Source organism: Pseudoalteromonas sp. S408, assembly GCF_005886645.1.
Lineage (GTDB): Bacteria > Pseudomonadota > Gammaproteobacteria > Enterobacterales > Alteromonadaceae > Pseudoalteromonas.
Genome location: NZ_PNDY01000031.1, coordinates 1 through 90,156, shown reverse-complemented (window position 1 = coordinate 90,156; position 90,156 = coordinate 1). Strand labels below are relative to the sequence as shown.

The 90,156-nt window shown below is 39.2% G+C and carries 73 protein-coding genes and 5 pseudogenes; 56 read left to right on the top strand and 22 right to left on the bottom strand.

Features of this window, described 5'->3' with window-relative positions; all coding sequences use genetic code 11:
• The first annotated feature begins 475 nt into the window (after positions 1-475).
• The gene (locus CWB62_RS17090) at positions 476-742 is read left to right on the top strand and encodes a DksA/TraR family C4-type zinc finger protein (protein WP_058404109.1); all 267 of its coding nucleotides are present in this window, start codon (positions 476-478) and stop codon (positions 740-742) included.
• A gap of 49 nt (positions 743-791) precedes the next feature.
• On the opposite strand, the gene gloA is transcribed toward CWB62_RS17090, so the two are convergent.
• Complete coding sequence (gloA, locus tag CWB62_RS17085) at positions 792-1,178, bottom strand: lactoylglutathione lyase (RefSeq protein WP_058404110.1); 387 nt, start codon at positions 1,176-1,178, stop codon at positions 792-794.
• A 728-nt stretch (positions 1,179-1,906) separates the two neighbouring features.
• On the opposite strand from gloA, the gene CWB62_RS17080 reads away from it, so the two are divergent.
• The 13 genes from CWB62_RS17080 to CWB62_RS17020 all read left to right on the top strand — a co-directional run bounded on the left by CWB62_RS17080 (position 1,907) and on the right by CWB62_RS17020 (position 24,784).
• Entirely contained in the window at positions 1,907-2,785 is an 879-nt protein-coding gene (locus CWB62_RS17080) for an NAD(P)-dependent oxidoreductase (protein ID WP_008131457.1), read from the top strand.
• Between the two features lie 141 nt (positions 2,786-2,926).
• Positions 2,927-5,185 (top strand): polysaccharide lyase 6 family protein, encoded by a 2,259-nt coding sequence (locus CWB62_RS17075; RefSeq protein WP_138529333.1) that lies wholly within the window; start codon positions 2,927-2,929, stop codon positions 5,183-5,185.
• A gap of 4 nt (positions 5,186-5,189) precedes the next feature.
• Complete coding sequence (locus CWB62_RS17070) at positions 5,190-7,397, top strand: heparinase II/III domain-containing protein (RefSeq protein WP_138529331.1); 2,208 nt, start codon at positions 5,190-5,192, stop codon at positions 7,395-7,397.
• Positions 7,398-7,408: 11 nt separating this feature from the next.
• Positions 7,409-7,753 carry a cupin domain-containing protein gene (locus CWB62_RS17065; protein WP_058404113.1) on the top strand — a complete coding sequence of 115 codons (345 nt, stop codon included), beginning with the start codon at positions 7,409-7,411 and terminating at the stop codon, positions 7,751-7,753.
• 2 nt (positions 7,754-7,755) lie between these two features.
• Positions 7,756-9,063: an MFS transporter gene (locus tag CWB62_RS17060; RefSeq protein ID WP_006794595.1), complete on the top strand. Its 1,308-nt coding sequence runs from the start codon at positions 7,756-7,758 to the stop codon at positions 9,061-9,063.
• Between the two features lie 71 nt (positions 9,064-9,134).
• Positions 9,135-10,067, top strand: coding sequence for a sugar kinase (locus CWB62_RS17055; RefSeq protein ID WP_138529329.1), 933 nt, complete (start codon positions 9,135-9,137; stop codon positions 10,065-10,067).
• Between the two features lie 56 nt (positions 10,068-10,123).
• Positions 10,124-10,741: a bifunctional 4-hydroxy-2-oxoglutarate aldolase/2-dehydro-3-deoxy-phosphogluconate aldolase gene (eda, locus tag CWB62_RS17050; RefSeq protein ID WP_138529327.1), complete on the top strand. Its 618-nt coding sequence runs from the start codon at positions 10,124-10,126 to the stop codon at positions 10,739-10,741.
• Between the two features lie 14 nt (positions 10,742-10,755).
• Positions 10,756-11,838: a class II fructose-bisphosphate aldolase gene (fbaA, locus tag CWB62_RS17045; RefSeq protein ID WP_138529325.1), complete on the top strand. Its 1,083-nt coding sequence runs from the start codon at positions 10,756-10,758 to the stop codon at positions 11,836-11,838.
• A complete protein-coding gene (locus CWB62_RS17040) occupies positions 11,835-12,800 on the top strand; it encodes a class 1 fructose-bisphosphatase (RefSeq protein ID WP_138529323.1) in 966 nt (321 codons plus the stop codon). Before fbaA ends, CWB62_RS17040 begins: the two co-directional genes overlap by 4 nt.
• Positions 12,801-13,191: 391 nt before the next feature.
• Positions 13,192-15,927 carry a poly(beta-D-mannuronate) lyase gene (locus CWB62_RS17035; RefSeq protein WP_138529321.1) on the top strand — a complete coding sequence of 912 codons (2,736 nt, stop codon included), beginning with the start codon at positions 13,192-13,194 and terminating at the stop codon, positions 15,925-15,927.
• Positions 15,928-16,224: 297 nt separating this feature from the next.
• Entirely contained in the window at positions 16,225-19,257 is a 3,033-nt protein-coding gene (locus tag CWB62_RS17030) for a TonB-dependent receptor (RefSeq protein WP_138529319.1), read from the top strand.
• A gap of 865 nt (positions 19,258-20,122) precedes the next feature.
• Positions 20,123-23,080, top strand: coding sequence for a TonB-dependent receptor (locus CWB62_RS17025; RefSeq protein ID WP_138529317.1), 2,958 nt, complete (start codon positions 20,123-20,125; stop codon positions 23,078-23,080).
• Between the two features lie 315 nt (positions 23,081-23,395).
• A complete protein-coding gene (locus CWB62_RS17020; protein WP_058404163.1) occupies positions 23,396-24,784 on the top strand; it encodes a sensor domain-containing diguanylate cyclase in 1,389 nt (462 codons plus the stop codon).
• A gap of 123 nt (positions 24,785-24,907) precedes the next feature.
• Here the strand turns inward: CWB62_RS17020 and CWB62_RS18955 are convergent.
• Positions 24,908-25,123, bottom strand: a pseudogene (locus CWB62_RS18955) (helix-turn-helix transcriptional regulator); the annotation flags it as partial.
• Between the two features lie 370 nt (positions 25,124-25,493).
• Between CWB62_RS18955 and CWB62_RS17010 the strand changes: the two are divergent.
• From CWB62_RS17010 to CWB62_RS18910, 4 genes are all read left to right on the top strand, one after another.
• Positions 25,494-25,994, top strand: coding sequence for an RNA polymerase sigma factor (locus CWB62_RS17010; protein ID WP_138529314.1), 501 nt, complete (start codon positions 25,494-25,496; stop codon positions 25,992-25,994).
• A gap of 1 nt (position 25,995) precedes the next feature.
• On the top strand, positions 25,996-26,655 hold the full coding sequence (locus CWB62_RS17005; protein WP_138529312.1) for a hypothetical protein: 660 nt from the start codon (positions 25,996-25,998) through the stop codon (positions 26,653-26,655).
• 153 nt (positions 26,656-26,808) lie between these two features.
• Positions 26,809-28,995, top strand: coding sequence for a PAS domain-containing hybrid sensor histidine kinase/response regulator (locus CWB62_RS17000; RefSeq protein ID WP_249310750.1), 2,187 nt, complete (start codon positions 26,809-26,811; stop codon positions 28,993-28,995).
• Between the two features lie 6 nt (positions 28,996-29,001).
• Positions 29,002-29,235, top strand: a complete 234-nt coding sequence (locus CWB62_RS18910; protein ID WP_306430585.1) for a response regulator — start codon at positions 29,002-29,004, stop codon at positions 29,233-29,235.
• Positions 29,236-29,516: 281 nt separating this feature from the next.
• Here CWB62_RS18910 and CWB62_RS16995 read toward each other — a convergent pair whose 3' ends face one another.
• Together CWB62_RS16995 and CWB62_RS18905 are read right to left on the bottom strand one after the other, a co-directional pair.
• Positions 29,517-31,427: an aminotransferase class V-fold PLP-dependent enzyme gene (locus CWB62_RS16995; protein ID WP_138529310.1), complete on the bottom strand. Its 1,911-nt coding sequence runs from the start codon at positions 31,425-31,427 to the stop codon at positions 29,517-29,519.
• Positions 31,428-31,683: 256 nt separating this feature from the next.
• A pseudogene (locus CWB62_RS18905) lies at positions 31,684-31,755 on the bottom strand (endonuclease III); the annotation flags it as partial.
• Between the two features lie 339 nt (positions 31,756-32,094).
• Here CWB62_RS18905 and CWB62_RS16990 point away from each other — a divergent pair.
• On the top strand, positions 32,095-33,021 hold the full coding sequence (locus CWB62_RS16990) for a GGDEF domain-containing protein (RefSeq protein ID WP_138529308.1): 927 nt from the start codon (positions 32,095-32,097) through the stop codon (positions 33,019-33,021).
• A 142-nt stretch (positions 33,022-33,163) separates the two neighbouring features.
• Here CWB62_RS16990 and CWB62_RS16985 read toward each other — a convergent pair.
• A pseudogene (locus CWB62_RS16985) lies at positions 33,164-33,403 on the bottom strand (iron-sulfur binding domain-containing protein); the annotation flags it as partial.
• A gap of 71 nt (positions 33,404-33,474) precedes the next feature.
• On the opposite strand from CWB62_RS16985, the gene CWB62_RS16980 reads away from it, so the two are divergent.
• A complete protein-coding gene (locus CWB62_RS16980; RefSeq protein ID WP_138529306.1) occupies positions 33,475-35,124 on the top strand; it encodes a recombinase family protein in 1,650 nt (549 codons plus the stop codon).
• A gap of 77 nt (positions 35,125-35,201) precedes the next feature.
• Here the strand turns inward: CWB62_RS16980 and CWB62_RS16975 are convergent, their stop codons facing one another.
• Positions 35,202-35,405, bottom strand: coding sequence for a hypothetical protein (locus CWB62_RS16975; protein WP_004589242.1), 204 nt, complete (start codon positions 35,403-35,405; stop codon positions 35,202-35,204).
• A 578-nt stretch (positions 35,406-35,983) separates the two neighbouring features.
• Between CWB62_RS16975 and CWB62_RS16970 the strand changes: the two genes are divergently transcribed.
• From CWB62_RS16970 to CWB62_RS16960, 3 genes are all read left to right on the top strand, one after another.
• Positions 35,984-36,376, top strand: coding sequence for a hypothetical protein (locus CWB62_RS16970; protein WP_138529304.1), 393 nt, complete (start codon positions 35,984-35,986; stop codon positions 36,374-36,376).
• Positions 36,377-36,504: 128 nt separating this feature from the next.
• Entirely contained in the window at positions 36,505-36,789 is a 285-nt protein-coding gene (locus tag CWB62_RS16965; protein WP_024601268.1) for a hypothetical protein, read from the top strand.
• A 707-nt stretch (positions 36,790-37,496) separates the two neighbouring features.
• Positions 37,497-38,465 (top strand): replication initiation protein, encoded by a 969-nt coding sequence (locus tag CWB62_RS16960; protein ID WP_138529302.1) that lies wholly within the window; start codon positions 37,497-37,499, stop codon positions 38,463-38,465.
• A 16-nt stretch (positions 38,466-38,481) separates the two neighbouring features.
• On the opposite strand, the gene CWB62_RS16955 is transcribed toward CWB62_RS16960, so the two are convergent.
• The gene (locus CWB62_RS16955; protein WP_138529300.1) at positions 38,482-39,360 is read right to left on the bottom strand and encodes a hypothetical protein; all 879 of its coding nucleotides are present in this window, start codon (positions 39,358-39,360) and stop codon (positions 38,482-38,484) included.
• A gap of 807 nt (positions 39,361-40,167) precedes the next feature.
• Between CWB62_RS16955 and CWB62_RS16950 the strand changes: the two genes are divergently transcribed.
• From CWB62_RS16950 to CWB62_RS16825, 24 genes and pseudogenes are all read left to right on the top strand, one after another.
• Positions 40,168-40,377, top strand: a complete 210-nt coding sequence (locus tag CWB62_RS16950) for a hypothetical protein (RefSeq protein ID WP_064664176.1) — start codon at positions 40,168-40,170, stop codon at positions 40,375-40,377.
• 852 nt (positions 40,378-41,229) lie between these two features.
• Positions 41,230-42,405 (top strand): annotated as a pseudogene (locus CWB62_RS16940) (IS4 family transposase).
• A gap of 119 nt (positions 42,406-42,524) precedes the next feature.
• Complete coding sequence (locus tag CWB62_RS16935) at positions 42,525-42,884, top strand: hypothetical protein (protein WP_004589251.1); 360 nt, start codon at positions 42,525-42,527, stop codon at positions 42,882-42,884.
• 107 nt (positions 42,885-42,991) lie between these two features.
• Positions 42,992-43,489, top strand: a complete 498-nt coding sequence (locus CWB62_RS16930; protein WP_004589252.1) for a DUF411 domain-containing protein — start codon at positions 42,992-42,994, stop codon at positions 43,487-43,489.
• Positions 43,489-44,916: a TolC family protein gene (locus tag CWB62_RS16925; RefSeq protein ID WP_004589253.1), complete on the top strand. Its 1,428-nt coding sequence runs from the start codon at positions 43,489-43,491 to the stop codon at positions 44,914-44,916. Before CWB62_RS16930 ends, CWB62_RS16925 begins: the two co-directional genes overlap by 1 nt.
• Positions 44,916-46,658: an efflux RND transporter periplasmic adaptor subunit gene (locus CWB62_RS16920; protein ID WP_004589254.1), complete on the top strand. Its 1,743-nt coding sequence runs from the start codon at positions 44,916-44,918 to the stop codon at positions 46,656-46,658. The genes CWB62_RS16925 and CWB62_RS16920 overlap by 1 nt, the downstream gene beginning before the upstream one ends.
• Before the next feature lie 14 nt (positions 46,659-46,672).
• Complete coding sequence (locus tag CWB62_RS16915; RefSeq protein ID WP_008467841.1) at positions 46,673-49,837, top strand: efflux RND transporter permease subunit; 3,165 nt, start codon at positions 46,673-46,675, stop codon at positions 49,835-49,837.
• Between the two features lie 53 nt (positions 49,838-49,890).
• Positions 49,891-50,238, top strand: a complete 348-nt coding sequence (locus tag CWB62_RS16910; RefSeq protein WP_010558032.1) for a copper resistance CopC family protein — start codon at positions 49,891-49,893, stop codon at positions 50,236-50,238.
• 19 nt (positions 50,239-50,257) lie between these two features.
• A complete protein-coding gene (locus CWB62_RS16905) occupies positions 50,258-51,145 on the top strand; it encodes a CopD family protein (protein WP_010558031.1) in 888 nt (295 codons plus the stop codon).
• 15 nt (positions 51,146-51,160) lie between these two features.
• Entirely contained in the window at positions 51,161-51,631 is a 471-nt protein-coding gene (locus tag CWB62_RS16900) for a YybH family protein (protein ID WP_021032425.1), read from the top strand.
• Positions 51,632-51,658: 27 nt separating this feature from the next.
• A complete protein-coding gene (locus CWB62_RS16895; RefSeq protein ID WP_138529298.1) occupies positions 51,659-53,482 on the top strand; it encodes a copper resistance system multicopper oxidase in 1,824 nt (607 codons plus the stop codon).
• Positions 53,479-54,339 carry a copper resistance protein B gene (locus CWB62_RS16890; RefSeq protein WP_138529296.1) on the top strand — a complete coding sequence of 287 codons (861 nt, stop codon included), beginning with the start codon at positions 53,479-53,481 and terminating at the stop codon, positions 54,337-54,339. Before CWB62_RS16895 ends, CWB62_RS16890 begins: the two co-directional genes overlap by 4 nt.
• A gap of 624 nt (positions 54,340-54,963) precedes the next feature.
• Complete coding sequence (locus CWB62_RS16880) at positions 54,964-55,386, top strand: hypothetical protein (RefSeq protein WP_029773134.1); 423 nt, start codon at positions 54,964-54,966, stop codon at positions 55,384-55,386.
• A 297-nt stretch (positions 55,387-55,683) separates the two neighbouring features.
• Complete coding sequence (locus tag CWB62_RS16875) at positions 55,684-56,097, top strand: MerR family transcriptional regulator (protein WP_008467855.1); 414 nt, start codon at positions 55,684-55,686, stop codon at positions 56,095-56,097.
• Between the two features lie 101 nt (positions 56,098-56,198).
• On the top strand, positions 56,199-58,442 hold the full coding sequence (locus CWB62_RS16870; protein WP_138529294.1) for a heavy metal translocating P-type ATPase: 2,244 nt from the start codon (positions 56,199-56,201) through the stop codon (positions 58,440-58,442).
• Between the two features lie 24 nt (positions 58,443-58,466).
• On the top strand, positions 58,467-58,820 hold the full coding sequence (locus CWB62_RS16865) for a cupredoxin domain-containing protein (protein ID WP_058405794.1): 354 nt from the start codon (positions 58,467-58,469) through the stop codon (positions 58,818-58,820).
• 8 nt (positions 58,821-58,828) lie between these two features.
• On the top strand, positions 58,829-59,164 hold the full coding sequence (locus tag CWB62_RS16860; protein ID WP_058405795.1) for a DUF2933 domain-containing protein: 336 nt from the start codon (positions 58,829-58,831) through the stop codon (positions 59,162-59,164).
• Positions 59,157-59,822 (top strand): methyltransferase family protein, encoded by a 666-nt coding sequence (locus tag CWB62_RS16855; protein ID WP_138529292.1) that lies wholly within the window; start codon positions 59,157-59,159, stop codon positions 59,820-59,822. Before CWB62_RS16860 ends, CWB62_RS16855 begins: the two co-directional genes overlap by 8 nt.
• Positions 59,806-60,228 (top strand): hypothetical protein, encoded by a 423-nt coding sequence (locus tag CWB62_RS16850; RefSeq protein WP_138529290.1) that lies wholly within the window; start codon positions 59,806-59,808, stop codon positions 60,226-60,228. The genes CWB62_RS16855 and CWB62_RS16850 overlap by 17 nt, the downstream gene beginning before the upstream one ends.
• 10 nt (positions 60,229-60,238) lie before the next feature.
• The gene (locus tag CWB62_RS16845; protein ID WP_058405798.1) at positions 60,239-60,610 is read left to right on the top strand and encodes a hypothetical protein; all 372 of its coding nucleotides are present in this window, start codon (positions 60,239-60,241) and stop codon (positions 60,608-60,610) included.
• 44 nt (positions 60,611-60,654) lie between these two features.
• On the top strand, positions 60,655-61,008 hold the full coding sequence (locus CWB62_RS16840; RefSeq protein WP_235590935.1) for a hypothetical protein: 354 nt from the start codon (positions 60,655-60,657) through the stop codon (positions 61,006-61,008).
• Between the two features lie 36 nt (positions 61,009-61,044).
• A complete protein-coding gene (locus CWB62_RS16835; RefSeq protein ID WP_138529288.1) occupies positions 61,045-61,302 on the top strand; it encodes a DUF5676 family membrane protein in 258 nt (85 codons plus the stop codon).
• 18 nt (positions 61,303-61,320) lie between these two features.
• Positions 61,321-61,695: a hypothetical protein gene (locus CWB62_RS16830; RefSeq protein WP_138529286.1), complete on the top strand. Its 375-nt coding sequence runs from the start codon at positions 61,321-61,323 to the stop codon at positions 61,693-61,695.
• Positions 61,696-61,820: 125 nt separating this feature from the next.
• Complete coding sequence (locus tag CWB62_RS16825) at positions 61,821-62,183, top strand: recombinase family protein (protein WP_249310747.1); 363 nt, start codon at positions 61,821-61,823, stop codon at positions 62,181-62,183.
• A gap of 201 nt (positions 62,184-62,384) precedes the next feature.
• Here the strand turns inward: CWB62_RS16825 and CWB62_RS16820 are convergent, their stop codons facing one another.
• Together CWB62_RS16820 and cadR are read right to left on the bottom strand one after the other, a co-directional pair.
• Positions 62,385-63,545, bottom strand: coding sequence for an IS30 family transposase (locus CWB62_RS16820; protein WP_138529284.1), 1,161 nt, complete (start codon positions 63,543-63,545; stop codon positions 62,385-62,387).
• A 392-nt stretch (positions 63,546-63,937) separates the two neighbouring features.
• Positions 63,938-64,327, bottom strand: a complete 390-nt coding sequence (gene cadR / locus CWB62_RS16815) for a Cd(II)/Pb(II)-responsive transcriptional regulator (RefSeq protein WP_138529282.1) — start codon at positions 64,325-64,327, stop codon at positions 63,938-63,940.
• Positions 64,328-64,405: 78 nt separating this feature from the next.
• On the opposite strand from cadR, the pseudogene CWB62_RS16810 reads away from it, so the two are divergent.
• Both CWB62_RS16810 and CWB62_RS16805 read left to right on the top strand, forming a co-directional pair.
• Positions 64,406-65,136: pseudogene (locus CWB62_RS16810) on the top strand (transglutaminase-like domain-containing protein).
• Complete coding sequence (locus tag CWB62_RS16805) at positions 65,123-66,010, top strand: cation diffusion facilitator family transporter (protein ID WP_002962252.1); 888 nt, start codon at positions 65,123-65,125, stop codon at positions 66,008-66,010. The pseudogene CWB62_RS16810 and the gene CWB62_RS16805 overlap by 14 nt, the downstream one beginning before the upstream one ends.
• Before the next feature lie 84 nt (positions 66,011-66,094).
• On the opposite strand, the gene CWB62_RS16800 is transcribed toward CWB62_RS16805, so the two are convergent.
• The 5 genes from CWB62_RS16800 to CWB62_RS16780 all read right to left on the bottom strand — a co-directional run bounded on the left by CWB62_RS16800 (position 66,095) and on the right by CWB62_RS16780 (position 72,845).
• On the bottom strand, positions 66,095-69,223 hold the full coding sequence (locus tag CWB62_RS16800; protein WP_138529280.1) for an efflux RND transporter permease subunit: 3,129 nt from the start codon (positions 69,221-69,223) through the stop codon (positions 66,095-66,097).
• 10 nt (positions 69,224-69,233) lie between these two features.
• The gene (locus CWB62_RS16795) at positions 69,234-70,130 is read right to left on the bottom strand and encodes an efflux RND transporter periplasmic adaptor subunit (RefSeq protein WP_138529278.1); all 897 of its coding nucleotides are present in this window, start codon (positions 70,128-70,130) and stop codon (positions 69,234-69,236) included.
• A 70-nt stretch (positions 70,131-70,200) separates the two neighbouring features.
• A complete protein-coding gene (locus CWB62_RS16790; RefSeq protein WP_138529276.1) occupies positions 70,201-71,493 on the bottom strand; it encodes a TolC family protein in 1,293 nt (430 codons plus the stop codon).
• A 72-nt stretch (positions 71,494-71,565) separates the two neighbouring features.
• Entirely contained in the window at positions 71,566-71,937 is a 372-nt protein-coding gene (locus CWB62_RS16785) for a hypothetical protein (RefSeq protein ID WP_249310744.1), read from the bottom strand.
• An 8-nt stretch (positions 71,938-71,945) separates the two neighbouring features.
• Positions 71,946-72,845 carry a cation efflux transmembrane domain-containing protein gene (locus CWB62_RS16780; protein ID WP_138529274.1) on the bottom strand — a complete coding sequence of 300 codons (900 nt, stop codon included), beginning with the start codon at positions 72,843-72,845 and terminating at the stop codon, positions 71,946-71,948.
• Positions 72,846-73,011: 166 nt separating this feature from the next.
• On the opposite strand from CWB62_RS16780, the gene CWB62_RS16775 reads away from it, so the two are divergent.
• The 7 genes from CWB62_RS16775 (at position 73,012) to CWB62_RS18900 (ending at position 80,626) form a co-directional block, all read left to right on the top strand.
• On the top strand, positions 73,012-73,362 hold the full coding sequence (locus CWB62_RS16775) for a hypothetical protein (RefSeq protein ID WP_138529272.1): 351 nt from the start codon (positions 73,012-73,014) through the stop codon (positions 73,360-73,362).
• A gap of 83 nt (positions 73,363-73,445) precedes the next feature.
• Positions 73,446-74,663, top strand: coding sequence for a TolC family protein (locus CWB62_RS16770; RefSeq protein WP_138529270.1), 1,218 nt, complete (start codon positions 73,446-73,448; stop codon positions 74,661-74,663).
• Between the two features lie 64 nt (positions 74,664-74,727).
• Positions 74,728-75,984: an efflux RND transporter periplasmic adaptor subunit gene (locus CWB62_RS16765; RefSeq protein ID WP_138529267.1), complete on the top strand. Its 1,257-nt coding sequence runs from the start codon at positions 74,728-74,730 to the stop codon at positions 75,982-75,984.
• Between the two features lie 11 nt (positions 75,985-75,995).
• Entirely contained in the window at positions 75,996-79,196 is a 3,201-nt protein-coding gene (locus tag CWB62_RS16760; RefSeq protein ID WP_138529265.1) for an efflux RND transporter permease subunit, read from the top strand.
• Positions 79,197-79,590: 394 nt separating this feature from the next.
• Positions 79,591-79,968, top strand: coding sequence for a MerR family transcriptional regulator (locus CWB62_RS16755; RefSeq protein WP_010557530.1), 378 nt, complete (start codon positions 79,591-79,593; stop codon positions 79,966-79,968).
• A 65-nt stretch (positions 79,969-80,033) separates the two neighbouring features.
• Positions 80,034-80,423, top strand: coding sequence for an organomercurial transporter MerC (gene merC, locus CWB62_RS16750; protein WP_024601094.1), 390 nt, complete (start codon positions 80,034-80,036; stop codon positions 80,421-80,423).
• Positions 80,411-80,626, top strand: coding sequence for a GDCCVxC domain-containing (seleno)protein (locus tag CWB62_RS18900; RefSeq protein WP_076916053.1), 216 nt, complete (start codon positions 80,411-80,413; stop codon positions 80,624-80,626). Before merC ends, CWB62_RS18900 begins: the two co-directional genes overlap by 13 nt.
• 363 nt (positions 80,627-80,989) lie before the next feature.
• Here CWB62_RS18900 and nth read toward each other — a convergent pair whose 3' ends face one another.
• From nth to CWB62_RS16705, 8 genes are all read right to left on the bottom strand, one after another.
• Positions 80,990-81,652, bottom strand: coding sequence for an endonuclease III (gene nth / locus CWB62_RS16740; protein ID WP_138529262.1), 663 nt, complete (start codon positions 81,650-81,652; stop codon positions 80,990-80,992).
• A 42-nt stretch (positions 81,653-81,694) separates the two neighbouring features.
• Entirely contained in the window at positions 81,695-82,393 is a 699-nt protein-coding gene (locus CWB62_RS16735) for an electron transport complex subunit E (RefSeq protein WP_058404130.1), read from the bottom strand.
• The gene (rsxG, locus tag CWB62_RS16730) at positions 82,390-83,031 is read right to left on the bottom strand and encodes an electron transport complex subunit RsxG (protein ID WP_058404131.1); all 642 of its coding nucleotides are present in this window, start codon (positions 83,029-83,031) and stop codon (positions 82,390-82,392) included. Before rsxG ends, CWB62_RS16735 begins: the two co-directional genes overlap by 4 nt.
• Positions 83,028-84,086 carry an electron transport complex subunit RsxD gene (gene rsxD, locus CWB62_RS16725; RefSeq protein ID WP_058404132.1) on the bottom strand — a complete coding sequence of 353 codons (1,059 nt, stop codon included), beginning with the start codon at positions 84,084-84,086 and terminating at the stop codon, positions 83,028-83,030. Before rsxD ends, rsxG begins: the two co-directional genes overlap by 4 nt.
• Entirely contained in the window at positions 84,083-86,443 is a 2,361-nt protein-coding gene (gene rsxC / locus CWB62_RS16720; RefSeq protein WP_138556287.1) for an electron transport complex subunit RsxC, read from the bottom strand. Before rsxC ends, rsxD begins: the two co-directional genes overlap by 4 nt.
• Positions 86,444-86,451: 8 nt before the next feature.
• Positions 86,452-87,006, bottom strand: a complete 555-nt coding sequence (gene rsxB, locus CWB62_RS16715) for an electron transport complex subunit RsxB (protein ID WP_006794774.1) — start codon at positions 87,004-87,006, stop codon at positions 86,452-86,454.
• A 1-nt stretch (position 87,007) separates the two neighbouring features.
• Entirely contained in the window at positions 87,008-87,589 is a 582-nt protein-coding gene (gene rsxA / locus CWB62_RS16710) for an electron transport complex subunit RsxA (protein WP_008134172.1), read from the bottom strand.
• A gap of 452 nt (positions 87,590-88,041) precedes the next feature.
• Entirely contained in the window at positions 88,042-89,985 is a 1,944-nt protein-coding gene (locus CWB62_RS16705) for an EAL domain-containing protein (protein WP_138529258.1), read from the bottom strand.
• Positions 89,986-90,156 lie beyond the last annotated feature (171 nt).

Sequence of the window (90,156 nt, the reverse complement as noted above, 5' to 3'; positions counted from 1 at the left end):
ACGCCATCTACTATTTTAAGTACAGTATTAAAGCAGTGTGACACCGCACTCTCTATGCACGCCGTTATCAAGAGTACTACTGTCTTGGGGACGCATTTACTTTTCTAAAGTAGGTCAGTGTTATTAAGATTTAAACATACCTCACAAAGCATTTCCCATAGTCATATATAAATTACCTTTCAAAGTTAAATATTTAGCTCTATCAGATCACAGCTCTAAAAACATTTATATCAACCCGCAATAATACTTAATCATTTTGCTGAGCTAAACGTGTCACAACCCACGTTAAAAACTCTTATTTAGAAAAAATAAAGAACGATTTTTTGCCTTGCTACTAAAACATTTTTCTACCCTCAAAATAACTCAATAAATTAAGCGAATTGGTATTAATTAAAGTATCTGTATTTTTTATTCAGGGCTAATAAATATTCTACTTGTTAGCATGTATAAAACTTCCAAAGAATGAGGAGGATTTATGGCAAGTGGATGGGCGCGTGATGGCGCAATTCAAGATCAAATAGATGCTAGTGTTAATGATGCAGTGCAATACGCAAGAAGTAACCTAATTTCAGGAGCGAGCGCTGAGCTTTGTGATGAGTGTGACGAGACGATACCACAAGCAAGAAGGTTAGCGTTGCCAGGCGTGCGCTACTGCATTTCATGCCAAGCGGAATTAGAAGGGCTACCAAGTAATTCTAACGCGTTTAATCGCCGTGGTAGTAAAGATAGTCAATTACGATAAAGGTGCTCAAGGCACCTTTTTTTATGGGTAAAATACCACCCGTGATTATTTATGACTTTTTCTGAATAAGCTCTATTGAATACCCATCAGGGTCTTTAACAAATGCAATTTGAGTTGTTCCACCTTTAACTGGACCGGGCTCTCGGCTTACATTACCACCAGCAGCTTTTATGTCATCGCATGCTTTGTATATATCATCAAATTCAATTGCGATGTGTCCGTAGGCATCACCTTGGCTATAGTTATCTTGATCCCAGTTATATGTGAGCTCAAGTACCGTTGTATCTTTTTCATCGCCATAACCAACAAAAGCCAAAGTGTAGCGGTACTCTTCATTTTCAGAGCGTCTAAGCTCTTTCATGCCGAGAATGTGGGTGTAAAACGCGATAGATTTTTCTAAATCAGCAACGCGAAGCATAGTGTGTAATAAGCGCATTTAAGGAACCTCAGGCTTTATTTTGATGTAATTCATCGGCTATATCGATTTCTAAAAACATATTTAGAGACAGCTGATTATTTTATAAGTTTTAAATTATATGAGGGCAGGAAATGTGTATTACAAGCAAAAAAGCTTTCTTTAATATTAAAGTCTGTCGAATTGAATCATCTGTTGTTGATATATGGGTTAACAGTTTAACTTAATTACCAATTTGGGCTTTTCATATGGCTGGTTAGCCAATTATTTGTGCTTATTGGTCAACCTCCCAAGGCCTATTCGTTTAAATATTATTTAAAATTGTTTTGATATGAAAATTTAATTTAATAGTTTTTATCATATTGTATTTATTGAATTATATTATTTCTATTAACTTTTGGTTGTAACTCCCCAGCTTACAAAAATAACTTATTGGTTGACAATAAAGGCGTTTGGTAATAATGTTTTTACATACCAATTGGTAACCTCCTAAGCGTTGTTGCTAAATGGCTTAGTAAATAATCAGAGTTACACATGATTATATAAGTAAATAAGAGGTAAAAAATGCTGTGTTTAATGAGAGTTAGACAAGCTATTTTACTTACTTTAAAAAGTACAAACCTTATTTTATTTATCTAATAAAGTGGCTCTACTGAATTAAATAAAGACAGAGCGTACCTATTTTATGGGGTAAATAATTACTCACTCACTCTCATAAAAGTTTGCGCCATCATATCTAGGAGTTATTCATGTCAAAACCTGTAATCGGTTTCATCGGTCTAGGCCTTATGGGCGGCAATATGGCCGAAAATTTACAAAACAAAGGCTATGAGCTGATTGTTATGGATTTGAGTAAGGATGCAGTTGCTGCATGTGTCGCTCGAGGCGCAAAAACAGCAAGCACAGCAAAGGAACTAGCTTCAGGTGCAGATATTGTAATGCTTTGTCTAACAACGTCAGCTGTTGTTGAAAAAATAGTTTACGCTGACGACGGTATTTTAGCGGGCATTAAAGAAGGCGCAGTACTTGTTGACTTTGGTACATCAATTCCATCTTCAACTAAAAAAATTGGCGCTGATTTAGCTGCAAAAGGTGCTGGTATGATTGACGCACCGCTTGGTCGTACACCTGCACATGCAAAAGATGGTTTATTAAATATTATGGCTTCTGGCGACATGGCAACTTTTAACAAAGTGAAGTCAGTGTTAGAAGATCAAGGCGAGAACGTTTTTCACTTAGGTGATTTAGGTGCTGGCCACACGACAAAGCTGATCAATAACTTTATGGGGATGACAACCGTATGTGCAATGTCACAGGCATTTGCAGTTGCAGAACTTGCTGGTGTTGACCGTCAACAGTTGTTCGACATTATGTCTACCGGCCCGTCAAATTCTCCATTCATGCATTTTTGTAAAAACTATGCAGTAGACAACGTAAGCGACCTTGGCTTTTCTATTGCTAATGCAAATAAAGACCTTGGTTATTTTTTACAAATGGTTGAAGACTTAGGTACTCAATCAAAAATTGCTGAAGGGTCGTCTGCTAACTTACAAGCAGCATTTGACGCAGGTATGGGCCAAGGTAACGTGCCAGAAATTTTCGATTACTTCAAAAAACTAGAAAAGTAATTTTTAGCTCTAAAGCGCTTTAGGTTTTTAATTTAAAGCGCTCAAACACACATGACACCAATCGATTTAAGTCTTTATGTATTGTCAGCACAGTAACCCCTGACAGCGCATTTACTTAGTCACAACGAAAAAGAGTTAACTATGCGTTTGATTAGTACAATAAAGCTTAGTCTAGTTCTCATCGGTTGCCTATCTACACAAATAGCGGCCAAAGATTATTTTGTAGACAACAAACAGGATTTTAACGATATTGCGGCAAACTTAGTTGCAGGCGATAACGTTGTTCTTAAAGATGGAACTTGGCTTGATTTCGAAATTTTATTACAAGGTCAAGGCACAAAAAATGCACCTATTACGTTAACAGCCGAAACACACGGCAAGGTTATTTTATCAGGCCAATCTAATCTTCGTCTTGCGGGCCAGTACCTTGAGGTTTCGGGCTTAGTTTTCAAAGAGGGTTATACGCCAAGTTCAGCGATAATAGAGTTTCGTCGCAATAAAAAAGAGTTAGCTTACCATTCACGAGTTACCAATGTTGTAATCGATAATTATAATAATCCAGATAAACGAGAGTCAGATTACTGGGTAGCGTTGTATGGCCAACACAACCGATTTGATCATAGTCACCTAGTAGGTAAAAGAAATAAAGGTGTTACGGTTGCTGTAAGATTAAATAGCGAACAAAGCCAGCAAAATTATCATCAAATAGATCATAACTTTTTTGGTTACCGTCCTACTTTTGGCTCTAATGGTGGTGAAACCCTGCGTATTGGCACCAGTCATTACTCACTAAGTGATTCATTTACAGTAGTTGAAAACAATTATTTTGAACGCACTAACGGTGAAGTAGAAATCATCTCGGTAAAATCAGGTAAAAACCAAATTCGTAATAACGTATTTTTTGAATCTCGCGGTACGTTAACCCTTCGCCATGGTAATGGCAATGTAATTGAAGAGAACATTTTCTTTGGTAATGGCGCAGACCACACTGGCGGTATTCGTATTATCAATAAAGACCAAGTTGTAAGAAATAACTACCTTGAAGGGCTCACAGGTTACCGATTTGGTAGCGGGTTTACCGTGATGAACGGTGTACCAAACTCGCCAATTAACCGTTACCACCAAGTTGAAAATGCAACCATAGAAAACAACACCTTTGTAAATGTAAGCCATGTACAACTTGCTGCAGGTAGTGATGCAGAGCGAAGTGCAGCACCTATTAACAGCGTAATGAAAAATAACCTGATTATTAATCAAAATGGCGAGCAGCCATTTACTGCATTTGATGATGTAAGTGGTATTGCTTTGACCAACAACGTTGCAAATACCACTGTATTAAAAGAGCTTGCTTATGGTGTTAAAAAGCAAAATGTAGCACTTAGCAAAGCAAGTAACGGCTTACTTTACCCTAAATCAAGTAAAATGAAAGCAGGTGCTAAACGTGGTTTGACGGTGCTAAAAAAGGACGATACCGGCGTCAATTGGTATCCAAAAATAGCGCAGGTTGTTGAGTTTGACTCAGGTAAAACGCATCAAGTTAAAGCAAATGTAACCGACTTACTTAATGCAATTAATAACGCCCAATCCGGAGATGTGCTAGCGCTTGCTGATGGCCAATACGATGTATCAAAACTTATTAAGATTAGAAGAGCACTTACTATTAAAGCTAAAAACCCAGGTAAAGCTAAGCTCACTTATCAGCGTTCTACTTTATTTGAAATTCACGATGGCGGTAGCTTAAAGCTAGATGGTTTAGTTATCTCTGGTGAAAGCGCACCCGATGCCATAGGCAACAGTGTAGTACGTACACAAAAATGGGGCATGGTCGATAACTACCGTTTTGAAATCCGTAACTCGCAGTTAATTAAGTTAGATATTAATCACTCGTTTCACTTTTTTGTAACGGGTAAAGGTGCAATGGCTGATGAAATTACACTTACAAATAATACTTTTAACAACGTAACCGGTGACATATTACGCCTTAACACAGAAATAGAAGACTTAGGTATTTACAACGCTGAATACGTTACTGTTATTGGTAACAACTTTAATGATGTAAAAGGCGGCTTGCTAAAGCTATACCGAGGCGGCTCCGATGAGAGTACATTTGGTCCTCACTTTGAAATGAAAAACAACACGCTAAATAATGTTGGCCTTGGAAAACGCAACAAAGAAAAGGCCAGTATTTATGTTCATGGAGTGCAGGTAACTGAAATTGAAAATAACGCATTTGTTAATTCAGCCCCCGTTGTAATTGAGCACACTGTTGGCGAGCCAATCACTGAGGTATCGCGCAACACATTTGATGCAACATCCGCCCCAAGTGTTAAAGAGCTTAGAATCGCAGGCCCTCATACCGCAATACTTGTAGATAACAACGTGATAAATAAGGCGCTGTGAACTAATGAATTTATTTAAACGAAATACACACATACAAGCCGCTACTTTAGCTTTATTTTCATTATTATTGTCGTCAGTTGTGAGTGCAGCATCGCATCCAAATCTGGTTATTACAGTTGACGACGTAAAGCTTATGCGCCAAGCAATAAAAGGCGAAGGTCAGTTTACAGCGGCATATAAAAATTTAAAAACACAAGTAGACGAGCAAATAACGCAACCTATTACGGTGCCCGTGCCTAAAGATGGTGGGGGCGGCTATACGCACGAACGTCATAAAAAGAACTACCAGTTAATGTATAACGCTGGGATTATTTATCAATTAAGCCAAGATGATAAATACGCAAATTATGTCCGCGATATGTTGCTTGAATACGCTGAGCTTTACCCTACGCTAGGGTTACACCCAAAACGTAAAATGAATTCTCAAAACCCAGGTAAGTTTTTTTGGCAAAGCTTGAATGAAGCAATGTGGCTTGTTTATACAATTCAGGCATATGACTTAATTCATGATTCGCTAAGTGATGAAAATAAAAAAGTGATAGAAGACGATTTATTACGTCCTGTTTCATTGTTTACGTCAGTGGGTCAGCCTTCAACATTTAATAAAGTGCATAACCATGGTACCTGGGCTACTGCAGGCGTGGGTATGGCAGGTTATGTGTTAGATGAACCTGAGTGGGTAGAAAAATCACTCTATGATTTAAACAAATCGGGCAAAGGTGGTTTCATTAAGCAATTAGAAATGCTGTTTTCTCCACAAGGCTATTACAACGAAGGACCTTATTATCAGCGTTTTGCATTACTGCCGTTTGTTACCTTTGCAAAAGCAATTGAAAACAATGAGCCACAAAGAAAAATTTTCGATTACCGCGATGGCATTTTACTAAAAGCAATTGATACGACGATTCAGCTTAGTTATAACGGTTTGTTCTTCCCGATTAACGATGCCATAAAAAGTAAAGGTATTGACACGATTGAATTAGTACAAGGCGTAACGGCTGCTTATGGTTTAACTAACGATGCGGGTTACCTAGACATTGCTAAGTATCAAGATCAGGTAGTCCTTACAGGCGACGGTTTAAAGGTGGCTCAAGCGCTAGATGATAAGAATGAAGCGCCATACATATTCAAATCAGTTGCCTTTGGCGACGGTAACGATGGAAAGCAAGGCGCTTTAGTGGTTATGCGAACCAAGGTAGGCGGCGATCAAGCCCTTTTGTTTAAACCTGCTGCACAAGGTTTAGGTCATGGTCACTTTGATAAGCTTACATGGCAGTTTTACGACCATGGTAACGAAATTGTATCTGACTACGGCGCAGCACGTTTTTTAAATGTAGAGGCTAAGTATGGTGGCCGTTATCTTCCAGAGAACGAAACCTATGCAAAACATACTGTTGCGCATAACACTGTTGTTGTAGATGAAACATCTCACTTTAATGCCAATGTAGAAGTAGGAAATAATAACTATCCTAAGCTTAACTTTTTTGAAACCAATGAGTTTGGCACTGTCGCAAGTGGGGAAATAACCACAGCCTACAAAGGGATTGAATTAAAACGTATTTTAGCACTTGTTAACTTACCAGGGCTAGAAAGCACTGTAGCACTTGACGTGTTCGATATAGATGCAAATAAAGCGCATCAATTTGATTTGCCTTTACACTATAAAGGCCAATTGATTGATACCAACTTTAGCTTACGTGCTAATACAAATCAGCTAAAGGCTCTAGGTGAAAGCAATGGTTATCAACACCTATGGTTAAAAGGACAAGCAACGCCTGAAAAGGGGTTAGCAAAGGTAACATGGTTAAATGATAATGGCCGCTTCTATACACAAACAAGCCTAGTTAACGGCGACGAGTTATTTTTATTTACTCAAATAGGCGCAAATGACCTTAACTTTAACCTACGCAACGAAAACGGTTTTATTCGTCGCGTAGAAGGGCAAAAACAACACACGTTTGTGTCTGTTCTAGAGCCTCATGGTGAATATAACCCAAGCAAAGAATACACATTAGAGGCTGTTAGCCGTGTTTCAGAGTTAACGTACAGCACACAGGGTGACTTAATACTTGTTGAACTAAACGTAAAGAATACGCCATATTTAGTTGCAATTAATAAGTCACAAAGCGCAGCTAAAAACGATTTCACATTTAAAAATAAGTCATTCACCTTAAGCGACCGACTTGGCGTTTATGCGTTGAAGAATAATTAGGAGTAATTAGGATGCAAAAGCAAAGTGCACATTTTTCATTTGGTGACAAAACTGAAATTGAAGATCTAGGCAATGGTTTAAAGCGTCAAATGTTAGGATTTAACGAAGAGCTAATGGCCGTTAAAATTTGGTTTGAAAAAGGCGCAATTGGTTATAACCATGCGCATAGACACTCACAAGTAACTTACGTAGTTGAAGGCGAGTTTCACTTTAATATTGACGGTGTAACTGAAATTTTAAAACCGGGTGATAGCTGTTTTATTCCTCCATTTGCCGATCATGGCGCTACGTGCCCAACAGGTGGTATTTTAATCGATACCTTTAGTCCAGCCCGTGAAGACTTTCTTGAGGAATAATTATGCAACTTAAAGGCTTACGCTGGTGGGTTATTGCGTTAATCGCGTTAGCAACCATCATAAATTACATTGACCGCCAAGCACTAAGTGTACTTTGGCCAGATATAGTAGAAGAAATGTTCCCTGATGAATCGGCATTAGAACGTAAACAAATTTACGCAAACATTTCTATCGTGTTTGTATTTGCCTACGCATTTGGCCAAGCCATTTTTGGTAAAATATTTGACTGGGTGGGTACCCGATTTGGTTTTGTGTTATCAATTGGTGTGTGGTCGTTGGCAACAATTGCTCATGCATTTGCGCAAGGTGTTTTAAGTCTAAGTATTTTTCGTGCCATTTTAGGTGTAGCTGAAGCCGGTAACTGGCCAGGTGCAGCCAAGGGTAACGCTGAATGGTTCCCAACTAAAGAACGTGCGCTTGCACAGGGTATTTTTAACTCAGGTGCTGCAATTGGTGGCATTATAGCAATACCATTAATTGCTTACTTAACGGTTTATTTTAGCTGGCAAATGGTGTTTGTTTTTGTTGGTGCCTTGGGTTTTTTATGGTTAGTACCGTGGTTGATTTTAGTGAAAGCGCCACCGGGCTCTCACCCTTGGATAAGCGAAGAAGAGCGCGAATATATCCTAACCGGTCAAAGACGTGTTGATGACAACGGCGACGTAACGGGCGAAGACGAAGAAGAGTACAACCCTTCTACTGGCGAGTTGCTTTCTCGTAAACAAAGCTGGGGTGTCATTATTGCATCAGCAGCGATAGATCCTATTTGGTGGTTATTTGTTTTTTGGATACCAATTTACTTAAACGAAGTATATGCAATGGACGTTAAATCTATTGGTATATATGGCTGGGTTCCTTATGTAGGTGCAATGTTTGGCGCATGGTTTGGTGGTCTATTGGCTCAAAACAGACTTAAATCGGGTTGGAATACTGATAAAACTCGTAAGCTGACAATTACGCTTGGCTGTTTAATTATGCTCCCTGCATTATTAGCTATGGCAAATCCAGGTGGCCCGACTACGGCTGTTCTTATAATGGCTGTTATTCTGTTCGGTTTTCAAACTGCTATTGGTAATGTCCAAACTTTACCAAGTGACTTACTAGGTAAAAAGGCGGTCGGTACTTTGTCTGGTTTTTCAGGCATGGCTGCAAAACTGGGTGCGGTAGGCCTTACTTCACTGGTACCAATATTAACTGCTGATGGTAATTATGCTCCGGCATTCATAATTGGTGCATCACTTGCCATTATAGCAATGGCTGCAGTGTGGATTTTAATTCCTAAAATTGAACCTCTTAAAAAGCCTGATTAATCTGCTTCAACTGCTATGCCAACACGCCAGTGCCTGCGCATAGCAGTTAGTTACAAAGGATACTTTCAAAAATGAATACTATTTATTTTATGGGTGAATGCATGGTAGAGCTCAGGGCTATGAGCGCTGCTACGTTACATCAATCTTTTGCAGGCGATGTATATAATTCAGCTGTATATTTGAAACGCTGTTTTCCTGAAGTAGGAACATCTGTAATTACGGCTTTAGGGCAAGACACCCTAAGTAAAAAAATGCGCGAACGCTTTGAAAGTGAACAGCTTGATACACAGTTCGTATTTAGTCACGAAAGCAAAGTGCCGGGTATGTACTACATTGAGACAGATGAACATGGTGAGCGAAGCTTTATTTACTGGCGCAGTGATTCAGCAGCAAAAAAAACCGTTGAATTTTTAACCCCCGATTGTGTTAGCCAACTACGCCAAGGTGACATGTTCTTTTTTTCAGGAATATCTTTAGCGATTATAGATAAAACATCACGCGACCAGTTTTGGGATGTTTTAAAGCAACTTAAAGACGCTGGTGTAAAAATTGTATTCGATCCTAATTACCGACCCCGTTTGTGGGAGAGTGTTGAAGACACTAAAGCGCAATACCATTTAGCGTTTAGTATTGCCGATGTAACCCTTCCAGGGGTTGAAGATTTAACAACACTCTATAATGTGCATAGTGTTGAGGCGGTCATCGAATACTTAAAACCATATCAAATTAACGAGATCGTTGTTAAAAATGGTCCTGAGTCTGTTATTACACAATTAGACAATACACTTCAAAGTCACACAATAATACCTGTTACTACAGTCATAGATACAACATCCGCGGGCGATGCCTTTAACGGAGTCTATTTAGGCGCTCGACTTTCAGGTAAGCCAATTGCAGATGCAGTTCAATTGGGCGCCAAAGCAGCCGGAGCTGTTATTCAACAACCGGGTGCCATTGCACCAAAAGATGTTTTTCAACAGGCAATGGTTGAAGCTGGCATTTAATAAAATTTAAGGCCTCCATACCTCGGCCAAATTACTTAAAATAAAGGAACAACGTTATGACTCGCTTTTCTGAACTTATGTCAGGGCAAACACTGCTACCTATAATTCAAGCTGATACACCAGAGCAGGGGGTACAGATTGCAAAAGCAATGGCTAAAGCAGGCCTTACTTTGGTTGAAGTTGTGCTAAGAACAGACGCCTCAATTGATGCTTTAAAAGCGATTAAAGAGCAAGTCCCAGAGCTTAAAGTTGGCGCAGGTACCGTTATTAACGAAACTATTTTAAAGCAAGCAATTGATGCTGGTTCTGATTTTATTGTTACCCCAGCAGTATCACCTAAATTACTTAGCGCGTTAGCAAAGTGTGGCGTGCCTGTGTTACCTGGCGTATCAAATACCGGTGATATTTTAATGGCGTTAGAATATGGTTTTGAGGAGCAAAAGTTATTCCCAGCTTCACTTGCTGGTGGAGCGCCATTTGTATCAGCTGTATCAAGTGTGTTTAGAGCAGTTAGCTTTTGCCCAACGGGTGGGGTAAGTGAAAGTAATAAAATGGATTATCTTTCTTTAAATAACGTATTTGCAGTGGGTGGAACTTGGGTTGCTAAAAAGGAATGGGTTGCACAAGAAAACTGGCAAGCTATTACTGATTCATGCATTCAAGCAATAAAATAGCAGGGAGCACTAAAATGAATGATTTATCTCCAACTATTTTACCTGGTGTAATAGTGGGTGACGAGGTAAGTGCAATATATGGTCATGCGCGTGCTAATCAGTATGCACTGCCTGCGGTTAATGTGGTTAGCACAACCTCTATTAATGCAACTTTAGAAACGGCTAAAAAAATGAAGTCGCCAGTTATTATTCAACTTTCTAATGGCGGAGCACAGTTTTTTTGTGGTAAAGGGCTTTCATTGCCTGAACAACAAGGTGCAATTCTTGGTGCTGTGAGCGCGGCAAGGTATGTTCACAGTGTTGCGGCACATTACGAAGTGCCTGTTATGCTTCATACCGATCACGCCGCTAAAAAACTATTGCCATGGATAGATGGTTTGTTAGATGAAGGCGAAAAACACTTTGCACTAACTGGTAAACCGCTGTTTAGTTCGCATATGATTGATTTATCTGAAGAGTCTTTAGAAGAAAACATAGAAATATGTGAGCGCTACTTAGCACGCATGGCTAAAATCGGGATGACACTAGAAATTGAGCTTGGTTGTACAGGCGGAGAAGAAGATGGTGTTGATAACTCACACCTTGATAGTTCAGCGCTCTATACTCAGCCAGAAGATGTGGCTTACGCATTTGAACGCTTAACTGCTATTAGCCCTAATTTTATTATTGCTGCGTCTTTTGGCAATGTTCACGGTGTATATAAACCAGGAAACGTTGTACTCACACCTACTATTTTAAAAGACTCACAAGCTTACGTGTCTAAAAAATTCAATTTACCAAGTAATTCAATTAACTTTGTGTTTCATGGTGGCAGTGGCTCTGAGGAAGAAAAAATTGCGGAGTCATTAACGTATGGTGTAGTTAAAATGAATATTGATACCGATACGCAGTGGGCATGTTGGAAGGGTATTTTAGATTACTACAACACCAACCAGGCCTACTTGCTAGGTCAAATTGGTAACCCCAACGGTGACGATAAACCAAATAAAAAGTACTACGACCCACGCGTGTGGCTTCGCCACTCTGAGCAGCATATGGTTTCTAGACTAACCCAATGCTTTAAAGATCTTAATTGTGTAAATCGGTATAGCTCATGAAAAGACTAAATACAGTATTAAAAGAAGACGGCGTAAGAACGGATTTAATTTTGCTGATCCGTACCATTTTAGCAACAAGTAAAGAGGTTGCGTTTAGGGTTGGTCAAGGTGAACTTGCAGGGGTGCTAGGCTCCACAATGAATGAAAATATTCAGGGTGAAGTTCAAAAAAAACTAGATATTATTGCCAATCAATTGCTTAAAGATATTCTTCTTGAGGACAGTTCGGTCAGAACAGTGGCCTCTGAGGAAGAAGATCACGCGGTAGGTGGCCACCCTGATGGTGCATTTATCGTTGCTTTTGATCCGCTCGATGGCTCATCGAATATTGATGTAAATGGTCAAATAGGCACAATATTTACTATTTACTTGGCAAGAGACGACGTACCTTTTGACAGTGATGAGCAGTTTAACCAACCAGGTGTAAGCCAAGTGTGTGCAGGTTATGTATTATACGGCCCTTCATCATTACTTGTAATGACCACCGGTGGGCCAACACGCTGTTATACGCTTGACTCAACACATGGCGGGTATTTACTAACAAACCAACAGTTACACATTCCTTCTCAAAGCCGTGAGTTTGCCGTAAATATGGCAAATTACCGTTATTGGGATGAGCCTACACAAGTCTATTTTGACAAGTTGCTTTACACATCTGAAAGCTTTGAAAAAAGTTCAATCCGTTGGAATGCGGCAATGGTTGGCGATGTACACCGAATCTTATGTCGCGGTGGTTTATTTTTATACCCGCAAGATAAGCGGGTAGGCAATGATAATGGCAAAATTAGACTTTTATATGAAGCCAATCCACTTGCAATGCTTGTAGAAAATGCAGGCGGTAAAGCCACATCACGTGGCGCTCGAATTTTAGAGATAGCCCCTGACGATTTACACCAACGAGTACCCGTTACTCTAGGTTCAACTGAACCGGTTGATTATTTTAACAAGTCAGCGCTAAATTAATTGATTACCCTTCACTTCGGTTATTTAGTAACAGAGAACGCTTTTCTCTGTTACTTTCCTCCTCAACTAATTACAAATCTTCTTGTTCTAGGAACTCTTTATTATACAAACTCGTTCAGTATTCGTTTGTATTTTTATATGGCTTTGTAAAACCAATTGGTAAATACCTTATTTCATTTCTACTTTCACCACCTATGTTTTATTTATGCAAAGCCGCACTTAATTCAGTAAATAAGCTGGAAATATCATACTTATTATGGTTACATGACCAAGTTGGTTAACAATTTTGTTTTCAAGTAAAGTAAATTTGGTAACAACTAGTACGATTATTTGGTAACACACACAATAGCTGGCCAAATATTTAACCTATAAAATGGAGAATAGAGGCATCATGAATTTAAAACACTTTGCACTATGCGCTATTGCAGCTGCAATAGTTGGTTGTGACACTGACGCAAATAATAATGACAACGAATTGGGCGCCATTGCTTTGTCAGGGACAGCCACAAGTGGTCAAACATTAACAACAAACGTGTCAGATCCTGATGGTATATCAGGAACTGTTTCTTATTTTTGGTATGCAGATAACGAAGTAATAGAAGGCGCTAATAGCGCATCGTTTACACTTACAGACGATCAAATTGGCTTAGCTATTACAGCTCAAGCTAAATACACCGATGATGGGGGGGTTAACGAGTCGCATATTTCAGATCCTACCTCAGATGTTGCCGCCATTGCATTTCCAGCAAGTGTAACAATAACAGGGGATGCACTTATTGGCTCTGAGCTAACAGCAAATGTTGAAGACGAAAACGGCTTTGATAGCTTAACTGTTGTGTACGAGTGGTTAGCAGATGACGTGGTTATTGAGGGAGAAGTGCTTTCTTCACTTATGCTTACAGAAGCACAGTTTAACCGTGTGATTACAGTTACAGCATCGTTTGAAGACGAACGCGGGTTTGCTGAGTCTGTGACTTCAGCTGCTACAACGCCTGTTGCGCGCGTTAATGCGCAAGGTGATGTAGCAATTAGTGGCACACCGACAGTCGGCAATACGCTTAGCGCCGATATTACAGACATGGATGGCGTATCCGGAGAAATTACTTATCAATGGTTCGCTGATGATGAAGAAATAGTGGGTGCAACCCAAAGCGAATATATTGTAGAGGCTGCATTAATTGGGCAAGCTGTATCAGTACAGGTAACTTATACAGATGACAATGGTTTTGTAGAAGATAATACATCAGAAAAAACAATTCCCGTATCTGCCGTTGCGGTTGATGAAGCGGGAAGTATTGCAATTATAGGCACGTCACCTTACCTAGTTAGCGGTGAATTGACAGCGCAACTAACAGATAATAATGGTATTGAAGAAACAAATGTAACCTACAGCTGGTTTGCCGATGGCGTTGAAGTAGCCGATACAAACAGTAACACGTTTTCACCTGCGGCATATTCAGGTGCGATTATTTCTGTGAGTGCTTCTTACACCGATAACGACGGATTTGAGGGTTCTGTAACTGGTTCACTAGAAACGGTTATTTATTCTCAACTTGTTAGCTCACCAACAGAGCTACTAAGTGCGGTAAGTGGCGGCCTTGCTGATGGTGATGTTGTTGGCCTCAATACCGGTGTTTACGCTGATATGGATGAAGTTTTACTGACTAGTGGTGTAACGCTTCGCGCTGTTGAAGAGCAAACGCCAGTGGTTAGCGGGGAAGTATGTATTCATGTTGCCGCAGGGGTAGAAGGTGCTGCGTTAACAGGGCTTACGTTTAAAAATATAGATACAAAATCAGGCTCATTTTGTGAGACTGAAGAAAGTGCAATTATTTATTCTGAAGGTAATAACTTCGAGTTTACTCAAAATACAATGGATGGCGATGAAGCCGAGTTAAATAATTCGACTTACCACTGGTTAATGATCAAAGGTACGGGCGCGCTAATAGAGCGAAATACATTTAGTAACCGTGATAATGCTGAAAATGGTTCCGTTATTAAAATTGCTTCATCAGGCAGCGACCATGTTGTTCAATACAATTTATTTAGTGGCACCAGTGCGAATCCAAATTTTGGTAACTCAAGCCTTCATTTAATTAATGCGGGAAGTACTACTGGTTCAGATGCAGCTGACGATGCAAACTTTACGATTCAATATAACCGCGTAGAAAACTTTGTAACTGGTCGTCGCTTAATGCGTGTGCAAACTTCGGGTGCAACTATCAAAGGTAACACTGTTATTAACCCTAATGGCGGGATTTCACTAGAGGATGGTGGTTTTAATAGCGTTACAGATAACGTTATTATTCGTACTACTGATATTGCAAGCTCTAACGATCGTCCTGCTGGCGTATTAATTACGCCTCTTGGGCATACTATTAGCAATAATTATATTGCGGGTATTCGCTCTGGTAACAAAGAAGCAGGTGGTATTGTATTTACTGCAAATCCATTCTCTCAAGCTGATGGTGGTGTTCCAAACTCTGGCAACCAAGCTGTATTAGACGCGGCGGGTGACTTTACGTTGACGGTAACAAACAACACGATTTTGAACTCTCAGCAACCAATCGTGTTTAGTACTGAAATAGGTTCTCGTGCCCCAGTGGGTGATTGTGATGAACTTACAGTGGATAATGCACGTGTGCTTTATGGTTTAACTAAAAATGCATTTGTTATTAACTTTGATGGCAACCTTATTGCTAATGGCTTAGGTGATCAAACTGATGCAGATACCATTGAAAGTAGCGCCTTAACACAAGGGTTATTTTATCCAAATACGCTTGATAGCGACCATGCATTTGAATACGACTGTGATTTAATCAAGCATGATACGTCGGTATTAAGCAACAACTTTGGTTACATGGACAGCCGGGTATCGGGTGATACAAGTGGCGATTGGGTTGCAATCAGAAACTTAAATGGTAACGGCTCGTTTGATACAGATGGTGCAATTGACCAAGATCCAGCAGCAAATGGGAAAGAGGTGCTTGAATATGTAACGGCTACAAGCACTTTACTCGAAACAGCTCCTGCTGGCTTACAAGCTGTGGCAGGTGCTAAATCGCTTTACTACATTCAAGCAAGTGATGTAGGTGTTGGCTCAACATGGGTTGTTAGCAACGACTAGTATTTAGAAAAAACTTAAATTAAACCCCTTTTCTAGGGGTTTTTTTATGCCAGTTATCCAAATGCTATCGAAGAAAATACATGCATTTCTAATTATTTTTCACTACAAAACCGCCTGACCCCTTGGTAATGCTGATTTGTTGTAATTGGTATACCTTATGGTCATGTTGTTTGTGTGAAATTGGTTGATCATCTGTATGTACTTGAGTATATTAACAGCAGTTGTCACATAACATATACAGATGAATAACAAGTCAACACACAACACTCACACAACAATAAACAACGGAGCATAAAAATGTCGTTGAAGTCTTCAAAGAATAATAAAGTACGCTCAGGCCAATTCGCACTGAGTCCTGTAGCTAAATGGGTACGAACAGCCGCAATTGCGAGTGTAGCAAGCTCATGTGTATTTTCAGCGCACGCACAACAAGAACAAGCAAAAGCGACTGAGATCGAGCCTGATGTAGAAATCATTAGTGTTACAGGCACACGAAGAACAATTCAAGATCAAATAGCCATAAAGCGCGAAGCCACAACCGTTGTTGACGGTCTTTCATCTGAAGATATTGGTGATTTACCCGCTTTATCGATAGGTGAAGCATTAGAGTCTATTACAGGCGCAGCATCGCATCGTGAAAATGGCGGGGCAACAGAAATTACCATTCGTGGCCTTGGCCCATTTTTAAGTGCAACACACATAAATGGCCGAGAAGCAACGAATGGTAGTGGTGACCGCTCAGTTAACTTTTCACAATTTCCATCTGAGCTTGTAAAAAAAGTAGCTATTTATAAAACCCAAGATGCTTCAATGATTGAAGGGGGGGTTGCAGGTGTTATTGCACTTGAAACTGTAACCCCACTAGATTTTGGCAAGCAGCGCTTGCAAGGTGAAGTTAAACTAAACTATAACCCGGATGAAAGTAATGTAGATAACTCATTACAAAGTGACTTAGGTTACCGCGGAACATTTAGTTATGTTGACCAGTTTGAATTCGACAATGGCCAAGCAGTTGGTTTTTCTTTTGGTGTACAGCGCCAAGATATTTCACAGCCAGAAGCAGAGTATCGTAGTTCTAGCCCATCTGGTTCGTCACTTTGGGCGTGTTTAAACGATCCTACTAATACCAATGAAGGCTTTTACAGAAGTAGCGCTGGGGATTGTGAGGATCAAGTAAACGGCAGTAATAACCAAGGTTATGACACTGAGATCGATCCAGATACAGGAAAAGCGGTTAGTGATGGTACTCCATACGCATGGACTGGCAGCAGTCGAAGCTTTCGTCAAAACGAAACGTCTGACGAGCGTGATGCGGTATTTTTTGCATTTCAGTATCAACTGTCTGCAGAATGGGATATTAATTTTGATAGCCAAATTTCTGATAGAACGCAACGAGAAGCACGCCATGATTTAATTTTTTTACAAAAGCGTGCAACGCCAGGCGTTACAGGACCATCACTTGTCACTAACGATGTAGGGGGTATTTTACATTGGGAAGGTGAAGAGCGTATTGAGTCAGCTGGTGAGCAATTTTCTCGTGAAGAAAATTACCGTGGTTACGGTTTAAATATCGAACATACGGTCAATGATAGACTGACCATTGATTTAGATTTAGCGTATTCAAAAACGTCGCGTGAAGAGCTGCAAATTTCTAACCGAGGCAGAACCGCTGGCCGTAATTACTTTTCGTGGGATATGGGCGAAAACATCCCACATTTTACGCTTACTGATTTTGACGTAACAGATATATCTAACTTTACTGACAGCTTAAGAACACGCATAGACCGCGAAAATGTTCGTGATAATAAGGTAGTGTCTGCGCGTTTAGATTTTGACTATTTAGTTGATAGCGGTATGTTCACTACAATTCAAGGTGGCATTCGTACTTCAGAGCTTAGCTTTACACAATTTGGTGGTACTAACGGTAACGGTTCTCGTAATCAGTTTACATTAGGTTCAGGCGCTGAGGCACTCGACGTGCTTCAGGGTTGTCAAATTGACTTTCCTGAATCAGGCTTTTTGTCTAGCGTGTCAGATGGAAATATCATCACGCATGTAGATAGCGACGGTAATGTGGTAGATTCAGGTACAGGTTCATCATGGGCGACTTACGACAACGAATGTTTTTCTCGTGCAGTTGTCGCGTCTAATGAGGGTGGCGTATTTGAATACCCTGAGGTCGAATACCAAAACGCAGGAACCATTGATGTAACTGAAAAAACAACTGCTGCTTACTTAATGGCTAATTACGATACAGAAATGTTTGGTAAATTCATTCGTGGTAACTTTGGTTTGCGTATTGTAGATACTGAAGTAACATCAATTGGTTTTAGAAATAGTTTTGATGTTGTTACCAGTGATACAGGGGTTCTTTCTCTGGTTGAATCAGACACTGGCACACTAGATAAAATAAAGGGTGGCGGTGATTACACCAAGTTTTTACCTAGTTTTAACTTAGTGGTTGATTACAGCGAAGATATTTTATTACGTGCGGGTATTTACCGTGGTATGTCGCGTGCAGATCCATCTGATTTGGGTTATAGCCGCTCTTTTCAAGAAGACACATCTGATACAGCCACTACAATTAGTGACTTGTTAGTGGGTGTTAACGGTTCTGGTAACCCAGATACACAGCCTCTAATGTCGTGGAACTACGATGCAGCATTTGAGTGGTATCCTAATGAAGATTCAATTTTTGCATTAAGCCTTTACTATAAGCAGTTCCAAGGCGGCTTCCAACAGCGCACAGTTATTGAAGATTTTGTTGTTGGGGGTGAAACCGTTTCATTGCCTATTACAAATTCAGTAACAAACGACGAAGAAAGTGAGATCTTAGGTCTAGAAACTTCCTTTTCATACCGTTGGGATAGTGGCATTGGTGTTAAGTTTGGTTATAACTATGCTGACACTGATTTTGAATTTGAAGACAGCTTATACGGTGATACATTTGTAACAGACGTTGATGGCAATACGACGCAGCTGCAAGAGGGTATTGTTGAGCCAGGCTCTGTCCCAGGGTTTTCTAAACATGTATTTAGTAGCCAACTTTATTACCAAATAGGTGGCTTTGATACTGCGGTTATTTACAAATACCGTAGTGAGTATTTCCAACCTTATACAAGCAATGGTACACGCTTACGTTATGTTGATTCGGTAGGTGTATGGGAAATGCGTGCATCGTACAAAATTAATAAGCACTTTAGAGTTAAAGCAGAAGCAATCAATTTATTTAGTGCTCCTAAGTCGCAAGATTTCTTCGTTGAAGACAACTTAGGTGAAGTAAACGACTACGGCCCACGCTTATTCTTAGGTTTAAGTTATAAACTGTAATAGTTTATAACTTAAAAAGCCCCAATTGGTTTATACCCATTGGGGCTTTTTATGTTTAGTTATACCAATAAAATAAATAATCCAAACTTTGGGTAATAAATTGATTTGAAGCGGCTATGCTAGCGCCAACGGTATTGAATATTTCTGCTATTGACTCGTTACTGACGTGCAAATTTGCTTTGTTTTTTAGTTAAAATGCTAACTAGAAAACATAATTAAATATCATCAATATTTAACTGGTTATTAAACCTCTTAAGCAGCGTTTAGGTTAAGAAGTATCAATGCGCATTAGTGCTTTACCCATTTAGTCACCCCATTTGATCCTAGGCGCACAATAACCCTCATTTAGCATAATCAATTAATATATTTTCACTCTTTCTAGGCATGTTTTCCTACCTCAAGACAAATCACTTTATTGAGCTAGTTATCATAAAACGAGTCATTATCTAATTTAATTGCTTTTTTTATGTAGCTAAAAGTCTAATAGACTTTTAATTGGTTAACCAATTTTTTGGTTTTTTTCACTTTATACTCAAAAAAACACAGTTTATAGCTAAATAATATAACCGACCAAGTAACCAAAAAATACCTAGCGTGTAGTGATATAGTATTGATTTATTATTTTAAAAACCATATTAATTACAGTAAGTTGTATTTCTGTACTATAATCTTGTTGTGGATAAGTTTAAAAATATGATTTTTGGTAATAACAAATTCAGGTTGATTTGTGATTTTTGACTTACAGGGTGGTTGACCTTTTTGGTTTTGAGTGTAAATATTCAGTTAACCTTTTGTAATACACTAATTCACTTTTTGTATGAAAAGTAACAAGTAGCATAGCGTTTCACACACACAGGAAAAAACTATGAATTATAATTTATCAAAAATCACACTGGCGGTTATATCTGCAACAGCTATGAATATGTCTCTCTCTGTTCATGCGCAAGAAGAGACCAAAAAGGTTAAGGATGATCTGGAGGTAATTGAAGTTTCTGGTATACGTCAGTCTTTAACTAATGCACTTGCTGAAAAACGTTCAGCAGATAGCCTTGTAGAAATTATTCAGTCAGAGGATATTGGTAAGTTACCTGACCAAAACTTAGCTGAAGTACTTGAGAACGTGACGGGTATTCAAATTACACGTCAAGCAGGTGTTGGTACGGGTGTACAAATTCGTGGTACCGATGCAAACCGTACCGAAATAAACGGTGTATCAACAGTGGGTTCAGGCTCTGGACGAAGTGGTATTAGCTTTGAAGATGTGTCAGCGTCGATCATATCTAGTTTAGAGGTCATCAAATCTCCTGAAGCTAAAACAATTGAAGGTTCTGTAGGTGGAACAATAAATCTTAAAACAATTCGCCCACTTCAACTAGGTGAACAATTAGCCACAATTAGAGTGCAAGGCGAGAATAGTAGCCTAAGCACTGATAGCGGTTTACAACCTCGTTTTTCAGGTACCTTTGCAGATAATTGGGAAGGTGACTTTGGTAAATTTGGTGTTTTAGTCAGTGGCAGTTATGCCGAGCAAGATGTGACTGCATTTCGCCCTCGTGCAGATAGAGATAACATAATTACCGCTGATAGCGGGGTCGCGAGTGCACAGTCTTTCGACTTTCTGCCTATTCAGTTCTTTGTGCAAGATTACGATAACTACGAATACGAAACTAAAAACTTTGTAGGTACACTTGAGTGGGCACCAAACGATAATACTAAGCTATATTTTGATGCGGTAGTTAACGACCAAGAGCGTCGCCAAGAAAGCTCTCGTGTTCAGGCGTCAGGTGTCAGTGCACTCAATGACATCTCTGTTCCTGATGCTTTTGAAACAGTTAACTTAGGTTCGCTAGGTGGTACTAACCTAGGGTCAATTCAAGCGGCTTTACGCGGTGTAATCCCGGTAAATTTAGCAAATGATGATGACGATCCAAATTTACGTTTTTCGAGTGACACAAACTCACGCGTAACCGACAGTAATATTTTTAGATTAGGCGGTGAATGGCAAGGTGACAAATGGTTTGTAAGCGCTGAGGTTGCATCGTCATCTTCTGATACAACAACACCAAGCTTTAATACTACGCTTAACTTCATTAACCCTAATGCCCCTTTAGATGCTGGTGGCGGTAACGATAACAGCGTGCCATTTGAATACGACTTATCAGGTGGTGCATTAGCTTTTGGTATTGCAGAGGGTGCTGAATATGCGCCTACGGTTGAGCAATTACTTGACCCGGCAAATGTGGTACTACGTGACGTAAACATTGGGCAAGATACCGTTGAGAACTCTGAAGATGCGTTCCGTATAGATTCAACATACTACACAGATTCAATTGTTACTTCTGTTGATTTTGGTTATCGCTACAGCAAATCAGCGAGTAAGCAGAATGAGATCACATCAAGTGTGGGTTTGCGTTCAATGGCAGATAGCCCAAGAGGTGATTTATTCGCTGACCTTTTAGTAGCTGGCCCGGATAACTTTAATGAGGCTGATGGCCGCTCGTTATATATTGGCGACTTTTTACTTATTGACCCAGAACTCGTGGCTTCAGACCCAGATGCAGTACTTGCAACACTTCAGCAAGCATTACAAACTCATGGTTCTAGCCGCACGCTAAATGCACCAACTTCAAGTTCTTCTGGCTTTTTTGACATAGAAGAAATTACCCACGCTTTTTACGCGCAAGCTAACTTTGAATACGACATGTTCCGCGGTAACTTTGGTTTACGTTATATTCAAACCGATGTTGAATCTACAGGTAACTCAGTAACACAAGATGGCAGTGGTAACGAGCTTGTAACGCGTATTACCAATGAATCAGATTATAGCTTTGTGTTACCACGTTTAAATTTAGTTGCCGATGTGTCAGAAGATGTAGTGGTTCGTTTTGGTGCAGGTAAAGATATTCGTCGTCCAGATTATAATGACCTATCTACCTCTATCACTTACAGCACCAGCCCAAATGATGAAGTTGAATTTGGCAACCCCGGGTTAAAACCAGAAGAAGTATTATCTTACGATCTATCAGCTGATTGGTACTTTACTGAAGCGAGCGTATTTAGCGTAGGTATATTTCATAAAACACGTAAAGAACTTCATGTTAATCAGCTAACTTCGCCGGTAGAAGACCCAGTAACAGGATACAGAGATTTAACAGACCCATGTGAAGGTGGGGGAATTTTCAACCCGATTGCCGACATTAACGTATTTGGCCCTGAAAATGGTCGTGGTGTGTGTGTGGGGACTGAAACTAAAGTAAACGACACTGGCGAAACAACCCAAAAAGGGATTGAGTTTGCGTTCCAGTATGACCTATCTAGCTTTGAAAAAGATTTAGGTTGGGCGTCGGGCTTTGGTGTATTGGCTAACTATACCATTCAAGAGTTTTCTGGTGGTGAAACTGTCAATAAGGCCACTTCAAGAGCAAGCAATGTATTTGCTGCAAGTACCGGTACATCGGGTATTGAAGTAAGCGAAATACAAGGGCTACTTAACTTATCAGAAAATGCCTATAACTTTACTCTGTACTATGAAAAATTTGGTTTATCAGCACGTATGCGTTACACATGGCGTGAAGGTTACCGTTCTAATGATTTCGGTAGTACATCTAGCTTCCCATGGGGCTTTCCAGTGGTGCAAGAAGACCGTGGTCAGCTTAATGCAAGTATTAGCTATGATGTAAACGAGCAGCTTAATATTGGTTTAGAGGCCGTAAATATCACAGAGTCTGAAATTAGTCAGTCATGTGTTAACGAAGGCTCGCTATTATGTTTCCAAGGCCTTACTGACCGTCGTATTACGTTTGGTGCTAGTTACCGTTTTTAAAATTTATGTTGAAAGTGTGTAGCCTTTGAACGGGCGTAAAAAGCAAGCCATTACGGCTTGCTTTTTTTTACAATTAAATTTGATGTTAACAGTGCTAAAAAATGTATTGAAGAGGGCAGCCGCATAGCAAAGCATTTGCCTGGTTACTGATCAGGTTTAGGTGTCTTAAAAATAACTATTTAATTGAGGAGGGTATTAAAAGTTTAACTTGCGAAGTAACGCATCATTTATTTAGTACGAATGGTTTTTAATTACTTTTATTTTTTTAGTTTTAACCTATCTTTTTATTATGAACTTAATTTTTATGAAAAAATTATGAAAGATATTAGTGATTTAAATTTTAAAAACCTACTTGAATACGCTCAGGTAGGCGTGGTTATTCATAACTGGGATACATCGATTGTTTACATAAACCCGACGGGGTTAGCGTTATTGAAATTAGACTACGAGCAAGCAATTGGAAGAGATATTTACGATCCTCATTGGACACTCATCGACGAGCAAGGCAACCTCATGGCCGTTGAGGACTATCCCGTTAATGTTGTTAAATCAACAAGAAAGAAAGTGGTCAATAAAGTTTTAGGTGTTGTTGGCGGGTCAAGTAAGGAAATAAGCTGGTTTATGGCTAATGCTTATTTTGAAGGGCATGACGATGATAAAAATTTTATAGTAGTGACTCTTAGTGATATTTCTGATGCTAAGCAGCAAATTTCGTTTCACGATGTAGTAGAAAATACGCAAGACATGGTGGTTATTACCGATGCAAAAAATATTAAACACCCTGAAGGGCCTAAAATAATTTATGTAAATAAGGCTTTTGAAATTCTTACAGGCTATAGTTCGTCAGAGATAATTGGTGAAACACCCCGAATTTTACAAGGCAACTTAACCGACCCGCAAGCTAAGCAAAGAATTTATTCTGCATTAGAGCGTCACGAAGAAGTAACTGAAACACTGTTAAATTATGACGTGAGAGGGAGGCCTTACTGGGTTGAAATGAATATTATCCCGTTGAAAAATAAGTTTGATGAGGTTACTCATTTTGCAGCGATTCAACGGGACGTTTCAAAAAGTAAATTTCAAACAGAACAGTTAGAAAAAAGAAATAAAGATCTAAAAGAATTAAAAATTAACCTAGAAAACTTAGTACAAGAAAGAACATTTGAACTACAACAAGCTAAATCGCAGCTTGAAAAAATAGCGTTTTTTGATCCGTTAACCAGTATTCCTAATCGTCGCTTTTTTTCAGATCAAGTCAATAAACTGGTTAGGTCTAGTATTCGACACGGGGGGCCAGTTGCATTTGGAATATTTGATGTTGATAACTTTAAATTAGTGAATGACACCTATGGCCATAATGTGGGTGACCGCTTACTGGTTGAATTAGCAAATATATTAACGCACATACTGAGAATTGATGATGTTTTTTGCCGCTTTGGTGGTGAAGAGTTTGCTTTTGCTGTTATTTTAAAAGAAGTTGACGATGCTGAACGCGTTGCCGAAAAACTTATAAATGCAATTAGAAATCTCAAAGTGCCAGTTGAAGGTGAAAACACAATAAATGTAACCGTAAGTATGGGGCTAAACGTGGTATCACCAAGCAATAGCACTGATATAGACGATCAAATTAAAAAATCTGATGCCGCAATGTACCAAGTTAAAAAGTCTGGCAAAGATCGTTATAAAATTATTTATGAATCATAAGGTGCACTGAGTTATATTGTATAACTAAGCCAATAATCTTAAGTTATCACAAGTTAAATTTTTGCTCTTTTGCTAGTTTATGGCGATAAAGTATTGCCTTTATTGTGCTTCTTTTTGCTGACTTCATTGCTTGGGTGACAAGCCATACATTCTTTTAAATTCTCTGCTGAACTGAGAACTGCTTACATAACCCATTTCCATGGCCGCAACGTTGACGTTGGTACCTTGTGTTATTTTCATGGCGGCATGGTTAAGCCTCATTGATTTAGGGGGCATGTTAGTTGCTTGCTTAAATTTACGATGAAATACTGCGCGGCTCATACCTATTTGGCTAGCTACTATCAAAAAATACTTCAGTTTATTTAACCTTATCAGAGAGGTTAAAAGCCACCGTTTAAATATTAAACCCACTTAATTAAGACTCTTCAGCAATGTTTACCATCGACTAAAAATAGAGAGATAACAACGCGTTTAATACTTCAATTAAATTTTTTTATTTAAACTTGTGATTATTTCGCAGTTGCTGCGAATAACTAGGTAATAAATTAAGCAGATATTACTTTAGGGTTGTTGTTTACATTTAAATAGTATTTAAAGCATTTCAAAGGCATACCCGTAAATAGGGCTAGGGTGCTTTATGCTATTAGATAAATAAACTTTAAAGCCTCAATATTATGAAATTAAGAAAAAGTGATGGATTTACCAGTAAATGAACTCAACTAAAAAAACGCTATTTGCTCAAGCAATGGAGCAACATAAAGGCATTATTTATAAAATTGTGAATTCATACTGTCAAAACAAAGATGATCGAGAAGACTTAGCCCAAGAAATATTAACAACAATGTGGCTAGCTTATGATAATTACAATAGCGCTTATAAGTTTTCAACGTGGATGTACCGAATTGCGCTGAACGTAGCCATATCTTATTACCGCAAAGACAGTCGGCGAGAAGATAAAGCAAATGAAGAGTGCATAGTAAAGATTGCTGATTTATCGCAAGAAGATGAGAGCAGTGAGGCAGTAAAACAGTTATATGACTTTATTGGCCAACTCGATAAATTAAATAAGGCAATTATGCTCCTTTATTTAGAAAGTGAACCTTATGAAGGTATAGCTAGCAGCTTAGGGATTAGTAAAACCAATGTTGCCACGCGAATTAGTCGAATTAAGCACACATTAAAACTTCAATTTGAAACACAGGATTCTTAATATGAATGTAGATAACTTTAAAAGCGCTTGGCAACAACAAAGCACGGGTACACATAGTGCTATTGAAATTAATCAAGCAAAGCTTGCTGAAATAAAAATAAATAAACAGATGAAAGCACTTAATAAAATGAAATGGGCACGAATAATTGAAAGTGTTGTTTTTTTAGTCATCATTATTATGTTGTGGAAATACATTGCAGCAGGCTTTACTTTTTCAGCGCCAATAATTTCAGCTTTTATTCTCACTGTGTTTGCCATTATTGGGCTTGCAGGCAATATTGGCCAAATTGTTTTAATTTCAAACATTGACTACTCAAAACCGATTAGCCAACTACAGACTGATTTTTACCATGTTTGCGCACATAAATTACAGCTAACCAAGTTGCTACTTATGTCAGTTCCCTTTTATCTTGCCTATGTGTTTATAGGGTTTGACCTATTTTTTGGCATTGACTTATATCCGTATTTAGAGCAGCACATGACTTGGTTTTACTCTTTGTCGTCACTATTACTTTTTATAGTTACAGTGTGGTTACTGGCTAAATTAAATTATAAAAACATTTCTAAGGAGTGGGTTAAGGCCAGTATTCAATTTATAGTTGGCAAGCACTTGGTTAATATGGCTGAGATTCTAAATAGCTTTGAGCAGATAGAAAGTTAGTTACTAAGTGTTGTATGTGTGCAGCTAGCCATTAATGTTTTAATGGTCTTTATACATAAACTATTTAGATGATTGATTTTTTTGTAATTAAGGTGCCATATCTTTTCATCGCTTCTATACTAAGTAAAACGTGTTGTTAATGGGTTAAAAGCAGTGCCTGCTGGTAAAAATAATTTTGAGCAAGAAAACAAAAAATTAAAGCAAACAATTGCTGAGCTAACCAAGCAACGAGATAAATACAAAAAAATTTTTGACGTATCAGCAGATGCCTATTCAATTATTGATTTAAGTTCAGGCAAGTTTATAGAGTGCAATCAATCGGCTATTGACATGCATGGTGTTAATAGCATGAACAACTATTTAAACCTTAGCCCCGCTGATTTGTCACCAGAATTACAGCCCTGTGGTAAACGCTCCGATATTTTAGCTAAAAACTATATAGAAAACGCTGTACAACTTGGGTCTCAGAGTTTTCAGTGGACACACTCACGATTAGATGGCTCAACGTTTAATTGCTTGGTTTCTTTAACCGCTATTTTTATTGGTAATGCCCAATTAGTTCTGGCTGTAGGGCGAGACATATCAGATTTAGAAACGATAAAAAACCAAGTTAGTACAGAGGCACAAGAAAGACAACGTTTTGAACGCGCATACCTGGGTGAAAAGGAAAAGTTTGAAAAGTTTGTGGATTTAGCCCCAGTAGGCATCGCGATTAATTCAATATTAGATGGTAGTTTTGAATTTGTTAATGAAGAATTTAGCCATATAACTGGGTATAGCGTTGAAGAGCTAAATAAAATGGATTATTGGCGACTAACTCCACAGAAGTACAAAAAACAAGAGCATGAGCAATTGGAGTTGCTTGCTAAATATGGCCAATATGGGCCTTATCAAAAAGAATACATTCATAAAAATGGAAATGTATATCCCGTTTTACTCTCTGGAATAAAAATTACAGATAGTAAGGGGGAAGCATTTATTTGGTCGGTTGTTCAAGATATTACTCATCAAAAAGAAAGCGAACAACAAATTAAAGAGGCAAAAGAAAAAGCAGACTCTTTAGCACTGCGAATGCAGTTAGCCAATGATTCTGCGGGTATTGGTGTTTGGGAGTGGGATTTAATTACAGGTCAGCTTGTGTGGGATAGCTGGATGTACAAATTGTATGGTATTACCGAATCTCAGTTTTCGGGTGCGTATGATGCATGGTTGAGTTGTGTGCACCCAGATGATCTAGAAGGTGCAAAAAAGAAGTTAGAAAATGCAATCAACGGGGTGGGAACATATGATCCCGAATTTAGGGTTGTTCATCCTAACGGTAACGTCAGAACCATTAAAGCCAGCGCCGAAATATTAAAAGACTCGCATGGAGCCGCTATTAAAGTAGTTGGTGTGAATTACGACGTGACTGAACAAGTTGATGCGATAGGTGTGTTATTTGATGCAAAATTAGCTGCTGAAAATGCGGCGCAGTCAAAAAGTGACTTCTTGGCCAATATGAGCCATGAAATTCGTACCCCCATGAATGCAATTTTAGGCGGCCTACAGCTGTTAAAAAATATTAATTTACCTGACGAATTAAGTGTAATTCTCAATAATGCATCCTTCTCAGCACAAAGCCTTTTGACCATTATTAACGATATTTTAGATTACTCTAAAATAGAGTCGAACCAGTTAGAATTAGAAAAAGTGAGCTTTTCATTAACTGAAGTATTAGATTCTATTACTTATGATTTAGACTCTTTAGTGAGTGAAAAACGAATTGATTTTATTATAAACAAAAGCAAAAGTTATAATGAATACTGGCTTGGTGATTTAGTTAGGGTAAAACAAATACTATTAAATTTAACCTCAAATGCAGTTAAATTTACCGAAAAAGGCAGTGTGATAATAAACGTAAGCAGTGAAGTATTTGGAGAAAAAGAGGCTATATTTTTAGAGGTTGTGGACTCAGGAATAGGGATGAGCAAAGAGGTCACCGATCATATTTTTGAGCGGTTTACTCAAGCAGACTCATCTACAACTAGAAAGTACGGGGGAACAGGACTTGGCATGCCTATCACTGTTAGTTTAGTTAAAATGATGGGCGGAGAAATCGATATCCAAAGTAAGCAAGGGCTTGGCACAACTGTCACGATTAAATTACCACTACCTAAAGCAAATAACATAGCAGATAAAGCCCCTAAAAAATCTTTTAAAGCGCCTAATTTAAAGGGTAAAAAAATACTTATTGCTGAAGATAACAATATTAACCAAGTGCTGATTAAAGCCATGATGGCTAAAACGAATGCCGACATCACAATTGTCGAAAATGGTTTACTTGCGTTTGAGGCAGTTTAACTAGAGTTGTTTGATTTGGTATTTATGGATATTCATATGCCGGTTATGGATGGGATTAAAGCCAATCAACGAATAAAAGCAATACTGCCACACATACCCATTATTGCGTTAACAGCCAATGTAATGGATAAAGACGTAAAACATTACTACCAGGAAGGTTTTATCGCTCATGTTCCTAAACCAATCGATATCAACGAGTTATATGGCACACTCAGGCGTTGTTTGTATTTAAACGGTTAATTAATGTTGGCTATGTTAAATAAGGCCTGACCAAGATAGAGTATTTGGTATTGAAAATAACGTCAGCAGTATTTAAAAACTGCTGACTAATTCCTCGAAAAATATTGTATATAATACCAATCCACAAAATATTTAATCATCTTTGGGGCTAGACGTGTCGCTACTTGCGTTAAAAAACGCTCATTTAGAGCAACTAAATAGCGATATTTTTGCCTAGCTATCAACACGTTTTTCAAACCTCAAAATAGATCACTTAATTAAGCGAATGGGTACACAACTCGTTATTTTTCTACTTTACCTTTTAAAACATAAATTTCACCATCAAAGCTACCTTGAATAGTTAACCCTTGCCCGGCAAGCTCTTTTAAGTATTCGATATGTTCTTCTGTGATGTGTTGCCCCGGAACTAATAGCGGTATACCAGGAGGATAGGGGGTAACTAAGCCAGCACAAATACGATAATTGCTTTTAGCAATAGGCACCGACTCGCGTTCGCCATAAAAAGCATCGCCCGGAATACACGCTAAATCGATGGCTGGTAAACTTTCTGGCAAGCGAGAGCGCCTTGTTGATTTGGCTAGTTTTACTCTCCCACTATCAAGTTTTTTTAATGCATTGTATAAACGAATGATCTTTGAACGAGTACCACCAAGCGTTAATAATACCAAAATTGTACTGTGAGTGTATTTTTCTATTTCTAGGCCAATTTCATCTAATAAAAACTTATGAATGTCTTTTAATGAGTAGGGTAATTCACTAATATCGATAAGGATTTTTAGTGGATCGTGGCCCATATTATCTTCACTAAAGTGTGGAAATATTTCCATAAAATCGTCTTTACCCAGCACTTTAATATATTTCAACGATGCCATTTGTTGTTTAAATTCGTCGACATGGTTTAACAAAGCATTAAGTAATTTATAGCCTTCCATTTCCAATTGTTTTTGGCATACGTCAAGCGAGGCAATAAGCTGATACTTGGGCGATGTACTGGCGTAAATACTGTAAATTTCTCTAAAAAAGTCTGCATCGAAGTCTGGATCATTCACATGAATATAAGAGGCCTGTGAAAACGCCGATACCACTTTATGTGCTGAATGAGTGACATAATCGGCTCCAGCATGAATGGCTGAGTAGTAACGCAGGCTCGGATGAAACAAAGAGTAAGCAAACCAGGCTTCGTCAATAAATACTTTAATACCGTGTTGATGGGCAAAATCCACAACTTGTTTTAAATCGCTTAATAAACCATCGTAAGTACAACCGGTAAGCACCAGTAGTTTTGCATCGGTATTTTGCTCTATTGTTTGTTTTATATCGGCTAACGAAGGTGGCGCAAAAATACCATATTTAGGGTTTAATATACTCGATAAATAAATGGGTAAACTGGCTGATTGCAAAATGCCATAATGAACAGATTTATGACAATTACGGTCAATGATGACCTTATCACCTTTGCGTAGCAGGGTTTGTAAAATAATTTTATTTGAAGTAGAAGACCCGTTAGTTACAAAGTAGGTATGCTTTACCTCAAACGTTGCCGCTGCAGATTCTTGAGCACGCCCAATAGTATTGGTGCTATCAGATAAAGAGCCTAAGGAATCGACAGATACCGATAAATCGCCAACAAACACATTGCGGCCATAAAATTGATAGAAGTCTTTAATATAAGGCGAGTTTCTAAAGCTAGAGCCACCGCTATGGCCCGGTGTGTGCCATGAATCGTTCGACTCACCAACATAACGGCGATACGCAGTCCAAAACGGGGTTTCTGAACGGTCGTCAAAGTCATTGATCATATAGCCTAAAATAGCTTCCGGGTCAGAAATAACCTCGTCTTTAAAGAAAAACGACTCAATTTCTTCTGACTCGTTAACTATTTCCAGTCCTTTAGTATCATCGCCAATTACATAAACTGGAAGTTCTAATCGAATGGCCTTTAACTGCTCAATAAAGCGGCTATACGTTCGCTCCCCAACCTTGTTTTGTAAATCCCAACTAAGTACAACAGCTTGAATATCACCATCTTCTTCAACACTTGTTATCGCATCTTCAAGCGTAAAACGCTCAAGAATATTGATATGGATATCATCGCGCTCAAAATTTGGTATCGCTTTAGAAAGGTTTGTAGACAACTCTTTTAAAGTGGCTTGGTCTTGCTCAATTAATAATATACGCAGTAAAGGCAACATAAGGGGTTTCGTAATAAAAGCTTATAATACTCAGTAGCATAACCAATGCATTGGCACTTGTGAAATTAATACTTTGTAAATGTGCATTAATTGTATTTTATGCACGTCCATGTTTAATGTTTCATTCACAATAAGAGTTCAAGCAAGCCAATGTCCTACCACTGTTTTAAAGTAAAAAGTTGATCACTATACGTAAACTTATCTTTTACTCTGTTTTATCTTTAAACTCACACAAGTCTTCAATAATACAACTGCCTCATTTAGGTTTGCGGGCAGTACAAACATAACGGCCATGTAAAATGAGCCAGTGGTGGACATCAACTTTGAATTAAGCAGGTACTACGGTGAAGCTCTTCTGTAATATTAATCCACCCAACGTTTAGGTTTGATTACTACTTTCTTTGGTCAAATAGTTAGCTAAATGGAGAAGTTAATTACTTACGTCGATCATTATTTCTGCTACAAAGCAAAGAAGGTTTTAGGTCAATTAAGAAGGTTTTAAAGTTTATGTAAACTAGAACAGCATTTGCGGTGATGATCTTGACTGGCATTGTTATTGTCATATTATTAAATACAGCATAAATGACATCAGCGCGCCATGCAGCTCAATTAACAACCGAGCATATGAAAGAGATTTAATTAATCGTACACAATTTGGAGAGGTCGAATGAAAGATACTCAGTACACTGAAGATTTTACTTCTGACTATTTTAAAGAAGTATTAACCATCTTTTTCGATGCATTGCCTGATCCGATCTTTGTCATCAACCAAAACGGTTTAATTCTTAGTGTACTTGGCGGTAGTTCACATAAAGTTAATTGCTTCCCCAATGTTAGAGAAAGCCAATACTTACACGATACACTTCCATTAGAGGTTGCTGACAAATGTTTACATACGATAAATAAGGCGATTGAAGATGAATCCCTAATCTGTATAGATTATGAAGTAGAAAAGAAATATCTTTCACCTGAATTTTGTAGCAATCAGTTTTATCAAGGGAGAATATTCCCACTAAAGCAGTATAAGTCTGATCTGAGGGCTGTTTTATGGATAGCAATTAATACTACCGAAAAAGTATTATTCACTAAAAAATTAAATGAACTTGCTATTAATGATGAATTAACAGGGATTAACAATAGAAGGTACTTCAATGAGGTAATGAAGAGAACTTTTGATATGTTTCAGAGAGATAAGGTTTCTTTTTGTATCCTTATGCTCGACATAGATTTTTTTAAAAAGGTGAATGACAGATACGGTCATGATGGTGGTGATGCATTATTAAAAAGCTTAGCCTGCACTTTAAAAGAGTCTTTAAGAGACATTGATTTTTTAGCACGTTACGGTGGCGAAGAATTTATTGCCTTACTTCCCAATACTGAGAAGTCAGACGCGTTTATTGTTGCTCAAAGAGTTCGATTAGCTGTTGAAAAGAGTATTGTCCAGCATGGCACTCAGAAAATAAGGGTAACAATGAGTATTGGGGGCGGGGAAATATCGCCTGGCGATAAAGACTATGAATCAGTAATTAAAAGAGCTGATGTTGCTCTATATGAAGCTAAAAACTCTGGTCGAAACAAAGTCGTTATAGCGTGAATGATTTGTTTTTAATCGATTAAAGAATTAGTAAGGTAGCAAAAGTTAAACTGAAGGCCATAACGATTACCACTGATGGCTGTGATGAGTGAAAGGTTTCATTCTGGTTATTTTTTTATTGCTTAACATTATTTGCTCTAGGCTAGTCAGTTTTATCTTTAAACTCACACAAGTCTTCAATAATACAGCTGCCGCATTTAGGTTTGCGGGCGGTACATACGTAGCGGCCATGCAGAATCAACCAGTGGTGTACATCTACTTTGAACTCGGCAGGTACTACTTTTTCGAGTTTTCTCTCAACCTCAACCACGTTTTTACCCATGGCAAATTTAGTGCGGTTTGATACGCGGTCGATGTGCGTGTCCACCGCTATTGTTGGCCAGACAATGTATAATTAAACTAGATTGTGATACAGTCCTTTCATAATAGATAACTAACGATTTGAAAAGCCCTATGTCAGAAAAACCTTTGTTGTTCAGCTATGTGAGATTTTCTACTCAAGAGCAAGCCAAGGGACATTCCCTTAAAAGGCAATTAGATTATGCAAATAAAGTAGCTAAGGAAAGAGGATTATTATTGGATGAGTCTCTTACAATGAGAGATCTAGGCCTTAGTGCATATCATGGAAATAATATTAAAAAAGGTGCATTTGGAGTATTTTTAAAAGCGATAGAGGACGGTAATATCCCTTCAGGCTCAGTTTTGCTTATTGAAAGTCTAGATAGAATGTCAAGAAGGAAGGTCTCAGAATGCGCAAGTATTGTAACTCAGATAATCAATGCTGGTATTACAGTAATAACCGCAATAGACAACAAAGAATATAACAGCCAACTTATTGATGAAAACCCGTTTGAGTTACTTGCCATGTTGATGATCTTCATGCGAGCAAATGAAGAGAGTGAAAGCAAATCTCAACGTGTACGAGATGTATTGAAACAGCAGTGTGATGATTGGAGTGCGGGCAAGCGTGGATTCAGAGTAAATTGTGGTAAGCCGCCTAGTTGGACTGTGTGGAATGATGATAAAAAAATATTTGAATTTGAGCCACATCATAAAAAAATTATGCTCCGCAAAATAGAGCTTTTTAAAAAAGGATATGGCGGCATAAAAATAGCAATGTTAATTAATAGTGAGTTTGGTGCAGGCACTATTCATCATACTGGTGCCAATGTATATAAAGAGGTTAAGCGTCGTTCACTTATTGGTGAGCTCAATGTAAAAGTAGGGAATGCAGAGTATGGCCTTAAAGGTTATTATCCTCCGCTGATGAGTGAATCTGAATTTAACTTTTTAGTCGCTGATTCATCTAAGCGTGGCGCTACTAAACAATCACAGAAGTTTGTTGGTATTTTATCTGGGGTAGGTGTATTTAAATGCGGCAATTGCGGAAAGTCTGTAGGTTCACATGTTGTTTATCGAAACAAATGTTTGAATGAAGTAAAAAGCAGCCATAAACGATATGGCTGTGTTGAAGCACGGCGAAAAAATAACTGTGAAATGAATTCAACCGTCCAAATTGATGTGATAGAAAAAGCAGTTGTCACTTTTTGCCAAGATAAGGTTAACCTACAGCGTATTTTGTTAAAAGGTGGAGATAGGGAGGCCATTAACAGCCAAGAGGCTAATCTTAGGGCGCGTTTAGTTAAAATTAATGGTGATATAGATTTATTTACTGAGGCTCTTCTGACTTTAAATGGAACTCCGCCACAGGCCATTGCTAACAAAATATCCAAACTTGAGTCTGAGGCACGTGATGTTGAGTCGCAGATTAGTATTAGTAAAAATAAGTTAGCTAGAATTGATAACTCATTTCGTGATGAAGTAACTGATCGGTGGTTATCAATTACTAAAAACCTTATAAAACTTTCCAACGACGAACGTCTAGCTATTCGTCAACTAGTTAAAGACACTTTTAAAAGCATCAGTTTACAATTAAATACATTTAGCGGCGATAAAGGTGGCCTCAATAATGTATTTGAGCGTCTGTTAGGTACCTCAAATGCTGATTACTTTGAGCTTTTACTTGAATTTCATAATGATAAGAGGCGTTTGTTACGTCTGCATAAACATACTGGTGAGCTAGTTAGTGGTTATGACTTTTGACGTAATTACGAAGAGGTCAGTTGCAAGTTTAACCTTGCAACAGGCCATACTTAATATTACTTAGCTAAAGGGCTTAGCTATTGAGGTTCTTTAAAATAATTAGGGTCAATACTTGTAAACTTAGAACAAAAGGTTTCAATAGTGTGGGCCAACATGGCTTCAAAGACCATTGACTCAACAACCATTCCTGACTGAATAATCTTACCTTGATTGGTAATTATCGCTAGCGCAAATCCTTTTTGCATTTGAAGTCCATCATTATTAGAAAAAATAATTTGCATAGAAACCTTTAATTTATTAAAAAAAGAATTGGTTAGCTTGAAGTTTTAATTAATCAAACTAATAGTACTATGATAACTAATTTCAATAAATTTCAAAAGTTTAGTGATTTTTTTGATGAACTTCTGAATACCTCCGCCAAATGGAGATTTACGTTTCATCTTGATTAAAATTCAGAAAAATATACAAAATTTTATTTAATTTTTTTTAGATAAATGGAGGATAAAGTAATTTTATTTGTGTTTTTTTTAAGCGATCGTTAGGGTTGGTTCATTAATTGTTCAATATTTTTATTATCAATAGGTAGGCTTAAGTTATTTTTCACACTGAATTATTTATGCACTTAAAGTGTAGGTTTACTTTCTGGACTTTTTAATAAGCTTGACTAAAACTATTGTTAGTATGGTCGCAGGTAATAGCCAAATATAATCAGTCATATTGTTCTACCTCAAAGTTAGGAACTTTTTTAACCTTAATGATTTTTATTCTTTTTGCAAATTTAGCCTACATAAACGTGATTTTCTATTTTTACCCATCGCATGGCCCTAGTTAATTTCAGGACAATTAACGAGGACAAATCATGAAAAATATTAAATCTCAATTTATTCGCCAATACGTTCGAGCCAGTAGATCTCCGTGGGATGACTGCTCTACAATTTTATTGTTAGCAGATGTAGTTAATGAACAAACATTAGAGTTAAATTTCAATAATTACATCTATTTACATAGAGATAGCGTTGGAAAAATACTTGGCATTAGTATTTCAAATAGTATGTTGGAAAAAAATCCAAGTTTTGAGAATAGGTATTTAGAAGGGCACGACATGACGCTTTTTTTACTTATCTACATAGAGCAAATAACACAGTTTTGTGAGCTGTTCTCTGAGGAGTTTCAGCAAATATTTATGCAAACGCCAACAACATTTTTTGCAGCAGCAGAAAGTGATTGGGTCGATATTATCGACAATGCATAACCCCCTAAGCGAACATTTGTTCGCTTTTTTAAAAATTTTTTCGTAAACCGTTTTAAATACCCATGTCTGATTTTATTTACTAATACGTTATCGATTTTGATAACAAAACACACAAGGATAGTGAACACATGAAACATGCATACGTATCAACATTGGATTTTTTAAATTTATTACAAACATTTTGCCGAGTAATTACCACGAATGACCATCAGATAAACTTATTAGAATTACGCAGTGATAATGCGAATTTAGATGAGCTATGGGAGGTAATTGGCCCTGAAATTACAGCGAATAAAGAGCTAAATCAGTATGCTATGCGAAAGTTTACCTACGAGCTGATGCATGCCCTGATTAGCGACCCAGTAGAGCGGGTGGAGCTGCCATGTGACTTCGAGGATGATGTTTTTTCTTAGGGTCAAATTGGAAAAAGTTAGCTACAGAAACTGAGGCCAAAATAGTTATTTTCAAAACAAAAATAACAGCCTAATCATGTCTCCCCAAATATGCCGTGAATCATTATTTGCTGATTCGCTGCCCTAACTGCAATAGCGTTTAATAGGGCATTTTACTCAGTTACTGAGTATCAAACCTGGGAGGGAGTCCTGCGCAAATACAGGGGGTCGTTACGGTGGCTCAAAAGAGCAGTCATTGTAATCATGTTTGGCAAGGCTTAGAGGTCAAATGCACAAGGGAGGTAGATTTATATCTATCTCCCTTTTGCGTATTTCAGTAAGTCAGTTAGTTCACTCAGTAGCCTCATTACAAATCATATTGGCGAGGTAAAAAATAAAAAATAATTAATTTATTTTTTTAACCGCCAGAAATGAATTAATAAATCTATAAAAGTGCCAAATGAGCCTTTATTTTATCTTTTTCTATTTTAATACTTTTAGAGGGTCATAAGCTTGTGTAATGAAATGAAATATTTAAGTGTTTGGTGGGCAATTTATATGTTTATTGTGGCACTTTATACGAAATGAGTAGGCAATTTATACGGTTTAGGGGGACACCTTTACCGTGAATAAATAAAAATTTTATTTACCAAAAAACTTACCGAAATTTCTTTTATTGGTTGGGTCGCGGTTAGCATAACACCATCAATTAGAAATGAGGTAGAGAGATGAGCAGTAAAAATTCTCCAAAAATTGTTTTCGCTAATAAATTACTACATGCGGGTTATTCGCTCGATATTAATGAGCAGCGATTAATAAATCTAGCGCTGTCTAAAATTAATTCCAAAAAGCCTAACCCAGGAAAAATTGTGATTTATCCAACGGAATATGCCAAGTGTTTCGGCCTCAATAAAAGCAGTGTCTATGAGCAGCTGAGCGCAGCTGCAGAGTCACTAAGAGATAAATCTGTCACTATTTTAGACGATAGTGGGACGTCGCTTTCAATCCCCTGGGTGAGCAATGCAAGATATGAAAAGGTGAAAAATCAGGGCTCGTTTATCACATTGGAGTTCTCAAAAGACATCGAGCCCTATATTTTTAATATTGAGGGTGATTTCACAAGATTATATTTTCATAACACAGTAAAACTTAACACGTTAGCATCATTTCGGTTGTATGCACTCCTAAACGAGGTGCGAAATTATAAAAATTACAAACGACGGGGCTCTGTAGTCCTGAATTTACAACTACCAGAGATGAAACAGAGATTATTTTTATCTGAATCATACGGAGCATGGCGGGATTTTAAAAATCGCGTATTGCTACCGGCTATTGAAAAAATCAATGCCCACACAGATATATGCGTAACGTTTAGGCCCAAAAAAATGGGCAATTGTATTACTGCGATTGAGTTTGCGTACATCACCCAGTGCCCTAGTAAAAGTGAACATATAGCACGGCCGAATCTATTTCGCCGCCCTAAAGTCAAAAAAGGGTCAGCTAAAGAAGGTGTCTGGGCTCGTGAAAACCTCAAGCTATTAAGAACCTATGAGTTGTTAAAACAGAATCAAAACCCTGATTTTAGGTTGGCAAAAGTCGATGTTAGGCGCTGTATAACGTATGCAAAAATCCTTGGTGACGATGAAACTAAGATTTTTTACTCTAAACAATTGAACAAAAAAACCATAACGACTTAATGTTTATACTACTGCATTACGAGTAAAACATTTTCTCAATTTCAGTGCACAGTTTAGTACGGTATATTATTGAGGCACGCAGCAGCTCAGCATCACTTTCACTGAGAAGTGGTGCTCGTGTTTTTTTGTCGTAACGTTCAGGTAGCTCCGTAAGTAGCTGCTCATGTAATCGTTTTATATCATCAAAAATTTTGACCGACTGAGAGAATAAAAAAATCTTACTGTAATCGCTTTTTTTTAACGAGGCCAAATATTTTAGCAAAATGACTTGTCGTGCAGTTTTGTTTTTAAACGAGTGCTCAATCTCAATTGCTGCAACAGAGCCATCTAGGAGTCGTACAGCACCATCTACCGTTCGTGTATCAGATAGGTTATTAATACGTTTAAATTCAGGCTCGGTAATGAATCCACTCCACATTGGGGCGTACGTTTCATCACTGTGATAATTGTGTATACCGCGCAGCATGACAAATGCGTTAATTAGATTATGCATTATATTATTTTGATTGAACTGCAAAGAAGGATTTTTGTTGCTCCTAAAATGCACGTCGATGCCCATTAATTCCTCTGCGAATTTGGCAGCAGTATAGGTAGGCACATAGACGCGACCATCTGGACTGCGGTGTGTTTTTACCACACGCAGCAAACTATCCTTTTCTAGCCGGTTTAAATGCTCTAATGCCAACCGATGATTGATGCCATATAACCAACGAACAATGCCTGGGGTAATAATGGAAAATCGAATCGCGATTAATACGGTCAACCTAGTTCGGTTAACCCCTTTTTGATGATTGTTTGCGCCTGGATAATACCGCATATCAATATCAAAATAGCGAGGGTAGTGAGTGAGAAGTAGGTTGTTCGTTTCTAAATCTTTTGATGGTTTCTGAGTCAATTCACAAAATCCTTTTAGTGAGTTAATTATTAAAATTAACTAGTATCACAGTACACAAATTACCGTTATTTGATGACTTAAACCCCGTTTTTCATTCCGAGATGCTTTAACAGCATGCACGGAATCATTGTCGCGATAATTATCGCAACAAAAGCAGCTTTCAGCTGATGGTCTCTCAACTTCGTTGTTCAACCATAGGGTCTAAAACGCCCGCCAGCTCTGGTGTTGCTCCGCAACGAGCTGGCTCAACGCGCTATCGCGCTAGCGTTTTATACCCAGCGCGAATGTACGAGCTACGCTCCGTACTGACCGCCATACTGCCGCTTCAGACAATGCGATGGGTGCCCCATTATCCGCATTTTTCTTCGCTTTTATTTTCTACGAAAATAGATGGTTCGATATCAATTTGTGCCAAATTTTAATCGAATTTCGCTGATGCGAAACACTATCGCGGTCAGTACAGACCAGCTGTACATTCGCGCTTTCTCCATGTGTCTACGGCTTCGCCTACACCACATTACGCGCTTGTTGGCCTCATTCTGAGGCGCTATTTTGCAGTTTTTCGTGCCGAAAAATGCGTTTAAAAAAACCTGTCTTGCAGACAAAAGCCGCCTCCAAAATAAACTTATTAATGAATTTTTTTAGAAAAAGAATAAAAGGTTTTACTTAATAAAATTAGGTGTAATAAGGGAAGGGCTAATTACTTAATTCAAACCGTTTGTTGCTGAGCTGCGCAGTCAAACGGTTTGTTTTTTATCACGAAATCATTAAATTTGAAAGCAAATTAATGACTAATAAGGTTTAAAAATGAAAAATAATGACGTTACTGATATCGCGATTAATCCAGCCAGCGGTCTGCCTATTACGAATGCGAGTTGTAATATTGTTGATGTTGGCGGCAATGTGGTGGGCCAATCTAATCGAGTAATGACCGTTTATGAAATTGAAGATTCGATAGCCGATTCAAACAATGATGACTGTTTTGATGCTTTTGACCCGCTCGATGACGGTTTTTAATGCTCAAAATATTGAAAACTATTAATCAATATCGAATAGAAGTCGTCTATTCGACTATTGCATTCATTGGCTCAGCTATACTATTTTTTCAATATCAATCAACTCAAAATTTTGCGTGGTTTATTTCGCTCACTTTATTCTGTAGCAAAATGGCTATTGGCATAATTAACTATGAGCAATATTGCCAAAGCAATAAGCGTAGTATGAAGATAGCGCTCAAATATTTGTTATTTAAATTTGTATAAAACCTGTTTATTTGTCCTAAACACAAAGCGCTCCGAGTTAATCAGGCGCTTTTTTAGTTTTATAAGTATTTAAGTTTTTGACCAGTCTGCCTTTAAGCTAGTTAAAATATTTTGATTCGACAAACATCAACGTATAAATTATGAAATATTAGATATCAAGTGTGGGCTTGTGGGTACCATCATTTCAGATGATTTTGAGCCACAGCTTGAGAATAACTACAATTTGAAGTAAAACAGGGCACAAAAATTGATATTTTTGATTAGAGCTTCAATTTTAATTTAGAGTAAAAGTATTTTCAGTTAGTGCCAGAGTAGGTCGGATAAGCTAAGCGCCATCAGACACAGTAAAATACTTTACCAATTATTATGTTGTCGAGTGGCTGGAGAGTGCCAAAAGCGGACACTTCTAGTCAATGGTGAGCAACGAATTTATAGCTTGCACAAATATCAGATGTACCTAAAAGTATTTGTAAGTTTAATTAAAGCAATATAGCTGACGAATCCCCACGAATGGCGTAGATAAAACAAATAGTTAGAGGCGAAGGGAACATTCATGGCAGTTCCCGATCTGATCTTTCGCCAAAAACACCTAACCATGAATGCTGCCATGAATGTAAAAACAATGCTCGCCGATTTCCTCTCATTTGTCACCCCCAAATGTATGCACAAAGCCCGATTTTTAGCTGTGGGGGCGGCAGTACAAAGCTTGATGCAGAATGGCCAATGCACGGTAACGGCTATCGGCCGTAATTTTGACAGTGAAACGTCATAAAAACACGGCATCAAACGAGCTGACCGTTTGCTAAGAAATGAAGCGCTTCAAGCAGAGGCGCCGCTTATTTATGGCGAAATGACCCGCTTGCTACGTCAGGGCAAACAGCCGCTGATTTTAGTGGACTGGAGCAATGCCGACACCGAAAAGCGCCATTTTATCCTGCGTGCCAGCCTGGCGCTGGAAGGTCGCCCACTGACGTTACATCAAGTTGTTGTGCCGATGGACGAGTATACGTGCCCACACGTACACAGGGCGTTTTTATACCGGTTAAAGCAGGTACTGCCGGCAGACTTTAAGCCGGTGATTATTACCGATGCGGGTTTTAAAGTGCCGTGGTTTAAGCAAATACGTAAGCTCGGCTGGCATTACATTGCCAGAGTTCGTGGCAACCAGACACTGCAACTACCCGGCCAGGATGCCTATATCACGGTTGCCAAAGCCTACAAAAAAGCACGCCCTACGCCCCAAGTCTTGGGTGAGGTTAAGCTGACCAAAGCCCAGCAATATCGCACTCAAGCCGTGCTGGTGGGCACCGGTTGGAAGCTGCGAAAATCCGACAAACACAAGCAATATAAAGAGCCGTGGTTGTTGGTCTCATCCTTGCCCAATTGCTTCGATTACGCGACGAAGATTGCCAAATGCTACGGCAAACGCATGCAAATAGAAGAGAGCTTCCGCGACCAGAAAAGCCAGACCTATGGCTTAGGTAGCGAAGCCCACCGTACTTATAAACGCGAACGATTGGAAGTGCTGTTGCTATTGGCGGCACTGGCAAATTGGTTGCATTACATGATAGGGCTGGCGGCAGAGCTGGCCGGGAAGCACTTGCAGTTTCAGGCTAACAGCATCAAACATCGGCGAGTACTCTCATTTAACTACCTGGGAATGCGATTATCAAAGGCCGCCCAGCTGGGCTTAACTGAAGAAGAGATACAAGCGGCAAGACGGCAAGTCACGCTCTGGGCCGCAGAGTTTGACTGGGGTGTCATCAAACTGGAAAAGAGCTGATACTATGGTCAAATTCGAGGGGATCCCTCAGCAAATATTCATAAATGTTTATACAGCATCAATTGACTTAGTCAAAAATTTGCATTAGTATTGGAGATGTATATTTGTAAGAGAATTTTATGTCTAAAGCATTTTCAAAAGTCTTAGTAATGACGCTTATGCTGGTTGCCTTTGTAGGGCAAGCATTTGCGTATTCTGCTATGCCTTGCGAAATGTCATCAGGTTCTCACGAATCACACATGAACATGAACATGAACATGGATCATGGTGATATGAATAAAAGCAGTAATGGTCAATCAGAAGATTGTTGTGACGTTGAATGTATTTGTCCTGCAAATGCTTGCTCATCTACGACAGTCCTAAATTCCAGTATTGATTCGACAGATATTCAAATATTCAGTGAATCTGTAGCTGCTCTGCAATCTAAACAACCTCATTCAATTTCCACTTCCCTTTATCGTCCACCAATTTTTGCCTAATACAGGATTAGTGCGTCCAAATTTCTCGCACATGTAATTAATTTTTCTGTTAGTCAATATAGCGTCGTAGCGCTATAGATATTTTCCAGCGATGTCTGGGGGCAAAAATGATCAATAAGTATTTAAAAATAGCAGTAGTAATGCTGCTTTCACCTGCGTTTGCAAACGCCAACGAACATAACCATGCACACAATAACGACGTAACACCTTTGGAGTTAATCGTTTATAAAACCCCTACTTGTGGGTGTTGTAAAAAATGGATAACTCATATTGAAGACAAAGGGATCGTTGCGCATTCCAAAGATTTCCGAAACATCGGCAACATCAAAACTAAGTATGGTATCAAACCTAATTACCGTTCATGCCACACGGCAGTGAGTAGAAATGGATTTGCCTTTGAAGGTCATATACCTGCTAAATTTATTCAGCAGTTCTTATCAGAAGAACATCCCAATGCGATTGGGCTTTCAGTTCCAGCAATGCCAGTTGGCTCTCCCGGTATGGAAGTCGATGACCGCTTTATGCCATACAACGTGTTAATTCTATTTAAAGATGGAACGAGCAAAGTCTATGCAAAAGTTAAGACATACGAGGAGCAATTCTAATGAAATTGAACTCTTCAAACCTTACTTCACTTTCAACTGCATTAATACTCGGCTTATCTGTATTCTCAGCTCAAGCTGAGAAAGTAGTGTCGCTTGAACAAGCTATCACCTTAGCTCAGCAAAATGATCCTTGGCTTCATGGTAGCCGATTGAAACAAAGTGCAGTTGAAAATAGAAGTATTGCTTCAGGTACTTTGCCTGATCCGAAAGTATCGCTAGGGATAATGAATTTACCAACAGATACTTGGGATTTAGATCAGGAAGGAATGACTCAGCTAAAGGTTGGCGTCTCTCAAATGTTTCCGAGAGGCGACAGTCTAGAGATCAAGAAAGACCAGTTACAAATTGAGTCCACGAAATTTCCACTGTTACGAGAGGATCGTAAAGCTAAGTTGAAAAGCCAAGTGTCACAACTTTGGTTAGATGCTTACTTAGCCCAACAAACTATTAAATTGATTGAAGATGATTGGTCTCTCTTTGAGCAGATGGCGGAAGTGGCTAAAGCTAGCTATTCAAACGTTGTTGGTAAAACTAGACAGCAAGATGTTATTCGTGCTCAGTTGGAAATCGTGCAGTTAGATGACAGATTAACTTCGCAAAAGCAGAAACTAGAAACGACAATCGCTCGTCTCAATGAGTGGCTTCATATTTACGATGCGGATCGTTTGAATGAATCATTCAACTTTGACGCGCAACCATTAGAGTTTAGCGTCTCAAAAGAATTGCCTTCGATTCAATTGAATAATCCAACAGTCCTAAAAGCATCTAATTACTCAAGAAATCTATTGGCTCAGGAGCTTTCGAATCACCCAGCCATACTTGCGATTGATATAAAACGCAAAGCTTCAGAAAAAGGAATTGAGTTAGCCAAACAGCAATATGAGCCGCAATGGGGTGTTAATGCTAGTTATGCCTATCGCGACAATATGCCCTCTGGTGATAGCCGAGCTGATTTATTTTCTGTTGGGGTAACGTTTGATTTACCCTTGTTTACCGAGAACAGACAAGATAAGCAAGTTGCAGCTTCTATTGCAGATTCAGAGACTATTAAAACCGAGAAACTATTACTGACAAAGCAAATGATCAGTGTTTTAGAAAAAGAACTAAGACAGCTTAAACGCTTATCAGATAGACAATCTATCTATCAAGAACAACTCCTTAAACAAACTCATGACCAAGCAGAAGCGTCATTGACAGCCTACACAAATGATGATGGCGATTTTGCCGAAGTTGTTCGAGCAAGAATTGCCGAATTAAATACCAGAATATCAGCTTTAAGAATTGATGTTGACGCACTTAAAACAGTTGCTCGTATCAACTATTTCTTTGCACATTCTCAATCTAACTCAAATGCTGAACATAAGTCGATGCAAACTTCACACAAAACTAATCAGCACTTATCCAGTCAGCAATTTGGAGAAAAATAATGTCAACGAATACAAAAACAATTATTGCCATCATCATTGGGGCAGCACTTGGTGCTGGAGCATTGAGTTTATATCAAGGTACTGGCTCAAACAGTAATAGTAATGAAGCAACATCAGGAGAAAAAAAGCCTCTGTATTGGGTTGCACCGATGGATTCTAATTACCGCCGGGACAAGCCCGGTAAGTCGCCTATGGGGATGGATCTAATTCCAGTGTATGAGGAAGGATCATCTGGTGATGACTTTGGCCCCGGAGCAGTAAAAATTGCGCCTCATGTAGTGAATAACCTTGGGGTTCGCACTGCACCTGTTGAACTGAAAAATATGCATACTGAAATCTCAACGGTAGGTTATGTTCAATATGATGAAGATAAGCTAATTCATATCCACCCACGGGTTGATGGCTGGATTGATAAACTTTACATCAAAGCAGCAGGTAACCCTGTAGAGAAAGGGCAGCCTCTTTATACACTATATTCTCCTCAGTTAGTTAATGCTCAGGAAGAGCTGTTAATAGCGTTAAAGCGCAACAATAGTTCTTTAATTTCAGCAGCCAAAGATCGCCTAAAAGCGTTACAGCTTTCAGCAGACTTTGTTCAAAAGCTAGAAAAGACACGAAAGGTTCAGCAAACAATTACCTTTTATTCACCACAAGCAGGTGTTGTCGATGGTTTGAAGGTTAGAGAAGGTTTTTATGTAAAGCCGGGAAACACCTTATTAAGCATTGGCCAGCTAGATCAAGTTTGGGTTGAAGCAGAAGTGTTTGAACGTGACGCAGCCTTAATTAAAAAAGGACTTCCTGTATCAATGACACTGGATTATTTACCCGGTGAGGACTGGGCTGGTGTCGTTGATTATGTTTATCCAACATTGAACAGTAAAACACGCACACTCCGAGTGAGATTGAAATTTGATAACACAGACTATCAATTAAAACCAAATATGTTTGCACAAGTCTCTATTCACGCTAATCAAGCTGATAGCACCATCCTCGTGCCTAAAGAAGCCGTTATTAGAACAGGTAAACAGGACAGAGTAGTACTTGCGTTAGGTGATGGGCAATTTAAATCTATTGAAGTGACTATTGGCCGGGTTGATATCGACAGCATCGAAATATTAGACGGCTTAAATGAAGATGACGTTGTGGTGACATCTGCCCAATTCTTGATTGATTCTGAATCAAGTAAAAGCTCTGACTTTAAACGAATGACTCATGATGAAGTGCCTAACTCTGTTTGGATGCAAGGGGATGTTAATAGTGTTATGGCAGGGCACCGCATGGTTAATATTTCACATGGCCCTGCTGAAGCTTGGGATTGGCCTGAAATGGTTATGGATTTTACTGTGGCTGAAAAAGTCGATATTGACTCATTAAAGTCAGGTCAATCTTTGCACTTTGAAGTGAGCAAAACCGAAGACGGTGGATATGAAATTACTGGAATTCATATCATGAGTGAGCCTGAAGTATCATCAGCAACAGTATCTGGTTTGATTAATGCGATTGATATTGATACACGGATTCTAAATATTAGCAGAGGCCCAATAGAGAAATGGGATAGACCTGCTGCGACGATGGATTTTATCGTCGCGGACAATATAGAAATGGTTGATTTCAATGTCGGTGATAATGTCACTTTCACTTTTGAGGTTAGAGATGACTTAGTTATCACTGACATTTCTCTTGAATCAGATGAACAACACGGCAAGGAAAATAAAGCTGCTGTTGATCATTCTAATCATTAAGTGGGAGAAAAATAATGATTGAATCAATTATTAGATGGTCTATCGGCAATCGTTTCTTTGTTTTGTTGATTACCTTAATTATCGCGTTTGGTGGTTTGTATTCATTACAAAAAACACCAGTAGATGCACTCCCCGATCTTTCTGATGTGCAGGTGATAATTAAGACGAGCTATCCGGGACAGGCACCACAAGTAGTGCAGGATCAAGTGACATTTCCTCTTACTACAGCGATGTTATCAGTGCCGGGGGCGCAAACTGTTCGTGGTTACTCATTTTTTGGTGATTCCTACGTCTACATTATTTTTGATGACGATACTGATTTGTATTGGGCTAGAAGCAGAGTACTTGAATACTTAAGCCAAGTAGCATCAAGCCTGCCTGATTCGGCAAAACCTCAATTAGGACCTGATGCAACAGGTGTGGGTTGGGTATACATTTACGCTTTAACAGATAAGTCTGGAAACCATGATCTAAGCCAATTAAGAAGCATTCAAGACTGGTTCTTAAAGTATGAACTACAAACTGTTCCGGGCGTGTCCGAAGTTGCCGCCGTTGGTGGTATGGTTAAGCAGTATCAAGTGCAAGTAGATCCTGATAAATTGAGAGCTTACGATATTCCTCTAAGTTTAATACAAATAGCCTTACAAAAAGGGAACAAAGAAACTGGCGCATCCGTTGTGGAAATGGCTGAAGCTGAATATATGGTTACCGCAACGGGGTATATTCAATCAGTTAGTGATATAGAGAAAATCCCACTTGGTATTAACGAACAAGGCACGCCATTGCGTATTGGTGATGTTGCTACCGTTAATTTAGGGCCTCAAATGCGCCGTGGTATCGCAGAGCTTAATGGTGAAGGCGAAGTTGTTGGTGGTGTTGTCGTTATGCGCTTTGGTGAAAACGCTCAACAAACCATAAACGGGGTAAAAGAAAAACTTGAATCGCTTAAATCTTCTCTACCAGAGGGGGTGGAGATTGTCCCTGTTTATGACAGATCGAAGTTAATAGATCGTGCTGTTGATAATCTTTGGAGCAAGTTGCTAGAGGAGCTTGCAGTCGTTGCTATTGTCTGTGTGGCTTTCCTATTTCATCTTCGCTCATCTATTGTGGCAGTTGTTACTCTGCCATTAGGTATCTTGGTGTCGTTCATTATCATGTATATGCAAGGCATCAATGCCAACATTATGTCTTTAGGCGGTATCGCTATTGCGATTGGTGCGATGACTGATGGTGCAATAGTGATGATTGAAAATATGCACAAGCATATGGAGAAAACACCACTAACAGATGAAAATCGCTGGCAAATTGTTGCTAAGGCTGCGAGTGAAGTAGGCCCTGCACTATTTTTTAGCTTACTGATCATTACAGTCTCATTCTTACCTGTATTTATCTTGGAAGCGCAAGAAGGAAGAATGTTCTCTCCGCTCGCCTATACAAAAACCTATGCAATGGCGGCATCAGCAGGTTTGGCGATCACATTGGTGCCTGTTTTGATGGGCTACTTTATTCGAGGCAAAGTTGTTTCTGAAAAGAAAAACCCGTTAAACCGATTATTGATTGCTATCTACATGCCTGTTTTAAAGCAAGTCATGAAGTTTCCAAAATCGACAATAGTAGCAGCAATATTAGTGACTATCGTTGGCTTTTGGCCTGTCGATAAAATTGGTAGTGAATTCATTCCGCCATTGGATGAAGGCGATCTCATGTATATGCCTACTACCTATCCCGGTATTTCAATTGGTAAAGCAAGGGAGTTATTGCAGCAAACAGACAAGCTTATTCGCACTGTGCCAGAAGTTGAAACTGTATTTGGTAAAGTAGGAAGAGCTGAAACTGCAACCGATCCTGCACCTTTAACCATGATTGAAACCTTTATTCAATTGAAGCCACAAGAGCAGTGGCGAGAGGGTGTGACTACTGAATCGTTAAAAGCTGAGTTTGATAAATTGGTTAAGTTTCCGGGCTTAACGAATGCTTGGGTTATGCCAATCAAGACCCGAATCGACATGTTAGCAACAGGCATAAAAACGCCTGTGGGTATTAAAGTCGCCGGACCAGAGCTTGATGTGATTCAGGAAATCGGCCAACAAATAGAGCAAATTTTACCCGAAGTTACAGGCACAGCATCAGTTTACTCAGAGCGAGTTGCAGGTGGACGATATATCAAGGTTGATATTTCACGCGATAAGGCAAGTCGCTTTGGGTTAAACATCGAAGATGTTCAACAAGTGGTTTCTACAGCTATTGGTGGTATGAACGTTACCCAAACGGTAGAAGGTCAAGAGCGTTACCCTGTTAACTTACGCTATCCGCAAGACTATCGAGACTCTCCTGAGCAGCTATCACGATTACCTGTTGTAACACCAAGTGGTCAACGCATTGCACTAGGTGATGTCGCAGATATTCGAGTTGAGAACGGTCCGCCGGGGATTAAGAGTGAAAATGCTCGTTTAAATGGCTGGACGTTTATCGATATAGACGGTGTTGATGTAGGTACTTATGTTGAAAGTGCAAAAATACACTTGGCTAATAATCTAAAACTACCAGCAGGTTATTCAATTACTTGGGCTGGGCAATACGAATATATGGAAAGAGCGAAAGAAAAGCTCACCTATGTATTGCCTTTAACACTCGCCATTATTGTTATTCTACTTTACTTAAACTTCAGAGCGTTTAGTGAGGTGGCTATCATTATCGTTACCTTGCCTATGGCGATGATTGGTGGCTTATGGTTGATGTATCTGGAAGGGTTTAACTTCTCTGTGGCTGTTGGCGTGGGCTTTATTGCTCTAGCTGGGGTAGCGGTTGAGATTGGTGTGATAATGTTGGTCTATCTCAATCAGGCACTTGCTGAGCTTAAGGAAAAAGCTGAAGAGCGAGCTGAACCTATCTCTGATGATGCATATCAAGATGCATTATTGCACGGTGCAGGCTTACGAGTTCGTCCAGTAATGATGACAGTTGCAACAATCATTATCGGCTTGATGCCCATTTTATATGGTACAGGAACAGGTTCGGAGATTATGAGTCGTATTGCTGCACCTATGGTAGGCGGAATGACAAGTGCTGTGCTACTCACTCTTATTGTGCTCCCAGTAATTTACTCAATCGTTAAAAAGCCAGAATTAAACGCCTTTAACAAGGAGCTTTCTAAGGCGGAGCTAAAAAGTAATGCTTAGCGAAGTTAAGAAACCATAAATAGCAATTTCAATAAACTAAAATAGAGGTAAATATGAAAAAACTAATTAAATTTTTAACCGTAATCAGTGTCGTTTTTAGTAGTGCGGTATTTGCGCATGTGCATCTTGAAAAAAGTGTGCCTGCTGATAATGCAATGCTAATGAATCCTCCAGAAGAGTTAACTTTGGTGTTCACCAAAGAGGTACGTGTTGTAAAAGTTTCATTGGCCAATAAACAAGGCGAAGAATTTAAATTTGGATTCGAGCCTTCTAAAGTCGCTACTAGCAAATTTACATGGAAACTACCTAAATTAGCTCCTGCAAACTATGCTGTGGATGTAACCTTCTTAGGTAACGATGGTCATAAAATGAAACATAGCTTCGGCTTTATGGTTCACTAAAATAGGCGGTGTGATTGATATGGAAATGTATATCTGGAATACAGTCATTGTACTGTCAAAAATTGTATTTTACGTCGGCTTTGCCTGTATTGCTGGTTATACATTTTTCAGGCAAATATTTGAGAATAATGAATCTCATACTAATACTGTAATAGCGAATTTAACGTGGACAAGAACTTATATAGTTATGGCTTTGATCGCTAATATTACTTGGTTCTTTGCCAGTACTGGTGCAATGGCAGAAGAGGGAATTCAGGGGGCGATAGACGCTGATATATTGGCTATTATGTGGGACTCCTCTGTCGGCACTGGAGCTTTGCTTCGAGCGCTTGGGCTAGTTACCGCAATAATCGCTTTAGCTTTAAGGTTCAAACTCGCTGTGAACTCGTACTTAAAACAAAGCGCTTTAATGTTGAGTTTATTAATCCTTGCATACTCATTCACGTTACTGGGTCATATTTCTGAGTTAGGCACAATTGAAAAAGGCTTGCTTATTTTGCATGTGCTCGTTATGGCATGGTGGTTTGGGGCGTTATTGCCACTAAAACAGGCTTGCCATCAGCTAAGTTATGCAGAACTTCATTTGCTGATGGAAAGCTTTGGCAAACAAGCAAGTTTTACAGTGAGCCTATTGTTGGTAGCAGGCCTCTGGCTCGTGATTCAATTGGTCGGAAGTCTTGATGCACTAATAAGCTCAAGTTACGGACAAACACTGTTGTTTAAATTGGCCCTTGTAGTGTCTATTTTGGCACTTGCTGCTAAACATAAACTAATACTCGTTCCACAACTTAAAAATAGTCAAGGCAGAGAGGCTTTATCTAAATCTATCTCGATAGAAATGCTAGTAGCTTTTGCCATTTTATCTGTAACGGCTGGGCTTACTAGTGTTGTTGGCCCTGCAAATTAAAACCTAAAAGAGAGAATGAAAATGAAAACAATAAATATATTACTCGTTTTATTAATGACGTTTAGTTTCGCAGCAAACGCTCATGGTGATAAGAACAAAGACAAAGGTTTGTTTAAAGGTATAGATACCCCTGCCGCAAAAGTTGTTTTGGCATTTCATCAAGCACTTGAAACTGGCAATCAAAAACAGGCTAGAGCGCAGTTAGCGGATGATGTCACCATTTTCGAGGGAGGCCGCGTTGAAAGGAGCGCTGATGAATATGCTCATCATCATATGTTGTCGGATATGAAGTATTTAGCAGCGATGAAGAGCGACACACTTGAACATCAAGTGACGATACTTGGAAATACCGCTATCTCTGCGTCGCGTAGTCAAACTACAGGTACTCATAAAGGTGTTGAACGCGATTATCAAGGCATGGAAACGATAGTGCTGGAAAAACAAAATGGTGAATGGAAGATTAAGCACATTCATTGGTCACATTAATTTATTGGTTAAATAACGGAGTACAAAATGAGAATTAAAAGTCCATTACATCAAGTTTCTACGCCACGTAGACGCTTTGTACAAGGTGTAATTGCTGGCGGTGTATTAGCTGCTTTTCCAAGTGTTCTTCATGCAGCTTCATCTTTGATTGCTGGAACTTCAACAGGTACTGCGCCCGAACTAAGTGGAGAAGTAATAGATCTGGTGATAGATGAGTCACCCGTAAACTTCACAGGTGTTGTAAGAATGGCTACAACAATCAATGGCTCAATACCAGCTCCTACCTTGCGCCTCAGAGAAGGTGATGACGTTACTATCAGGGTAACTAATAAATTATCAGTGCCGAGTTCAATTCATTGGCATGGGATCATTCTTCCGTATCAAATGGATGGCGTACCGGGTATTAGCTTTAAAGGTATAATGCCGGGTGAAACCTTTGTTTATAAATTTAAGCTGCAACAAAGCGGCACATATTGGTATCACTCACACAGTGGCTTTCAAGAAATGACAGGTATGTACGGCGCATTAATTATTGAGCCAAGAGAAAAGGATATTATTAGTGCTGACAATGAGCATGTTATCCAATTGTCTGATTGGACTGATGATGACCCAATGGATTTGTTCCGCAAGTTAAAAGTACAGAGCGATGTATTTAACTTTAATCAACCTACTGTTCCAGAGTTTTTTGATGACATTTCAAATAGCAGCGTTTCAAATGCGCTACAACGCCGGGAAATGTGGAATAAAATGAGAATGAACCCTACAGATCTTGCAGACTTATCAGCATCTGCAATGACTTTTTTAATGAATGGTTGTGCGCCTTTGACAAACTGGCGTGGAATGTTTAAAGCTGGCGAAAAGGTTAGGCTTAGATTTATTAACGGTTCTAGCAATACGTTTTTTGATGTAAGAATACCTGAGCTGAAGTTAACAGTTGTACAAGCTGATGGACAAAATGTTGAACCTGTGACAGTAGATGAATTTAGATTTGGTCCCGGTGAAACTTATGATGTACTTGTCGAGCCAAAAAATGATGCATATACGATTTTTGCACAAAGCATGGATCGCTCAGGTTATGCTAAAGGTACTTTGTCAATGGCACCTAATATTAATGCACCAGTACCTGCTCTAGATCCCGTTGAATGGTTAACGATGACAGATATGATGGGGAATATGGCCCAAGGTGGTGAGCATTCCGCGATGGCAGGTATGGCAGACATGTCGGGCATGAATTCTAATAAAATGGATCATAGTGCAATGGGTCATGGAGCGATGGCAATGGATCATAGTAAACATGGAATGACTAAAAACCCATTAGCTGTTGCTAGCACTAAAGTGCGTCATGCAAAAACAGAGTATGGAGCTTCTGTTGATATGCGTGTTGATATGCCTAGAACAAACCTTGATGATCCCGGTATAGGTTTACGTAAAAATGGACGCCGTGTTTTAACACTTGCAGATTTACATTCTCTTGAGGGAATTACAAACCAGCAAGAGCCAGAGGCTGAAATTGAATTACATTTAACTGGAAACATGGAGCGTTATAGCTGGTCATTTGATGGCTTGGAATTTGGAAAAAGCACGCCAGTTCACATGAAGCATAATCAACGTTTAAGAGTTATTTTACAAAACGATACAATGATGACACATCCCATGCACCTGCATGGTATGTGGAGCGATTTGGAGAATGAAAAAGGTGATGTACAGGTTCGTCGCCATACTACCCCTGTACAACCAGCGCAAAGAATTAGTTTTTTAACAACACCTCATGACGTAGGTCGCTGGGCATGGCATTGCCATTTATTATTCCACATGGATGCAGGTATGTTTAGAGAGGTAGTTGTATCATGAAAAAATTAATACTAACCAATACGTTAAGACTATTATTAATAGGTTTGCCCCTTATAAGTGTATCTGTATCTGCAAAAGATGAGATGACTGAGATGGGTGATTCTAAAATGCAAGCACAAGGTGGAGATGCACCTAAAGATGCTAGAGACCCCCATGCTTATGCAGCAGGTACAACTTTGACTGAAGGTCCTTATGCACTCAGTAGCGACAAACGACTGACTTTGGCAGATGAGCATTCATTTTACGCGCTACTAGGGGATCGTCTTGAATATAATGAGCAAACAAACGCAGGTGTTTTTGACTTTCAGGCATGGTATGGCACTACTTTTGATAGATTAGTCATCAAAACTGAAGGAGATTTTAGCGAAGGTAATTTAGAGGAGAACCAAACAGATTTTCTATGGGGCCACGCAATATCTGCTTATTGGGATACACAAGTCGGTATTCGACTTGATTACAATAACGAAGGTGAAAACCGCAAATGGCTAGCTTTTGGTTTACAAGGTCTAGCCCCCTACTGGTTTGAAATTGATATGACTGCGTATTTAGGAGAGCAAGGTAATAGTGCATTTTCGATCGAAGCTGAGTATGAGCTGTTACTTACTCAAAAGTTAATTGTTCAACCACGAGCAGAGTTGACGCTTTACGGTAAGGAAGACGTCCAAAATAACCTTGGTAGTGGCTTGTCTAGCAGTGCTATTGGTTTTCGGGTTCGTTATGAGTTTACCCGCCAGTTTGCTCCCTATGTTGGCGTTGAGTGGACAAATAAATTTGGTAATACAGCCGACTTTGCGAAGTTAAATGGGCAAAGTACTCGTGATACTGCTTTTGTTGCAGGTATCAAGTTCTGGCTCTGATATGAAGAAATACTATATTGACTTGATGAGAGCTACCGCAACTATATTGATGGTAGCTTTCGTTTTTTGGGATTTAAACCATTTTAGTTATGTTAGGAAAGGCCTAGCTAATAGTTTTTTTGGAAAGAACTAAGAGCAGTAATAGTAAGCTACTTCTTGTTTTCAATCGGTGCCAGTCTGGTGTATACCTATCAAGGTGGAATATCAGCTAAGAAGTAAAGTTGGCGAATGGTTAAGGTTAAAGAGTCAAGGCAAAAAACATCGCCATTGAAAGACGTACAATAGGCCATTTTATCACTTTTGATGAACGGGAATTGGATGTGCCCGGGATAGAACCGATTGTTGCAAAGTACTGCGCTTAAAGCTGAACAATTGGAAAAATGATCCATTACTCAATACCTAGTTATGAGCGTAGGGTTTTTATTTCTTTTAATGGTGCTCATGCTTGGCTTCAATCTCATGAGTATAAATTAGACACCCCTTTTATACTTGTGAAGTTAAAGCTGTTTAAAAAAGTAAAAAGTAAAAAGTAAAAAGTTTAGGTTTTAGTTCAAAGGTTGATCAAGATCATAAAATTATTTTTATAAAGTGGCTAATATTGTAGGTGCTAAAGAAGGAATGATAATGTTTGGACTTTTCAGGTGGTTTAAAATAGTAATAATAACTGTGTTGCTTACGCAGCATAGTTTTGCTACAGCTAAGCCAATGAATTGTGAAGAACATCAAAATGGATCTTCCGACACGCATATTATGCAACGAAGCAAAAATATTCACCATCAATCAATGAATGACAATAGTCACTATCACACTGTAAACTCGCAAGATTCTAAACACCGTCATGGTGATGAAGTCTGTGAAAAATGCAAAGCTAGTGATTGTGTTTGTTGTGAAGGCGGTTTTTGTACAAGCTTTCATTTAAATGCCTATCTTGTGGAAGCGCAAGACGAAGGTATTTGCAATATTCATTCTGAGCTAATTCTACAGCGTACACCCCTACCAAAATCTGGTATCCATCTCTTACTTTATCGTCCACCAATTATTGGCTAATCACGGGAACAGTGCGTCTTTTTTTCGCCACTCCCATCAAAATAGAATGATTTTTTCATTGGTTTAAATAACCAATTGTTTTGAACGATTAGTACGATATTTGGAAAGGCATTATGGAAATGCTCAAACTATTGCTATTTACAGTACTTAATGCTGTCGATTTTGACCGAGATTTCTCTTTTACCAAAAAATTAGTTTTTAGCTTATTCACTAGAATTAGTACTTGACCTGTGTCTTAGACACAGGTCTAAGCTGAAGATGAGAGTACAAACTTAGCTAAAAAACTGAGGAGTGAATATGAAAGTTGCGGAGCTGGCAAAAAGCCTTGGAACGACTGCTGATACGGTGCGCTATTACACCAGATTAGGATTGTTAAAACCTGCTAAGTCAGTGAACGGCTACAAGTCATACTCGAATAAAGAAGTATCGAGACTTAAATTCATTTTAAGTGCCAGAAACCTTGGTTTTTCCGTTGCAGATATCAAGGAAATTATTAATGAATCTGAAGATGGTAAAAGTGCGTGCCCATTAGTCAGAAGCCTGATCAAAGAGCGGCTTGAAGAAACAGAAAAGCAGTTTCAAGCAATGTTGGCACTTCGAGGAAAAATGTCTTCTGCGCTTTCTCGATGGGAAGAAATGGAAGACAAAGCACCGACTGCAAACATGGTTTGTCATCTCATCGAAAACTTTGAGCAAATTAAAAAAGCATAGGAGGAAAAAGGGTGGCTACTAACACAAATATAAAAACTGAATCAGGCTGTTGCTGTCAGGCAAAAGCTCAATCCTCTTCGTGTAAAAGTAAGGAGAATACGTTGGAGAAAGTATCACATAACCAACAGCTTATCATTGAAGGTGCTGGGTGTGCTAGCTGTGTAGGCAAAATTGAAGGGGCGTTGAAGGCAACTCTTGGAGTCGTCAGTGCGGAAATGAATTTTGCTGATAGGACAGTAACAGTTTATGGGACAGCTAAAACAAAAGAGTTGATCAAAGCTGTTGAGTCAGTGGGGTATAACGCGAAGCCAATTGATGATAGCTCAGCAACAGATGCGCTTGATGAGAAAGAGGCTGCGGATTTTGCATATTACAAAAAGCTAATGCGCGATACGTTTATTGCCCTTTCACTCGGCGTTCCTTTGATGATCTACAGCATTGTGGTTGGAGAAATGACGGTTGAAACAAACCTTGAGCGCATGTCTTGGCTGGTTGTAGGCATTTTAACTTTTGGTGTTATGTATTTTTCAGGTAAGCATTTTTATGTTGGCGCTTGGAAAAGCTTTAAAAACCACTCCGCTAATATGGACACTCTAATAGCTTTAGGAACAAGTACAGCTTGGTTGTATTCGATGGTTGTCGTGTTTGCACCTGACGCTGTTCCATTGATGGCACGGCATGTTTATTTTGAAGCTACCGCCATGATCATTGGCTTAATTGATTTAGGTTTAGCATTAGAAATCAAAGCCAGAGGTAAAACCTCTGAGGCCATTAAACGTCTTATCGGCTTGCAAGCCAAAACAGCAACCGTGGTTCGTGACAACAAAGAAGTTCAGATAGGTATTGAGCAGGTTTTATTTAACGATATTGTGAAGGTAAAACCGGGTGAAAAAATTCCCGTCGATGGCGTGGTATTGGAAGGACACACCTCTATTGATGAGTCCATGCTGACAGGCGAACCTATGCCTGCTGAAAAAGCTGAAGAAGATGAGGTTGTCGCAGGTACTTTGAACAAATCAGGCATGATTTTATTTAGAGCCACACGCGTTGGTAAAGACACGGCGCTTGCACAAATCATCAATATGGTGAAACGAGCACAAAATTCAAAACCGCCGATTGGCCGTTTGGCCGATGTTATTTCAGCTTTTTTCGTACCTGTCGTGATGATTACCTCTGTGTTAAGTGCGCTAGCATGGCTTAACTTTGGACCTGAGCCAGCCATTGCTTTTGCCATCGTTTCAGCAACTACTGTGCTTATTATTGCCTGCCCGTGTGCTTTAGGCTTGGCAACACCCATGTCTGTCATGGTGGGAGTAGGAAAAGCAGCAGAAGCCGGAGTGCTTATTCGCAACGGTGAGGCACTGCAAACCGCCTCTAAAATCACTGCCATGATTTTAGATAAAACGGGCACTATTACTGAAGGGGCACCTAAGGTAACCGATATTATTTTAGCAAAAGCTACTGACGAAAAAGACGTACTACAGCTTGCAGCAAGTTTAGAAAGCGGCTCAGAGCATCCTTTAGCGCAAGCGATTGTTGAAAGTGCGTTAGATCAGGATATTGAGTTACTAAAAATTGAAGCCTTTAACGCCATTACGGGTTTTGGTGTAGAAGCAAGCTGCAACAACAAAGCCCTGCTTTTCGGAAACGATAAACTAATGAAGTTAAAAGGCGTAGACCTCACAGGCTTTGTTGAACAAGCACAGTCTTTAGCCAAAGAAGCCAAAACACCTATGTACTTTGCTGTAGATGGTGAACTTGCAGCAATCATTGCTGTTGCAGATCCCATTAAGTCAGACTCAATCTCTGCTATCCAACGTCTTCAGGCCAATGGTATACGCGTCATCATGCTAACGGGGGATAACAAGGAAACCGCTGCCGCTGTTGCCAAAAAAGCGGGCATTAGCGAGTTTTTTGCTGAAGTGCTGCCAGAAGACAAAGCCAACAAGGTGAAAGAGCTACAAGGCAGTGGCGAAATCGTTGGTATGACAGGTGATGGCATCAACGATGCTCCGGCGCTAGCGTTAGCTGATGTTGGTTTTGCTATAGGCACAGGGACTGATGTAGCTATCGAAAGTGCTGACATTACCCTGATGCGTGGTTCACTTCATGGCCTTGCTGATGCCATCGCGGTAAGCAAAGCGACTTTACGAAATATCAAACAAAACTTGTTTGGCGCGTTTGTCTATAACGTAGCCGGGATTCCTTTTGCTGCGGGGGTTCTATACCCCTTCTTTGGCATTCTGCTTAGCCCTGTAATTGCTGGTGCTGCAATGGCGTTTTCGTCATTGACCGTAGTGTCAAATGCAAATCGACTTCGCTTTTTTAAAGCCCAAAACTCATAGAAAGTAAGCATTAGGAGAATCACAATGATTATAATTAACTTATTAGGCTTAGTGTTAATTGCAATGATTGTTTGGTGGTTTTGGCTATACAAACCCAATAAAACAATTGTTCAAGATAGTGAAGTACTCATTGAAGTGAGGGATGGCGTGTATTCACCATCCTCAATTCAAGTGTCTGCTAGCCAGCCTGTCACTCTGAAGTTTATGCGCAAAGATCAATCACCCTGCGCTGAAACAATGCTTATTCCATCATTGGAGATAAGTGAGCAGCTTAAATTAAATGAAATTACTCAAATTACCTTATTGAACTTATCACCGGGAGAGCATGAGTTTCATTGTCAGATGCAAATGTATCGCGGTGTCTTAAAGGTCGTTTAGGAGGCAACATGAAAAATGAGCACCCTAAATTTTGGTTTACACCCACAGGTTGGGCTGCATTGGTGCTTATTGCCGCAGCCACCTATTTTTTAATCTTTGAACATGGACAACATGTTCTGCAATTTCTTCCCTATTTAATTTTGCTGTTATGTCCTTTGATGCATGTATTTATGCATGGCAGTCACGGCAAACATGGTCACGATCATTCACATGCGCCTGATGACAAAAAGGAAGAGAGCTTTCAAGAACTCACGGATAAAAATGAAGCCTATCGCGATGGCTACATACAAGGGTTAGAAGAAGGACGCAAGGAATTGCATAAGAAGGAGAACAGTGATGAATGAGACATATGATTATGGCTTATGGTCAATGGTGATACTGAATTCAGCAATTTTTATCTTTTTTGCCTTTAGTTTTGTAAAACCAAAAACATCAACTGATTGGCGAAGCCTAGGAGCGTTCTCTGCCTTTATTGTTGCCCTATTTACTGAAATGTATGGCTTTCCTTTAACTATCTATTTTTTGTCTGGATGGTTAACTGAAAATTACCCAGAAGTTAACTTCTTTGCGCATGAAAATGGGCACTTATTACATACTTTCTTTGGTTTGGAAGGTGATGCCCATTGGGACCCATTTCATATAGCGAGTATGGTGTTTATTGTGGCAGGTTTCTTTATGTTGTCTTCAGCATGGAACGTATTGCATCACGCGCAAAAACACCATCAATTGGCTACTACAGGATGGTACGCGAGGTGTCGTCACCCACAGTACGTAGCTTTCATTCTAATCATGTTCGGCTTTTTATTGCAGTGGCCGACTATCCCAACACTTGCGATGTTTCCAATCTTAGTCGTTGTTTACGTCAAGCTAGCGAAACGCGAAGAGACACAAGCTATTGCCGAGTTTGGTTCGGAGTACCATAGCTATATGGAATCGACACCAAGTTGGATCCCAAATTTTAATAAAAGTGTAGAAGGTAAAAATCATGAAAACGTTAACTAAATCAATTTTATTTATTAGTTCACTACTGATAACCACTAGCTCATTTGCCCAAAACAATGAGCATAAACATGAAGGTGCGAACAAAGCTGATATGCATCAAGGCATGGCAATGTCGCATGAGAACATGGGAAAAATGCATTCAAAAATGATGGAAATGAAAAAGGAAGTCCATGCCATTAAAGCTGAAAAAGATCCTGAAAAGCAAAAGCAGATGATGGCTGAACATCACCGCTCAATGATGAAGATGATGCAATCCATGCACAAAAACATGGAAGCAATTCCAATGCATAAGCAAATCAAGATGGCTGAACATCATCTGGAAATGATGGAAAACATGATGCCACAAATGAAATACAAAATGGCAGAAATGAAAGACAAAAAACAACAACACTCGCACTCACATTAGGAGATAAATTATGAGCGATTTAGATCATAGAGTTGGCGTTAGAGAGCAGAATTTAGTTGTTCGAAATTTAAGACTAAGTAATGTCACAGAAGAAAACTGTGACGAGTTAGTAAAAAAAATTGATCAGCTTTTTGGTATAGATGAAGTCAGTTACAACATCAAAGAAGGTGAAATACACCTAGCATATGATGCGGCAAATATAAACCTTGATGGGATTGAGGAAGTTATTCGCAAACATGGTGCCGATGTTCATGATGATTGGTGGACGCACACTAAAGAAAGTTACTACAAATTTGTTGATCAGAATGTTAAAGACAACGCTGCTCATAAACCGTGGAGTTGTCACAAAGTTCCTCCGGGTGCAAGCCGGAAAAATAAGTAAGCTTCCAAAGAGCTTGCTCAGTTAATAAGTTAGATGAGGAAAAAATGATGAAAACATCCAATATGAAAATTCTTTTGCTTGTTGTATTCGGTATCTTTTTAGCAGGCTGTTCGAATACTGCGTTTTATCACAAAAATATGATGAGGGGCCAAGTGGTTGAGCAGTCTACTGATCGAACTCTGATTTGTATTGGTGCCAAACATGGTGCAGAGGTTGGACAAAAATACAGTGTTATTAGATTCCATGAGGAAATTGCGCCGGGTGAAGGTGATGATCCGTACACTATTGAAAAAGTGGGAACGGTACAAATTACTAAAATTGTAAATGATCACTTCGCAACGGTAAAACTAATATCTGGTGACATCGCAGCGAAAGATATGGTGGAACTTGAAGACTAGTAAAGTGGTGGCGAAAGCCACCACAGGAGAATAACGATGAAACTTAATGAAAAAGCTTTTGCGTTGGCCTGTGCCGCCGCCTTTGCCATTGTTTGGGTTGTGTGTTCAGTTCTGGTTATGGTGATGCCAGATATGATGTCCAGTATGACTGGAAACATGTTACATACGGATTGGAAAAGTATGGGCTGGCATATGTCCTTTATAGGGGTACTTATTGGTGGCTTTTTATGGGCATTATTGATGGGGATCACTGGCTGGCTGATCGCTAAAATCTATAATATGCAATCAAGTTAGCAGAGAAGGTTAATTTTAGTGGAATTATCTCAAGGACAATATTTGAAGCAATGGTTGGGTAGCACACTAATAATTGAGTTAATTGGTGAATTATCCGTTCGTGGAATAAACCAATATTTGGAAGAGATTACCGATGAGCTATCTTCGGTTAACCAGCCTGTTAATTTTATTTTGGATCTATCTTGTTTTAAAGGTGTAGTTGTTAGTCGTTGCTGTAACGTAGAACCAATATCAGTGCAAATACGCTCTACTGGAGTGACTTCAGCGAGAAAAGCTATTGTCGGAGATAAGTTAAAAGGTGTTCAAATAGACATAACTGAGTTTCCGGAATGCTCTATCAATAATACTGAGCACTTTAGTGATCTGAGTAGTGCGTTGAGGTGGATTCAATAATGATGCTTACTATAAGACTGGTTTTTAAAAAGTATAAATTAAAGTAGCAGAATCCGAACTAAAGTTGATATTTAGTTTCGTTCACTTAATTGATAAGGTGTACGAAAGTTACAGGTTTCGTATATATGAAAGTTGGTTTTGCAAGAGTTTCAACTAAAGAACAAGATTTAAATGTTCAACTGTCCAAGTTGGACGCTCAGGGCTGTGAAAAAATATTCCAAGGCAAACAGTCTGGTGCTTCGATTCGAAATGAAGAAAAGCTTAAGGAACTCATCGACTTTATCAGGGAAGGTGATGAAGTTATTGTTACTCGCCTCGACCGTTTGGGACGGTCGTTAAAATCTATTCTTGAGGCAATTGAAAGCATCCATAAGAAAGGTGCTTGTTTGAATATTATCGACGGCTCTCTCAATACCAAAAATGATAATCCGTTTGCCACTGCCATGATCAACCTATGTGGAGTATTTGTGACTGTGCATAATGATTGAGATTGATCTCATTTTAGACTGAAAGGTTTTAAAGGGATGCCGCCAATCTCTCTTTTTATGAAAGTATGATTTTTTAATCATAATATCTGAGACTCAATCAGTTATATTACGATAATTTGATGCTATTTGCTAACGGCAGCTCCTCCGACATTGCGGACATTAGCATCAATGAATACCTTATGACTTCACTTAGCTGTGAGTTCAACCACTCGATGCAACACACTGATTAAATCGCTCCGCAGGTGTTTCGTATTCTAGTGTTTTCCGCGGTCTCTCATTAAGTTGTCTGGCAACTTGGTTTAATCTTATCTGAGAATGCTCATTTAAGTTAGTTCCTTTTGGAAAATATTGTCTTAATAACCTATTTGTATTTTCATTGGAGCCGCGTTGCCAAGGTGATTGTGGATCGCAGAAATATACTTGAATATCTGTAGCTAGAGTAAAGTCTTTATGATTAGTAAGCTCACATCCTCTGTCCCAAGTTAATGATTTATAAAGCTCTGCTGGCAACTTATTAGCTTGTTTAATCAACGCTTCGATTACTGGCTTTGTTTTATTACTAGGTACTTTCACTAACATTACATACCTAGAGTGCCGCTCAACTAGAGTCGCGATAAAACTGTTTCCTGAGCCTTGGATCAAGTCTCCCTCCCAGTGGCCTGGAACAGCTCTGTCTTCAACATTTGATGGCCTTTCACTAATTGGTACAGCGTCAACTATCTTTCCTAACCCTTTACCTTTAAGAGTGGCGTGTTTTGATTTCCTGACTACCCGCTGCGTCCTTAAGTGTTTTTGTAGCTCTTTTTTTAAGGCGCCGCGGGTTTGTATATATAGGGTTTTATATATTGTTTCGTGCGACACATTCAAATCCTCATTATTGGGGTATCTCCGCCTAAGCCAACCAGAGATTTGCTGAGGTGACCATGCAGATTCCATCTTTTGAGCAATGATTAAACATAATTCTTTGTTGCCATACAGCTTACAAGGCTTAGGGCGTTTGGCATTTTCCCAGGCAACTTTGTCAGCTTTACTCGCTCGATATTTTTTAATCCCGCCGTGGCGGTTTACTTCACGGCAAATAGTGGAAGGTGAGCGATTAAGGTATCTCGCTATTTCTCGAAGTGACTTACTTGCTGCTAACCCTCGTGAAATGTCTTCTCGCTCTGCAAGAGTTAGTGTTGTTGGTGAGCGTTTGGGCTCAAGCGGCCGAACACCACCTGTTTTATGGATAATACCTAATATAGATGAATGGTATCGATCAAATAACCTTGCTATATCATGCGCACTATCACCGCGCTGATATCGATCCCAAATTAACCTTCTTTGTTCTGCATTATAATAAATACGCTTTCTCTGTTTCATGTAAACGCTCCTTTAAATAATAATAAGGATAGCGTTGCATTCACCAGTTGAACTCACAGCCAAAAGCGGAAGTTAGCTTTTGAGTTATTAACGAAAATTCAGAGTGTAAAGCAGACGTTGAAGAGTCAATAATAAACTTCAATTTAAACACTCTAGTGCATTAACGGCTGCAACTAATTTTGTCGTTCTAGAATTGGCGGAATTTTGCTGTTCCATATGAGAAGTAAACACACCAGTCACCATTCAATAGTTTGGCAAAACCTTGTGTGACTCATACTTGTGATACCGCTGACATGAATTTGTCAGCATTTCTTCCGTTTTTATCTGTCCACATTTAGGACATGCAATAGTCGATTAATGTTCTATATTCTGCCCGTATGCCTCTAACAGAGTTAACTATCTAGTGACTTAATGATCCCGCATGCTTCAATAGTATTGTTCGAACCACAAGCACTAGCCATCGGTTGTAATTCAGCTTTAAGCGCCCTTAATTCTTTCATACGTTTATTCACTAGTGCAAGTTGCTGATCAATTAATGCATTAACGCTAGAGCAGCTTTCTTCTGGCTTATTTTTTAATTCGATAAGACGTTTAATATCATTGAGTGATATATCTAGGCTGCGACAATGCTTTACGAATTCCAATTGTTTAAGTGCTTTACTATCATACAGCCTGAAATTACCTTCTGAACGGTTTGGATTTAACAGTAATCCTTCTCTTTCATAATATCTAATCGTTTGTATTGAACAGCCCGATTTTTTTGACAATTCGCCTATTTTCATCAATTTCCCCCAGACATTTGACTCTATAGTTACTATAGGATCTATAGTATAGGTATGCAACGAAAGGGATATATAAAAATGACTGAGAAATATTTAAACAATACGAATATCGTTAATTTTGAACACAAAGATATCCAATCCCTGATCGATCAACGAGGGTGGAAAAATTTGGATAATTTCAACAAAATTGGTGCCGCTTATCAGTTTGTAAAAGATGAAATAATGTTTGGCTATAACAAGAGTGATGATATTTCAGCAAGCGATGTGCTAGCAGATGGTTATGGACAATGTAATACTAAGGGTAATCTGTTAATGGCACTATTGCGTGGACTAGGTATCCAGTGTCGTTTCCAAGGTTTTACCATTGATCAGCAACTATAAAAAGGTGCTATCCTAAGCTTGTATTTTGGTTAGCACCTAAATACATCATTCATAGTTGGGTAGAAGTTTACTTTGAAGGGCGTTGGATAAACTTAGAGGGCTTTATATTGGATGAGCAATACTTAAGCTCACTACAGCAGAAATTTAGCCAAGCAAAAGATGAGTTTTGTGGTTATGGTGTTGCAACAAAGTGCTTATCTTCACCCGGTACGGATTGGCGTGGAGAGGATACCTATATTCAAAAAGAAGGTATTCATGACGACTTTGGGCTTTATGATTCACCAGATAAGTTCTATCTCGAAAAAGGTACTAATCTATCAGGTGTAAAACGTTGGTTGTATCAACGAGTGATCCGACATTTGATTAATATGAATGTATCAAAAATAAGAAATAAAAAAGTACTGGAGGTACAAAATGCACAACCATAGTCACAGTCATCAGCATGGTAAAGACGACCGGATTGGTTGGGCATTTTTCCTTAATGTGATATTTACCATTATCGAATTTATAGGTGGTTGGCTCACAAACAGTACGGCGATAATGGCGGATGCCGTTCACGATCTTGGTGATAGTCTTTCAATAGGTTTTGCGTGGATTTTAAGTCGTTTTTCAGATAAAGAAGCATCAGACAAATTCAGCTATGGTTATCGCCGACTTACACTTTTTGGTGCATTGGTAAATAGTATTGTTTTGATTATCGGCTCTATTTGGGTTTTATTTGAAGCAATACCTAAGCTGTCCAATCCTGAAATGCCTGTAGTTGAGGGGATGTTAGGGCTAGCCATACTCGGTGTTGCCGTAAATGGTTATGCGGTATTCAAATTAAAAGCGGGTGAAACACTAAATGAAAAAGTGCTGACATGGCACCTACTTGAAGATGTACTCGGTTGGGTTGCCGTTCTTATAGTCTCTATTGTATTGTTGTTCGTTGAACTGCCGATATTAGATCCTCTATTATCAATAGGGTTTACGCTGTTTATCTTATTTAACGTTTTCAAAAATCTTAAATCAACATTGGTGCTTTTTCTTCAAGCTGCACCCGATAAAGAGACCCAAGAGCGTATTAAGCAGTCATTAATTGAATTTCCTGAAGTAAATGGTATACACCATATGCATTTTTGGTCACTGGATGGTGAAAGTCACGTTTTAACAGCGCACCTTGAGCTGAGTGACAACTTTGACGTTAAAGAATTAATTAAGCTTAAACAAGAGGTTGCAGCTAAATTATCTTCCTATCATTTATCGCATACGACGATAGAGTTTGAGTTTTTAAATGAAAATTGTAGGGATGAAGCAGAGTAAGTTTTATCAATAAAATTTTGGAGCATACAATATAAAAAGCAGCTTAATTAGGCATAACTTAGTAATTAAGCTGCTTTTTTGCTTTTAGATTTCGTCGGATTGCTGTTTGTTACTCTCAGCGCCATGCGCCCATTGATATAAAATAGGCAATACAAACAAAGTTAAAATGGTAGAAGATACAATACCGCCGATAACAACTGTTGCTAGTGGTCGTTGTACTTCTGCACCAATTCCAGTGTTTAACGCCATTGGAATAAAACCTAAACTTGCGACCAGTGCCGTCATTAAAATAGGTCTTAAACGAATGATGGCACCTTCAATGATCGCTACGTATAGGTCGCCTTTTTCATGCCAAAGATCTCGAATAAAAGCCAACATAACCAAGCCATTTAATACTGCGACACCTGACAATGCAATGAAGCCGACACCTGCCGAAATTGATAAGGGCATGTCTCTTAAATAAAGTGAAAATACGCCCCCTGTTAATGCTAAAGGCACGCCACTGAAAATGATTAATGCATCTTTTAATGAACCAAATGCTATAATCAAAATACCTAGGATAACAACCAATGTTATCGGTACAACTAGGCTTAATCGCTTACTTGCTGATTCTAGTTGTTCAAACGTTCCACCATAATCAAGCCAGTATCCTGCTGGAATTTCTCCTTCCTGATTAATTTTAGCTTTAACTTCTTTTACAAAACCGCCTAAATCTCTACCACGAACATTGACGGTAACCACAACTCTTCTTTTTCCGTTCTCTCGGCTAATCTGCGCGGGTAAAGACTCTGATTTAAGCTCTGCAACTTCTTCAATTGGCACATAGTTACCATTCTCAAGTGGAAGCGGCAGATGCTTCAAGCTATCGATATCCGTTCTTATTTGCTCTGGTAGGCGAACAACTAACTCAAACCGTCTGTCACCTTCATAAATGATCCCCGCAGATTCACCGCCAATCGCAGTGGCAACCCAGTCTTGCAATTCGGTAACGTTCAATCCATACCTACCAAGCGCTTCTCGTTTAGGAATTACTGATAAAGATGGAACACCTGTGACCTGTTCCATTCGAGCATCAGCGGCACCATCCACGGTTTTCACAATATTTAGAATATCTTTTGCGGTAAGTAATAACCGATCCAAATCATCACCAAATATTTTGATGCCGACATCAGCTCTAACGCCAGAAATCAATTCATTGAAACGCATTTGAATAGGCTGAGTGAATTCATAGTTGTTGCCTGGAATGTTTTTCAGTACTTTTTCTATTTCTTCAACTAATTCACTTTTTGGTTTTGAAGGTTCGGCCCATTCTTTACGTGGTTTTAAAATAACAAAGATATCAGCAATACTCGGTGGCATTGGGTCGGTTGCTACTTCTGGTGTGCCAATGCGCGAGAATACTTTATCAACTTCAGGAAACGCTTTAATACGTTGCTCAAGTACTTCTTGCATTTCTACTGATTGCTCTAGGCCAGTCGATGGAATTCTTAATGCCTGTAGTGCAATATCACCTTCATTTAATTGAGGAACAAATTCTGTCCCAAGCGTAGTTGCTAACCAAAGGCTATACCCCATTAACAGCGTTGAGAATGAAACAATAATCCAACGAAATTTCATCGCCATTTTTAACAATGGTTCATAAATAGACTTGGTTGAACGAATAACTACACTTTCTTTTTCGCTGATTTTACCTTTCATAAACACAGCTACAGCAGCAGGAACCAGTGTAACTGAAAGGATCATTGCGGAAATTAACGCCATAACGACAGTTGCCGCCATAGGGTGGAACATTTTCCCTTCAACGCCAGTTAGCGTGAAAATGGGGATGTAAACAACAGTGATAATTGCCACACCAAACAAGCTTGGACGTATCACTTCTGAAGTGGCTTCAAAAACGGTATTTAGGCGTTCTCTTAAGTCTTGCCTATGACCGTTGTGTTGGGCCTGTGCTAACCTACGGACAGAGTTTTCAACGATGATTACAGCCCCGTCCACTATCAAGCCAAAGTCCAATGCGCCGAGACTCATTAAATTGGCAGATACTCCTGCTTGCACCATACCTGTGATTGTCATTAACATGGAAATAGGGATAACAGCAGCGGTAATGAGAGCTGCACGTAAATTTCCAAGTAGAATAAATAACACAACAATAACTAAAAGCGCACCTTCAACGAGGTTTTTGGTAACGGTTGCAATCGCTTTATCTACTAACGTTGTTCTGTCGTAAACAGGCTCTGCGGTAATGCCCTTTGGCAGAGATTTTTGTATTTCGCTGAGCTTATGTTCCACTTCTAAAGCAACGGTGCGAGAATTCTCACCAATCAGCATCATGGTTGTACCAAGCACTGTCTCAATGCCATTACGAGTAGCAGCCCCTGTTCTAAGTTCTTTGCCTATAGCAACATTGGCAACATCACTTATTTTTACAGGAATACCATCGTTCTTTTTGATGATGACATTGAGGATTTCATCCATTGTCGCAAGTTGCCCAATGGAGCGCACTAACACTTGTTGTCCGTTTTGCTCAATATAACCCGCGCCACGGTTATCATTATTTTTACGTAATGCATCAGAAACGTCTTCAAAGCTTACCTGATGAAAAAGTAATTTTTCGGGTTTCGGCGTTATATGATACTGCTTGTTATAGCCGCCGATGCTGTTGACCTCAATGACGCCTTTAACTTGAGCCAATTGCGGTTTAATGATCCAGTCTTGTATTTCTCTTAAGGCAATAGCGGTATAAGGCTCTCCATTAGGCATTTTAGCGTCAGGAGAAGCTTGTACGGTATACATAAATATTTCACCAAGCCCTGTGGAAATAGGACCCATCTCTGGCTCTAAGCCAGAGGGAATAACGCCTTTTATCGCAGCTAATCTTGCATTGATTAAGTTGCGTGCGAAATAAATATCGGTTCCCTCTTCAAAGATAACGGTCACCTGGGATAAACCATATCTTGAAAGAGAGCGGGTGTGAGACAGCTTTGGTAGTCCAGCTAATGCGTTTTCTACTGGAAAAGTTACCCTTTGCTCCGCTTCTAAAGGTGAATAACCGGGGGCAGAGGTATTTATTTGTACCTGTACGTTTGTTATATCTGGAACAGCATCAATGGGAAGTTTTTGATAACTCCACATACCAACGCCGATGATTACCATCAGCAAGCTTAATACTAAATAGCGCCTATTTATTGCAAGACGCAAAATTGATTCAATCATATTGCGTCTCCTAATCGTCGTCTTCTACTTCAGATTTCAAGATATCTGCTTTAATCAGATAACTGTTTTTGTTTACATATTCAGCGTCTTTACTGAGGCCATCAATGACCTCGATATAGTTTTTGTCTGAACGACCAAGGACAAGTGGTGCAAACTCGTACTCTTCATCTTCTTTTACAAAGACACCTAATTGTCCACCTAGCTCTTGTATGGCAACTTTCTCGACCGCTAAATCCACCTCAAATTGGTTTATCTTTACGTTGCCTTTTAATAATTGACCTGACGTTAGCTTTAACTCAGTGTTGTTTAATCGTACCCGTGCTAAAACATAAGGCTGATCTTTAGCTGGAATAATATTAGTGATGACTGAACTGAATGCGTGTTCACCTTGCTCAATATCAACATGCTGACCGACTTTGATTTGATTATATTGGCTGGTAAACACCTTAAATTCAGCCCACAAGGTGTCAAATTTGACGATTTCAAACAAGCTAGTGTTTTGCGTGATACCGCCAATATTTCCATTTCGCTGTAAAACAGTCCCAGAAACAGGCGATGTTATTTTATAAGTATTTAAGCTCTCATTAGATTCAATAACGGCTAATAGATCGCCTTTTTTTACCGTATCACCAACAGTGAAGTTTATTGTCTTTATAACGCCGTTATATCTAGCGCTAACTTGAAATAATTGTTCAGCGCCTATCGTCGTAGAGCCGTATACAGGGATAGTTTGGTTCAACGTTTTTGAAGCTAAATAGGCTGTTTCAACACCAACCTTTTTTGCCATGTTATTGTCGATTTTGCTTATGCCTTCTTCGCCTTCATGTTCATCTTCACTAGCGAAAACACTTTGAATGGGTGATAGATACCCAATAAAAATCAATAGTGCGAGTAAATAGTTTTTCATTTTGAATTCCTAAACGATTCAGTTAATCACTGAATCAATAAATTGTTATTAAACTTAAAGTGATGTTTATTTAGAGTGACAGCGCTTCGTTTGTTAGTTTTTCTATCTCTGCGCCATAAATTAGGGCAGCAGATGCCGCGTCAATAAGGGTTCGCCGAGCATTTAACAGCTCTTGTCTAGCCGATACATAATCAAGATATCCATATCGACCTTTTTGATAGGCGTCTTGAGTATCTTCCAGTGCATCTTCAAGCATTGGGATAACCGACTGCTTTAATGAATTAGCTGTTAATATGGCTTGTTTTCTATTGGAGTATGCTCGTAGTAAGTGATTTCTAAATCTTAACTTAGTCGCCTCTTTCTCTATGGCAACTTGGTCACGCTCTGCTAGCGCACTAGCGATTGCGCCAGAATTTCGCTTTTCAGCAAACAAAGGTAAGCTAAAGCCAGCGACCAGTGCCGTATCATTGGCTTCTTGAGAGCGCCTAACACCAACAGACCATTTGATATTGGCCGTTGACTCTGTTTTAGCCAACTGTATTTCAGCCTCTTTTAGTCGCTGTTCACTTGCATAGATTTGAATTGCTGGATTTTTTTCTAACTTCGCAAAGAGAGTGTTAAAGTCACTATCATTGCCAAACTGAAAAAGATCACCTTGTACTTCAGAGAAGGTTACAGAGTTTTCCCCCCAGTAGGCTGCTAATGAGAGCTTCAAATATTCCAAGCGCTTTTGTTCAGATTGAAGGGTGAGGTTAGCCTGAGCAATAACTGCTTTTGAGCGTTTCACTTCAGCCTCAGGAGTAGCACCTGCGCGGTTACGCTGAGATACAATCTCTAAGGTTTCTTGTGCTAAGCTCAAAGCATTTTCTGCCAATATAACTCTTTGTTGGGCTGCAAGTACTTCCACGTACTTCTCAGTGACTTGAGCCATTAAATTAAGCGCAGAGACTTCTTTTTCAGCAGTGAGTAGTGTTCTTGATTTTGAAACAATTCCAATCCGCGCTGAGCGTTTATCTCCCATTTCGATAACCGAAGATAGAGCGACTGTTAATTCAGCACTGTCGAATGTATTAAATTCACCTGAGCCTGCAAAGTTATCAGCTTCAAGCTCTAGTTCATAAGCAGGATTTAAACTTGCGATTTGTTCTCGTCCAATTAATGCCGTTTGCTTGAAATCAAATATTTTAAGTTCTGGATTTTGTTTAAGCGTCCACTGAATTGCCTCTTGAAGGTTTAACTGCTTCTCAAAGGCATAAACATTAAATGTAAAAAGTGACAAAGCGAGAAACGCGATATATTTAAGCCGAGGTGTTACACACCTTAAAATTGCTATCTTGCGATGCACACAGGTATTAAGTGCCATGTATACTTTCCTATAAATTTATATGTGATATTTAGGTCATTAACATTTGACCTTTCTTAATTTTCTATAAATTTAGGCGTATTTAGGTGGGCGGAATGGCACCGAGATATAGCCTTTTAGCTCAGGAGAAACTAAGGCGTAGGTAAGGAAATATTCTGTTGCTTGGAAAATGTTACAGGAAGAATCAGCATTTAAAAATAAGTGACAACAGCAACAAAAATTACAATTATCAATTGAAGAGTTGCTATTATTCACCTCAAGCATATTGGAGTCTTCTGGAGCTTTTAGCGGGGTAATAGACTTAGTTAGTGATGAACTAAAAGAACTTTCACTTAAGTTTATTTCAAGCTCTTCTAGCGAAAAAAACACAGACTGCACCGCGATTAAAATCATTATCACGTATGATATATTTGATTTGATATACGATGAGTGCATTATTTTCATTTCTCTGCTTAATACTTTAGCTGTAAGATGCGGCGAGCACCGTTTAAAACGACAAGAGCAATTATCAAACCAATCACTAAATCTGGATAACGGCTGCTAGTTACTGTAACTAATAAGCCAGCTAAGATTACACCTACGTTTGCGATTACGTCATTTGCGGAAAAAATCCAACTCGCTTTCATATGAGCGCCGTCTTCTTTGTTACCAAATATTAAAAACAGACAAGCAATGTTAGCGATTAGTGCTATTCCACCAAATATCATCATTAAAGAAGAGATAGGTTCACTACCGTAAATAAAGCGTCTTACGACTTCACTCAAAGCACCTAGCGCTAGAATAATTTGAAGTACACCAGATATATGTGCCGCTCTAAGTTTCATGCTTATGCTTTTACCGACAGCATATATAGCTAAACCATAAACAGCAGCATCAGCAAACATATCTAATGAGTCGGCAATAAGGCCAGCAGATTGCGCAATAATCCCAGCAATTACTTCTATAAAAAACATGACTCCATTAATGGCTAACAACCATTTTAGCGTTGATGCTTCTTTCATCTCATTTTTTTGGGCTAGATCTTTTGCTTTTGCAGCTTCGGTGCTGCAACTTTCTTTAGTTGATGCCAACTCTGCACCGAGATTGAGTTGTTGTAATTTTTTTGTTATCTCATCTAAATTTTCATCATGAAAAACCTTGACTAAACGGCTAGGAATATCAAATTGCAACCCAACTGAAGGCTCAATTGAGTCAAGTGCTAACCTAATCAACCTTTCTTCTGAAGGACAGTCCATTTGAGGCACTTTATATGTACTGACAAACCCGCCACTATAGTTATCTAATTGTGTATCAATTTTTACATCTTCATTGGTAGAAGATGATTGACACTGACCACTACATTTTTCTGACATATTTAACATTCCGTAACGATATTAAAATAAGTATAAATTCTATAGTGGCTATAGAGTCAAATGAAAAATCATTTAATGTGAAAAGAGTAGAAACTGACTGGAAATGCTAGTTTAAGTAAATAGTTTCTGCTAGTATTTTAAATACTATATTTAACTGGTGATAACTTTGAACCTTAATGTTGTACTAAAAATACTATTAGTCGTTTCGATTGTTTTGCAATCGTTAACTGCTGTTGTATCCGCAACATCTGAGAATCACCAGGTAGATATAGAGCACCTTCAAACTCAACATGATCATGCAGATGATCGAAATATTTTAAATGATAATACAGATGATGAACAGCACGATGTAAAGGATTGTCATCACTGTGGTCATTGCAGTGGCAGCCACTTATCTTGGATTTTAGTCAGTAATTCCAATGTCGATGGTAAGCTAAATATTATCAATAAAACGCCTTATCAAATTGATCAAACAAGTACCTTTCTTGAAGCTATACTTCGTCCGCCTATTTCTTAATTAGATTAATTTTTAATGACCTATTTATCCTTTAATAATGGATAAAGGGTTCGTGTTTATTAATTTTAAAATTAAGAATTTTTATGTATATATATTTAAAAAATACAGGTTTAGTCCTGTCTTTATGCATGGTTGTGAGTTTTTCAGCTGCCAGTTATGGCAAAGAGAAAAATATTTCATGGCTAGATAGTCAAATAAATAAAGATCCCGAAGTTATAGCAGCGAAAGAGTTACTCAATGCAAGTAGTCATAGAGCCAAAGGTTTAACTCAAGCCGTTTATAACCCAGAGCTAGAAGCTAGTTATGAAAAAGAAGGTGATTTTGATAATTACTCCATTGGTATCAGCCAAACGATAGATTTTTGGGATAAGCAATCAGCAAATAAAAGCATTGGTGAAATTGATGTCTATGTAAACCAGCAACAATTGTTATCTTTACTCGATTCTAAAAAGGCTAACGCTTTAACTGCATTAGTTAATTGGCAAGCAGCAAAAGAAGCTGCTCAGTTACTTTCAGAAAGAGAAGAGCAATTGCAAACGCTCTTTGGCATTGTTGAAGATAAGCGAAAAGCCGGACTTTTAGAGCCACTTGACGCTGAATTGGTCTATTTAAACTTGTCCCAAATTTTCAGTGAAATATCTGAGTCTCAAATTGCTTTGAAAAATGCAGAGGTAAAGGTTCAGGAGTTATTGCCTGATTGGACGCCTAATACTACAAATTTGTTTTCATTTACTTTTGGGGCAACAAGCTATTCATTTAACTCCCAGTGGGTTGAGGATCATCCAAAAGTTAAACTCGCTAGAGCGCAATGGAAGGGGCAACAATCTAAGGCTCAGCTAACCACTATGGAATCTAAAGCTAATCCAACCATTGGCGTTAGCGCAGGGAAAAGTGGAGATGAAGACTTGGTTGGTGTGACTTTATCAATTCCTTTAAACATCAGGAATAACTATTCAGATACGGTTAAAGCCGCTTATTCAGAAGCAATTGCAGCCGAGGCGAACTTTCGGTCGGTATATCGAAAGCAGTCTTTTGAAGCAAAAGCTAAATATGAATCGCTTAATATCAGTAAAAAATACTATGAGCAATGGCGAAAACTCACACAAGGCAGATTAGATAGCAGTGCGAATTTATTAAATAAGCGCTGGGAAGCTGGTGACATTAATACGTCTGACTACCTACTTGCATTAAATCAACGCGCGGAAGGGCTTCATGCAGGAATACGTTTGGAAAATCAATTCAAGCTTGCAGAAATATCCTTCGTTTTAAGTATGGGTCAGTTATCAAAATTTGAGATTTGAACGCTTTATTTTTTCAGTAGCGAAAAACGAAATCTTAAATTTATCAAAAATATAGGTTAAAAAAATGAATACAATATTTAGTAAAAAATTATTAGCCGTAGTAATTAGCAGCCTGTTAGTTGGGTTTACTACAAATCATGACGCTTTTGCACAGTCGTCAGATGGAACTGGTTCTGTCACAAACGTTTCGAAACAAGAAGAAAAAGAACATCAAGATGAGCATGAACACGAAAAGGGACATGAAGAAGATAAAGGTGACCATGACGAGCACGGCCATGAAGGTGGTAATAAAGAGGGAGAAGAAGAACATGAAGAAGGTATCACTATTGATCCAAAGAAGATGTCGCTTGCTAACATTAAAGTGGAAAGTGTTAAGCCTGAATATCAATTTAGCTCCGTATATGCACCTGGCGAAATAAAAGCTAATGGCTATAAAAGTTATGTGGTATCACCACGTACAGAGTCAGTCATTATCAGTCGCCATGCAGCGCTTGGCGAGTATGTAGAAATAGGTCAGAAGTTAGTTACATTATTTAGTGAAGCAATGGCACAAGCACAAGCTGACTATTTAATCGCTTCAACCGAATGGCAACGTGTAAAAAAGCTGGGTAATAAGACGGTGAGTGAAAGTCGATTATTACAAGCTGAAACAACATACAATGCGAGCTATGGCAAGCTCATTGCTTTAGGGTTAACTGAAAAAGCAATAAATGGTATTTCTAACAAAGACATTAAAGCATTTGGACAATATGCATTAACGGCGCACCGTGAAGGTGTCGTGCTTCAAGACGACTTTATCCAAGGGCAACGTGTTGATGCTGGGGATTCAGTAATGTTGTTAGCAGATGAAAAACAACTATGGGTTGAAGCAAAAGTTTCTCCAAATAAAAAGCTGAATTTATCAATTGATTCTCCTGCGGTACTTAAATTAGAAGGCCAGAGTTACAATGCCAAAGTTATCCAAGAAGCCCATACAATTGACCCTATTACTCGTACTCGAATTATTAGGTTAGGAGTAGATAATTCGGATGATAATCTTCATTCAGGCATGTTTGTAAAAGTTTACTTTCAGTTTGCCACAAAGCAGAAAGTGATGGCTGTGCCAGAAGAAGCATTGATCCGCAGCGCAGATGGTGATTGGACAGTATTTGTCGAAGACCACCCTGGAGAATTTAAAGCTGTAGAAATAGAACTAGGCCGAGCCTTAGGTGGTTTTAGAGAAATCATTGGCCTTGATAGTGGAACGCGAATTGTAACTAAAGGCGCATTTTTTGTTGCGTCTGAAATCGCTAAAGGCGGATTTGATCCGCACAACCACTAGGGAGCAAGACTATGTTTAATAAAATAATAGATTGGTCTGTTAATAATAGACTCCTGATTTTGATTGCGCTGTTTGCCACTATGGTTGGTGCAGTTATGGTGATCCCAAAATTAAATTTGGATGCCTTTCCTGATGTTACTAATGTTCAAGTTGCTGTAAATACTGAAGCGCCAGGACTGGCTGCTGAAGAAGTTGAACAACTCATTACGTACCCCATTGAAGCGGTAATGTATGCCCTACCTGATGTAGAACAAGTGCGCTCAATTTCTAAAACAGGCTTGTCTGGCGTTACGGTTGTTTTCAAAGAAGGCACCGACATTTACTTTGCAAGACAACTCGTATTTGAGCGTCTTCAAGCCGCAAAAGAACTGATACCAGAAGGTGTCGGCACACCCGAAATGGGACCAAACACCTCTGGGCTGGGCCAAGTATTTCAGTATCTTCTTATTTCAGATAAAGGTGCAGGTTATGATGCTATGGCACTCAGGAGTCTCAATGATTGGGTAGTAAAATTACTCGTTATGCCTGTCGATGGTGTTACTGATGTACTCTCCTTTGGTGGTAATGTTAGGCAATACCAAGTCAATGTCGATCCATCTAAGCTCTTAGCATATGAACTAACGCAAGAAGACGTTGTTGGTGCCCTAGATAACAACAATGCGAATGTTGGCGGATGGTACATGAACCGTGGGCAAGAGCAGCTTGTGATTAGAGGCACAGGCTGGTTTGAGAGTGGTGAGGCTGGCATCAGTAATATCAAACAAGTTCCCGTTAAAACAGTAGATGGTACGGTTGTTACGGTTTCAGATATTGCTAAAGTTGAAATGGGCAGTGAAATTCGTCAAGGTGCTGTCACCATGACGCGCAAAACCGAAGACGGTAAAGTCGAAAATTTAGGCGAAGTTGTCTCTGGCATTGTCTTAAAACGCATGGGTTCAAATACTAAAGCCACCATTGATGGTATCAATGCAAGAATTCCATTAATTAATCAAGCATTGCCAAAAGGTGTTCGCTTTGAGCCTTTTTATGATCAGGCTGATTTGATTGAAAAAGCGGTAAATACAGTGGTTGATGCACTATTACTAGCATTTATTTTCATCTGTATTGTATTAGCACTATTTTTAATGAATTTACGTGCAACCTTCCTTGTCCTAATATCTATTCCAATTTCAATTGGTATCGCGTTAATGATCATGGCTTGGTGGGGCATTTCTGCAAACCTTATGTCACTGGGTGGCATAGCGGTCGCTATTGGTATGCTTGTAGATGGCTCAGTGGTTATGGTTGAAAATATGTTTAAACATTTAAATAGACCTGACGCGACACATTCGAAATCGGTAAAGGAACGTGTTCCAACTTCTGACGCAGATCCGCACGATGTAGAACACGATGAGCACGGCATTAAATTACGTCTGCAAAATGCAGGTAAAGAAGTGGCTCGTCCCGTCTTTTTTGCTGCCTCGATTATTTTAGTCGTATTTGCGCCATTGTTCAGCTTTGAAGGGGTTGAAGCAAAGTTATTCCAACCTATGGCAATAAGCATCATCTTAGCCGTTGTATCTGCGATTGTGGTTGCGTTGTTTATCGTACCTGCACTGGCAACTTATTTATTTAAGTCAGGTGTAAAAGAGAGGGAAAGCTTTGTTCTTAGGCCATTAGACAAACTCTACAGAAAAGGGCTTACATTCGCACTAAAACGCACCAAGTTAGTCATTTCAGCCGCACTTATATTAGTTTTCTCTGCCTTTGCATTAGTTCCATTAATTGGTACTGAATTTGTACCTGAGTTAGAAGAAGGGACGATAAACTTAAGAGCAACGCTGGCACCTTCTTCCAGTTTAGATACCGCGCTCACTGTGGCACCAATTCTAGAAGAAAAACTAATGGCTTTTCCTGAAGTAACCTATGCATTAAGCCGAATTGGTCGAGCCGAAATAGGTGGAGATCCAGAGCCTGTGAATAACATAGAAATTTACATAGGGTTGAAGCCTGTTTCTGAGTGGACCAGTGCATCTAATCGATATGAACTTCAAGGGAAAATGGAGAGATCTTTAGAGGAGTTTCCTGGCTTACTACTAAACTTTTCTCAACCTATTGCGACTCGTGTTGATGAGTTACTATCTGGCGTAAAAGCTCAGTTGGCGATAAAGTTATTTGGCCCTGAGTTAGACGTTTTAGCAGCTAAAGGACAAGAGATCGAAGCGGCTATAAAGAGTGTTGATGGTGCAAGAGATGTTGCTCTTGAGCAAATTGCAGGTGAAGCGCAACTTGTCGTAAAACCTAATAGGCAAGAGCTATCGCGCTTTGGACTTTCAGTTGTTGATATAATGGAAGTTGTGCGAGATGGTATTGGAGGGGTTGAAGCTGGACAAATAATCAATGGTAATGAACGTTATGATATTTACGTTCGCATAGAGGAAGAGTACCGAAGTAACAAAGAAGCTATTGCTGATATTCGGCTTCAATCACCTACTGGTGCTTGGGTGCGACTGGGTGACGTAGCCTCAGTCTCATTTGAATCAGGTCCTCCTCAAGTAAGGCGCGATGATGTTCAAAGGCGTGTCGTTATTCAAGCAAACGTTCAGAATAGAGATATGGGTAGTGTAGTAGCCGACATCAGAAAAGTTATTGCTGAGAAAGTTGACCTACCTTCAGGCTACTCGGTAGCAATAGGTGGACAATTCGAAAGCCAACAGCGTGCTCAAAAAAGACTAGCTATCGTTGTACCTTTATCTTTAGCGCTAATTGCATTGTTACTTTACTTTGCTTTTAGCTCCCTTGGTCAAGCTATGCTGATTTTAGTTAATGTGCCACTTGCCGTTATTGGTGGCGTATTTTCTTTGTACATATCAGGACAATATCTATCCGTACCAAGCTCCGTTGGCTTTATTACCTTATTTGGTGTAGCGGTATTGAATGGGGTCGTTATGGTAGAAAGTATCAACCAACGTATTAAAGACGGTCTAGAAGCATCTAAAGCCGTTTTTGAAGGCGCTACTTCAAGATTAAGACCTGTACTTATGACTGCTATAACATCAGCTTTAGGTTTGATACCGATGTTAATGTCTAATGGTGTTGGTGCAGAAATACAGCGCCCATTAGCGAGTGTTATTGTTGGCGGCTTGGTAACAGCAACACTGTTAACATTATTTGTTTTACCTGTTTTATATCGCTGGTTTTCAGAGAAAAAAATAAAAGAGCTATCCAGATAAAATGACTGTGAACTCTAACCCCACGCTAAAGTCACGTTTAGCGTGGGGTTATTGAGTAGATGAACGAAAAGAAAGATTAGATTTAACAATAAACTAATAGTCATGACTGCTTTGTCGGAATATTTGTCGTTAAACAGGCCAAAGCTAACTTCCGCTTTCGTATCTTTGCAGTCTTAATCTTTATGTGTCTCAAGGTCGGCTTATGGCACAGAGCCGTCCTTCGGCTCTAACTCATTTATGTCCATCGACGATTTATCAATATAACTCACCTTTGCCCCAAAACGTGTTGAGGCGAATGCCTCAAAAGAGCGAAAACCAGTCATTGTAGTTCGAGCAATTTTACTTCGTATTGATATACTAATGTCATGATTAAAGTTGATTTTATGGTTGGACGATGAAAACAATAGGCAAGTTGGCTAAAGAACTTGATATAGGCGTAGAAACTATACGGTTTTATGAGCGGGAAGGCTTGATAAAACAGCCTCAAAAACCTCAAAATGGTTATCGTGTCTATGACGACTCAATCACCAAACAATTACAATTCATCTGTAAGGCCAAAGCACTTGGCTTTACTCTAAAAGAAGTGGCTTCATTGATGTCAATGGATGGCGATTGTGCCAAAGTAGAATCCCTAGGCTTGCTGAAATTGAACGTAATTCAAAATAAGATAGCTGACCTTCAACGCTTAGAAGTCGTCATAAAAGAAATGACTAATTCATGCCGCAACAATAACGATCAATCCCACTGCCCAATAATCGATTCGCTAAAATAGTATTGACTCCGTACCTACCTACGGAGTTCATACTCAAATCATTCAAATAATGTTAGACGTTAAAAATGATTAATAAGATTTTAGATAAAGTTAGCTCAGGTGGTGTTTGGCTTGCGGCTCTTAGTTGTACGGGGTGCTTCCCCGCACTCGGCTCGTTAGCATCAGCATTAGGATTAGGCTTTCTCTCTCACTTTGAGGGAATTGCTGTAAATACCTTGTTACCTATATTTGCAACTCTGGCATTGTTGGTAAATTTGTATAACTGGTATAAAAACCAAAATCATGCGAGAGGTATTCTTGGGGTTATTGGCCCTATAGCGGTTTTGTTAACCCTCTATCCACTATGGCAATACGAATGGAGCACTTATTTGTTTTATGTAGGTATTTGTTTGATGATTGTAATGTCCGTATTAGACATTGTTAAACCTTTGAAGGAGCAAACATGCAAAGTATAGAGTTAAATTCTACCATTACTTGCCCTGAGTGTGGCTTCAGTAAAACTGAAGAAATGCCAACCAACGCTTGCCAGTGGTATTATGAATGTGAATCTTGCAAAGTTCTCCTAAAGCCTTTGAAAGGCGATTGTTGCGTATATTGCTCTTATGGAACAGTGAAATGCCCGCCAATTCAAGAAGGTCAAAGTTGTTGCGATAGCTAAATGACAGTCTATTAATGGCAATGAGAAGGCATAAAAAGAAATAGTGAAATGTCAGCAATCGTATCATTGCAGCCTTTATCACTAAGTCACTCAAGGGCTGCTTTTGGCACAAACCAGAAATAGCTTCCAATGAATTCTGTATTTAAATTTTAGTTTTAAGCTGGGCTCTAATTAATAAATCATAATCTAATTGCAACACCTTGCTTAAATTCAAATTATTCTTAAGTTAACGCAAATTTTCAATTTAACTGGTGCTGGCCTAATAAAGGCTCATATGAGAACCAAATAGCCAACTTATTAAATGGAAACTAAAAAATGTGGCTGTTAAAAGGTTTATACTAACTAAAAAGTAACTACTCTTAGCTATGACTCAGTTTTCTCTTTATAGTCACACAAATCCTCGATTATACAGCTTCCACATTTTGGTTTTCTCGCTGTACACGTATAGCGCCCATGTAAAATAAACCAATGATGGAGGTTAAACATAAACTCTTTTTTATTTGGCGTATTTTTAATTATGGCCTGTTCTGTCTGCTCAACAGTTTTACCTTTAGCGTAACCCGAACGGTTTGCAAGACGTTGGATGTGAGTATCTACTGCTAAAAAGTATCTACCTTCATTATCCTTTAGCCAGCCAAAGGCTGTGTTGAGTACAACGTTTGCTGTTTTTCGACCAACACCGGGTAGGGCCTCTAGCGCTTCTCGGTTTTCAGGTACGATGCTGTTATGTTGATCAACCAGTATTTGGCACATTTTATAAACATTGGCAGCTTTTGAATTAAATAGACCAATGGTTTTTATGTAATCGCGAAGTGTATCATGGCCAATATCTAATATAGCTTGTGGTGTATTTGCTACAGGGAATAGTTTTCGGGTGGCTTTGTTAACACCAACATCGGTAGCTTGTGCTGAAAGTGTAACAGCAACAAGCAACTCAAACGGACTTGAGTATTCAAGTTCTGTTTCTGGGTTTGGGTTGTTATCGCGTAAGCGTGTAAGTATTTGATAGCGTTTTTCTTTATTCATATAACTTAAACGTACTTACTATTGAAAGTAGTACGTTTCCCCTTAAGTTAAGCTGGTAACACGTGCACGAGGGCCTTTTTCGGCTTCTGGTGGTGCAGTTTGTTTTGATTTTATTTGTGCATCAATCATATTTTTAGCGGCTATGAGTAACCCAAGCCCCAAAAATGCGCCAGGTGGTAAAATAGCAAGCAAAAACTGATTGTCAAAGTTAAACACTTCAATGCGTAAGCTTTGTGCCCAAGGGCCAAGTAATAAATCGGCGCTGTCGAATAACGTACCTTGGCCTATAAGTTCTCGCATCGCACCCAGTACAACGAGTACAAGCATAAATCCAAGTCCCATCATTAATCCGTCAAAGGCAGATAAATGAATTGGATTTTTTGAGGCGTACGCTTCGGCGCGGCCTATAATTGCGCAGTTAGTTACAATTAGTGGAATAAATATGCCCAGCGATTGATAAAGCCCAAATGTGTAGGCGTTCATCAGTAACTGAACGATGGTTACAAAGCCTGCAATGATCATGACAAAAACAGGGATACGAATATCTTTTGGTACCCAGTTTCTTACAATTGATACGCTAACATTAGATCCAATTAATACCAGAAGTGTTGCAAGCCCCAAGCCTAGTGCGTTGGTAACCGTTGACGTTACAGCAAGCAACGGGCAAAGCCCTAAAAGTTGTACAAGCGCAGGGTTGTTTACCCACATTCCATCTTTATACAGTGTTTTTAATTCACTCATTGCGTTACCTCTTCACACCGACTACTTGGGGTTGTAAAAATAGTATCAAACTCATTTTGCGCAAATAATACGGCGTTTTTAACTGAATTTACAACTGCACGAGGTGTAATAGTTGCTCCAGTGAATTGATCAAATTGGCCGCCGTCTTTTTTTACAGCCCAGCGGTTATCGTCTTCACTGTGCACCGTTAAGCCTTTAAATGTGGTGATCCATGATGACTTTTTAACTTCTATTTTATCGCCTAATCCCGGTGTTTCTTCGTGTTTAGTCGTACGCACACCTGCTATGGTTCCATCGCGTAATATGGCGGTTAACAGCTTTATATCACCGCTATATCCGTTTGGTGTTACATGCCTAACAACGAGGGCGACGGGTTGGTTATTTTTTCGTGCTCGGTAAATAACTTGCGTATTGTATGGCCCTAGCCGCTCATCCGTAATAACGATACAGTCTTTGGATAAGTCATTGTCGTAGGTAGTTGGATCAAGTACTTCGTGCAATTGTGATGTGAGATATAGTTGCTCTTGCTCTGCAATTTTATCAGCTGTTAATGCATCAATAGTTGCCACTAGCCCGGTAGTTACCAGGGCAAAGGCGGTTAAAATAGCGCCATTTTTTGCCATAGATGAAACAATCATTTTACCGCTCCATGGCCATAAGTACGTGGCTGTGTGTAATAGTCAATAAGGGGTACGGCAATATTTAGCAGAAGTACTGCAAAGGCAACCGCATCAGGGAAACCGCCAAATGTACGAATTAAATAAACAAATAACCCAATTAGTGCGCCGTAAATCAAGCGACCTTTATTTGTGGTTGAGGCCGACACGGGGTCTGTTGCAATAAAAAAGGCACCCATCATAGTTGCGCCACTTAATAAGTGAAATACCGTACCCGGCTCTGTGCCAGGCGCTGCTATGTAACCAATTGCACTGCATAAAGCTAAGCTGCCAATAAAACTGACAGGAATATGCCAGTTAATTACTTTTTCTTTTAGTAAATACAAGCCGCCAGCTAAAAAGCCAAGGTTAACCCACATCCAACCTTGGCCTGCCCATTCGTTAAAAATAGGCTTTTGCATGCTTTCGCTCACTGTTAAACCATGAGCTACATCTGTTTTAATCATGTCTAGGGGCGTTGCCATTGTAGTGCCATCTATACCAGCACGTACTTGGTCTAAACTGTAACCAATAGAGGTAAAGTCCGTGAATATAAGACGTAGTTGTTCTGTAAAGCCTATGGGATTATTGGCTAGATCTGTTACAGGTAACCACGCTGTCATTTGCACAGGAAACGACACGAGGAGTAAAACATAAGCTGCCATTGCTGGGTTAAATAAGTTAAACCCAAGACCACCATAAAGTTGCTTAACAATAACAATGGAAAATAAACAACCAATAATTACAATCCACCAAGGTGCTAATGGCGGTATGCTTAGGGCTAATAAAACGGCGGTTAACCATGCACTACCATCACTGAGTGCTGGCCATACTGCTCGCTTACGTATCAGCATTACTGCAGCTTCAAAAACAGTGACTGCCACTAAAGCGAGTACAAGCTGAATAAGTACGCCGCTACCAAAAAAAAGTATTTGGGCAACAAGTCCAGGAATACACGCAGCAATAACGGTTAGCATTAACCGAGTAACCGATTTATGGCTATGATTATGCGGCGAACTGGCCATGGTTAATTTCATGACTGATCATTTCCTTCTTTTTGTAACTTTTTTGCTTTGGCACGAGCAACGGCGGCGGCAATAGCGGCTTTTTTCTTATCTTCACTTGTTTGTGCTGGTTGCTCTTCTGTTTCGTTGTGCGTTTCAGCGGCTTTTGCAGCCTTTTTAGCTTTAGCACGAGCAATGGCAGCGGCTACAGCCGCTTTTTTGTCATCAACCGGTGTGTCAGTATTTGCATGCTTTTCAGGTTCGTTTTGCGTCTCTGCGGCTTTTGCAGCCTTTTTAGCTTTAGCACGGGCAATGGCGGCGGCTACTGCCGCTTTTTTGTCATCAACCGGTGCGTCTGTATCGGCATGCTTTTCAGATTCGTTTTGAGTCTCGGTGGTTTTTACAGCCTTTTTAGCTTTAGCACGGGTAATGGCAGCGGCTACAGCCGCTTTTTTGTCATCAACCGGTGCGTCTGCATCTGGGTGCTTTTCAGATTCGTTTTGCGTCTCGGTGGCTTTTACAGCCTTTTTAGCTTTAGCACGGGCAATCGCAGCGGCTACAGCCGCCTTTTTATCATCAACAGGCATGGCTGTTTCAGTATCATTGGTATTAGCTTGTCCATCTTGTGATTGTGCCGCTTTTTTAGCTTTAGCGCGTGCAATCGCGGCGGCGACTGCAGACTTTTTGTCATCAAGGGGCGCTGTATCTTCAGAATGCTCTTTTTGTTCTTTGTATTTGCGAGCTTGCTCTTTACGCAGTGCTCGCTCTTTAGCTACTTCACTATTATCTGGCTCAATCTCTGAGTTTTGACCTTCACGTTTTTTTGCTTTAGCGCGAGCTATGGCCGCAGCGACTGCTGACTTTTCATTGCCATTGCTCGATTTATTTTTAACTCGAGCAAGTGCATCGGCTACTTTTTGCTTTTCATCATCAGACTTAGCTGGTGGCTTACGCTTATGGCGGTTTTTACGCTCTTCTTGCTCACGGTCTAAGCGTTCTTTACGTGCATCGAAACGCTCTTTTGCTCTATCAGCTTTTATTTTTTCAGCTTGTTGTTCTTTTATTTCAACTTTGGCTACGCGGTAGTATTGAACAAGCGGGATCTCACTCGGGCAAACATATGCACAGGCTCCACATTCAATACAATCAAACAAGTTATGCTCTTGGAGTTTGTCGTACTCTTTAGACTTTGCAAACCACTGTAGTTGTTGGGGTAATAACGAAGCTGGGCAGGCGTCTGCGCAGGCACTACAACGTATACAGGCTTTTTCAGGGCCTGGCTCTGCAAGTTCTTTGTGGTCGGGCGCTAAAATACAGTTTGTCGTTTTAATGACACCAATACGCACGGTGGGTAATGTAAAGCCCATCATTGGGCCGCCCATTACAACGCGTTGCTGTGGGACTGGTGAAAAGCCTTGGCAATCGAGCAAGTGTTTTATTTCTGTGCCTAATAAAGCCCATACATTACCCGGTTTGTGTATGGTGTTACCCGTTACGGTCACCACTCGTTCTATAAGTGGCTTGCCTTCGTAAACAGCTTGCTGCACAGCATAAAGTGTACCCGTGTTATGCATAAGTACACCAATATCAGCAGGTATCCCCATACTGGGTACTTCACGGTTAGTTAGCAATTTTATAAGTTGTTTTTCGCCACCTGAGGGGTAAACTGTTGGCACGGTTTGAACAATAATTTTATTGTTATGTTCAGCCGCTTTAGTCATTGCTGCAATAGCTTCTGGCTTATTGTCTTCTATACCCACAATGCAAACTGTTGGATTTAACAGTTGCTGCATTAATTCAACCCCTTGGATAATTTCTGCAGCGTGCTCACGCATGAGCGTGTCGTCGGCGGTTATGTATGGTTCACATTCAACAGCGTTAACAATAAAGAAGTCGATAGATTGTTTAGTATCGGCTTTTATATAAGTAGGAAAACCTGCGCCCCCCATACCACTAATACCCGCTTGATGAATGATATCTACAAGTTCTTGGTGAGTAAGTGATTTTGGCTCGTTTACAGGCTTAAGTGTGCACCATTCGTCTTTACCATCAGGCTCAATAACGATACTCAACTCAGGTAGTGCAGACGGGTGAGCTGAAGGTTTAGGTGCTATTTCTGTAATAATACCCGAGCTAGGAGCATGTACTGGTACAGACCAGTTAGCAACGGGTTCTGTTAATGCTTGGCCTTTAAGTACACGTTGGCCTTTTTCTACAAGTAATTTACCGTTGGCGCCAATGTGTTGCTTTAGCGCAACCACAAGTTTGTCAGGCAGAGGAAGGCGAGCAATATCTGCACCGTTAGAAAGTGATTTTTGCTGTGGTGGATGCACGCCGCCTGGAAATTGCCAAACGGTGCCTTTTTGTATTTGTTCAAGTAACTTATCCACTCAAACCTCTAATCTATTTGGGTAACAGGAATAGCATCTAACTGCCATTTCCAGTTTTGTTTTGTTTCAGCAACCGGCAGCATATCAATACAATCTACAGGGCAGGGCTCAACACATAAATCGCAACCAGTGCATTCGTCGATTAAAACGGTATGCATTTGGCGAGTAGCACCGACAATGGCGTCTACAGGGCATGCTTGAATACATTTTGTGCAGCCAATACATTCATCTTCACGTATGTATGCAACGGTTTTAATTGGTTCGGCTTGCTCTCCGCCGGCCAGTGGCTTTTCATCAACGCCCATTAGGCCAGCAAGCTTTTTCATTGTGGCTTCACCGCCAGGCGGGCACTTATTAATTTCATCGCCGTTAGCGATGGCTTCAGCATAGGGGCGACATCCCGGGTACCCACATTGGCCACATTGTGTTTGTGGTAAAATGGTATCAATTTGCTCTACAATAGGGTTACTTTCTACGCGAAAGCGTATTGCAGCAAAGCCTAAAATTAACCCAAAAACCAGCGCGAGTGAGCCAAGCGCAATTAAGGCATAAAACAAGGTCATATTAAAATTTCACTAATCCGGTAAAACCCATAAACGCCATTGACATCAAACCGGCGGTTATCATAGCAATTGAGGCACCTTTAAAAGGTGTTGGTACATCAGCAGCGGCAAGGCGTTCACGAAGTGCTGCAAATAATACTAGCACCAACGAAAATCCAACAGCAGCGCCAAAACCGTATACAGCTGATTGTAAAAAAGAGTGATCTTCTTTTATATTAAGCAAAGCAACACCTAGTACGGCACAGTTGGTAGTAATAAGTGGTAAAAAAATGCCGAGTAAACGATAAAGGGTAGGGCTGGTTTTACGCACCACCATTTCGGTAAATTGCACCACAACAGCAATCACTAGTATAAAGCTCATGGTGCGTAAAAATTCTATATCCAAAGGGATTAAAATATACTGGTTCACCAAGTAACTAGTTACTGAAGCAAGTGTGAGTACAAAGGTGGTAGCTAAAGACATGCCAATTGCCGTATCAAGTTTCCCCGATACACCCATAAATGGACATAAGCCTAAAAATTGTACTAACACAAAGTTATTAACTAGAACGGTTCCAATCAATAACAATACATATTCAGTCATGCGAGCCTCGCGCTTTTAAAATCCCGTGTATTATCCTTTTTTCTGCCCTGATTAACAACATGTGCAGTGATTATCATTTAAATAATCACTATTAAATTAACCAGCAGCAGTACTGATGTAATAATACGATGATGTAGATGTGTTTTTTGCTCTAACAAGATGACTTTATCGATACTAATTCAAGAGTCATAATGATCACAATAGGCCAATACTGATAAGCAAAATACTTGATCAATTTGAAGGGTTAAACCTAAGGTTAACCGCTTTAAACTTTCAATAGTGAGTTATTACATGAAATGATTTGGCTAAATGTAGGCCAGATTTAATTGCCCCCAAATAGGTCGCTACATCAAGTACGTTAATGTAAGTTATTGCTATAAATAGGGTAGGTGTTAATTAAAGTGGTTACAAAAACAAAAAAGAGCAACGAGTGCTCTCTTTTTAATGAGGGATTAAATATCTTTCGGTTTTTCTATGTAATAGCCTTGTACGCCATCTAAACACAAAGTTTCTATTATGTGTTTTTCTTCTTGGCTCTCTACACCTTCGGCGAATACACTCACCCCAATTCTGTGTGCTAAGTCTACCATTAAACGCATAAAGTATTGATTGTTTTTGTCGTCCTCTAAGCCGCGAGTGTAACTGGCATCCATTTTTATAAAGTCAGGCTTTAGGTCTCGGAAAAATTTGAACGACGTTAAACCAACACCAAATCGCTCAACAGTAATACGTGCACCTACTCGGTGAATCATATCAATAAAGCGCTTACTGGCTTTAATGTTTTGTTGTAAACCAAATTCGCTTACTTCAAAAATGAGTTTAGAGGCTATGTGAGTGTCTTTTAATAGGCGGCGTTCTAACCAAATAACAAATTGGTCGTTATGTGCACTTGAGGCCGTTACATTTAAACCAAAAAACTTTTCAGACAAATTACGGCTTTTTACTTTTTCAAGCGATGAATCAATAATAAGGCGGTCAATTTCAATTGCCATATCGAGTTTTTCGGCCATAGCTAAAAACGACGCTGTAGGAAGCATTTGGTTATCTTCAGTTTTAAACCTCACCTGAATTTCGGCGTACGCCTTAATACTTTTCCCTAGGGGCATTATATTTTGCATGACTAAATGCACACGTTTTGACTCAATAACTTCATTTATTACTTTACGCCAGTTTTGATTACCAAAGCCTGCGCTTACATTATTAACTAAGTCGGTTTCGCGTTGTACATGCCACGCATTAGTTTGTTTAGACTGGGCCATACTCATTGCGTTATCAACCACCGAAAGTAGCTCGCCTAATGGTTTGCCTTTTTCATAACCCACAATGCCAGTATTAGCCACAGAGCTTAGTTCTTGGTTTTGTTGATATTGAGTAAAACGAGACTGTAAGTTTTCACCAAAACGCTCAGCTTCTTTAAGAGGGGTGTGAGGTAAAATAACTGCAAAGTCTGAGCTGTTTAGCCTAAACAATTGGCTGCCTGTATAAGTACCACTTAAGTGTTTAATTATATCAGCAACACCCCTTACGTACTCGTCACCTTTTTGGTAGCCACGGCTTTGGTTAATTGCTTGTAACTCGCTACAGCGCACCATAGCTAACGAACCAAACGTACTTTGCTCGCAATTTTCAATGTGTTTTTCGTAATACTCAACAAACATATTGCGGTTACCTAAAGAGGTAATGACATCTTTGTAGGCTTCTTGTTTTATGCTCATTGCTGCATTTTGTATATCTTGGCTTTTCGACTTTAAAAAATGCGATAACCGATTAAAGCTGGGCACCAAGTCTTTGCCTAATTTTTTAAGGCTAGAGCTATCAAGGGCTGTTTGCAGGTCATTATCAATTTGGTTTTGATTAATATATATATCAATAATATCAGAAACGGTGGTGCTGATATTTTTATTAAGCTGATAAAAAATCGACTTAAGTAAAATAATAGGGATGATCACCAACACGGCAGAAATAAGTATAACTATAAAGAGGGCGGTTTGAACTTGTTCGGCTAACTGTCGGATGTTGAGTGTAAACTCTACTTTGACGTCTGCCGCATCATTTACTGCAAATTGTGGGCGTAAAGAATTAAATTGAGACTGAATAAACTCTGCGAACGCTGGTAGCTCTGACGACGAATTGATACTAAATATTTCAGCGCCTTGGTAATCTCTAAGCGTAAAGTTTGAAAAGGTGTTGCCGTTAGTAATTGACTTTTTTAAGTTTTCAGCAGAAATGTCGTCTATGGAAAGCTCGTTTATATATTTAGTTACAGTAACCTGGGCATCTTTTTGTGCTTCACTAACAGCATTGTCAAAGCCGACCGAAATAAAGTAGCTTCCAGCTGCAACACACAATAACCAAGATATTATTTGTATTAAAATAAGTTTTTTAAATCCAGCCATTTTTTTCAATCTTTTAGGTATTACAGAAGGAAAGGAATCAAGTCCTTGATTATTTGACTAAATACAACATTTAATAGTTTTTAATCAATGTTTTATTTCTAGGGTAGAAGAGTAGTGGAAATAGTAATAAATGTCTATGGAATTCTTAGAATTGGCTCCCCCTCCCCGACT

Bases quoted from the DNA above. Each gene is read 5' to 3' on its own strand.
- CWB62_RS16840 (WP_235590935.1), top strand. From the start codon at position 60,655: ATGATGAAAACATCCAATATGAAAATTCTTTTGCTTGTTGTATTCGGT.
- CWB62_RS16935 (WP_004589251.1), top strand. From the start codon at position 42,525: ATGTCTAAAGCATTTTCAAAAGTCTTAGTAATGACGCTTATGCTGGTT.
- CWB62_RS17020 (WP_058404163.1), top strand. From the start codon at position 23,396: ATGAAAGATATTAGTGATTTAAATTTTAAAAACCTACTTGAATACGCT.
- CWB62_RS16795 (WP_138529278.1), bottom strand. From the start codon at position 70,130: ATGAAAAACTATTTACTCGCACTATTGATTTTTATTGGGTATCTATCA.
- CWB62_RS16855 (WP_138529292.1), top strand. From the start codon at position 59,157: ATGAATGAGACATATGATTATGGCTTATGGTCAATGGTGATACTGAAT.
- CWB62_RS16850 (WP_138529290.1), top strand. From the start codon at position 59,806: ATGAAAACGTTAACTAAATCAATTTTATTTATTAGTTCACTACTGATA.
- CWB62_RS17090 (WP_058404109.1), top strand. From the start codon at position 476: ATGGCAAGTGGATGGGCGCGTGATGGCGCAATTCAAGATCAAATAGAT.
- CWB62_RS17005 (WP_138529312.1), top strand. From the start codon at position 25,996: ATGAATGTAGATAACTTTAAAAGCGCTTGGCAACAACAAAGCACGGGT.
- CWB62_RS16755 (WP_010557530.1), top strand. From the start codon at position 79,591: ATGAAAACAATAGGCAAGTTGGCTAAAGAACTTGATATAGGCGTAGAA.
- CWB62_RS16835 (WP_138529288.1), top strand. From the start codon at position 61,045: ATGAAACTTAATGAAAAAGCTTTTGCGTTGGCCTGTGCCGCCGCCTTT.
- CWB62_RS17040 (WP_138529323.1), top strand. From the start codon at position 11,835: ATGAAAAGACTAAATACAGTATTAAAAGAAGACGGCGTAAGAACGGAT.
- rsxA (WP_008134172.1), bottom strand. From the start codon at position 87,589: ATGACTGAATATGTATTGTTATTGATTGGAACCGTTCTAGTTAATAAC.
- CWB62_RS16890 (WP_138529296.1), top strand. From the start codon at position 53,479: ATGAAAAAATTAATACTAACCAATACGTTAAGACTATTATTAATAGGT.
- CWB62_RS16785 (WP_249310744.1), bottom strand. From the start codon at position 71,937: ATGAAAATAATGCACTCATCGTATATCAAATCAAATATATCATACGTG.
- CWB62_RS17025 (WP_138529317.1), top strand. From the start codon at position 20,123: ATGAATTATAATTTATCAAAAATCACACTGGCGGTTATATCTGCAACA.
- merC (WP_024601094.1), top strand. From the start codon at position 80,034: ATGATTAATAAGATTTTAGATAAAGTTAGCTCAGGTGGTGTTTGGCTT.
- CWB62_RS16805 (WP_002962252.1), top strand. From the start codon at position 65,123: ATGCACAACCATAGTCACAGTCATCAGCATGGTAAAGACGACCGGATT.
- CWB62_RS16790 (WP_138529276.1), bottom strand. From the start codon at position 71,493: ATGGCACTTAATACCTGTGTGCATCGCAAGATAGCAATTTTAAGGTGT.
- CWB62_RS17065 (WP_058404113.1), top strand. From the start codon at position 7,409: ATGCAAAAGCAAAGTGCACATTTTTCATTTGGTGACAAAACTGAAATT.
- CWB62_RS16905 (WP_010558031.1), top strand. From the start codon at position 50,258: ATGGAAATGTATATCTGGAATACAGTCATTGTACTGTCAAAAATTGTA.
- CWB62_RS16735 (WP_058404130.1), bottom strand. From the start codon at position 82,393: ATGAGTGAATTAAAAACACTGTATAAAGATGGAATGTGGGTAAACAAC.
- CWB62_RS16820 (WP_138529284.1), bottom strand. From the start codon at position 63,545: ATGAAACAGAGAAAGCGTATTTATTATAATGCAGAACAAAGAAGGTTA.
- CWB62_RS17080 (WP_008131457.1), top strand. From the start codon at position 1,907: ATGTCAAAACCTGTAATCGGTTTCATCGGTCTAGGCCTTATGGGCGGC.
- CWB62_RS16920 (WP_004589254.1), top strand. From the start codon at position 44,916: ATGTCAACGAATACAAAAACAATTATTGCCATCATCATTGGGGCAGCA.
- CWB62_RS16925 (WP_004589253.1), top strand. From the start codon at position 43,489: ATGAAATTGAACTCTTCAAACCTTACTTCACTTTCAACTGCATTAATA.
- CWB62_RS16995 (WP_138529310.1), bottom strand. From the start codon at position 31,427: ATGTTGCCTTTACTGCGTATATTATTAATTGAGCAAGACCAAGCCACT.
- CWB62_RS16865 (WP_058405794.1), top strand. From the start codon at position 58,467: ATGATTATAATTAACTTATTAGGCTTAGTGTTAATTGCAATGATTGTT.
- fbaA (WP_138529325.1), top strand. From the start codon at position 10,756: ATGAATGATTTATCTCCAACTATTTTACCTGGTGTAATAGTGGGTGAC.
- CWB62_RS16965 (WP_024601268.1), top strand. From the start codon at position 36,505: ATGAAACATGCATACGTATCAACATTGGATTTTTTAAATTTATTACAA.
- nth (WP_138529262.1), bottom strand. From the start codon at position 81,652: ATGAATAAAGAAAAACGCTATCAAATACTTACACGCTTACGCGATAAC.
- CWB62_RS17055 (WP_138529329.1), top strand. From the start codon at position 9,135: ATGAATACTATTTATTTTATGGGTGAATGCATGGTAGAGCTCAGGGCT.
- CWB62_RS16900 (WP_021032425.1), top strand. From the start codon at position 51,161: ATGAAAATGAAAACAATAAATATATTACTCGTTTTATTAATGACGTTT.
- CWB62_RS17010 (WP_138529314.1), top strand. From the start codon at position 25,494: ATGAACTCAACTAAAAAAACGCTATTTGCTCAAGCAATGGAGCAACAT.
- rsxG (WP_058404131.1), bottom strand. From the start codon at position 83,031: ATGATTGTTTCATCTATGGCAAAAAATGGCGCTATTTTAACCGCCTTT.
- CWB62_RS16770 (WP_138529270.1), top strand. From the start codon at position 73,446: ATGTATATATATTTAAAAAATACAGGTTTAGTCCTGTCTTTATGCATG.
- CWB62_RS17030 (WP_138529319.1), top strand. From the start codon at position 16,225: ATGTCGTTGAAGTCTTCAAAGAATAATAAAGTACGCTCAGGCCAATTC.
- CWB62_RS16910 (WP_010558032.1), top strand. From the start codon at position 49,891: ATGAAAAAACTAATTAAATTTTTAACCGTAATCAGTGTCGTTTTTAGT.
- CWB62_RS16765 (WP_138529267.1), top strand. From the start codon at position 74,728: ATGAATACAATATTTAGTAAAAAATTATTAGCCGTAGTAATTAGCAGC.
- CWB62_RS16950 (WP_064664176.1), top strand. From the start codon at position 40,168: ATGAAAAATAATGACGTTACTGATATCGCGATTAATCCAGCCAGCGGT.
- CWB62_RS16825 (WP_249310747.1), top strand. From the start codon at position 61,821: ATGAAAGTTGGTTTTGCAAGAGTTTCAACTAAAGAACAAGATTTAAAT.
- CWB62_RS16930 (WP_004589252.1), top strand. From the start codon at position 42,992: ATGATCAATAAGTATTTAAAAATAGCAGTAGTAATGCTGCTTTCACCT.
- CWB62_RS16880 (WP_029773134.1), top strand. From the start codon at position 54,964: ATGTTTGGACTTTTCAGGTGGTTTAAAATAGTAATAATAACTGTGTTG.
- CWB62_RS17075 (WP_138529333.1), top strand. From the start codon at position 2,927: ATGCGTTTGATTAGTACAATAAAGCTTAGTCTAGTTCTCATCGGTTGC.
- gloA (WP_058404110.1), bottom strand. From the start codon at position 1,178: ATGCGCTTATTACACACTATGCTTCGCGTTGCTGATTTAGAAAAATCT.
- CWB62_RS16800 (WP_138529280.1), bottom strand. From the start codon at position 69,223: ATGATTGAATCAATTTTGCGTCTTGCAATAAATAGGCGCTATTTAGTA.
- CWB62_RS17070 (WP_138529331.1), top strand. From the start codon at position 5,190: ATGAATTTATTTAAACGAAATACACACATACAAGCCGCTACTTTAGCT.
- CWB62_RS16860 (WP_058405795.1), top strand. From the start codon at position 58,829: ATGAAAAATGAGCACCCTAAATTTTGGTTTACACCCACAGGTTGGGCT.
- CWB62_RS17035 (WP_138529321.1), top strand. From the start codon at position 13,192: ATGAATTTAAAACACTTTGCACTATGCGCTATTGCAGCTGCAATAGTT.
- CWB62_RS16760 (WP_138529265.1), top strand. From the start codon at position 75,996: ATGTTTAATAAAATAATAGATTGGTCTGTTAATAATAGACTCCTGATT.
- eda (WP_138529327.1), top strand. From the start codon at position 10,124: ATGACTCGCTTTTCTGAACTTATGTCAGGGCAAACACTGCTACCTATA.
- CWB62_RS16705 (WP_138529258.1), bottom strand. From the start codon at position 89,985: ATGGCTGGATTTAAAAAACTTATTTTAATACAAATAATATCTTGGTTA.
- CWB62_RS16845 (WP_058405798.1), top strand. From the start codon at position 60,239: ATGAGCGATTTAGATCATAGAGTTGGCGTTAGAGAGCAGAATTTAGTT.
- CWB62_RS16915 (WP_008467841.1), top strand. From the start codon at position 46,673: ATGATTGAATCAATTATTAGATGGTCTATCGGCAATCGTTTCTTTGTT.
- CWB62_RS16975 (WP_004589242.1), bottom strand. From the start codon at position 35,405: ATGCAAATTATTTTTTCTAATAATGATGGACTTCAAATGCAAAAAGGA.
- rsxB (WP_006794774.1), bottom strand. From the start codon at position 87,006: ATGACCTTGTTTTATGCCTTAATTGCGCTTGGCTCACTCGCGCTGGTT.
- CWB62_RS16990 (WP_138529308.1), top strand. From the start codon at position 32,095: ATGAAAGATACTCAGTACACTGAAGATTTTACTTCTGACTATTTTAAA.
- rsxD (WP_058404132.1), bottom strand. From the start codon at position 84,086: ATGAAATTAACCATGGCCAGTTCGCCGCATAATCATAGCCATAAATCG.
- CWB62_RS16780 (WP_138529274.1), bottom strand. From the start codon at position 72,845: ATGTCAGAAAAATGTAGTGGTCAGTGTCAATCATCTTCTACCAATGAA.
- CWB62_RS16980 (WP_138529306.1), top strand. From the start codon at position 33,475: ATGTCAGAAAAACCTTTGTTGTTCAGCTATGTGAGATTTTCTACTCAA.
- CWB62_RS16875 (WP_008467855.1), top strand. From the start codon at position 55,684: ATGAAAGTTGCGGAGCTGGCAAAAAGCCTTGGAACGACTGCTGATACG.
- cadR (WP_138529282.1), bottom strand. From the start codon at position 64,327: ATGAAAATAGGCGAATTGTCAAAAAAATCGGGCTGTTCAATACAAACG.
- CWB62_RS16960 (WP_138529302.1), top strand. From the start codon at position 37,497: ATGAGCAGTAAAAATTCTCCAAAAATTGTTTTCGCTAATAAATTACTA.
- CWB62_RS17060 (WP_006794595.1), top strand. From the start codon at position 7,756: ATGCAACTTAAAGGCTTACGCTGGTGGGTTATTGCGTTAATCGCGTTA.
- CWB62_RS18900 (WP_076916053.1), top strand. From the start codon at position 80,411: ATGCAAAGTATAGAGTTAAATTCTACCATTACTTGCCCTGAGTGTGGC.
- CWB62_RS16895 (WP_138529298.1), top strand. From the start codon at position 51,659: ATGAGAATTAAAAGTCCATTACATCAAGTTTCTACGCCACGTAGACGC.
- CWB62_RS16970 (WP_138529304.1), top strand. From the start codon at position 35,984: ATGAAAAATATTAAATCTCAATTTATTCGCCAATACGTTCGAGCCAGT.